The sequence below is a fragment of the Pyruvatibacter sp. HU-CL02332 genome (assembly GCF_040362765.1).
Classification (GTDB): Bacteria; Pseudomonadota; Alphaproteobacteria; order CGMCC-115125; family CGMCC-115125; genus Pyruvatibacter.
Window position 1 is genome coordinate 2,096,313 of the sequence record NZ_BAABWK010000001.1, and the last position, 115,343, is coordinate 2,211,655.

Genomic DNA, 115,343 nt, shown 5'->3' on the forward strand with positions numbered 1-115,343 from the left:
GTGCACCGGCAGGATGCGCGCCACCAGATAATCGAGATGCGGGCCTTGTTCGCCGCCCTCCTTGAGCATCAGTTTTGCAACCTCCGGCATGTCCGCCGTCTGCCGCATGAACTGCGTGATGAACGCCTTGAGCAGGTCCACCGGATCGTCCTCATCGATCTTGTCGAACAGGGGCAACTGGCGTTCTGCCACCTGCGCAATGAAGTCATCGACGACGGCCTTCCACAGGTCATCCTTGGTGCCGAAGTGATGACGGATCAGCCCATGGGTCGTGCCGGCGCTGTCTGCAATGTCACGCAGGCTGGTTGCGCCAAAGCCGTCCGCCGCGAAATGCCGACCGGCGGCGGCCAGAATGCCTCGGCGGGTCTCGTCAGCAGCTTCGGCTGACCGCTTTCCGCGCTTTCGGTCCGGACTGTTTCTTTTATTATCCATATGGATAATAAAAACAAATGCCTGCGGAAAGTCAATCCACAAATGAATGGCGGCTGTGCTATGTCACATCCGCTTACTGCCAACGCATACGACACGGGGACAGCCATGGCGCAGCCGAACACATCCGTTATCCGCACACCGGACGCCCGGTTTGACAATCTGCCGGACTGGCCCTTTGCACCGCACTATCAGGAAGTCGCGCCTGGCATCGAGATGCACTATGTGGATGAAGGCCCGCGTGATGGCGAAATCGTGCTGCTGCTCCACGGCCAGCCCAGCTGGAGCTACCTCTACCGCAAGATGATCCCGCCGCTGGTGGCCGCAGGCTATCGCGTCATCGCACCGGATCTGATCGGCTTTGGTCGCTCTGACAAACCCACCTCCAAGGACATGCACAGCTACTCCGGCCACGTCGCATGGATGCGCAGCTTTGTTGAGCGCCTCGATCTCACTGGCATCAATGTATTTGTGCAGGACTGGGGCGGCCTCATCGGCCTGCGCGTCGTTGCTGAAATCCCGCAGCGCTTTGCGTCCATCACCGCAGGCAATACCGGCCTGCCCGCGGCCCCGTTCCCCATGTCGCTCATCGGCAAGTGGGTGATGCGCCGCAAGGCCAAGGCCAAGGGCGACACCATCACCAGCATGGACATGATCAACGGCTTCCCGGACTGGATCGCCCATGCCCGCTTTGCCCGCGAGTTCAATCCCGGTGCCACCCTTCAGTCCGGCACGGTCAACGAGCTGAGCACAGACGAAGTGGCCGCCTATCAGGCACCTTTCCCGGACGAGCCCTACATGATGGGCCCGCGCGCCATGCCGTGGCTGGTGCCCAGCGAACTCGCCAAGGGACAGGCCGCGTGGAAGAAACTCGAAGCGCTTGATACGCCCGTGCTGCTGGTCTTCTCAGACAGCGACCCGGTCACAGCCGGTCAGGACAAGGTTTTTGCCAAGCGCTTCAAGGGTGCCAAAGGCCAGCCCCACAAAGTCATCAAAGGCGGTGGCCATTTCCTGCAGGACGACAAGGGCGAAGAAATCGCCGCTCACATGATTGAGTGGATGAAGGGCCTCTAGGCACGCCCCATCACGCGGCGTCGCGCTTGGGCGTCATCAAAAACGCTACGATGAACGCAATTGCCAGAACCTGATCCGCAATGCCACCAAAGAAGAACTGCTCGTCGCCACGCCCGACCAGATACAGATAGATGAAGGGCAGGGTGCTGAGCTTCTCAAGCACACAAACCGGCATGATCGGACGGTAGCGCCCAGGGTCTGTCGAGATCACGAGAAACAATACCTGGAACGCAAACGCGATGCCCGCAAAGCCGAGATAATAAACCGGCTCCGCCATCTGTGAAGTATCCGCAAAGAACAGCGGTGTGATCACCAGCAGGCCGTAAATGCCTGCAATCCGAAAAATCCACTTTGCCGCCAACACACCATCACCTCTTGTTTGTTTCGCGCAGGCTAATGCGGCCACGCGTATTGGCCAACCGATAGCAGGGCATGGCTGGTGCAAAGCAAGAGCAGAGTTCCGCAACGCCCTCCCACGTAGCGAATGCGAGTGGACCCCGGATCAAGTCCGGGGATACGGCGAGGAGGTGCACCAGGCTGCACCAGGCTGCACCGCAGCCAAGCGTGCGACGGCACGCCGGCGCTTATTGCGCCGCCCCCGCGGAGGCGCCGCGCGCCGCGAGCGCAAAAGAGTCACTATGGCAGAATCTGAGGGGTCCGCAGGACTAGCGACGTGGATTGCTTCGTGCCAGAGTCCGCCCCGGGATGCGAAACCAGCGTCAAAAAGAGCGGAAATCCGCCGTTTCGCGATGGTTTTGCTGGGGAATTGGGGCAAGCGGATGTCCGCCTGCCCGCCCGCACACGAAATTGTCTATAGGCGCGCGCCTGACAGTCAGGCCTCGCGCACAACACGGGAGAAAGACGTGAAGGAAGCCCTCCAGTTCTACATCAATGGTGAGTGGGTCGACCCCGCCACCCCCAAGACCCTTGAGGTCATCAACCCGGCCACGGAAGAGCCTTGCGGCACCATTTCCATGGGCTCGGAAGCAGACGTCGACAACGCTGTCGCTGCTGCCAAGGCTGCGTTCCCCGCATGGTCGAACACGACCCGCGAAGAGCGCATCGCGATGTTTGAAAAGATCCTCGAGGTCTATCAGACCCGCTATGACGAGATCGCTGAAACCATCTCCACTGAGATGGGCGCGCCGATCTGGCTGGCCAAGGCTGCTCAGGCTGCCATGGGCGTTGCGCATTTCAGCAGCACGCTTGAAATCCTGAAGAACTACCAGTTCGAAGAAGTCCGCGGTTCCACGCAGATCAAGAAGGAAGCTGTGGGCGTCTGCGGTTTCATCACGCCATGGAACTGGCCGGTCAATCAGATCGTCTGCAAGGTTGCACCGGCACTTGCTGCTGGCTGCACCATGGTGCTCAAGCCATCTGAAGTAGCACCGCTCAACGCCATCATCCTGGCGGAAATCTTCCACGAAGCAGGCCTGCCAAAAGGCGTCTTCAACCTGGTGAATGGCGACGGTCCGTCAGTTGGCGCACCGCTCTCCAGCCACAAGGACGTGGACATGGTGTCGTTCACGGGCTCAACCCGCGCCGGCATCATGGTTGCCAAGGCAGCTGCCGACACGGTCAAGCGCGTCGCACAGGAACTGGGCGGCAAGTCACCGAACATCGTTCTGGAAGATGCAGACATCTCAGCTGCTGTCGCCGGTGGCGTTCAGGGCGTGATGATGAACTCGGGCCAGTCGTGCAACGCACCAACCCGCATGTTCGTACCAGCCTCCAAGAACGACGAAGTCAAAGCCGTTGCCAAGGCAGCTGCTGAAGGCGTCAAGGCCGGTGATCCGCATGCGGAAGGAACGACCATCGGTCCTGTTGTGTCTGAAGTTCAGTTCAACAAGATCCAGGACCTGATCCAGAAGGGCATCGACGAAGGCGCAACACTCGTCGCCGGTGGCACGGGTCGTCCTGAAGGTCTCAACAAGGGCTTCTATGTCCGCCCGACCGTCTTTGCAGACGTGACGCCGGACATGACGATTTCCCGTGAGGAAATCTTCGGCCCGGTTCTTTCCATCCTCACCTATGAGACGGAAGAACAGGCCATCGAGATGGCGAATGACACGGAGTACGGCCTCTCGTCCTACGTCCAGTCAGGCGACATCAACCACGCCCGCGAAGTCGCCGGCAAGATCCGCGCCGGCAACGTGCACCTCAACGGCGCCGGCCCGGACGTCAACGCACCGTTCGGCGGCTACAAGCAGTCCGGCAACGGCCGCGAATGGGGCGAGTTCGGCTTCGAAGAATTCCTCGAAGTCAAAGCCGTCCTCGGCTACGAAGCCGCGTAACCCGCAGGCTTCACTCGCAACAAACAAAGCCCCGGCGGAGCAATCCGCCGGGGCTTTTTTGTTTCACCGTGGAGGGCCTATCCAACGATCTCGGTCATCGAAGTACTGGGACTTTGAGTAGCCTGCGGTGTTCCAAAGCGCGTCACAAACCGGGCGCAACGCCGTTTTATAAGTTTCTCTATCCGCGTATTGCTCAATGATTATCGGTTCAAATTCCAAAGAGGTTTGAGTTACAGGTTGGTAGCCGATACTCCATCGCTGGTCTTGGGATATGGCTAGCGCCGCGCCGTGTACTCCCTGCAACGTAACCATCAGGCAGATGGGCGTGGGCACACCAATCTTCTTTAGCACATCAAGGTATTTTCCGGTCGGTTCCATTAGCCATTCGTCAAACGCTGCTGCGGACAGTAGGCGGTTCCCTTCGTGTTCATGCCACACATTGACCTTCGTAGCTTCGATGGAACCGTTGCGAAATACTTGTGTGTAGCCATGACACTCGGGTCCCCCACGGACACTCGCATATCCTTGGAAATTGATTTTGGGAGTTAGGCCGTCAGCGGCGATAGGCCACAACTCCGGGCTCGTGGAATAAACCTGATCTAAGTCAACTTGCTGAACCTGTCCCGCCAGGCCACCCAACGGTGCGAGGTGAAGAACAAAGCGACCTTTGCCCTTCGCTAGGGGAATGTGGCCATCGTTAGCGTCGAGCAACGCGAGCCTCTCGGCTCTGAAGGCCACCACTCGGTCAAGAGAACTGGCAGTATATGTAAAGAGTGTGCGCAATTGTTCGACGCTGGGTTCGTAAACACCGGCGGAGTTCCTCGCATAGAAGCGGCTGGTCTTTGCTATCTTCACTCTGTGCGGCGGTGTCCAACTTCGTGGCACCCGTATAAGAAAAATGCCGCCTTCTTTGGCTTCATTGGCACGCACGTACTGCTGCCGGATTCCCGAGATCCTCGGTTCAACTCCATCGGAGATAAGAGACTCCATCCGTAAGAGTTCGGAATCGACGTCTTGAATTGTCAAAGGAGTGACTTCCGACGCTACACCGTCTTCTTCTCTAACGCCTATAATCAGATGCCCGCCGAAGGTATTTGCCAGAGAGACCACATCCTTCAAGAACTCCTTCCGACCGTCTTGATCCCAAGTGTATTGATCTCGCTTGAATTCTAGGGTCGGCCCCTCCGGCACACCGTTTTCAACCAAGCGGTCGATAACTCCGATGTCTATCTCATCAAAATTCAAGTCGGTAAGCATCAATATTCCTCGCCCAAGATTCAATCGCAGATTGCCTGACAGTTGAACCGGCTTTTGTGTCGTTCGCAAATGGCATTTTGCCTGGTTCGACGGACTCCTGCCCCCCACCCGTTGAAGATGTCGTGTGTGCCTCTCACGTTCAGTCAGGAGAACAGCCATGACGTCTTATCTTCAAGTATCTCGACGCGCTCTTTCTGCGGCGGTTGTGGCCGCGTCCGCGCTTGTGGCGGCGGCGACATTTGCGCCGTCGCAGGCCTCTGCCGCGCCACGCCATGCGGCCGCCAAGATCACCCTTGCCCAGGCCAATGTGGTTGTGCGTGTCGCACCGCCGACACGCCGGGTTGTGACCACACGTCCCGCACGCCCCAATGCCCGCGCCGTCTGGACAGATGGCTACTGGCGCTGGAACGGCCGCAAGCATGTGTGGGTCGGTGGTCGCTGGGTCTCAAACCCCAAGGGCACCTGGGTCGCCGGTCGATGGGACAAACGCCCCGGCGGCTATGTCTGGATTGCCGGACGCTGGCGTCGCTAGGCGTCACGTTCAACCGCACCCCTCCGGCAGGCCCCCAAGCACCCGACCGGGTGCCGGCCCTTATTGGGCCGCCCTGCCGGAGCGCTAGGCGCGTGTGACAATGTTAGGGATGAACCCAAGCACCCGACCGGGCGCCGGCGCTTATGGGCCGCCCCACCGGAGCGCTGCGCGCGTGAGGTAAAACAAGTCGGAGAGGAAGACCTCGGCGACGGGTATTCTGCCCGTCGCAAGCACCCGACCGGGTGCCGGCGCTTATTGCGCCGCCCCACCGGAGCGCTGCGCGCGTGAGGTAAAAAATGGTGCCGCGAGGGAGAATTGAACTCCCGGCCTCACCCTTACCAAGGGTGCGCTCTACCACTGAGCTACCGCGGCTTAACCATTGGAGCGGGCACACTGCATTGAAACCGGAAGAATTCGGTTAACGCCCCCCAAAGGAGGCCGGAAACTGCCATAAGGTGTTTCGCGCTGCAATAGGGCTTTTCCACAATCAGCGGGCACCTCGTCTGGCGGGTGCCAAAGCCATGCGCACAGGTCTGGCTGATCCCCCCTTGACCGGACCCGGCCACATTTGCAGGATCGCGCGCAATCCAGCCCCGACCCTGCTCCCATGAGCAGGAAACCTGCGGGGTAGAACCGTCAGGACACACCCAAATGGTGATGAAATCAAAGACCCGTGCCAGCGGCCGCGAGCCCGGTGCGCCCAATACGCGCCACGGCAATGACTTTGCAGACCGTCAGGCCCGTCAGGCGGCGGCCTTGAAGGCCAATCTGCAGCGCCGCAAGCAGCAGGCCAAGGCCCGTGCCGCCGAAGCAGGCTCTGAAGCAGACAAGCCCACCACAAAACAGGACTGATGGGCCAGGCGCTAACCGGACAACAAGACCTCTTGGTTAAGCTTTGCGCCTCACCCGTGCCGTATTCCCACGGCACATCGCCCACTTCTCACTTTCCGCAAGGACGCGTCATGGACAGGATCAGGCTTACCGGCGGCTATGAGCTGAATGGGATCATCCCCATTTCCGGCGCAAAGAATGCTGCCCTGCCGCTGATGATCGCCAGCCTGCTCACTGATGAGCCGCTTGTGCTCACCAACCTGCCGCGCCTGACTGACATCGCCACCCTGGCGCGCCTGTTGGCGGAGCTGGGCGTCGAAATTGACGTGATGAATTCAAGCGGCGAGTGGGAAACACTGACAACGCGCACCGAAGGCCGCCTGTCTTTGGGTGCTGATCAGGCCAAGCGCCTGGCGGGCTTTGGTCCCGACACTAAATACCGCCCCGGCGGCCGCACGCTTCGATTGACCGCAAAGACAATTGAAAGCACCCACGCCGACTACGAACTGGTGTCGCGCATGCGCGCCAGCTTCTGGGTCCTGGGTCCGTTGCTGGGCCGTTGCGGCGAGGCTGATGTCTCGCTCCCCGGCGGCTGTGCCATCGGCACCCGCCCCGTGGACCTGCACCTTCAGGGTCTGGAAAAACTCGGCGCCGACATCGAGCTCGACAAGGGCTATGTGATCGCCAGCACCAAGGGCGGGCTCAAGGGCGCAGAAATCCGTTTCTCCATGCCGTCCGTTGGCGCGACCCACAATGTGCTCATGGCTGCCGTCCTCGCCAAGGGCGAAACGGTGATCGAAAACGCCGCCCGCGAACCGGAAATCACCAACCTCGCCGAGTGCCTCGTCGCCATGGGTGCCAAGATTGACGGCATCGGCACCTCCACCCTGCGCATCACCGGCGTGGACAAGCTGCACGGCGCCGAAGTGGCTGTGATCTGTGACCGCATCGAAGCGGGCACCTACGCCATGGCCGCAGGCATGACCGGCGGCGACGTCACGCTCACCGGCGCCGACCCCAGCCTGTTTGAAGCAGCCCTTCAGGCCCTGTCAGCCGCTGGCGTCACCGTGGACCACACGGACAAGGGCATCCGCATCACCCGCTCAGGCACACCGCTGACGCCTGTGGACATCGTCACCCAGCCATACCCGGCCTTCCCGACGGACCTGCAGGCCCAGTTCATGGCGCTGATGACCATGGCCGACGGCAATGCCCAGATGACCGAAACGATTTTTGAAAACCGCTTCATGCATGTTCAGGAGCTCGCCCGCCTTGGTGCGCTCGTGTCCCTGCATGGCGACCGGGCGATTGTCTCCGGCGTCAAATCCCTGCGCGGTGCGCCCGTCATGGCAACGGACCTGCGGGCGTCGGTCTCGCTGGTCATTGCGGGCTTGGCAGCGGAGGGGGAAACAATTATCTCTCGCGTCTACCATCTGGACCGTGGCTTTGAGCGTCTCGAAGACAAGCTCTCCGCCTGTGGTGCTGATATCTCACGCCTTCCTGGATAGTTGCCCGGATAGATCATGAAACCGCTTCTGCTGCGCATCGAAGACGAGCAAGACCTCGCCGTGCTGTCCGCCCATCTCCAGGATGCCGTGACGGCGGTGGGTGATTTTGCCTATGAAAAGAAGCGTCGGCGGTTTGCAGCGGTCTTCAACCGGTTCCGCTGGGAAGCAGAAGGCACCGCAAAGCTTGGTCCCAAACGCCATTCGCGCATCCGCACCGGCGTGCATTTTGACGACGTTCTGGCCGTCCGCTCCCAGAATATCCGGCTGGAAGCCAAGGACGCGGTGGTTGAGCTTCTCGCCATCCGCTTTGAGGCCACCGGTGGCGATGAGGACCCTTCGGGCACGATCACATTTGATTTTGCCGGCGGCGGGACGATTGCACTGGACGTGGAGTGCCTTGAGGGCCATTTGACCGATATCGGGCAGCCGTGGGAAACCACATCCAAGCCCGAACACGATCTAGACGCCTGACCCGCGCTTACCAGCGCCCCCAACCCAAGTGACTGACATGACCGGACGATCTCAGCCCCGACGCCTTGATGCGCGTAGCGCCGATTTTGAAGCGCAGTTTGCAGAGCTTCTCACCGCCAAGCGGGAGACGGCTGTGGACGTCAACACTGACGTCGCCGCCATCATTGCAGACGTGCGCGCGCGCGGTGACCAGGCCGTCATTGATCTGACCAACAAGTTTGACCGGCTCAGCCTTGCCGGTGCCGATGATTTGCGCATCCCGCAGGATCGTCTGGACGCTGCCGCCGCCAATGTGCCCGCTGAAACGCTGGACGCGCTCAAGCTGGCAGCAGACCGCATCGAGGCGTTTCACGCCAAGCAACTCCCAAAATCCATGCGCTTCACCGATGAAGCAGGCGTCGAGCTGGGTCACCGCTGGTCTGCGGTGGATGCTGCAGGTCTCTATGTGCCCGGCGGCACCGCGGCCTATCCCTCATCCGTCCTGATGAATGCCATTCCTGCCCGTGTGGCTGGGGTGGATCGCGTCGTCATGGTCGTGCCGACGCCCGATGGTGTGGAAAGCCCGCTTGTGCTTGCCGCAGCAAAGCTTGCCGGCGTCACCGAAGTCTATCGCATTGGCGGTGCGCAGGCGGTGGCAGCGCTGGCCTATGGCACGGATACGATTGCGCCGGTCGACAAGATCGTTGGCCCCGGCAACGCCTATGTGGCCGCCGCCAAGCGTCAGGTCTTCGGCACCGTCGGCATCGACATGATCGCCGGCCCGTCAGAAATCCTCGTTGTCGCCGACGGGGAGAACGATCCCGCATGGCTGGCCGCAGATCTGCTCAGCCAGGCGGAACACGATCCGTCGTCTCAATCCATTCTGATTACCGATAATGCTCAGTGTGCAGATGATGTGGCAGCAGCCGTGGCCAGTCAGCTCAAGCAGCTCTCGCGTGAGAACACAGCCTCCGCCAGCTGGCATGATTATGGCGCAATCATCACCGTGCCCTCTCTGGACGAGGCTGTTCCGCTGGTGAACCGTTTGGCCCCGGAGCATCTGGAGCTGGCGGTGGCTGATCCTGACCCGCTGGCCGACAAGGTCCGCCACGCGGGCGCGATCTTCCTTGGCCGGTACACGCCCGAAGCTGTGGGCGACTATGTGGCTGGCACCAACCACGTGCTGCCGACGGCCCGTTCTGCTCGATTCTCATCTGGCCTGTCCGTGCTCGACTTCATGAAACGCACCTCGCTGGTGAAATGTGACGCAGACAGTCTGGGCCGTATTGGCCCGGCAGCCGTCGCATTGGCCGATGCAGAAGGTCTTGAGGCGCACGGTCGTTCGGTGTCGATCCGTCTCAATCGGTAGGCAGCATTGGCGCGAGGCCGACATGCCTCCTTTACCTAGCGGCGCACTAGGTTATGTGCGCCGGAACGCATAGACTGCGAGCGCACTTCATTTCTTCTGGTCCTTCCATGACTGACGAACCCACATCCGAGCAGACGCCCGATCCGACCAAGCGGATCGCATCTATTGTGCTCGACGAGGCCAGCGTCGTGCGGCGGACGCCGGAGATCGAGCATGAGCGCAAGGTCGCAATCTTTGATCTGCTGGAAGAAAACACCTTTGCGCCTGTCGGCAGCGAAGGCGGGCCGTACAGCCTGCATCTTGCCATTGAGGAAAACCGGCTGGTGTTCGATATCCGCAACGAGGCGGAAGATCCTCACGGCAAGGTGATTCTCTCCCTTTCGCCGTTCCGGAAGATCATCAAGGACTACTTCCTGATCTGCGAAAGCTACTACGAGGCCATCCGGTCTGCGTCACCGTCCAAGATCGAATCCATCGATATGGGGCGCCGGGGCCTGCACAATGAAGGGGCGGAGCTTCTGACGGCCCGGCTCGACGGCAAGATCACCATCGACCACGACACCTCACGCCGGCTCTTCACGCTCATCTGTGTTCTGCACATGAAGGGTTAGGGCGCCATGCGTGGGCCCAATGGCGAAGACCTGCCAGACGCAATCCTGTTTGCCTGCAGCCAGAATGCCGTCCGCTCACCCATGGCGGAAGGCATCATGCAGCTGCTCTATGGCCGCCATGTCTATGTGGATTCCGTCGGCGTGCGGGCAGGGCAGGTGGACCCGTTCGTCATCGCTGTGATGGATGAACTGGGTATCGACCTCACCAAGCACAAACCGCGCAGTTTTGACGAGCTCGAAGACACAAGCTTCGACCTCATCGTGTCCCTGACACCCCAAGCGCAGCACAGTGCCGTTGATCTGACACGCACCATGGCCGCTGACGTTGAATACTGGCCGACCCACGACCCCACATTGGCAGAAGGCTCCCGTGAGCAACGCCTCAATGCCTACCGCGAAGTCCGTGACGCCCTGATGGCCCGCATCAAAGAGCGGTTCGGTTGGCGCCCGACACCGAGCGGTTAATCCGCCTAGGACTGAACCGGATGCCCTTCAAACTGCTTGGCGTCATCACAGATGTCGTACCAGGCAGGCTTCTCCGCCACGAACTCATGAAAGTGATTCCGCACACCGGGATCTTCATCGAGCACATGGGCGTTAATTGGGAAGCTGTCCTCGTCGGACAGGATTTCGCCCAGTGACGTGCCGCAGACCTTGCAGAAGCACCGCGCATATTTGTAGGGCGGTGATGGCGCATAGGTCTGAATGTCATCACGTCCGGATATCCACTTGATGTCGTCTTTCTTGACGAACACCAGCGCCCCCGCGCCTACCTTGCGGCACCGCGAGCAATGACAGGTCCCCATCATGGATGGCGGTGAGGTCAGCTCGAATTTCACAGCGCCGCAGCAGCAACTTCCCTGCATGTCATATTTCCCTCATTTTGATGAGAACATTGAGGGAACATTTGAGTCGCGTCAACGGTTCTGCCGCCTGATTGTGCTGCCATCTTGATTTTGCCGGCCCGAATGCCCATTCTCCGGCCCAATTCACGGACATACGCGTTGAGGGCCGCATTTGCTGGCCTTCCGCCTGTCCAATCTGTTGAGACGCTGGAAAGGCCATAATGGCAAAAGAAGAACTGCTCGAGTTTCCAGGAACAGTCGTTGAACTGCTCCCCAATGCCACCTTCCGGGTGGAGCTTGAGAACGAACATCAGATCATCGCCCACACCGCAGGCAAAATGCGCAAGAACCGCATTCGCGTGCTGGCCGGCGACAAGGTGCTGGTTGAGATGACGCCGTACGATCTCACCAAGGGCCGCATCACCTATCGCTACAAGTAAGAGTGAGGGCGCGATCATGCGTGCCTCCCCCCTGCGCGCGCCCCCAAAGGCAGCGAAGCTGGTTCTGGCAAGTGCATCGCCACGCCGCCTGGACTTGCTCGCGCAAGCCGGCATCGTCCCGGACAGTGTAGACCCCGCAGATATCGACGAGACCCCGGCCAAGACTGAATTGCCGCGGCCCCATGCCTTGCGGCTGGCCCGCGACAAGGCAAACGCCGTTGCAGCCCGTCACCCTGACGCTTTCGTCCTCGCAGCCGACACCGTGGTTGGCGTTGGACGTCGCATCCTTCCCAAGACCGAAGACGAAGCATCGGCCCGCCAGTGCCTCGCGCTTTTGTCTGGCCGTGCCCACCGGGTGTTCACCGGCGTGTGTCTTCTGGCCCCCGGCGGCAAGGTGTCCGCGCAGGTGGTCGAGGCACGGGTCCATATGAAGCGTCTGAGTGACGCTGAAGTGACGGCCTATCTGGCGTCCGGGGAATGGCAGGGCAAGGCGGGGGGCTACGCCATCCAGGGCCGTGCATCGGCGTTCATCCCGTCAATCACGGGCTCTTACACAGCCATTGTTGGTCTGCCTCTGGCGGAAACCGTCAATATGCTGACCGGGGCCGGTTACGTCGCGTCTTCCGGCGACTAATCCGCCGCCAGATTTGGCCTGACTGGTATTTTGCCTTAATTGCAGCCTAGACTTGGGCTGAAACAAATTCGTGAGTCTTAGACCTTCCATGAGCGATGAAATTCTCATCAATGTCGGCATCGGCGAAACGCGCGTCGCGCTCGTTGACGACGGCATGCTGCGCGATCTGGTGATCGAACGTAGCGTCGATGACAGCGCCCATGGTCCGTGCTCCGGCGGCACGACGGGTGCCAGCCTGGTCGGCAACCTCATGATCGGCCGGGTCGAGCGCGTGCTCCCGGGCATGCAGGCTGCCTTTGTTGATATTGGTCTGCCGCGCTCCGGCTTCCTCGGCGTGCGGGAAGCACAATGCCTGTGCGAACTCATGGGACTGCGCGATGCAGGCAAGATGCCCCGCATCAATGACTGCGTCCGCGAAGGCGAAAAGGTTCTGGTGCAGGTTCTGAAGGACCCGATCGGCGACAAGGGACCGCGCCTGTCCGCCAATGTCACCATCCCCGGACGCCTCTTGGTCCTTGTGCCCCATCAGCCCGGCGTTGCCCTGTCACGCCGCATTGAAGATGAAGGTGACCGCGCCCGCCTGACCGAGCTGGTCGAGCGTGTCGGCGCCGATGTTGCTGCCAGCGAAACCGGCGAGGATCTCGCCAAGGCCGGTTGGATCGTCCGCACCGCAGCGCTGCAGGCAGACGAAGCCGCCGTCGAGCGCGATGCCCGCCATGTGCTGGAAACCTGGCGCGAAGTCAAAGAGCGCGCCAAGGGCATGAATGGCCCCGCCACCGTGTTCAAGGAACTCGGTCCCGTGCAGCGCGTCCTGCGTGACCATCTGAATGAAGACACAAAGTCGGTGTTGATCGATGACGCCGATGCCTACGTCAAAGCGCGCGCCTATTGCGACGCGGTGATGCCCGGCTATGCAGATCGTCTCAAGCACCACACCAGCCGCAAGCCGCTGTTTGCCGAGCACGGCGTGGACGCCGAAATCGAGACCGCCCTTTCGTCTCGTGTGGATCTGCCGTCCGGCGGCTGGATCACGGTGGAACGCACCGAAGCGCTGACGGCGGTGGACGTGAACTCTGGCAGCTTCACAGCATCAACCAATCTTGAGCAGACCAGTCACCGCATCAACATGGAAGCCGCGGACGCCATTGCCAGTCAGGTGCGCCTGCGCGGTGTCGGCGGGCTGGTCATCATCGACTTCATCCATCTGGCCGAAGACGCCCACAAGGAAGAGGTTGTGGCGCGCCTTGAAGCAGGCTTCGAGGGTGACCGCACGCCAACCCAGATTCTTCCGATGACGGAGTTTTCCACCGTCGAGATGACCCGCAAGCGCGTCCGCGAACCGCTGGACCGTCTGCTGTTGGACCCTATCCGGCGCGACGCCAACAAGACCCGGGCCACAGTCGCCTATGAAGCGCTACGGGCCGCGGAAGCCGCCGCCGTTGAAAACCCCGGCCAGCCCCTGTCACTTCATACAGCACCGGACATTGTCACCTGGCTTGAAGATTCAGGCCTGATGCCGCAACTGCGCGCCCGTCTGGGTGTGGATGTTACGCTTACGGCTGTGGAAGGCGCCCGCCGCCACCACATCGACGTGGCGGTCATGGCGTAGGCAGGCTTTCAATGTCCAACCCTGTGTCCAAGGCCAAATGCACAAATTGCGGCAAGCCGATAGTGACGGAATACCGCCCCTTCTGCTCCAAGCGCTGCGCTGACGTGGACCTCAACCGCTGGCTGGGGGGCCACTACGCCATTCCCGCCGTGGAACCGCCCGATGAGTGGGATATGGCCGCCGCCCAGAGCGAAACCGAGACCAAGCACTAGCCCGCTCAAATCCATATCGAGGCCTCCAGACCCACCCGCCAAAGACGATCTCAAAATCGCACCACGATGACTGGACTTAACCTCAGGATTTGCCTATAAACCGCCGCCTTGGCTCCGGTTTCCAACCGGCTCCGCCTCACGCGGAAAACACGTCCGATCAGCATTCGCGATCAGGACACTTTGCCAGGTTCGCCCGGGTAGCTCAGTTGGTAGAGCATGCGACTGAAAATCGCAGTGTCGGTGGTTCGATCCCGCCCCCGGGCACCATTCCCATAGCTTGGCCCTTAAATACTTGCAGTTGCTGTGAGCGAGAACTTCGTGTCCGACGCCAGCTTTGCTTGCTTCGTGCTCGCAGTTGACCGCTGGTCCTTAATGGATGCACGGTCTTTCTCTGATGGTCGCGGTTGATCTTTAAGTCGTGATTCTTCGCCAATAGGAACACACAAGGGTGATTGCCGATGCGACATGTTATCTCCACGCTATGCGGTGCGTTGTTCGCAACAGCCTTCGCCACACTAGGCTTCGCCCAAGGGCTTGAAGAGAAATGCCTGCAGAACTTTTCGGACATATGCGGTGATACACAGGCCAATGAGTGTCTGGTTGGCGAAGCGCAATGGCAAAAGGTGCTGCCTGAATGCCAGGGGGACATCCAGACGCTGTTTGAAATGGCCAATGAAGCCGACGCACAGATGGATGCAGATGATAGGTTTGCAGGCGAAGACCCCATAGCTCCCATGCACGGCAACAGCGATGAAGACAACGAAATGCTTGATGCGGAAGCTGGCATCGCGATCGGGGCCTGCCTAGATGCGGCAGAAAGCGAAGGGCGTGACGCAACGACATGCATCAATACGTATACAGATGAGTGCATGGCCCGCCCGGAGAATGGTACAACGGCTGCCATGCGTCAGTGCATCGACCGTGAGTTTGCAGCTTGGGACGTCCTCCTCAACGAGGACTATCGCGCAGTCATGGAATCGCTGGACACGGACCAGCAGAAAACGCAATTACGCGACGCGCAGCGCCTGTGGAACAAATTTGTCCAGAGCTACTGTCCCTTGAGCCATGTTTTCAAAGGCGGAACAGTATCCCTCATTTCCGGGGATTTCTGCATGATGGAAAGAACAGCCCGTCAGGCCTTGAGCCTGCGCCAGTTGGGCGCAAGCGGCGAAGGCAACTAGACAGCGCAAGCCCCCAGGGCGGAGACAAGCGGAGCCACTCCGGTCAAACGTTTACGCTTTGGGGAATCAATGACGGTTGCAGATAGTCGTAGCGATACCCATTGACCGCCCCACGTTCTGATATCGACTCTTCAATGCCTTCCAAAGTGCGGCGGAAGTGCTTCAATGAATCGCGTACGAACTTGTTGTCGAAATAGTCATTGACGGACCTCAGCTTCTTTCCTGACGACGTGTTGTCATGGTACTTGCCGAGCGTCGTGTACTGTGAGGCTGATAGCACGCTCCACAACTCCATAACTTCCGTAAAATGCTGTGTACTAGGAAGGTAGTCCGACAGCGCTCCGGGCTCATCTCCAAAGTAGTCATGATACAGGCCAGCAGGCATGACAGGGCCAAAGTCGGCTTGCGGAAAGTTGACGGCCGAGTGTTGTGCAGACGCTGTGAAAATCATCTCAGAGACAGCTTGAACAAGATAGGAGCGGGTCGAAATTTTGCCTTCGGCCGTGCGCCCATTTTGGTATTCGCCAAAGCCTGGAATTTTCCCGTCCCTGACAATTGTCTGAGCCCAAAGCTGAATTTCACAGTCATTTTCGACATCAAGATCAGTCGCGTAATAGGCCGACACATAACGGCAAACCCAATCCGTGATCGCATTCCACAGCACGGTACTATCTTCCAGGTACGGATAGAAAAAATCGAGTCCATCGGTCCCTTCGGGGCCTGAATAGGCATGTAGAACATCAATATCGATCAGCGGTGAGGAAGATTCACCGTCACGACTAATTTTTTCCGTCCTGAAATGCCCAACGCCACGGTTCGTAATTTCACGCGGGAAAATATTCTCGTTGAAGAGGTTGCTAACCTTTTTGGCCAGCTGCGGATCTGAATTTAGTTTGCCTTGATCATAAAGACCGAAGACCTCTTCAGCGATGTGCTGAATGTTGGACGCCATCGTGCCCGTAAAGTTGTGATCGAATATTCCGCCATTGTTCCTTTGTGGGCTTATGTTGATGAGGTCGGTCGTCGCAAAATCCGTAATGTTGATGGTGCCTTCAAGGTGCGGCCTCAACAATTTGCTGATCGGGTGAACCTCTTTCGGAAGGCAAATACCGGTCGAAACGGCAAGTGCTTCCATCCAAAGATGCGTGCGTCCCAAATGTCCCACCAACTGATGCTGGTTGAAGTCAGCATTTTGGACGATGAATTTCGCGATTTGCCAGTTGGGATCTCCTGGCTCAACAAGTTCCGCCTTGTTTCCACGGCGGACCAAAATCGCCAGAGGTTTCAATTTTCCGTCTGCGGAGACAAAAAGGGCTTTGGGCTGGTAGCCATATCGACGCTTCTGTTTTTCGCCATGGTCTTCGCTGCTACTGACACTGTCATTATCCTTCAGTGTACTGAGCGCATGGTAGTCCACCATGTAGTAGTCTTGCCCTGGCTTGATGAACGCGCTGAAGTCACGATCACTGGAAACCTTTTTCAGCATGCAGGGGTACACGCCCCCGACCCGCTGGTATGCAAAAAATTGATCCGAAATCTCAGTCGCCGCTGTGACATCTTCATCGCGTTCCAGGGCGATGGCGGCTTTTGCGCCAAATTGAAGCGCCCACAACGACGTTGGGTGCCAGTCAACATACTCGCCCATATTTAGAAAACGGTCAGCGAGCGCCGACGTATCTGTAAAGCCTGAATTCGTTTGCTTTTCAGACCTGGTCCTCTGCAAACCCAGACCTTTCAGGGTCAATCCGTTGGAAGAGGCTTTGCCGGAGGGATAGTCCCACTCAACAGGCTTACCGTCCAAATCGAATTCATAGACATTTGCTTTCACGCGAGACTGTCCCGAAAGACATGCGTCTTGCGGCAATGACACTTCGGTTCTTGCCCATGCGGATGTTGCAAGCGGCAATGACAATGCGCCACCAAGGGCAAGACGGCGATTGATCGTCAGACGAGATTTGGTGGTCATTGGATAGCTTTCAAATAGGAGCGGTGATCTTGAGCGTAGCCTTGATCAGGTCTCTTGGCGAGGCCCATGCAGCGCGATCGCCTCTTGTGCAACTGATTGGACTTCTCAAAAAGGAGCCAGGTTGGCCAGCGAGATGGCTGCAGGTGCTGGTGGCTTGCCGCCAGGATACCTATGGGGACGCATAGGGTTGTAGTGGCACCGCCCGCGCGATGAGGATGCGGCATCCCAAAGATCGTTGAACGGGTCCCCATTCATCCGTCCGCCACGTAGATTCGTGCTGAAGCTTTCGTTGTATTCATCTTTCCAGGGCAAGTCTGGTTCGATGAACAAGGCATTCACCTCGCTCTCCTGCTCTCGCAGGGTCTCGACGGTCTGCTCCTCAGTGGACCTTGATCGTTTCATCGTCCGTCTACGTCTTAAGATTGACTCTCCTGATTCTTGGAGGAAGTCTGGGGGCATACGTCGCGTCCGTTTTGGTCGATACTTCCGATGGTCACAAAAGAAGCGCGTTGCCTGGCCAGATACGGCACGCAACATAAGGAAACACCATGGTCTTATTCCCTCTGCACAATTTGCGTCCGCTTGCGATCCCGCTCATTGGTGCGCTTGCGTTTGGACCTGTCACGTCTGTAGCCGCCTATACGCCGGAAAATCACGAAAAATCGATTACCGACGGCGCCCGAATTTGTGTCGCCAAATACGGCGTTGAACTTTCCGATGATGTCCTGGAAGAGATGGCCAAAGGCGTAGTTGAACCCGACTACCTTACTTTCTCTTCATTTCAGATGCTCAAGCAGCGGGTGGAACCGGGTTCCTACGGCAAGCAGCGCAATATCTCTACGACTCGCATCGCTGCTCAATCGATCCATGGCAGTCCGAATCCAACGGCACCGATATACACTGACGCAAAATCTGATCAGGAAGCCCTCGCAAAAGCGACGCGGCTACCTGAAAGTGACTTAATGCCAAATCGGCTTGATGTAGATATTTATGCCTACGACACCAATCAGGGCGTTCGTAACAAGATCCTTCTCAATGCCTCGCAGTTTCTGTGCGTCTCTCTTGCTCACAAGGACAAAGACCAGAGCGCCCGGAAATTCGGAAACTTCATGCACATGGTCGGGGACACTTACTCAGCGTCTCATGTCCAGCGGTCAGAGCCAGTCGGCTCTGAATGCGGTACAGAGAAGATCGAATGGCACTACAGCATGGATCTGATTTCGTGGAAGCTGCATCGCCCCGCTGATCTGAATTCGGAAGACTGGCGGTTCCGGTGCCTGACGCAGCACAGCGCTGACCTGATCAATCAATGGTCACAAAGCCGAGTAGCCGTCGTGAGGGTTCAGGACGCCGACGACAAATTGGTCGCAGCCACCGCCGAAGTGAAAAAATCGTTGAAGCTGCTGTGCAGCCGGATACTTCAGGCGGACCCGGAGGTCCTTCGGCGGCCGGCCGGCGGAGCCAACGCTGGGTATTCCAGTGCCTCAGGCACTGATAACTGGGAAATCACATCGGACAAAAAGACTGATCTGGCAATCCAGCCAGTTGGCCTGACGGGCGCCGACGAGGCAAAGGCGTTCTATCAACGGGTGGCAGATGCGCTCAAGGAAGATGGCAGTGATGCTGAATTTTCCTACCCGTCTCGCGACTACCCGGACTTTTGCACCAACATACTGGCGGACGAGCCGCTTAACGAGCCGCTGCAGTGCACCGCCCAGGAAATTGAATGGGCAATGGACGACAGCGACCGCGTTAAGAGCATGTGGATTCCCGCACGCGCACTTCGATAGCCAAAGTAAGCAGGAACGGGCAAAGCTAGGTGATGAAAATCACCTAGCGCCGCACTTCAAAGATCACGATGTAAGACGCAAAGTCGCCAACCATGCGTTCCGTAAACCGACCATATGCGTTGTCCGGAGTGATCTTGAATGTGCCGATGACATCGTCGGCACCCAGCATATCGCGTTCCATCAAAGAAACGCTCAGCTCTTCAGCAGCGCTCGTGAAGTAATGTGGTTCCCACGTTTCGCCGGACAGGATCGCCTTGGTGCCTGCCGGATGGCGTTCGCCATTACTGAACGAGAAATAGACCTCATCCGCGTCGCTGCCCAACGTGGTACTTTCAGCCGTCACAGATATGATGAGCAAATACGGCTCGGGAGAATTGGTCTGAGCAGTCGCAGGCAGTGCGGCCAGGCCAAAGAAACTCAATGCCAGAATGACCACTTTCCATGCCCTATTCATGTGGGCCAGTACACTGTTACTTATTCTGTATGCGAAGCGTATCATCGTCATTCCCCCTAAGAGATCAAGCCAGTGAGCAATGCGCCCACGTCAATTGTTGATCGCAATAACCGTATCCGGCACTCGTTTTAATAGCAACGAACGGCAAGTAGGGGTCTCATGGCACAGCGGGCAACGCCAGACTTTGACCAAGGCGAACGGCCACGGAGGCATTCATGCCTCGATGGAATCCAGTCTCCGAGCGCCACCACCTAATGGAATCCGCCTAGCCGGTTGCTTCCCGCAGCGCCGGTTGGTTTGACGCGCTTTCGAGCGCGGCCTCGAAGTCGCGCTTGGCGGATGCGGTGAGGCAGGGGAGCAGGACCGCGAAGTGTTGCTGGATGCCGCGTTCCTGGTCCGACCAGGTAATCTGCTGCAGCCCTTCTGAATCGCGCAGATAATCCATCCAGTAACGGCTGATGATCCACAGCGACCGGGTCAGCACATCCAGATCAATCGACAGGTCGCGTCGGAACAAGTCATCTTTCTTGATCCGTCTAAGCAGGCTTTCGAGTTCCTGATAATCCGCCACTTCTTCAGCGTTAGGCTGGTTGGCTGTCGCAAGGTCCGCCAGAAGCGCACGGTCTCGCAGCAAAAACCGATTGTCCCAGGTGATCTCCATCCCAAACAGGAGATGCTCCACATAGTCATCCTGAATGGTGCCCGGTTTGAGACTGGCCCGGCGCGACTTCGTCCGCAGCCGTGCCTGATCCTGCAGCTTTGTCGCCAGGTCGATCTTGGTAGGGAAGTGATAGGTGAGGTTTCCCTGCGAGATGCCTACCGCCAGTGCGATCTGCGTCAACGTCGTTGAGGCATAGCCCTTCTCGTTGAACATCCGGCGTCCGGCTTCAAGAATCCGGTCCGCAGTCTTCGCGCGCGATTTCATAAAACAGCGAGTCTCCCAAATACCCTGAGAAGGGTGTGTTGACGAATTAGGTTATACAACCTAAATATAGGTTACGGTACCTAATTACGCTTCAGACGGTCAGCTATTTTGCGGAGACGCCCGATGGGTCAGAAAAACAGACATATCGTCATTGTCGGCGGCGGCACGTCGGGCACTGTGCTTGCGGCGCGCCTCAGCGAGGCCGCGGACCTGTCCGTCACGCTTCTTGAAACCGGCCCGGACGATGATACCTACGGCACTGACGTTCTTGAGCCAGCCCTTGCAGCAGACGCATGGTCAGGTGCGACCCCCATCGCCATCAATGTCATGGCGACCCAGTCCGGCGTCATCCCCATGCTGCAGGGGCGCCTCATCGGTGGCACCTCCGCCGTCAATGGTCTGGCCACCCTGCGCGGATTGCCAGGCGACTATGACGGCTGGGCCGCAGCAGGCCTTGACGGATGGGGCTGGCAGGATGTGGCTGATACATTCATTGCCGCCGAGCGCGATATGGATTTCGGCGCGTCGCCCCTTCATGGCGATGCCGGGCCTCTGTCGGTCCGCCGGTGGCGCCGTGACGAACTCAGCCATGCTCAGCGCACCTATTATGATGCGTTGGTCGATCATGGTGAGGCAGCGGTCCATGACGTCAATGACCCGTCGCAGCTCCCCGGCATTGGTGTGTTCCCCGTCACGATTGACGAAAACGACAAACGGCTGACCACAAGCCTAGCCTATCTCACGGCGCAGGTGCGTGCCCGGGAAAACCTGACGATCCGTACCAATGCGGAGGTCGGAACCATTGCAGTGGAAAACGGTCGTGCGTCAGGCGTCATCCTGACCTCGGGCGAACATGTTGAGGCAGATGAAGTCATCCTGGCGGCAGGTGCCATCTCCTCGCCTGTTGTATTGCTGCGGTCAGGTATTGGACCCGCGGATCAGCTGTCGCAGCACCACATCAAGCTCCAAGCAGACCTTCCTGTCGGCGCCACCATGAGTGATCATTTGGGCCCCGGCATTCCCTATCGCCATGACGGACCGCGCGGCGGGGTTGGCGGCCCGGCTCAGGTAGTGCTCGTGGGTGCCTCCAACGGAACAGACGTGGACTATCACGCCTTCCCCATTGCCCCTGCACCGACGGATGATCAGACAGATTTCATGATGGCCGTCTTCCTCATGCGCTCCAGCGGACGCGGCAGCGTGCGCCTGGGCGATACATTGGATGCCGATCCAGTCATCACGGCACCGCCTCTGCCTGACGATGCGCCCGAGCGCCTTCGCCACGGCTTCGACCGGATCGATGCGTGGGAACGGTCAAGCCATGCCCAGGAGCTGGGATGCCAGCCTGCAGAGCCCCATGATCTCACAGCCCCTGATGCAGTCAGCAAGGCCTTGGAGCGTCTCACCCTGAGTTACTACCACATGACCAGTACCTGCCCCATGGGACCGGTGCTTGATGCGGATTGCCGGGTTCACGGAATCCAGGGCCTGCGGGTGGCCGATGCCTCCGTCATGCCCACCATCCCGACGGGCAACACCTATCTGGGCTGCGTGATGGTTGCCGAGCGCGTGGCCAGCAAGATGTTGGCCGAACAGGCCGCACGGCGCCCGTAGATCAAACCAAACACCAAAGGAAGGAACGCAGATATGCCAGCGAACATTGACGTCTTCTGGTCGTTCAGAAGCCCTTACTCCTATCTGATTACGCCGGACCTGCTGCGCCTGCGTGCGGACTTTGACGTAACCGTGGCCCTGCGCCCGGTGATGCCAATCGCCATACGTGACAAGGCATCTGTGTTTGATGCGAATGACAAGAAGCGCCCGCGCTACATCGTCATGGATTCACTGCGTCGGGCCGAGCTTCTGGGCCTCCCGATGACCTGGCCTAAGCCGGACCCGATTGTTCAGGACAGGGAGACCTTCGAGGTGTCGGAGGATCAGCCCCGCATCTGGCGGCTCACTGGCCTGGGCGTTGAGGCAGAGCGCCGTGGCAAGGGCATTGATTTTGCCCGCGCGGCATCAGCCGTGATCTGGGGCGGCACCCTCGATTGGGATAAGGGCGATCATCTTGCGAAAGCAGCTGCAGAGGTCGGCCTTGATCTTGCGGACATGGAAGCCGCCATCCAGCCCGAAGAGATAAAGGCCCAGGTCGAAGACCACCACGCCCAGTTGGAGGCCGCCGGACATTGGGGCGTTCCCACCATGGTGTTCGAAGGCGAGCCGTTCTTCGGCCAGGACCGGGTGGACACCCTGCGCTGGCGGCTGGAGCAGAAGGGCGTGCCCGCACGAACCAAGTAGCGCGTAACTCACAATATTCTTTGTACAGACGGACGAAAGAAGAGGATCAGGAAATGGACCTGCAAATCAAAGGTAAGAAGGCAATCATGGCTGGCGGCAGTGCCGGTATGGGACGGGCGACAGCGGAGCGGCTGGCCGAGGCTGGTGTCGACCTGGTCATCACCGCGCGCCGCGAAGAGCGACTGGTGACAGCGGCAAAGGAAATCTCTGAAAAATACGGCACCAGCGTCACGCCGGTGGTGGCTGACTCATCGAAAGAAGAAGGCCGTCAGGCGCTCTTCGCAGCCTGCCCGGACCCAGACATCCTGGCCATTACGATCAAGCCGCCGGCACCCAACGGCGACTTTCTGAAGGTGACGCCGGAGATGTGGCGGGAGTCCGTCGAGACGGCGTTGATCGGACCCATCGAGATCATGCGCAACTATATTCCGGCGATGAAGGACAAGGGCTGGGGCCGCATCGTGAACATCGCCACGTTCTCGGCCAAGAATCCGATGATCTGGCGTCTGATGTCAGGCCCGGCCCGCTCGGCGCTGATCAACTACACAGCCAGCGTGTCCCGCGAAATCGCCAAACATGGCATCACGCTCAACAACCTCTTGCCCGGCATGTTCCAGACGGAAGGAGCGAGCGAAATCATGAAGGACTATGCGGACGCGTTCGGTTTGGAGCGGGACCCAGAGGTCGTGCGCCCACACTTCATGGCGAACAACCACATTCCTGCAGGTTTCATTGGCGAGGCTGATGACCTGGCGCCGTTGGCGGCGTTCCTCTGCAGTCCGCTCGCGCGCTTCATCGTGGGCCAGAACATCGTGATCGATGGCGGCCAGCACTACTCGCTCTTCTAGACGCCAGGAAAAACCGGTTGGCCAGCGCAATGCTGGGCAACCGGTCTCTGGTTCGGTGTCTGCGTGCCACCTAGGCCAGAAGATAGATACCTGCGACCACAAACAAAAAGATCCAGCCGGTTTCAACGGCAACCAGCCCGATGGGCTTCCAGCCCACGGCAAAGACCTGCCGCAGCGATGTTTTCATGCCCAGCGCTGCAATGGCAGTCACAAGAAACCAGCGCGACGCATCCGCTGTGACAGTGCGGATGTCCTCTGGGATCGTGCCGGTGCTGTTGACCAGGACCAGAACCGCGAAGCCGATCAGGAAGTAAGGTATCTGGACGCGCTTCTCGCCCACCGGTCCGCTGGTGCTGCTGACAACAGCCGCAATGATGAAGACAACGGGAAGCAGCATGGCGACCCGCAGCAGTTTGACATAAGTCGCTATTTCACCCGTCTCGTCAGATATCGTGTAGCCCGCGCCCACCACCTGAGCCACGTCATGGATCGTGCCGCCCAGAAAGATGCCCGCGGTGGCATGGCTCATGCCGAACGACTCCGCAAAAATCGGATAGACGACCATGGCCACTGTGGAAAAAGCCGTCACCAGAACCACGGTCAGGATGGTATCTGCTTCCAGTCGGGATGATTTGGGCAGGACCGATGCAATCGCCAGCGCCGCAGACGCGCCGCATATGGCAACCGCGCCACCTGAGAGGACACCAAATGTAGGGTGCAGTCTCAAGGCTCTGGCAAACGCCCATCCAAGAAAAATCGTGGTCGCAACGCCACCCAGCACAATGACAACCGGCGCAGTGCCAAGCCCGGCCAATTGATCGAGGGTTATGCGCACGCCAAGAAGTGCCACACCAATCCGCAGGACCGTGCGCGAGGCAAACTCGATGCCCGCAAGACACCGGCCGTCTTCATGCAGAAAGTGGAATGCCATCCCTAGAAGCAGGGCAAAGAGCATGACGGGCGCATCATAGCGCGTCGCCAGCCAGGTTGACGCCAGTCCAATGGTGGCCGCAACAAGCAAGCCCGGATAGACAGCATAGATCAGGTCGCCCTTGGGCAGTCTGGCAAACCCGCGAGGTGTTGCCGTTTCTTCTACAAGGACAAGGCCTTCCATGCTGTCGAGGGACTGCAACTGATCCACGGACAGTGATCGCCCGCCGGTCCTCGTTGACTTTGTGTTTCGTCCCATGGGCAACCGATGCACACTGTTATGCCGCCACCCGCTTTGCGGCGAAGCGGGGGCATTGGAGAGTTGATATGCAAACGGTATGCGGCATCCCGGCCAAATAGCAACCGGATCATTTGTCTGGCGCAGGTGTGTGTGGTCTCATCTGCCTAATCGGGATTTGCCGCAGAACGGACGCAGGACCAGCAGGAACCTAAATTGACAAAAACCAATGTTGCGGGCTTGCCGCTGATCATCGAAGCCTCATTGAACGGCTCAACCAGCAAGAAAAAGAATCCGTCTGTTCCCTATAGCGACGACGAAATTCTGCACGATGCTGTGGCCTGTATGGAAGCCGGCGCTGCCTTGATACACAATCATACGCAGGAGCCCATCATTGGCGGCACGGGTGTTCTGGACCCGGAGCAATATGCGCGGCCCTGGCGTGAACTTCTCAAAGTTCGCGGCGATGCCATCCTGACACCCACAATGCCGGTCGGGCAGGAAGGTGTCTCTGTAGAAACCCGCTACGCTCATGTGGAACAGATGGCCAAGGAAGGCCTGCTGGCTCAGGGGCTGTGTGACCCTGGCACTTTCAACGCGTCAGTCATGGGAGAAGACGGCCTGTTTGCACCCAGCACCTATCTCTACCGCAATGATATGCGCGACTCGCGCTACTACGTGGAAACCTGCCGGCGTCTCAATATCGGTCTCAGCATCTCGATTTTTGAACCGGGTTTTCTGAAATTCATCCTGGCCTATGACCGGGCGGGCAAGATGCCTCCGGGCGGCATGCTGAAATTCTACTTTGGCGCCATGGATCTGCCGTTCGGGCTGCCGCCCTCTGCGGCCAGCCTTGAGGCCTATCTGGGCATGATGGGCGAGTGCACCCTGCCGTGGCTGGTCTCCAGCTTCGGCGATGATTGCGTCGGCTGCGGCCTTGCGGAAGAAGCCATCAAGCGCGGCGGTCACGTGCAGGTTGGTCTGGAGCCCTATGACGGTGACCGCTGCCCAACCAATGTAGAGCTGGTTGAAGAAGTTGTTGCGGTAGCCAAAAGCTACAACCGTCCAATTGCGACCCCCGAGCAGGCAGCAAAAATCCTGAACCTGCCAACTCACCCAGTTGCCTATGCACAGGTGAGCTAGCCAGCCAGTCGAGCCTGCTTATGCGTTTTCACATCGGCTTGGACGCGGAGAAGGTGAACAGAGGATTGTCGGTGAGGAAGGCATCAGCACTGCCATAGTCCCACTCTTCCTGAGAGGCACATCCGTTACTTGTGCAGTGAGCCAGGGTCAGGGTGAGTTTGAACGCCCCCTTGGGATCATACAGGCGCGCATAGGTCAGATGTTGATCACTGGAATGCGCCCCAGGCAAAAGGCGGGCATATCTGCGTCGCATGGCATCATCGGCAAATGCATCCCACCCGGCACCGGGCATCCAGCGCGGGCTGGTCGGACCCGCCCCATCCATATCCCGCGACAAGACAGTTCCGCTTGAAAGAAGTGTTGTGAGGCGTGCGCTGACGCCGGTCTTCTGATCATTGCTGAGCAAATCTGACACTGTGCCCGCACCTTGAAGGCCCAACAGGCTGATGCCAGCATGATTGAGGTCTTCATATCGCGGTGACTTTGACACTTTCTGCGCTGGCCGGTGAACCGAGATGCCAAGGTCTTTGGTCCAGCCCGCGTAATACTGGTCAGGCCAGTATCGCCATAGCGCACCATCTCCAGTGCGCGTCCAGGTGGCTGTGAAAGAATTGACCAGTTGCATGGCGCGCGCGCCACTTCCCGGCACCGCATCATCTGATCCCGCCAGAACGGCAGCCCAGCTCATCTGCCAGTTCCACGGCGCCCACAGGCCGTCATACCTGAACGGTACGCCGCGCTGTATCCGGTAGAGCTGTGCGCTCTGGTCAAAATCCTGCTCATAGGCGCCGATTAGGCATTCGGCGTTGTCTTTCACCTGTTTGCGCAGATCTACCGAACACGCACCTCCCAACGCGTCGCAACTGGACAGGAGGGCGCCCGCAATCATCGCCTGGTTGATGAGAAGAGAGACCGGCGTTGTCTTGTCCTTGGAATAGATGCGAGACGCCCATGCGCATTGCGGGTTGGCGCCGCCTGTGATGCCAAGGTCAGCATTGCGCTGGCGCAAGGTGCGCGCCATCGCCGTACGGGTAAGAGCCGAGAAGGCGGGGTGACCTGTGCGAGCATAAAGTGTCGCAAGCGACCGTGTCCTGTAGCTCTGGCTCCAGCTCTGTTTGCCGGCAGAATCACTGGCAAGCGCCATGGGTTCCCCGAACCCTTTGAGAAGACTGCCGGTCGTTGCATGAAACAGGCTGCGCGCATTATCGTTCCCGTCCACCAGCAACACGGGCACCGCGTCCGCATTGTCCGCAGGCCATCGCTTGAGAACACTCTTGGGCAGTAGCCCGCTGGCGAGGAGCGCATCCGCATCCCCGGTGTAAAGAGGTGTCAATTGCCCGTCAGCGATGTTTAGTCTGTACAGGTCACTGCCATTATCAGCATCGCAGTGCAGCTGCAGGAGCAAACCCTCATCGGTGACCTTTGGCTTGAGGACGGCGCATCCGTCCACCTGTCCAATACGAGAAATGTTCTCGACTGTCGGCCGATCCGGTGTCGTGGTCAGAGTCCAGAATTCCGTCCTTTGGGTATCTCGATCAAAAATCGACACGGTGATCCGTGGCCCTTTGAACGTCAGCAAGTGCACGACGCTCAGCCGCGGCCAGTCGTGAATCTTTACGTCATTGAGGTAGAGTTGAACGCGAGCCTTTGGACCTTTGGGCGTCTTCAGATAAACAAAATCTCCCGCCCGGTTTGTCTTGAAGCCCGTGCGTCGGACCACGTCCGTGAGCGACCGTCCATCCACAACCCGTTGACCGTTGAAGGCAATGGTCTTGTCGAACCCGCCCGCCTCCCAGCGCGCGATGGTTTCCATACCGCTGCTGCGTTTCACTGACACCAGGCCGGGGCCGGTCAGGTTCTTGATGGTCAGCAGCTCGGTACCGGTGTCAAAGCTGTTGCCGGACGCAGACTGGGTGATTGTCCAGTCGGTTTTCCTCGGCTCTACAGGCGGTTGAGCCAATGCCTGAGAAGACAGGCCCAACGCCGCCACGAGAAGACAGAGTGTAAAGACAGGTATGTCGCGCATCGTCTTCTCCTAGAAGTTGAAATAGATGAACTCAGTCAGATCATCGAGCCGATACATCTGAATGATCGAGGTGAGCGTGATGGCGAAAATCGCCATGGACCACGCCGGCGATGGGCGCCACATGAACCGCTGACCATGCGCGACGACCTTGCCCAGCGCATCGCGCACATCGATGACCGGACGGTACTTGCGCACAAGCTCAATGGCGTTGGGGGCAAACAGGCAGATGGCAGCAAGGCCCACTGCCTGCATCCAGAACACGCTGGTATCCGTCAGGACGGATTCCCATGGCTTCAGCACATAGACCTCGTTCAGGCCGAACATGCCTTCGAGGATCAGCACCGCGCCGGTGAATGTTTCCGCACGAAAGAACACCCAGGCCACAATCACCGCCAGAAGCGTCAGACCCTGGGCAACGATGCGGGCAAGGGGAGCAGGCAGATAGCCTGCAAACCCGCTCTTACCGGCAACGGCAGTCCAGGCGTGGTTGATCGTGAGGTAAAACCCATGCAGCGCACCCCAAAGAACAAAGTTCCAGCTGGCACCGTGCCACAGCCCACCAAGCACCATGGTGGCAAACAGGTTTACATAGCGCCGCGACGGGCCATTCCGGTTGCCGCCAAGAGGGATATAAAGATAGTCCCGCAGAAAGCGTGACAGGGTGATGTGCCAGCGCCGCCAGAACTCCACGATGGATTCTGATTTATAGGGCGAGTGAAAGTTGATCGGCAGACGAATGCCGAACAGGCGTGCAAGTCCAAGCGCCATGTCGCAATAGCCTGAGAAATCGAAGTAGATCTGGAAGGTATATGCCAGCGCGCCTATCCAGGCGGCTTCCATCGGTACGGCATTGCCCGCATCAGCCAGCCCGAATACCGCATTGGCCATGGGTGCCACACCATCCGCAAGGACGATCTTCTTGAACAGGCCGATGCCAAACAATGTGCCGCCAATAGCAATGTTCAGGAAGGCGCGACTCTGGAAAATCGCCAGCCGGAATTGCGGAATTGTGTCTTTCTGCAACACGATCGGACCCGCGATCAGCTGCGGGAAGAAAACAACAAACAGCATGTAGCGCGAGAAATCGCAGTCCGCGATGCGGTCCTTATAGGTGTCGTACAGAAACGAAATTTGCTGAAAGGTGAAAAACGAAATCGCCAGAGGCAGCACGATGCCAAGCATCGACAGGTCAGTACCTGCAACGGCATTCATGTTTCCGATGAGAAAATCGGCGTACTTGAAGTAGGCCAGCGTTGCCAGATTGCCGACAATGCCAAGCCAAAGCACAAAGCTGCTCTTCTCGCGGACCAGCATCTTGTGCAGCAGATAGTTGATGCCCACAGAGCCCAGCAGCAGGGCAAGGTGCGCAACGCTCCACCACGCATAGAATGCCAGGGAGGCGGCTATCAGCCACCAGATGATGCCGCGTTCCCATCCAAGCCAGCGCAACACAAAGAAACCGGCAAGGGTCGGAGGCAGAAACAGGTAGATAAACTCGAGGGAGCTAAAGACCATGGGAAGTGCCTCCTAAGGCTGCATCTGTGTTGGGGGGAAAGTGAAGGCGGAGCCAAGCTTGCTCATGTCCGGCCGCACGAAACGCTCGTTTGACGAGACTGTGTCCCGGCGCAGTCGGAGGTCAGAGAGCAGGGTCTGCGACCCACGATGACCAAGCTCAACACCCTGCTTCGCCAGGTCGATGGCTTTCTGGATGTCGCGGGGCACGAGATCCCCGGTGGCATAGAGCCGCGCGAGTTCAGCCATGGCGCCCGCATGTTTTGCGTCAACACCACGCTCAAACCAGATCACGGCGTTGTCGCGGCTAAGGCCGTATCGACCAGCCAGATGATATCGGCCCATGGCTGTCATCGCGCCGCCATGGCCAAGGGATACGGCGCGCCGCATCCAGGCCAGCGCCCGGCGCACCTGGGTGGTATCGGTTTCTGTCGCAAGTATCAGGCGGGCCAGATCGTGCATCCCGCCGGGGTCGCCCAGCTCGCTGGACCTTTGCAGCCAACGACGAGCCGTCTTGATGTCCATGGCGACAAAGTCACCATCGCGATACAGGCGCCCAAGAACCTTGGAAGCACTGCCCGAGCCGCCTCGCGCTTTGTCTTGCAAAGATGCGAGCGCCACCATGGCCAGTGCGTCAGCGCGTTTGGGGTCTGCGGGAAGGCCCGCCTCGCCACGTTTCAGAATGCGTGCGAACTTGATTGCTGCAGCTTCTGACCCAAACGCAGCAGCAGCTTCATAGTGTTGAAGGGCCTTGTCCAGATTACGATCGGTGCCCAGGCCACGCTCAAAATGCGTGGCAAGCTGAAGGTGAGCCTTTGCGTACCCCCAGTCCTGGGCACGGTCGAACCACGAAACCGCAAGCGCATTGCAGTCTTCACCAACGGAGCGTTGATATAGCCTGCCCAGCTCATAGGCCGCTTCGCCCCGTGCTGGAAAGTCGTATTCCACGGCCAGGAGCAGGGCATCGCGGGCTGCATCCAGATCAATGGATGTGCCCCAGCCGCGCATATGCGCCCGACCAAGCTGCAACAAGGCTGAGGGATAGCCGCTATTGGCGTGCACTTTAAGAATGTCAAAAGCGTCTTTGGCCTGACCTGCAGATCGCAGGGAACGGGCGCGCTTCAGATCAGCTTCGATTGTCGTGTTGTACGCCGCAGCAAGCGGAGCTGAGCCATCATCCTTAAGGGCTACCCAGCTTGCGACCAGCGCGGCAAGTGCAATGGCGCCAACGAGAATGGCGGGTGGTTTGGTGTTGATGGTTGGGAGCGTGCTCATTCTGCGGCCCTCCAGATGCGGCAGGCAGTGCCCTCGCGCATGGTGACAAGGTCGTCTGAAATTTCACGGGTCTGATCGGACGCATGGACCGGGCAGGCGATATCCGCCCGTGCCAGGTGGGCAGAGCGTGCGGCCATGCTGTCAGCATCTGCCACCTGCAGGGTCTCACCCACAAGCAGGCGGGCTACCTTCGAGTTGAAATGGTAGGCATCCGTGAAACGCGACAGATCGCGCGTCAGGTGATTGTCGTAATCAAAGTCGACGACCGGTGCGAGATGCGCTAGACGCAGCCGGAAATTGAGGTTGGCTTCCGCCAGACCGTAACTCTCGATTTGCTGCTGCATCTCCGTGATGGTCGGCGGGATAACGAAGATCAGGTGTACGTCATTCTCGGATGCCCAGTCGGCAATCGCTGCAACTTTCTCCCAAAGCTGCTCTTCGAAATTGAAGGAGCGCCAGTCGGAGCGGGCATTCTTCGTGACCTGCCGCGCATAAACCTCGGGTAGGTCGCGGTCGACGACATTAATGTCAAAAATGCCAGACCAATGATCCAGCCCATCCCAGTGACGTGTGCGTCCCAGATATCCCCGGCCGTAGGTGCCGGTACGAGTTTCCAGAAAAACACACCCGCAGCTTTCGCTGATGCGTGCCAGGTCAGACGGCGCTGGTGCTGCTGCACGGGCCGGCTGCACGAGACGTGGCCGAAGGTCAGCTATTGCGGTCGTGACATCAGGATACCGCGCAGCGAGATTGCGCCATCCGATCTTCGACACAAACCAGCTTGAGTAATATTCGAAGGGATTGTTTGCGAGTCTGATCGCTTCGGGAACACGGTTCTGCCCGGCCTTGTGGTCAATATCAAAGCTGCGCAGCTGAATGCCGACCACAAGCGTCTTGATCTCAGGATCAGTCTTGATGTGCTCGAAAGTTGCGTGGATTTCGTCAATGTTGGCGCCGCCATAGGCGAAGTTGAAGGCGCCGCCGGCACCAAGTTCATGCCAGTACTTGTCGCGCAGGGCGCGGGCCCGGCTGTCGCCAAGCACAACAAGGTCGGCCTCACGCTCGCGATACCGAAGCATCTTCCAAAGCGGATAATGCGCCTTCTCGCTGACCTTCTCCTTGTAGAGGTCAAGGTCCACCACAGGGGCCCGGTCATAGGGATCCACGGCAAGATTGAAAGCGACAGGCCCAAGACCTGCGAACAGCGCAAGGACAATGGCTGTCGTTGCGATCTTGCCGGTGCTTGTGAAAACTGAGGCCATGTCTTGCTCCAAAAACGATTGCGTTCAGGGAGAAGGGAGCAACGCTTATGCCATGCCACCAGGCAGAAAAAATCGTCGATTTACCGCCAATAACATGGACAACAGAGTGTTAATGCAGCACGCGGTGCCGCGATCTGCACCAGGTGAAATTCGCAAATTGCGATGGTGCCTAGAAGGCCAGCAGCGACTGAAGCAGCGCCCGGCTGGGAATGTCCGAAAGCCCCGCATAATGCATGGTGATCACCACGAGAAGGGCCACGGAAGTGGCGGTGCACCAGGACGCCATGGTGTCACGGGCGACTTCCACAAACGAAGCGCCGCCCATGCCTGAGGACTGGTTCCCGCGATTGGTCCATCGCTGCTTTGATAGGCGGAAAATGCAATAGACCTTCACGGCCGCGTTGATCAGCTGATTGAAGTACAGGATCCACGGATAGGACAGGTGAACCCGTCTGGAATAGCTGAACAGGAAGAGAGACAGCAGCATGCGGCTGAGCGAAATGAAGATGATGTAACCCGCCAGATACCCAAAGCCCTGGATGAATGTCGCCAGGAGCGCCAGTACCGGACTAACCAGCATCGTCCACATGGACAGCCGCTGATCCACCAGACACCACCAGATGAAGAACGGCATCCTGTTTGGACCAAGCTTGATGGCCCGCGCCCCGTTGCGCAGCATATTGCCCGACCATCGGCGGAAGTTCTGCACCATCCGGTCAAGTCCCGACCCTTCGATGACTTCAACCGTGTATCCCAAAGCGTCGGGCACATAGGTCATGCGCGCGCCATGGGAGAGCATGTAGTACCAGGTGCTCTTGTCGTCGCCAGACAGAAACCGGAACTTGCCCCACAACCAGTGCTCCAGATGATCGGCCTCAAGCAGGCGAATGAACTCAAGTTGCAACAGGTGCTCCGCGCGAAAGATCGACATACGACCGGTGAGGGTGAGCACGCGCTTGGAAACAGCATGAGACTGCATGGCGATGCGCCGCTGGGAAAACCGCATCTTGAGCCATGTCTCAATCCAGCGGGGCCCGATGCAGATGACTTCTTCGTCAGTTGTGCAGGCCTGCAGTTCGGGATCAATCTTGAACAAGGGCATGCATTTACCAATGGCGCCCTTGCCCAGAATGAAGTCCCCATCCATGAAGACAATGAGGTCATTCTTGTCCACCGGCAGGCGGTTCATTGCCCGCAGGACCAGACCGATGGCCGCGCGCTTGCCGCTGACATTCTGGCGGATGATGCGCAGCGTCAGGTCAATATCCCCGGCTTCGCGTTCAAGGAAGTCAATGATGATGTCTTCGTCAAACCGGTCAGAAGAGCCCAGCCAGATCGTGGCGGGCGTATCTGCGTCGCGCACCTCGCGAATGATCGAACGCACCACTTTTTCAGTGATGTCGCGGTGCTCCTTGTAGGTGGTCATCATGAAATGCAGATGGCCCGGCCGCCAGCCGTCGCGCCAGACCTTTTCACCTTCCGCGCGCATGCGTGGGTAGATGAACCGTCCATAGATGAAAGCGCGGATGGCGTGCGTAAACCACCAGCCATATCGCCATATGCCAAGGCCACCAATGACCAGCGTGATTGTCTTCGTTTCCGCATCCCAAACCGGGTTGGGCAGCAGCAGAACACCGAGCAGACAGCACCCGAAATAGAAGCCCACATGATAAATCGCAGCAGGGGTCCATTTGGCCCAGCCGGTCGCCCAGTTGGTCGGCTCATCCAGATTGGAAACGGTGTCCCACTTGATCATGATGCGCGCCTAGTCCGCATTGGCGATGCGGGTGTACATCGTACCGGTGGACCGTTTCTGGAATACGACAATGGCCGGAAGCCCAGGCAAAAGCTGGGCTGCATCATCATCCTGTTTTTCAAGCAGTCTGAGAGATACGGATGCCGATCGCTCCTCGGGGCCATTCCATTCATAGGTTGCTGTCGCCATATCAACCCCCATGGAACTGCGATCTATGCGAACGACCTGTGCGGGTACATAGCGGTTAAGCGCCGGCAGAAAGACACTTGCCGTGTCGTTCATGCCAACACGCAGCACCTCTTCCTGCTTCAAATAGGCAGTGACGGTTGCAGGCGCATCCTTGCGCATCAGGGCTATGGGCTTGTTACGTGCCAGAGCCTGGCCGCCAATGCTGAACACCTTGGCGATATAGCCATTGAACGGCGCGCGCACGACCAGTGCCTTCTCGGCGTCTCGCAGGAGGTCAAGCCGGCTTTCCGCAACTTCAAAAGCACCACGCAGGTCATCAATATCCAGCATCAAAACGTCCAGATCGCTGATGAATTCCTTGTGGTTGTAGTGGCGGCGTTCCGACGCTGAATTCATTGTCGTGGCCAGTTCAAGACCAGCTTCGGCTTCCCGCAGACTGGCAGCCGCTTTCATCTGCCGTTCTTTGGCTGCATCCCACTGCGCGCGGGTGGCAAAGCCTTTCCTCCATAGCGGCTGGATGCGTTGCAGATGACCGTCGGCGGCCTTGAGCGCTTCGCGGCGCGCCTCAAGACGTGCTGTGGCGGTGTCATGGTCAACCTGGCTGACAATCTGATAGAGCTTCAGGCGTTCCGCCTCGATATCATACTGTTTTTGCGCACGACGAAGATCATCGCGGGCTTCACGGCTACGGATTTCAGCTTCGCGAATACGTGCTGTCAGTTTTGTGTCTTCAATGCGCGCTAGTTCCTGGCCTGCGCGCACCGGCATCCCTTCTTCCAGAACGATAGGCTGTACGATGCCATCCACTGGCATGCTTAGGACCTGAAGCGGGGCAGACACGACAGCCGTCTTCACTTCAAGCTGCGTCGTGTTGGAATAGATGAGTGCAGCCGAATATCCAAAGATGCCCAGACCCAAAGAGATATAGAGGCCAGTCATGGCAATCGTCTTCAAAGGCCAACGTGTCACTCCCATGGTGTCCGTTGGATTGGGATCGGGCTGTGTGGAGATGGGCGTCACAGGCACATCGATCCGGCAGATGGTGTCGTCCACCGTTGCCATTTTCCCGCGGATGAGGTCATCCAGGAAGTGGCGAAGCAGATCGTGGCCGCGCTCGCTCAGTGCAGGGTAAGAGCATGCGAAAGACGCTGTATCTTCATCGACACGCAGAATTTCAATTTCTTCAGAGAAAGAAATGTTGAACCCCTGGAACGGCAGTTCGAGACCAACCTGAACCAGGTCGCCCACCTGCGGCAGGTCACCGACGAAGCTATCCATCCGGAAGCCGCCAATACCCCAGTCAGCGGCTTGCTGAGCGTTCTGCCCTTCAAGGGAAACGACAAGCGGGGCTGTGACGCGGTGGTGGCGCCTCTGGCAGGGTCTTTCTCGAATGATTTGCATGTGGTCATTCCTTTTCCACACAGGAATGAGCAATGGCCATGCCAGCAACGTGGGCCTTCCATGAGGGAAAAAGCGGCTGAAAACAGGGGTTTTTGGGTGTGGGTCGCAGGCTTCATGGCTCGGCCGCCGTTGCAATTTGCAAATCGCCACATCGCTTGTTGCAGGTCGCGATGGTTTTGCCGACCTCCGACATGCCGCCGCACTGCGACGACTTGTCGGGTTAAGATTTTGTTGAGCACACAAACCGCAGAAGCCTGCGGGTTCTTAACGGCCCGCTCGTCGCAAGGGATCATTCGTATGCGGATGGCACATCGCTTGTAATTCACCTCCCCGGACAAGTCTGTCAAATACAAGGGAGTACTCCAATGGCGAGTCTACCAGCAACGCATCCCCTCATAGGGACGCGCGAAGACGACAACCTGCAAGGGACCCGACACTCGGACGTGATGTCCGGTAAGCGCGGTGACGACGTCATGACCGGGTATACCGGCCATGATGAAATCTGGGGCGGGCAGGGCAACGACTTGATCTATGGCGAAAGTGGCAATGACTTTCTCTACGGATCTGGCGGCCCGAACCTGGTGCAGGTTTCAACAATATCGATCGTGGATGACTACCCCGTCTCCGTGACCTTTGAAGGCGAGACGGCCGGCTATCGAAACAGTTTTGGCTACTACAAGATCAATGGTGACACTGGAGAAATCTACGATGTCAGCATGATCTGGGAAAACGCATCCCTGCAGGGAAGCGGTGGTAACCTGATAGCTGGCGAAAGCCGCGAATATCTTGACGTGAGCGAAGGAGAAAGCCTCGGCTTCTTCATCGTGTCGAATGGCTACAGCTACAACAACTTTGCAGCCTTGGAAGGCGGGGCGCTGGCATTCGTTGATGCGGATGGAAGTAACGCCACACTGAACAGCATCAATCCCCGCCTTGTTCATACTGCCGACGATGGCACGCAGACAGAAGTGCGCCATCACCAGTATCACACGGCGGCATTCGACGACACGGTGGGTCTCAACCCGGATGGGTTGCTGCACACCACTGGTGTTCTTAAAACCGATGCTGGCACATTGACCCTCGGCTTTGAAGATCTGTTCAATGGCGGCGACCGCGACTTTGATGACTCGGTCTTCACCGTAGATATCGGCACCACCAACGCCCAGGTGCTCAATGCCCACTATCGCAGCCAGCAGGGCCTGCCTGACAATACCTATGATGGTGACGGCAATACGCCGGGCATTGTTGATGTTCAGGACAATGACATCCTGTGGGGTGGCACCGGCAATGACGAAATCTGGGGCCACAAGGGCAATGACCAACTGCACGGTGAAAACGGCACCGATGAATTGCACGGCGGCAGCGGCGACGATTTGCTGACCGGCGGCAGTGGTGCCGATGTGCTGTACGGGAACCTCGGTGCCGACACCCTTCGCGGGGACAATGGCAATGACAGGCTGTATGGCAATTCCGGTGACGACAACCTCGATGGCGGTGGCAACAATGACCGTCTGGAAGGTGGCTCCGGTAACGACACCCTTGAGGGCGGCATCGGCAATGATGAATTGCTTGGCGGGTCCGGCAATGACGTGTTGTCCGGCGGCAATGGTGACGACAGTCTCGTTGGCAACAGCGGAGACGATCAGCTTTCCGGCGGTGCCGGCAGCGATGATCTTCAGGGCAGCAGTGGCAATGACACGCTTGACGGTGGGTCAGGTCATGACACCCTGACGGCGGGGTCCGGCGATGACATATTGCGCGGTGGGTCGGGCAACGACCAGCTCAACGGCAATAGCGGCAATGATGTGCTCAATGGCGGCTCCGGCAACGACATCATCAATGGCGGTTCCGGAATCGACACTGTCGATTACAGTGGCTGGGACACCCGCGTGACCGTCAAGTTGAAGGAAGGCGCCACCAAAGGCGACGGCACCGACACATTGATCAACATCGAAAACGTGATCGGTACCGACCACAACGACAAGATCATCGGTGATTCCAAATCCAACGAAATCAATGCCGGCGACGGCAATGATTACGCCGCAGGACACGCTGGCGATGACATCGTATATGGCAATGCCGGCAACGACTATCTGCTGGGTGCAGGCGGCGCCGACATGGTGTTCGGCGGAACCGGTGATGACCTTCTGAGAGGTGGCCGGGGGTCTGACCAGCTGACAGGTGGTGCAGGCAATGACGAACTGTGGGGCGGTGGGCTCAATCAAGCCGACGGCAAGCAGGATACCTTCTTCTTCGACATTGGCAGTGGGTCAGACACCATCGCCGACTTTGAAGTCGGCATCGACATCATTGCCTTCGCCGATGAGCTGATTGGCGACACTCTGGAGTTCCTCACCTCTCTGTCCGACAGCGAGCTGGGAGCCGTTATGGACCTGACGGTCTTTAACGGTCAGGAAGGTGATCAAGTTGTTTTCACCGACCTTACGACCAGCGACTTCCAGAACATGACACTGGCAAATGTAACGGGGGATGATTGGGCCTTTCTGGCCTAACCCAACCCTGCACAAACACAAAGCCAGGGCGGTGATAAACCGCCCTGGCTTTTTGCTGTCCAGCTGTGTTCGTCCTTAGTCGTCAGATAAACCCATGCAGTGAAGCAAGGCCGATGATCGCCGCATGATTGAGCAGGCCCACTTCTCCCTGTCGGAAGCGGTTCACAAGATCAGCGCTGGGAATCAGATCAATCTGCATGGTCTCGAGGTCACCGGAGTTGGCGGTTTGCTCGCATGTGACGCCCCGCACCAGGAAGAAGTGCCCTGTGCAGATCCGCAGGTTCCCATTGACCACGAACGAACCTGCATCCGTCCAAACACCGCCGCCATACCCCGTTTCTTCCAGCAGCTCGCGGCGCGCCGCTGACAAAGCCGTCTCTTCGGCATCGATCATGCCACCGGGCAAGGTGAGCGAAGATCGCCGCAGGCCATGTTTGTATTGGCGAACGCACACGACGTCACCAGAGGTGGTCAGGGCCAGAGCAACGACAAAGTCAGGGATGTGGAGCTGGTAGTAGTCATCCACCTGTTTCCCGTCAGGCAACTCAATTGCCTGACGGGACAGGCGGAGCCAGGGTGACGCATCAACGACAGGGGACTCGCCGAGGACACGCCACGCCTCACTCGCTTTTGAAAGCCGGGTCATTACTCGGCTGCAGCGAAACCGGCGTTGTTGCCATTGGCGGGTGCACGTCCATAGACGTCCTCCAGACGCACAATGTCGTCCTCGCCAAGATAGTCGCCAATCTGCACTTCGATGAGATGGACCACTTCACTGCGGTGGTTCTCCAGCCTGTGCACTTCACCGACTTCTATGAAAACATGCTCTCCGGCGCCGATGTCGCGGGTTGTTTCACCTACGGTCACGGTTGCCGTCCCGCCAACCACAACCCAGTGTTCTGCACGCCTGTGGTGAAGCTGAAGGGAGAGCTGACCGCCGGGCGCCACTTCAATATGTTTGACCTGATGTACCGGGCCATCATGCAGAGACCGGTACGCCCCCCATGGACGCACCACCCGCGACTTGGGGTTAGCGCCAAGCTTCGCGGCCGCCAGAACTTCCTTGGCAACATCGCCCACTTGCTGCGCATGGTCCTGATTGGCCACCAGCAAGGCATCCGGCGTATCGATGATCACCACATTTTCAAGTCCAATGGCGGCAACTGGGCGATCCCCGTCGCTGCTGACGTGAACATTGGTGCAATCCGTAAGATGTCCGTCAGTTTGGGATGCAAAGTCCGGGTGGGTGGCGATGGCTGCCCAGTTACCCACATCGCTCCATTCATAGGACACCCGGATCATGCCGGCACGATGTGTGCGCTCCATGACTTCTCGGTCAAATGGTTCAGCAGGTGCGTCACCAAAGACGTCACCGAGCTGCAATCCAAAAGGCGTGAGCGACACCATGGACAGTGCCTCACGGGCGCAAGCTAAGGTGACAGGCGCATGTTCTTCCAATTCCGCAATGAGTGTGTCAGCGGTTGCAACAAAGACACCGCAGTTCCAGTGCATTTTGCTTGACTGAACAAACATCTTGGCGCGCGGAAGCGATGGCTTTTCGTGAAACTGGCTGATGGTGAAGGCTGTACCGGTGTCGTCAAGGGCATCGCCTGCCGCGATATAGCCATACCCGGTCTCCGCGCAGGTCGGGACGACGCCCAGGGTCATAATCAAATTGTTCTGTGCGTGCGTTGCTGCATCCTCGAGAGCAGCATGGACTTCCTCTTCAGGGTTACACACATGGTCAGCCGGCAGGATCGCCATGACAGCGTGACCACCATGACGGGCTTTCACCTCAAGGGCAGCCGCCGCAATGGCAGGAGCCGTGTTGCGGCCTTCCGGTTCGATTATCATGTCGACCCTGCGGCCAAGGGCTGTCGCTTGCTCCCGAGCGAGAGGAGCCGTGTCTGCACCAACAAAGAGCATGGGCGTCTGCGCACCGGCATATCCCGCAGCGCGTTCAATGGTGCGCTGAAGCAGTGAGTGTTCGCCGCCAAATGTATGGAACTGCTTGGGGCAGGCCTCCTGAGATACTGGCCACAGGCGGCGACCAACACCGCCGCAAAGAATGACTGGAACGAACGGCGTTTTGCTGGCGTCAAATTTGGGCATCGGAAACTCCATCATTGAGTGCGAAAGAACGGACGTGCCGGTACATCGCAATCACCGTTCCAAAAGCCCTTGATTGATGAATGCCAGTGTTTGTGGGCTTTTTCGGCAGATGTCTTCCATCCACCCACGTCGGAACAGCGGCACGTTTCGCGATTTGCGGCAGTAAGCGACGCAACCTGCATCGTCCTCACAAAGGGGGTAATCCGACCGTCCAATACTGCTGGCGTTGGCCCCCGTGACACCCATTGCAATTTGCTGAATAGCGTCTTGCAAACCGCGGTGCTTATGAGAGTCCGGTGGAGCTTGCATCCGAAAAAACCTCAGAAGAGAGCGGTTTTTGGCGATCTGCCGACTTGGCATTGGCACTGCAGATCAGTTGGCAGATACGTCAACCGATGAGGACAGTCATGAGCATTATCGATCTAGCGAGCGAGCGTGTGCGCCGCGAGACTTTCAACCAGCCAAAAGGTAAGCCGGCTGCGGCGCCTGCTTACAAGTCAAGCATCAGCGTCTTTGGTCTTGGATATGTGGGTGCTGTGTCAGCTGCCTGTCTGGCCGACACCAACCACCGGGTGGTCGGCGTTGACCCAGATGTGCGCAAAACAGCGATGCTTGCCAATGGCAAAGCCATGATGGTGGAGCCGGGTCTCGATGACCTTCTAAGCAAGGGTGTGGGGGCTGAGTTGATTGGTGTTTCAGCAGACGCTGAATACGCTGTCTTCAACAGCACCGTGAGCTTTGTGTGTGTCGGTACACCAAGCCGGGAAGATGGCAGCTGCGACATTGGATATGTCGAAGACGTGGCCCGCTCCATCGGCAAGGCGATCCGTGCCAAGAAAGAGTTCCACGTCATTGCCTTCCGCTCGACCATTCCTCCAGGGACGTGCCGTCAGATCCTCGGCCCGATCATTGAAAAGGAATCCGGCGGCGTCATGGGCGAGGACTTCGGTATCGCCTTTCACCCCGAGTTTCTTAGGGAATGCACGGCAATCGAGGATTTCTACAATCCGCCTAAAACCGTTGTTGGCGCTTCCGATGAGCGCACACAAGGCATCATCGCGGACATCTATGCCGGTGTGGACGACAACGTCCTGTTCACCAGCATCGAAGCAGCCGAGATGGTCAAATATGTCGACAACACCTGGCACGCCACCAAGGTCTGCTTTGCCAACGAAGTAGGCCGACTGGCCAAGGCCTGCGGCGTAGACAGCCATGAGGTGATGGATGTGTTTGTGCAGGACACCAAGCTTAATATCTCGCCTTACTACATGAAACCCGGGTTTGCCTTTGGCGGCTCATGCCTGCCAAAAGACGTGCGTGGCATGTCAAAGCTGGCGCGCACCATGAAGGTTGATGCACCGCTGATTGATTCACTGCATTCAAGCAATGACGGTCAGATCATGCACGCCATGTCGCTAGTTCAGCGTACCAAACCCAGGACCGTGGCTCTCTTGGGCGTCACATTTAAGAAGGGTACGGACGATCTGCGCGAAAGCCCAATGCTGACCCTGCTTGAAATGATGATTGCCGAGGGTCTGGACGTCCGTGTGTTCGACGAGAACCTCGACCTGGACACAGCGCTGTCCCATCACCTCGCCCATTCCAAGGCCGGCAGCGGAAATGCCGGTGGCCTCGCGGCCGAAATGCCCAAGCTGGTGGCCCAAAGTGCCGTCGAGGCGGTGAACGCCGCCGACACGGTCATCATGGCCCATGCAGATCCTGCTTTTGCCCGGGCCGTTGAGGCGCGCAAAGGGGAAGTGCGTGTTGTGGATCTGGCCCGGGTCTGGCCAGAAGCGCCAGCATGGCCTGGATATGACGGTATTTGCTGGTAAGGCCCAGTTTTCCAAGAAGCGGTTTGCAACGGTGGTGCCTCCCAAAATGCATCGCCGTTGCAAAATGCAATAAAATGTGTTGCAGTTTGCAACGCTCTACAGCGTCATTTGCTCTGGCCGCACGGCGGAAAAGTCGGCTAATGCATTGATTTTGTTTTGTTTTTGTTAGGGCTCAGACCTCATTGTGGGGCTTGGTCCGGCAAGTGCTCTCCTTGGACCAATCAGGAGACGCAAAATGCAAAACTTCAAAGATCGGCACGAAACAGCCACGCTAGCTGGGATTGCCGGATTGGTCCGCACCACCAGGGCAGTATCGGGCATCTTGGATGTCGCGGTTTATGAGGCCCGCGCCAATCGCTGGATTGGTCCAGACGGTCTTATCCAGCCGAATGTGATCGGTGAGACCAGAGAAAAGCTGCAGGCAGACTGGCGCCAAAGCGATGTCTCAGATGTGACCGAAATAGTGTCAGCAGATGGTCAGTCGCTGGGGTTCCTGTCAGGTGCAGGGCTCAACGACTTTGCCGGAGCAGCCGGCATTGCTGCTGCATGCGGCAACCTGATGACGGCAGCAGACAGCGTGCGTCTGTTGGCGGATACACTCGATGTGTTGCCTGACGCTGTAGAAGTTTTTGATTCCAACGAAAAACAGCTGCTCACCAACGAGGCGTTCCGTCTTCGCAGCAACGCCGGCGGTCGCGCCGACAGCTATCGTCGGACCCGTCCGGTGCGTGACGGCTACACCGTTACCCTCGATACAATGATCCCGGCCTTCGAAGAACGCGATGCGGCGCTGAGCAGAGCGCATGCAGTAATTGCGCGTGTCGAGCGGCTGGCAAAGATCGGCTACTTCGTCTTCGACACCGAAAACCTCCAGATGACGGATCTGTCGCCAGGCATCTTCAGCATTGCAACAAGCCTCGACCCGACCCAGGGCGGGTTGAGCTACGGTGAACTCCTCGACCGGGTCCATCCTGACGACCGTGACCGGGTCGCGGAAAGTACCCTGCGCAGCATTGAGAACGGTGAACATTTTGAGATCGAGTTCCGGGCCATAACCGCCGATGGAGGCATTCAATATCTGTGGCTGACCGATGCCACAGTTCCAACCACGGTTGGTCAGAAGCCCCTTCGCGTCGGCATCGTTCAGGACGTAACTGATCGCGTCGAACGTGAAGCCGCATTGCGCGAAAATATCGCCTTCCGTCAGGCCGCGACCGAAACAGCCCTGGACTGTGTTGTCACCATTGATGCCGAGGGTGTGATCCGCGAATTCAATCCAGCTGCCGAAGCAACATTTGGCTTCAAGGCGGCGGATGTCATCGGCACACAACTTGGCCAGACAATCATTCCGCCCACCATGCGGGATGCGCACCACACCGGGCTCGCACATTATCTCAAGACCGGTGAGCACCAGGTGCTTGGTAAGCGTATTGATGTGCCGGCGGTCTGCGCCGATGGGTCGGAGCTCACCGTCGAGTTGGCCATTACACCCTTTGAAGTGAATGGCGACCGTTTCTTTACTGCCTATCTGCGTGACATCACGCAGCGTCTTGCAGAGCAGGAAGCGCTGACGGCCTCAGAAACAAAGTACCAGGGTCTGTTCCATAACTCTGCCGACGCCGTGTTCATTCACGACAAGGACGGGAAAATTCAAGATGTGAATGAAAGCGCCGTCGCGATGCTGGACCGCTCGCGCGATGAGCTGCTGTCCATGTCACTTCCCGAGTTGCACCCAAAGGAAGATCATCCAATTGCCCGCAAGGCATTGCGCGAGGTTGCGAGGAACGGCAAATGCCGGATGAATATCGGCTTCTTGAAAGCTGACGGAATGGTGGTTCCCGCAGAAGTTCGTGCACGCATGTTTGATGGTCCCGATGGGCCCATGATCCATGGCATCGCCCGCGATGTATCAGAGGCACATATCCGTGCAGAAGAATTGCGCGTTGCAAAAGAGCAGGCGGAGGCCGCCAGCGAAGCCAAATCCCGCTTCCTTGCAACCATCAGCCATGAAATTCGCACGCCGCTCAACGGCGTGATCGGCGGCTTGGGGCTTCTGGCAGATACAAATCTCGCTGGTGACCAGGCGGCCCACACAGCGCACGCGCGCAACGCAGCCGAAGGCCTTTTGTCATTGATCAATGACCTGTTGGATTTCGCAAAAATCGAGGCAGGCCACGCCACGCTGGAAGTCGCAGGCTTTGACCTTTGGGACTGCGTTCATCGCGTGGTCGATATCATCAAGCCTATATCCCAGCAGAAGAAGCTGCCGGTCATGGTCGACATCGATCCCGGTGTCCCGCGTTTTGTGTCCGCTGACTCGAGCCGCCTGCGCCAGATATTGCTCAATCTGCTGTCCAACGCCGTGAAGTTTACAGAGCAGGGTTCAGTGCGTGTTCTGGTTAGTGCTGAGGAGGGGGCGACAGACACGATTTTGCGCTTTGCAATCGTGGACACCGGCATTGGCATTCCCGATGACATGCGCGATCGGCTCTTTGGTGACTTTGTTCAGCTTGAATCTGACTATCGTCGCCGCTTTGGCGGAACCGGTCTGGGTCTCGCCATCTCCAAGCGGCTCACATCCTTGATGGGCGGGGCCATTGGATTTGAAAGCGATGCAGGGCGGGGCAGCACGTTCTGGTTCACCTTGCCGGTCAGCGTTTCAGAACAGCAACTGGTGGGCAGCGACAAATCTGCGTCCCACGAACCCGGCAACCTTGAGGGCCGTATTCTTCTGGCAGAAGACAGTCAGACAAATGCCTATGTTGCTCTCGCCTTGCTGCGCCAAAAGGGTGCCCGCGTCGATCACGTGTCCAATGGGGCTGAAGCCATCGAAGCCATGAAGGCACGCGCCTATGATCTGGTGTTGATGGATGTATCGATGCCTGAAGTAGACGGCATAGAGGCAACGCAAACCATCAAGGCTCTTCCCAGCTGCGCGAATGTCCCCATCGTCGCCATGACAGCCCATGTGGGCGAAGAAGATCGTCGTCGCTGCTTTGAAGCAGGTATGGACGACTATGTGATCAAGCCGCTTGATAAGGCGACATTCCTGACCACGGTTTTCAACTGGTTGCCATCGACGTCTTTGGGCGAGGTTGGCGACCCTGCCCAGGCTTCGCACGCGAAGCAGGATCTGCAGTTCATCGATTCGGATCATTTGGCGGTCTGCTGGGATGGCCTTGATCAGGCGACCAAGCAGGAGATCGTTCAGCTTTTTGGCGACGAGATGAAAGAGCGTATTGCGGCCCTTCAACAAAACGCAGGAACTCCAATTGAGTTGAAGCGTCAGGCACACTCACTTAAGGGCGCGGCGGCCAATGTTGGCGCTAACTCCCTGGCCGATCTGGCTGCTGAAATTGAAGAGGCCATCGCGAAGGAGCGTCCCTTCGTTCAAATGGCCGACAAGCTGAGTGATATCAGCACAAGGACACTGCAAGAACTTGAAACCCACATCAGCATGGCATCCGTGCACTAGGAGGCTTTCCCATGGACACACCTGCAAAGATACTTCTTGTCGAAGACAGCCCCAGTCTGGTGCGCACCTATGTGGCGCAGCTGGAAAAGGGTGGTCATGTGGTGGAAACCGCAGTGACGATTTCCGAAGCTCAGCAAAAGCGCGCCCGCAGTACGCCGGACTGTGTGCTGATGGACCTGCAATTGCCCGACGGCAATGGCCTTGATCTCCTGCAAAGTTGGAGTGAGCTGGAGATCGACCTTCCAGTGGTCGTCATTACAGCCAACGGCTCCATGTCGTCGGCCATTGATGCCATGCGTGCGGGCGCGTGCGACTTTCTCGTCAAGCCGTTTGGCGCTGAACGCCTTCTCACCACGGTAGCCAATGCGGTTGATAAGGCACGACTGGCCCGGACGGTTGAGCGTCTTGTGACAACCGCACCCAAAGCCGGTGTTGGCGAGATGATCGGCTCCTCAAAAGCAATGCAGGCGGTTTATCAAACTTTAGAAATGTCAGCTGCCAGTGATGCGTCCGTATTCATTCAGGGCGAGAGTGGCACCGGCAAGGAGCTTGCCGCACGTGCCCTGCACAAGTTGAGCAACCGGGCCAAGGGTCCATTTGTGGCGCTTAATTGCGGGGCCATGGCGCGGGACCTTCTTGAAAGTGAACTGTTCGGCCACATCAAGGGCGCGTTCACCGGCGCCACATCAGATCGCGCAGGGGCCGCAGCCACAGCAGATGGCGGCACCCTGTTTCTGGATGAAATCTGCGAAATGGACATTGAGCTTCAAACGAAGCTACTGCGCTTCATTCAACTTGGGGAATATCGCCGCGTTGGTGAAGACAAGGCGCGTGTGGCGAATATCAGGTTCGTCTGCGCCACCAATCAGCATCCTGAGCAGGCGGTCCGCGATGGCCGGTTCCGTGAGGATCTGTTCTACCGCCTTCATGTTCTGCCCGTGTATATGCCGCCGTTGCGTGAACGCAATGGCGACCTGATCGAGCTTGCAGACGCGCTGCTCGCCAAGGCAATTGAAAAAGAAGGCTCATCCGTCGAAGGCTTCGCACCGGATGCAAGTGCGGCCATTGCCAGCCACGCCTGGCCGGGCAATGTGCGCGAGTTGGAAAACACAATTCGGCGGCTGGTTGTGTTGTGCCCCGGCAAAGAGATTACGGCGGACATGGTTCATGCCGCCATCGGACAGTCTACAGTTGTTGCACCTGCAGGCGCGCCGATAGAAACCCCGCCCGCTTTTGCCGGTGGCTCTCCAGTCAACACGCCGGTCTTTCCCGATATGGAAGACACCCGGCCCCTGTGGGAAATCGAACGCGATGCCATCGAGGGCACGATTTCGCGATGCGACGGCAACATACAGCTCGCCGCGCGCAAACTGGAGATCAGTCCCTCCACAATCTATCGCAAACGCGAAGGCTGGGACCGTAAGGCCAGTGCATGAGATCGGTGGCGGACCTGCGCAGATCAATCAGTGTTGGGGGCTAAGCTCAGGCTAGTCGGCAACGCGGACTCGTATTTTTCAATCACCCGTATGACTTTTGCCCGGGTCATGCCGAGCATCCGCAGGATGTTGAGGCACAGGCGGCGTGTCAGGTCAGCATCGCGGCCGTTCTTCAATTGGCTTTCAATGCCTGTGCGTATCAAGGCCACAACCTGTTCGAGTGTGAACTGATCGATCTCTTCATCGATCGCGCCTTGCTCCACGCATCGCTCAAGATCCGCTGCGAGGAACTGAAATGCCTCTTTGGGTCGCTCAGCGACGAGCGCTTTACTGTCCAGAAGGACGGCTGCCCAATCCGGCGAGTCCAGCATCAGATTAACAAAACGCGTGGTGGCCGTGACCATTCGCATCGGCCCGTCTTCGATCTCCGCCATCTCCATGTCCAGACGGCGGCTGACCTCGAACGCGATCTTGATAGCGACCTTCTTCAGAATGTCGTCTTTTGTCTGGAAGTGATTGTAGAACGTGCCGTTGGCAAGTCCGGCAGCGTCCGTCATGTCACTGATCTTCGCTGCTTCCATTCCCTTGCGCGCGATGACCGCAATGGCTGCGTCAAGCAGGGCCGCCTGAGTTCTGTCCCGTTTGCCGCCGGCCACGGCCGCTTGCGCAAAAAATCCTGCCTGCACTGAAACCTCCATACAAATACTGCCCCCACTATGCACGATTTCAGCTTGACTCACCAGTTATTTGAGAGTTATCTCAAAAATGAGAGTTATCTCAATAATGGATTTGTGAAGGCTGGGGATCCATGACGTCAGACATACCTGTTCTCATCATTGGTGCTGGTCCAGCGGGCCAGCTGTCGGCTTTGTCGCTCGCGCGGCAGGGGATTGCATCGGAGATCATTGATCGTCGCAGTGCCATCAGCACGGCCCCCAAGGCGCACGCCGTCAACGCACGGACGCTGGAAATCTGCCAAAGCCTTGGCATTGATGCCCAAGCCATACGGGACGCCGGGGCATCCGCCAATGACGCGGGCTGGGTCCGCTTCATGGGCAAACTGACGGGTCCCGAGTTCGGCTCGCTGCCCTATGAGCGTCAGGATGACGACGCCCTGGACAGCACGCCGTTCCCCCTGACCAATATTCCGCAGCCAAAGTTTGAAGCGATCCTTGAGCAAGCAACGACCGCAGACCCCCTCATCAGCTTCAGCCGTAACGCAACCTGCACCAGCCTGTCCCAGACGTCCGATGGCGTCAGTGTCACCATTGAGGACGCGAAAACCGGCAACACGGTTCAAAAGTCCTACGCCTATGTCATTGCCGCGGATGGGGCAGGCTCGCCCACCCGTCAGGCCCTGGGCATTGCCATGGACGGTCCAGAGGTCATCGAAAACTTCATCACCATCCACTTCGAGGCTGATCTGCGCTCCCTGACCGATGCGCGTCCCGGCGTTCTGTACTTCCTATTTGATCCCGATACGCAGGGCGTCCTCATTGCCTATGACCGCGGAAAAACCTGGGTGCTGATGCACAGCTATGATCCCTCAACTGAAACAGCGGCAGATTACGACGAGGCCCGCTGCCGGGACCTGGTGACAAAAGCCATCGGCAGCGCGGATGTTCAGGTAGATATTTGCACCATCGGATCCTGGGCCATGTCCGCGCAGGTGGCCGAAAGCTATAGCAAGGGACGGGTATTCCTTGTCGGAGATGCAGCCCATCGCTTTCCGCCGACCGGTGGACTTGGTCTCAACACAGGGGCAGGTGATGCCCAAAACCTGACCTGGAAGCTCGCTTCTGTCCTCAAGGGTCAGGCTTCACCGGAGCTGCTTGATACCTATGAAGCCGAGCGTCAGCCCATCGCACGGATCAACTCCGAACAAAGCCTGACCAATGCGTCAAAGATCTTTGATCTCATTATTCTGTTGCTTGGGTTGGACCCGGAAAAGACTGCGGAGCACTACGAGGCCGTAAGTGCTGACCCGTCAAAGGTCGAAGGCCTGCCGGACGCCGTGGAGGCACAGCGCCCACACTTCGACAGCTTTAATCTGCAAATCGGATATCGCTACGCCTCGTCAGCACTCAAGGGCGCTGACCCCTTGCCGCCGGCCGCAGAAATAGAAACGAGCCAGTTTCATCCAAGCTGGAACATTGGCGAGCACGTTCCCCATCACTGGGTTTTGCGCAACGGCAAGCGGGTCTCCACCCATGACATGCTGGCCGTTGACACATTCACCTTGTTGTCCGGCCCCAGGGCCAATGGCGCTTTTCAGGATACCGGCCTCGACATGTCATCGTGTCAGCAAGGCGCAGATTTTGGTGATGACGGCTTTGACTGGCAGGCCATGACCGGCCTTCCCGAAACCGGGGCAGTGCTGGTTCGCCCCGACGGGCACATCGCCGCGCGCTTCACCGGCGCTGAAGACAATACGCAGCAGCTTTTGAAAAACGCACTGGCGTCAGCCTTATCACTCAACGCGGGAGAAAACGCATGAACCTTGGATTGGAAAACCGCAAGGCCATCGTCTGCGCGTCGTCTCGCGGTCTTGGCAGAGCCTGCGCCACATCCCTGCTGCGTGAAGGCGTAAACGTCACCATCAATAGCCGCCACGCCGACACGCTGGAAGAAGCCCGGCAGGAAATGGCTGCCGAGCTGGGGATTTCTGTTGATCGCATTCAAGCGGTCGCGGCCGATCTCAATACGCCACAAGGGCGCGACACCCTTTTGGCAGCTTGTCCGGATGCGGACATTCTGGTGACCAACAATGAAGGTCCGCCCCCCGGCGAGTTCACCAAGTGGGAACTTGAAGACTGGCAGGCGGCACTTGACGCCAACATGCTGGCACCCGCCTTCATGATCAAAGGATTGATTGGCGGCATGAAGGAGCGCGGGTTCGGACGCATCATCAACATCACGTCCGCCATGGTGAAGTCACCCAATTACTATATGGGTCTCTCAACCGCTGCCCGCTCTGGCCTGACGGCCCTGTGCAAGGGCCTCTCAGTGGATGCAGCTCCCTTCAATGTGACCATCAACAACATGCTGCCGGAGCGGTTTGATACTGACCGGCAGGAACGCATGGCGCAGTTTGCCATGGCCGCCAAAGGCATTACGCGCGACGAAGCGCGCGCGGAAATCTGTGAAACCATCGCCGCAAAACGCATGGGCGAGCCCGAGGAATTCGGCGACGCATGCGCCTTCCTGTGCAGTGCCCAGGCCGGATTCATTTCCGGTCAGAACCTTCAACTCGACGGCGGCTCTTACGCCGGTCTCATCTAGGAGAAAGACCATGGACGCTCTCTACGACCAGACTCTTGTGCCGCGTATCATTTTTTCATTCATTGGTTTTGCCATTGCCGTCGGCCCGATGTTTGCCGACTTCAACAAGACCCACGCCACCAATCCTGCATGGACGCCCCACGCGAGGTTCCATGTGGTGTGGCAGGTGTTGAGCCAGGCCGGCGTGTCCATGGTCATCCTGTTTCTCCTTTGGACGCCATCACCGGATTACATCACCCATATCTGGCTTGCAGCCATCCTCAACTATATCTGGATGACCAGCTTCTTCATCACCCTGTCCACCATGTCGATCTTCGACGGTGCCCTGAAGGACGTGAACGGCATCAAGCCTTTCCGGTTCAACATCTTCGGCAAGATCTATCTGGTGGATACAAACCTGTTCGGCGCGACGATCTTCGTCCTGCTCAACTCAACTGGCGTCTGGCTCCTGGCCAATGCCTAAGGTTCTGTCCATGCGCAAGACACTGATCTTCATCTGGAGCATTCTTATGGTTCTGTCTCATCCAGCCGCAGCCGAGGTCGCCATTGCGCCCCGTGAGGTGGCCCTGACCTTCGCCCGTGTCGGATCGCCTGAGGCCCATCAGCTGATGCTGGTCTCGTCCTACGCGAATGGCCGCGTCGGAGGGGTCAATCTGTCTGACAGTTTTGGCGCGGACGCTGATGACCCGATCACCCTCTACGCGGCACAGGGATATGATGCCCTCGTGGCGGCTCAGGGGGCAGCGCTCGACGTCGCCGTTGAAGACCTGACATTGCCCGTGGACCTGACCGCATCTCATATTGCGGTCGGTACCAATTTTCCGGCGCATGCCGAAGAGGCCACAGTTGAAGATGGGCCCTTCCTGTTTGCAAAGGAGGTTGTGCCCACAGCGTTCAATGCGCCGGTGTCGCAGGGCGTTGCGCTTCTGGATTACGAAGTCGAGCTATGCTTCGTCGCACTAGAGGATTTTGACATTGCGTCGTCCCCCCAAAATGCGGGGCTCGTTCTGTGCAACGACGTGACGGATCGTGCGAAACTGATGCGGCACCTCAATCCCTCCGACGTGACGTCTGGCGATGGTTTCACAACTGGCAAGAGTGCGCCGGGCTACCTGCCCATCGGCAATCTTTTCGTCATTCCCCGCAATCTGCGTAGCTTCGCCCCGGAGGTTGATCTCAAGCTCTATCGCGGAGGTGATCTCGTACAGTCCGCCAAACAGTCTCTCGCCATCTGGGACTTTGACGAAATCCTTCGTCAGTCTGCGGATCGTGCCGATATCACCTGGGATTATGAGGGCCGCCAGGTCGGTTTGCCCATCACCAACGGAGTTGTTGCTGCGCGCACGGGCGTGCTGGCCGGAACACCGGACGGCACCGTGTTCAAAGGGGTTGACCGCATGGCCATGGTCATGGGCGTGGTCGACTGGCTGATGGGCGGATGGAACAAACCCCTGACCCACTGGGTGATCGAACGCCACATCGCCCGCGCCATGGCCCAGGGGGACTACCTGCAGTCCGGGGAAACCATGACTATCACCGCTGATTATCTGGGAGAACTGGCGAACCCAATCGTCGAGTAGAGTGCGATTGCCGCATAGCGGCCATCCAGGGAGTCATTGTCTCTTGATTTTATTGCGCCGCAAAAGTCACAATGCTGCATTGCACAAACAACTGACAGCTTATGCGCGACGCGACCCTCCGTATTCTGATCTACGACGAGAACACCATCCGGGCATCCATTCTTGAGGAAGGGTTGCGGGAGGCGGGGCTAGAGCAGATTGCTGTCGTCACCGAACTCAACGGCATTGTGGCGCGCATTGCCGAGTTCGACCCTCAGGTGATTTTTCTGGATCTGGCCAACCCCAATCGGGACCGGCTTGAAAGCATGCTGCAGGTCTCGCGCTCCATCAGCCGACCTATTGCGGTTTTCGTGGATGAGGCAGACAGCGCCACCATTGATGCTGCCGTCGATGCGGGCGTTTCGGCGTATATCGTCGATGGGCTGAAGAAAGAGCGTGTGACGTCAATCCTGGACATCACTATCAGCCGCTTCAACGCCTTCAACCGCCTGAAATCCGAGCTTGAAGAAGTCCGCACCGAACTGGCGGACCGCAAAGTCGTGGATCAGGCCAAGCTGCTGCTGATCAAGCGGCGTGGCATCACAGAAGATGAGGCCTATGCCTTGCTGCGGCGGACGGCCATGTCGCGCAACTGCCGCATTGCCGAGGTTGCGCAAAGTCTGGTGGTCGCCGCAGACCTGTTTCCGGAGGACAAGCTATGAGCACCGAAACTCTGCACATTACCGCAGGGTTCATTCCCTTGCTGGATGCGGCCATGCTCATTGTCGCCCGGGAAAAGGGGTTTGCCGCCGATCAGGCCATTGATCTTGAACTCGTGCGCGAAACATCCTGGGCCAGTATCCGCGACCGGGTCGTGATCGGGCATTTCGATGCGGCCCACATGCTGGCTCCCATGGCGATTGCCGGGTCACTCGCCTTGCCGCCGCTTCCCATGCCGTTTGTGGCTCCCATTGCCTTGGGCACGGGCCGAAACGCGATCACGGTGTCCAATGATCTGTGGCAGCTGCTCGCCGATACGGGCCTTGAAGACGGAGCCGATGCCGCCAGTGCTGTTAAAGCCCTGGCAAAGGCCAAGCAGGCAGCCATGGCCGACCGTCCCCTGGTATTTGCTGCAGTCCACACCTATTCCGCTCACGCCTATCTGCTGCGCTATTGGTTGGCGGAAGGGGGCCTGTTCGAAGGCCGGGACGTCCGGTTCGAGTTCGTGCCACCACCCTTCATGGGCGACGCACTGGCCAGCGGTGCCATAGATGGCTGCTGCGTCGGCGAACCCTGGAACACAGCTGCCGTTGCCAATGGCCATGGCCGGGTTCTAACCACCGGAGACCAGATCTGGGCCGGCGGGCCGGACAAGGTGCTGGGCATGCGTGAGGACTGGGCGTCCAAAAACCCCCGATCCGTCCATAGTCTTGTGCGCGCTTTGCAGGCGGCGGCACTTTGGGCAGACGATCCGCAAAATACGCAGGAACTGGCGGAAATCCTGTCAGGGCCGGCCTATCTGGATACATCGGTCAATTGGTTGCTCCCCGGCTTGTCAGGTGAAATGAGCTGCTCAAAAAGTGGCTTTGCGCGAGGCGGCGCCAGCCTGCCGGACCGCTCCCATGCCATATGGTTTGCCGCCCAGATGGCGCGGTGGGGCGAAGTCGAGCTGTCCGCCAGCATGGTTGACGCGGCTGCCGCTACCTACCAACCAGACGTTTTTGCCGAAGCACTGGGCGACGAGCACCGGGCAGGTGCTGCGGATGAAAAGGGCGCGACCTGCCAGTTGTTCGATGCCCGGGAGTTCAATCCCGAGCAGCTGGATGACTATCTCGCGGCATTCCAGAAGCCCTGACGGAGCGCCTCGGCACAGAGGCAATGGCCCGCTTTTTAGTCACCGGGCGTCAAATTTTGTGCAACTGCGAACACTGCAGCATCCTCCGTATACGGACAGCCCTTCAAAACTCCCAAAAAAGGGATTGGCACGGTTTCTGCTTATTGGTGGTCAGATCGCAAAGTTGCGATTCCAACAAACCGGGTCCAAGGACGGACCCGATTGGCAACGCTGCCGATGCTGGCTAACCGGACTGAAACCCGGCGAGCCTGGCCATCGAGCAGCGTTTTTTTGTGTCTGGAGGTCGCATCAAGCAGGCCACCGACACCACTAAGGAGCTGGGAATGAAAGCCGCCAACCGAAAACAATTTAGACGCAGTCTTCTGGCTGCGTGCTCTGTCCTCGCCATGAGTGGTGGTGCTGGCGTGACGTCAGCCACTGCTGAAGAGGCAGCATCGTCATCAATCGTGAAACCAATTGTCGACGCCCGCCTGCGCTATGAACACGTGGATCAGGATGGGTTTGCCAATGATGCCGACGCGGTCACGGCGCGTGTGCGCGCTGGCCTGGAGACCAGACCCTACAAGGGTTTTTCGGTTCTGCTGGAAGCCGAAATCGTTGAAGGGTTCACCGAAGACTACAACTCAACAACCAATGGCCGCGGCGCATTCCCGGTGGTGGCTGATCCAGACAATGTGGAGCTCAACCGCGCACAGATCACCTATACGGGCATAGATGGCGTCAAGTTTGTCGGTGGTCGCCAACGGATCATCCTCGACGATGCCCGCTTCGTGGGGAATGTAGGCTGGCGTCAGAACGAGCAGACATATGACGCAGCATTGCTTGAAGTAACCGCCATTCCGGACCTCAAGGCCACCTATGCCTATCTCAGCGCCGTACAGCGTATTTTCGGCAATGAAAGCCCGAACGGTAAGTTCGACGCGGCCAACAGCCACATCATCAATCTGGGTTACACCGGCATTCCCGGCATCAGCGTGGGGGCCTATGGCTACCTGTTTGACCTGGATGAGGCGCCGGCACTTTCCACACAGACCTATGGTGTGCGTGCATCAGCCAAATACGACATCACCGAAGGCATCCCGATCATGGCCAAGGCTGCCTACGCCATCCAGTCAGAGTATGGCGACAATCCGGGCAACTACGATCTCGACTACTACATGGCGTCGCTGGGCACCAAGGCATATGGCTTTGATGCGTCTGTGACCTACGAAGTGCTTGAGGGTGACAGCACCCGTGGCTTCAGCACACCGCTTGCCACACTCCACAAGTTCCAGGGTTGGGCTGACGTGTTCCTGGCAACACCAGCCAATGGCATTGAGGACCTGTACGGCCGGGTTGGCTACACCAGTGGCAAGGTCGGACCCTTCGCAAAAATCATTGGCGCTGCCATCTATCATGACTTTGAAAGCGAGAACGGCGGCGGCAGCCTCGGCAGCGAAGTTGATCTGCTTCTCAAAGGTGTGCTGAACAAGAAGCTCTCTCTCACCGCCAAATACGCCAACTATGACGGCCCTGCGGGCGGTCCGGCGGATCGCGAGAAGCTCTCCATTCAGGTCGACTGGAAGCTCTAGGGACCTGTGAAACACCACCCTATCGCTGCACTGCACAATGTTTGAGCGGTCTGGGCGGCGGGTGCTGAACAAAAGGGCGGAAGGCTGGCGCAAAGGTCGCTGGCCTTCCGCAAAATGGCGCAAACCTTGGGTTTTCCACCTTGGCATGCCCATTGCTACTTAGAGGTCAGGTGCACCTACGCGCCACATTATCAATAAACGACCAGCCCAATGACGGGTGGTCATGGCAGCGCTGCCGACGGGATGAGACGCCATTTATGGCGTGGTCTCACGCCCGACGGACAGCGCTTTTTTTGTGCCTGACTGTCACCCGGGAGGGGCAGGCAAGGCTCTCACCGTCCGGCCAGATGGCCGGACCGACTGGAGGTTCACACCGATGAAACTGACCCCCGCATCAGGGTTTTCATCCGTATCAGGAACAATCCGACGTGCCACCCAGGTGGTGGCCGTCGCCGCCGCAGCAACCATCGCTGCGACAGGCCTGTCTCAGGCTGAATCAGTCTTTCCCGAGAAGGACGAGCTGAAGTTCGGCTTTATCAAACTCACGGATATGGCACCTCTCGCCGTGGCCTATGAAAAAGGCTACTTCGAAGACGAAGGCCTGTTCGTGACGCTCGAACCGCAGGCCAACTGGAAAGTGCTTCTCGACCGGGTCATCACCGGTGAGCTGGACGGCGCCCACATGTTGGCGGGCCAGCCTCTTGCTGCCACCATTGGCTACGGCACCAAGGCGCACATCATTACGCCCTTCTCAATGGACCTGAACGGCAACGGCATCACGGTTTCCAACGAAGTGTGGGACATGATGAAGCCGAACATTCCAAAAATGGCTGACGGTCGTCCGCAGCACCCCATCAAGGCGGATTATCTCAAGCCAGTCGTTGACCAGTTCAAGGCAGATGGCAAAGCCTTCAAGATGGGCATGGTGTTCCCGGTCTCGACCCATAACTACGAGCTGCGCTACTGGCTTGCTGCCGGTGGCATTCACCCGGGCTACTACTCTGAAAGCGACATCTCCGGACAGATCTCAGCAGATGCGCTTTTGTCCGTAACGCCGCCGCCGCAGATGCCTGCAACCCTCGAAGCCGGCACCATTCACGGCTATTGCGTAGGTGAACCATGGAACCAGCAGGCTGTGTTCAAGGGCATCGGCGTACCGGTCATCACCGACTACGAAATCTGGAAGAACAATCCGGAAAAAGTCTTCGGTATCACGGCAGAGTTCGCCGAGAAGAACCCAAACACGGTAACGGCGCTCACCAAAGCACTGATACGTGCGGCGATGTGGCTTGACGAGAACGACAATGCCAACCGCATGGAAGCCGTCGAGATTCTCGCACGCTCTGAATATGTCGGTGCTGATGAAGAAGTCATCGCCAACTCCATGACGGGTACCTTCGAATATGAGAAGGGCGACAAGCGGGACATTCCAGACTTCAACGTCTTCTTCCGCTACTTCGCAACCTATCCCTACTACTCAGACGCCGTCTGGTATCTCAGCCAGATGCGCCGGTGGGGCCAGATCACCGACACTAAGCCTGACGAATGGTACGAGGAAATTGCCGCCAGTGTGTATCGCCCGGACCTCTACCTCACAGCAGCGCGTGCGCTGGTTGATGAAGGCAAGGCCAATGAAGCCGACTTCCCCTGGGACACAGACGGCTATCGCGAAGCCACTGACGAGTTCATCGACGGTGTCAGCTTTGATGGACGTACCCCCAACGCCTATCTCGCCGATTTTCCGATCGGTCTGAAGCAGGGTGACGTTGTTTCCGAAGATGGTGTGACGGGCGGCTAAGGCCCGACACACATACACGGCGCGCTGCCGGGCCCCAGCCCCTTCTTTGCCCGGCAGCGCACTTTTTTCCGAACAAGATTTTGAGGCGTATCCAGTCATGGCGATGACGACAGTTGACGAAACAGCGATTGATGAAGCGAAGGAAGAGCGCCGCGCGCGCCGTCTGACGCAGATCAACAAGGTCGCAACCTATTTTGATGTGGTAGGCCTCGGTTTCCTTGTGCCGCTCATGCGCATGGCCGCAGGCGATAACCCGAAGCAACAGATGCAGGCCCTCTGGCGCGCTCTTGTCGTGCCACTCATGGGGATTGCTGCATTCGTTTTCCTGTGGGCAACCCTTGCGCCGCAGGTCCAGACATCCCTCGGCGCCATTCCGGGTCCCGCAGCCGTTATGGAGCAGGTGGGCGTTCTCTACGATGATCATGTGTCCGAGCGTTCCAAGGCGGATGCCTTTTTGGAACGTCAGGAAGCGCGTAACGCAGCGCTTGTCGCTGAAGGCCAGGAAGACCGTGTCAAATGGCGCAGCTACACCGGCAAACCAACCTATCTGGACCAGATTTTCACCAGCCTGATCACCGTGGCCCTGGGCTTTTTTGTGGCGACGATCCTCGCCATCCCGCTGGGCATCATGTGCGGACTGTCGCCGCTGGTGAACGGCGCTCTCAATCCACTCATTCAGATATTCAAACCTGTGTCGCCGCTGGCCTGGCTACCGATCGTGACCATGGTGGTGTCAGCGCTCTACGTGAATTCAAGTGATCTGCTGCCCAAATCACTGGTCATCTCGGCCTTGACCGTCACCCTGTGTTCCCTGTGGCCGACGCTCATCAACACAGCCCTTGGTGTGTCGTCCATTGATCGCGATCTCATCAATGTCGGCAAGGTGTTGCAGCTGCCGCGGGTAACAACCATCCGGAAGGTGGTTCTGCCGTCCGCAATGCCACTCATCTTTACGGGTCTGCGTCTGTCGTTGGGTGTCGGCTGGATGGTGCTGATCGCGGCTGAAATGCTGGCGCAGAATCCCGGCCTTGGAAAGTTCGTCTGGGACGAGTTCCAGAACGGATCTTCTGACTCCCTTGCACGCATCATTGTCGCCGTGCTGACCATCGGTCTCATCGGCTTCCTGCTTGATCGGCTGATGTACGCCCTGCAGGCCGCCTTCACCTATTCAGCACAGCGCTAGGAGCAGGCTCGATGGCATTTCTTGAACTCAAAGACGTTTCAAAAAGCTACGGCGAAGGTGATCAGTTCACCGAAGTCCTGTCCGGTATCGATCTTGAGGTGGAGGAGGGTGAGTTTGTCGCCATTGTCGGTTTCTCAGGCAGCGGCAAGACCACGCTCATTTCTTCAATCGCCGGGCTGGTCATGCCCGACAAGGGCACCGTGTCTCTCAAGGGCAAGGAGATTAAGGGTCCCGGTCCCGACCGGGGTCTGGTTTTCCAGTCCTATTCCCTCATGCCCTGGCTGACCGTCAGCGAAAACATCGGCCTTGCGGTCGATACGGTTTTCAAAAAAGACAGCAAGACCGCCCGCGCGGAACGCACCCAGAAATATGTGGACATGGTGGGTCTCAGCCACGCGGCTGACCGCATGCCGTCCGAATTGTCCGGTGGTATGCGTCAACGCGTGGCGGTGGCCCGCGCTCTGGCCATGGACCCGGACATTCTGCTGCTGGATGAACCCCTGTCCGCGCTGGATGCCCTGACCCGCGCCAAGCTGCAGGACGAAATTGAAGACATCTGGGCAGAAGACAAGAAGACCGTCATCCTCATCACCAATGATGTGGACGAAGCGATTTTGCTTGCAGATCGCATCATTCCCCTGGACCCCGGTCCCCGGGCCAAGCTGGGTCCATCCTTCAAGGTCGAGCTGCCGCGCCCCCGCGACCGCACGGCGATCAACGAAAACCCGGACTTCATTGCCCTGCGCGCCAGGGTCACCAACTACCTGATTGAAGTCGGCGCGACGGCCAAGGCCAAAGGCGGTGATACGGAACGCGACGCGCCCAACGTCACACCCATCACGCAGAACACACCAAAGCTGCCGGACGCCTATCTCAAGGCAGCGGATTCGCCGGTCGAACGCAAATATGTCGAGATCTTTGAAGCCAAGAAGATCTATCCAACGCCAAAAGGGCCACTCACTGTTCTTGAAGACTTCACGCTCAACATGGATCGCGGTGAATTCGTTACGCTGATCGGTCACTCGGGCTGCGGCAAGTCAACTGTCCTTTCCATGGTCGCCGGACTCAATGAGATTTCCGGCGGCGGCATCATTCTCGACAACAAGGAGATCGCGGGTGCCGGTCCTGACCGTGCAGTGGTGTTCCAGGCGCCGTCGCTCATGCCATGGCTCACAGCGCGCGAAAACGTGGCGCTGGGTGTGGACCGGGTTTATCCACACGCCTCGCCAGCCGAACGGCGCGACGTGGTCGAGTATTACCTTGAGCGTGTTGGCCTGGCCGACGCCATGCACAAGCAGGCAGCGGATTTGTCCAACGGCATGAAGCAGCGTGTCGGCATTGCGCGCGCCTTTGCCTTGTCCCCCAAGCTTCTTCTTCTTGATGAGCCCTTCGGCATGCTCGACAGCCTGACGCGCTGGGAGTTGCAGGAAGTGCTGATGGATGTATGGAAGCGCACCCAGGTGACGTCCATCTGCGTCACCCACGATGTGGACGAAGCCATTTTGCTGGCGGACCGCATCATCATGATGACCAACGGACCGCGCGCCACCATCGGCAAAATTCTCAAAGTCGATCTGCCGCGGCCCCGCACCCGTGCCCAGCTCCTCGAACACCCAGACTACTACCGCTATCGCGGTGAGGTGCTCGCGTTCCTTGAAGAATATGAGCACGGCGCAAAACCAAAGCCGAAACCCGTCATTGCCGATCCTCAAGATGAGGACGAGGACATGTCGCCCCCTGAACCCCAAGCCGCAATTGCATAAGGAGAACGCCGAATGGCACCCGATATTGTAGATATGCCCCAGCGGCAAAAGCTGGTGATTGTCGGCAACGGCATGGCACCGGGCCGAATGCTTGAGGAACTGCTCAAGCGCTCACCGCGCGCGTATGACATCACCATCTTCAACGCAGAGCCGCGCGTGAACTACGACCGCATCATGCTGTCGCCGGTCCTGTCGGCTGAAAAGACGTTTGAAGACATCATCATCCACGATGATGACTGGTACGCCGCCAACGACATTACCTTGCACAAGGGCAAGCGCGTGGCGCGCATTGACCGTGATGCGAAAGTTGTCGAGGCGGAAGATGGCACGGCGGCCTCCTATGATCGCCTCGTACTGGCAACCGGATCATCACCCTTCATCATTCCGGTACCCGGCCATGATCTGCCCGGCGTGCTGGCCTATCGCGATCTGGATGACGTGGACGCCATGGTTGAGGCCGCTGAACATGGCGGCAAGGCAGTCGTCATCGGCGGTGGGCTGCTTGGCCTCGAAGCTGCGGCAGGGCTGCAGATGCGCGGCATGGACGTCACGGTCATCCACCTCATGCCAACCCTGATGGAGCGTCAGCTCGATACGGCAGCTGGGCACCTGCTGCGCCAGGCGGTGGAAGCCCGCGGCATCAAGGTCCTGACGGAAGCCAACACCCAGTCAATCACTGAAAAAGACGGCAAGGTTGCTGGCGTTCAAATTGAAGATGGTCGGCTTCTGCCAGCGGACATCGTGGTGATGGCCGTTGGTATCAAACCCAGCAGCGGCATTGCGAAAGACGCGGGCCTGACCGTCGGTCGTGGTATCAGCGTAGATGACACTCTCTGCACCTCAGACCCAGCCGTATCGGCTGTTGGCGAATGTGTTGAGCATCGCGGCATGTGCTACGGGCTGGTGGCACCTCTTTATGAGATGGCCAAAACCCTCGCAGCCAATCTCGCCGGCGAAGAAGCGTCCTACACGGGCTCTGTAACCTCAACGAAACTCAAGGTCACCGGCATCAACCTCTTCTCCGCCGGGGATTTTGCCGATGCGGAAGGACGCGAAGAGATCGTGTTACGGGATGCCTCGAACGGCGTCTATCGACGGCTTGTTCTGGAGGACAACCGCATCGTTGGTGCTGTGCTGTACGGCGATGTGGCGGATGGCGCCTGGTTCTTTGACCTGATCAAGCGCAGCACTGACATCTCAGAAATGCGCGACACAGTGATCTTCGGTCAGGGCTTTGCAGGGGGTACCCCCCTGGACCCTACGGCGGCCGTTGCAGCCTTGCCGGATGATGGCGAGATCTGTGGCTGTAACGGCATTTGCAAAGGTACGATTGTCGAGGCAATTGGCGAACTGGGCCTGAAAGACGTCGAAGGCGTGCGCATGCACACCAAGGCATCCGCCTCTTGCGGCTCATGCACCGGACTGGTGGAGCAGCTGCTGACCCTGTCACTGGGAGATGACTATGACCCCGCCGGTGTGCCGCCCATGTGTGGCTGCACGGATCTTGGACATGGTGATGTGCGCCGCCTGATTGTTGCGAAGAACCTCAAGACCATTCCTGATGTGATGCAGGAACTGGAATGGACGTCATCATGCGGCTGCGCCAAATGCCGTCCGGCACTCAATTACTATCTGCTGGCCACATGGCCGGGTGAATATACGGACGACAACCAGTCCCGCTTCATCAACGAACGGGTGCACGCCAACATCCAAAAGGATGGCACTTACTCCGTGGTCCCCCGCATGTGGGGCGGCATCACAAGTGCTGATGAGCTGCGCGCCATTGCGGACGTGACAGACAAGTTCAATGTGCCCACGGTGAAAGTCACCGGCGGCCAGCGTATCGACCTTCTGGGCATCCAGAAGGAAGACCTGCCGGCAGTCTGGGCAGACTTGAATGCTGCCGGTCTTGTGTCCGGTCATGCCTATGGCAAGGCCTTGCGCACCGTCAAAACATGCGTCGGCACGGACTGGTGCCGCTTTGGAACGCAGGACTCAACAGGCTTTGGCATCCGCATAGAAAAATTCATGTGGGGCTCATGGACGCCAGCGAAAGTGAAGATGGCCGTATCCGGCTGTCCACGTAACTGCTCTGAAGCGACCTGCAAGGACGTTGGCGTCATCTGTGTGGACTCGGGATACGAAATTCACTTCGCAGGCGCTGCCGGGCTGGAGATCAAGGGTACCGTTGTTCTGGGACACGCCTCCACCGAAGACGAAGCTCTGGAAATCATTGTCGCGGTGACGCAGCTCTACCGTGAGCAGGCTTACTATCTTGAGCGCATCCATAAATGGGCGGCCCGTGTTGGTGTCGACACGGTGCGTGAGCAGATCATGGATGATGTCGAACGGCGCAAGGCCCTGTTCGAGCGGTTCTGCTACTCACAGAAATTTTCGCAGATCGACCCATGGGCAGAACGCGTCCAGGGCGATCAGGCGCATGAGTTCATGCCTCTGGCTGATCTCACGCGCATGCAGGCAGCGGAGTAACCCCGATGACAATCGACACAGATTTCATAGACATCGGCACGGTCGAAGATGTGCCGGTGCGCGGCTCGCGGCTGGTAAAGACGCCCGACGCTACCATCGCGATCTTCAAGACCATGGAGGGGCAGATATTTGCCATCGAAGACAAGTGCCCGCACCTGTCAGGACCATTGTCTCAGGGGATCGTCCACGGCAACCGGGTTACCTGTCCCTTGCATAACCTTGTGATCGACCTTGCCAATGGTCAGGCGGATGGACCGGGCGGCGGGCCAAACGGCAAATGCGTAAAGACCTTCCCCATTGAAATCATGGATGGCCGCATCCTCCTCAAGCCGTTTGACGTGCCAAGCGAGAAGGTGGCCTGATCTTTGACGAATGCCGCTCCCATCAAGACGACATGCCCCTATTGCGGCGTAGGGTGCGGCGTGGTGGCAACACCCAATGAGGACGCAAGCGTCTCGATTGCCGGAGACAAGGAGCACCCGGCGAGCTTTGGCCGTCTGTGCTCCAAAGGGTCTGCTCTTGGCGAAACGCTGTCGCTCGATGACCGGCTTTTGCACCCTCACATCCATGGTGAGCAGGTGGGCTGGGATGCCGCGCTGTCCCATGTGGCAGATGCATTCCGCACATCCATCGACGCCCACGGCCCGGACTCGGTGGCGATATACGGCTCAGGTCAGTTGCTCACCGAGGACTATTATGTTGCCAACAAGCTGATGAAGGGGTTCATCGGCTCCGGCAACATGGACACCAATTCGCGGCTGTGCATGGCGTCTTCGGTGGCTGGTCACAAGCGGGCCTTCGGCAGCGACACGGTGCCGGGGTCCTATGAGGACCTCGATGAAGCGGATCTTGTGGTTCTGGTCGGGTCCAACTTTGCGTGGTGCCATCCAGTGCTGTTCCAGCGCCTGCAGACTGCGCAGGCCAAGCGCGGCACCAAGGTGGTGGTGATTGACCCCAGCAAGACGGCAACCGCCCAGGCCGCCGACATGCACCTTGCAATCAGGCCCGGCGCGGATGTGGCGCTTTTCAATGGCCTGCTGGCACACTTGTCCAAAGCAGGTTTGACCGACACGGCCTTTGTCGCCGACCACACATCAGGCCACGCAGATGCGCTTGGTGTTGCCGGTGAACCCGACCTGTACCAATTGGCTGACATCACCGGCATCGAGACCATCACTCTGCAGCGCTTCTATGAGCTGTTTGCTGCCACGAGCAAGACCGTCACGATTTACTCGCAGGGCGTCAACCAATCCTCTGCAGGGACCGACAAGGTCAACGCCATCATCAACTGTCACCTGTTGACCGGGCGGATCGGCAAACCCGGCTCCGGACCGTTCTCCATCACCGGCCAGCCCAACGCCATGGGCGGGCGCGAAGTCGGTGGTCTGGCAAATCAGCTCGCCGCCCACATGTCCGTGGAGGACGCGGATGATCGGGACCGGGTGGGGCGCTTCTGGGGCACGTCGTCGGTAACCTCGACCGCAGGTCTGAAGGCGGTGGACCTGTTCAAAGCCATCGAGCGAGGCGACATCAAGATCCTTTGGGTCATGGCCACAAATCCCGCAGCCAGCATGCCTGAAGCAGATCTGGTGGCGGCAGCTCTCAAAAAATGTCCAACGGTCATCGTCTCTGACGTCACGGCCACAACACGAACCGCAAAGCTGGCTGACGTCTTATTGCCCGCCGCAGGCTGGGGTGAGAAAGACGGCACCGTCACCAATTCCGAACGCCGTATCTCCCGCCAGAGAAAGTTCCTGCCGCTTCCCGGAGAAGCCCGTCCGGACTGGTGGATCATGTCTCAGGTCGCGCAGCGCCTGGGGTTTGATGGTTTTGGCTACACTGCCCCCTCGGGGATTTTTGCGGAGCATGCCGCCCTGTCAGCATTTGAGAATGAGGGCAGTCGAGACTTTGACATTGGTGCCTATGCGAACCTCTCGCCCCATGCCTATGACGCCCTGACCCCATTTCAATGGCCCGCGCCCAATTCAAGGCCGGCGGGCACCAAGCGGCTTTTTGCCAGTGGAGGCTTCTTCACGCCAAACCGCCGGGCGAACTTTGTCCCAACGCCGCACCGACCGCCCGCCTCTACAACCTGCGACCGTTTTCCCCTGGTCCTCAATACCGGGCGCGTGCGCGACCAATGGCATACCATGACGCGGACGGGAAAGACCGGCCGTCTCTTCGCACATACATCAGAACCCTATGTGGAAATTCATCCTGATGATGCCTGCGCTGCCGACATAGAGGCAGCTGACCTGGTGGCCGTTGAAAGCACACGCGGACGCATCATGGCCCGGGCACTGGTCGCGGACCGGCAGGTGCGGGGAAACATATTTGTGCCCATGCACTGGACGGACCCCTACGCCAGCTGCGCGCACCCGGATGTTCTTGTCGGTCCCCATGTGGACCCCGTGTCGGGTCAGCCGGAACTCAAACACACGCCCGTGCGGATTTCCCGTGTGCCGGCCACGTGGCATGGCTTTGTCATGTCCATGGACAAGCCGGACGTTGAAAGCTTTGATTATTGGGCGCTGGGACGAACCGATGCGGGATGGCGTGGAGAAATCGCGGGACTGTCGTCCGAAAAGCCGCTGGAAGCGCTGGCCACGGACATCCTGGGAGGTGGAGCTGCGGCCGGCGCCGACGTGCTGTCCTCATTCGACTTGAAAATTGGGATCTATCGGACCGCCGTCTTCAATGACGGGCGACTGCACAGCCTGCTGCTCCTGTCGCCTCAACCCGTAGAGGCAGCGCGCGCCTGGTTGTGTGATCAGCTTGGTCAGACATTTGAGGGTCAGGCGCGGCATTACGTTCTGGCCGGTCGGGCCGGTGTCGATCAGCCCGACAAGGGCGCCATCATCTGCTCATGCTTTCAGGTCGGTCTCAACGAAATCGCCGCTGCGGCAACGGACGGAGCAGGCAGTGTGGATGCGGTGGGCAGCTGCACCAAAGCTGGCACCAATTGCGGCTCCTGCCGGATGGAGATCAAACGCATTGTGGAGACGATCAATGTCAAACAAGCCGTTTAAGACAGGCAGCGTCATGCTGGTGGGTGCTGGTCCCGGTGACCCGGAGCTTCTCACGGTCAAGGCGGTGCGCGCCCTCGAAGGCGCGGATGTGGTTCTGTATGACAGCCTTGTCACAGCGGACATTTTGCATCTCGCGCGGCGGGGTGCTGCACGCATTTGCGTCGGCAAACGGGCCGCGCGTGCCAGCTGCAGACAGGAAGACATCAATGCGCTGATGGTTCAGCTGGCGCGAGACGGAAAACGCGTCGTCAGGCTCAAGTCCGGTGACCCATCGATTTTTGGGCGCAGCGGCGAAGAGATTGCAACACTTGAGGCTGGTGGCATCGACGTAACCATTGTACCCGGCATCACCACGGCCTCGGCATTGGCCGCAGACCTCAAAACATCCCTCACGCACCGCGACCATGCCCAGTCCGTTCGCTTTGTGACAGCCCATGGCGCCAGTGGCGGCTTGCCCGAAGACGCTGACTGGCGTGGACTGGCAAACCCCTCCACCACGCTCATCGTCTATATGGGCGCCCGCACAAGCCGGGCTCTCGCCACCCGCCTGATGGGGGAGGGGCGCGTCGGGTCAACGCCGGTTGTCGTCAGTGAAAACGTCTCCAGACCCAGTGCCCGTCACACGGTCTCAACTCTGTCGGCGCTGGCCGTCGGCGACATAGATATGGATGTGTCCAATCCGGTGTTGATCTCCGTTGGTGAAGTGTTTCGCAGCGCGAAGATCAACCACAGCATCGAACCTGACGTGCCCTTGGCGACACCTCAGGCAGCAGTGGCTCTCTAGGAGTCGTTGCCCGCCTCATATTGTTCGGCAATCTGCGTGCCGATCTGGCCGCCCAGTTCAAACAGCTTGTCCGGGTCCGAGTGGCGCATTTTGGCAAGATCAAGCTCAACGCCGCTGGCAAAGAGCAGTTCGGGTACATTGTTCTTGACCGCATCCAGAATGGCCTTGGCGCAATCCATCGGGTCGTCGCCGCCTTCAATCGCGTCATCCGACTTGCCCCGCGTTGAACCATCCGCTGTGAACGCATTGCGCGACACATTGGTGGCAACCGAACCCGGCAGCACATTGGTGACGTTGATGTTGTGGCGACCGGCAACCTCGGTGCGCAGCGCATCCATGTAACCGATGAGCCCGTGCTTGGCTGCCGAATAGGCCGTGCGCAGAGGCGCGCCAATGCGACCGGCCACGGAGCTGATGGCAATGATATGCGCGCCGCCCGCCTCAGCCATGCGCGCGAGTTGCAGCTGCGTCAGCCAGATTGGTGCAATCAGATCGATGTTGATCAGATCCGTATAGACCTGCGGCGCTGTGTTGATGGCCAGGCTGCGCTGGCTGACGCCGGCATTGTTGACCAGAATATCAACGCGGCCTTTCCATGCCCATGCGTCGGCAACCTTGGCTTCGAGCGCCGCGTAGTCAGTGGTTTCAAAAGGAAGGATCAGAGTATCCGTCGGCAGCTGGTCCGCGACCGCCTGCAGCGCATCGACACGCCGACCCGACAGGATGATATGTGCGCCATCAGCCGCGAATGATTTGGCGAGGGCTTCGCCGATGCCGGAGGAGGCACCTGTGATCCAGACGATCTTGTCGTTGAAATTTGTCATTGGGAGTTAGTCCTGTCTTGGTATGGCCGCCTAAGCAGATTTTGCAACGACGCGCTGAAGTGTTGTGCCGCGAAGGGCCTGTGCCGCGTGAAGCAGGCTGGTGATGGCACCAATGGGGCCACCCGAAGGCACTTCATTGCGAAAGTTCGGATCACTATGCAGACGATCGAACCATTGGCCAACCGCAGGATGCAGTTTGTGGAGCGGATAGCTCGAATTGATCAGGCGCTGCGCATAGATGTACCAGGCGATATCGGCCAGCGTGATTTCAGAACCGGTCAGATAGAGCTGATTGGCGAGCGTCTTGTCAAAGCTGTTGAACTGGGCACGGAAATTGTTGAAAGCGCGCGCTGCCTGCTCGTCCGTCACCTTGCCGTGCTTGACAATGTCACGCCAGAATTTGAGCTCGGCCTGCTTGTGACTGTCGACTTGTCCTTCAACCGTCCCTGACCCGAGTTCCTCATATTTTTTCAGCTCTGACTCCGGGCGCTTTGTGAGAAACGACGGGAACATGAACCGCATGGTCAGCGCTCGGATGTCCATGTGCAGGTCATCTTCTGCTTTTAGCAGGGCACGAATTTCGTCCGACTTGTCATCCGGCATGAGGCGACGCTCGGGAAACTGTGCCTCCAGATATTCCAGAATGTCGTTGCTCTCGATGATGACCTTGCCGTCATGGATCAGCGTCGGCACGAGCCCGCGTGGGTTGATGCCCATGTACCAGGCCGTGTGATGCTCTTTGCGGGCTAGGTTGAGATGATGCCCGGTCCACTCAATCCCCTTGAGCCGCAGGAAGATGCGGGTTTTCTGCGAGCATGTGGAACCCGAAAAGTGGAAGAGATGCAGTCCCTTCCAATCCAGCACTTCTTTGGTCTGAATATCTTCTTCAAGCAGTACAACCATGGGTGATGTCCCTGTCTTCGATGCGGTGATGATGAAGCCGAGCCAGAGGCATCAGGCCGCTTTTTCACTCTTCCAGAATTTGAGCATGCGGCCGGTCACGCCGTCGCGCACAATGATGACGTGATAGAGCGCCGCCACAATATGCAGCGCGATAAGGGCAATGATCGCCTTGGTGGCAAAGTCGTGGAACCACCGGAAGAAGCCAAAGCTCTCCAGATTGCCGATACCGTCCCCAAACGAGAACAGGCCGAAGGGGGCAACAATGGAATTGGCGTTCATGGCGGAGAGAATGCCGGACACGATCAGCCAGCCGATCAGAATGTAGAGCGCCCAGTGCGCCACATGCGCCAGCAGCTTCTGCCAGTCGGCCATTTCCGCCGGAAGTGCGGGCGCGCCGTTCTTCCAGCGCAGATACAGCCGAATGACAAACAGCACCGCGACGATGGTGCCCATGGTGGCGTGGTCACTGCGCGACTCGAAGCGATCCGCGTCGGCCATCACATCCCCGAACTTCTGGGCAATCACCAGGTCCGCCATGATCATGATGGCCATGAGCCAGTGAATGACTTTCTGAGCGACCGAAAAATCTGCCCGCGTAACGTCCTGTGCCAATTGCCGTCTCCCGCCCGTTTTGGTGAATTTATTAATTCCGGCAGTTGACATAATTATGATTTATAAATACGTCAAGTGGCATGAATAAAGTAGCGACCAGACAAGCTTCCAGTCGGGCCCCCAAACTGGCCCCCAAACCCGCATCGCGTCAGCGTGGCCCGCAGCAGCGAGCTGAAGAAACCCGTGAGGCCTTGCTGACCACGGGGCTGCACATGTTCACGACGCAGTCCTATGACGGCGTATCCGTGCGGGCGCTTGAATTGGAGGCGGATGTTCAGCGTGGCGCTGTGGCCTACCACTTCCAGAGCAAGGAAGGTCTGTGGAAGGCGGTTGTCGGTTACATCCTCGACCGCTTCACAAATCACCTCGGCCCGCTGGAGCCGGTGCTCAAGGATCTGGACGAAGAGGCGCGCCTGCGGGCGGTCATTACGGCCTTTGTGAGGTTCAGCGCTGAAACCCCCGAGCTTAACCGGCTGATCATTCAGGAAGGGCGCGAGGAGAGTTGGCGACTGGACTATCTGATCGCAACTTTCATCAAGGACCGCTTTGAGTGGATGGAGGAGATGCTCGGACTTCTGGCTGACCCGCACACCTACTACATGTCCATTGGGGCTGCGACACTGGTTTTTGATATCGAGCATGAATGCCGCGCGTTGTTCGGTGTTGATCCGACAACGGATGAATTCATCAAGGAGCATGCGGCGCGGGTGGCGGACATGCTCGTGTATCTCCGTCGCAAGGAAGTGGGTGAAAGTCATGACAGGTAAGACCAGACACGTAGCAACGACTGTGCTCATCTGTGGTGCCTCGGGCGGCCTTGGTCAGGTGCTGGCGCGAACGCTTCAGGGCAAAGGCATGGTTGTTTGCGGCACCATGCGTGACCCGTCCAAAGCAGCCACGACCGACTTTCCGATGCTCGCCATGGATGTGACGGATGAGCAGTCAGTGGCTGAATGCCTTTCTGCGGCGCGGGAGAAGATGGGCAGCGTTGACGTAGTTGTGAACTGCGTGAACGAAATGGTGCTCGGCTCCGTCGAAGAAACCTCCATGGCGGAGCTGGACCGCGTATATGCCATCAATGTCCTGGGACTGGCGGCGATTGCGAAAGCTGCCGTGCCGGTCATGCGGGACCAGGGGCACGGGCTGATCGTCACCATGAGTTCATTGGGTGGTGTGTTGGCAGTGCCGTATCTCAGCGCCTACACGTCATCCAAATTTGCTCTCGAGGCGTTCAGTGAAGCGCTGTACCACGAGGTAAAGCCAGACAACATTGATGTCGCGATCATGCAGCCCGTCGCCATGCACATGGATCGGCCGGATGTAGGCGATCACCTGAAGATCGCCGAAGGGGCCGGCAGCAATTCCATGACCCAGTCAGTGGCCCGCCTCATGGCCAAGGATACCCGTGCAAGCAAGTTGACCCCGGAAAAAGTGTCGCTCGCAATCCACGATGTGATCGTGAGCAAGAAGCGGAAGCTACGCTATCCGATGGATCGCGCCAGGGTCGTTGGAAAAATCAAACGGGTCGCACCGCAGGCCATGATCAACAAACTGATCGGCGGCATGCTGAATGATGCGCGGCGCGCCTAGAGCACAGCCGACAAATGATTGTCCCAGTGGGTGCCGGCGGATGGTGCCTGCATCTCCTGATGGCTGACGCCATTGGTGCCTGTTTCCACTTTGGCGACTGCCCCAGTGCCGGATGTGAGAACAAAAGCGCCGCGTTCAATCATCGGCGCAACGCCACAGCAATCCGCCAGCGACACCTGTCCCAGATAGTTCCCCGACACAACATTCCAGAAAACAGCAAGGCCGCCACGCGGAGAGGTTGCTGCAAGCACTGTCTCACTGCTGTCAAAGGCAACGCTGCCACAATACCCGCGCATGCGGTTTAGGGCATCATGAGGCATGTCCAGCAATCGGATGTGCGACAGGGGACCCGCTGACACACCCACAAGCGGATGTGTGGTGTCGGGCGTGGACTGAGACTGCAGCCCCATGGCGACCTGCCCGTTCGCCCCACGTGCCAGATGTCTAATGCTCAAGTGATGCAGGTCTGGCGGCAGGCGCTGCTCCGCCAGCAACGCCCCGTTACGCCGCTGAATGAACGCAAGGGACGGGCGCATCGTATCGAGGTTCAGTTTCACCCGCGGCGCATCCGGGTGGGTAGCAATACCCCCGTTGGCGACAACAAGAATGTCGCCAGTGGTGTCGAGCAGCATGTCATGTGGGCCAATGCCGTAGCTGGGCATCTCGCCGATACGGGCATATCCATCATGGGCGTCATACACACCGATAACACCGCGCTCCCCGTCAAAGTCGTTTTCGGTGGCATACAGCAAGCGACCATCAACGCTGAAGGCACCATGGCCGTAAAAGTGCCTGCCTTTTGGGGCATCAATTGTGATCGTGTGCCGTGCGTGCCGGGTATCAAGAACGCTTGCAAACGTGCCTGGCCGGCGGGCAAACATGACGGCAGTCTTTTTGTCGAGGGAAACAGCTACTCCATGCCCGCGGGCAGGTAACACAAACCGGCTGATGCTATCTGCCGATGTACTGAGCATCGCCAGATAATATGTGCTGTCCTGGGCCCTGCCGGCACTCAGATACGCCGGTCCCGCAGGTTGCGAAGCCGCAACACCGCCATCGCCGCCCAGCCCTGTGAGAGCCAGACCACCCAAGCCTGCCAGAAGAGTGCGGCGGCTAGTCTCCATCAAGCGAATTGAACCCAATGCTCAGCCCAAGGGCAGGGGCGAGACGTTCAGCCACAATCTGACGCAAGGCCCGCACTTGCTTGGACAGTTTTTCAAGCGTCGCACGCTCATCTGTGTCTTTCACGGCCAACGGCAACGAAAGAGAAATACTGTCGGCGGTTTCGCGCGTCTTGCGAAACGCCTTGCGCATAAGCGCATCGAGCTCGGTGTCCTGCGTGTTCGCCTGCGTCAGTGCCGTCAGTCCGTCCTCGTTTGCACCCAGATACAGGCTCTCAAGTGCTGCGATGTTCCGTCTGATATTGTGCACACCGTGGTTGCTGAGCGCAGCTTCACCAAGCCCGGGACGGGCGGTTTCAATATCCTTGCCCAGAACAGGGATCAGCTTCAGGGATGACACGCGCTGCAGGCCGTCATGCAGGCTGCGGAAAAGAACCAGAGTCACGTCTGATGGTGTTTGATAGTGCGTGTTCTTGGGACCCGGCTGCGTCATCACCTGTTGGAAGGCGGTATCACCCTCGGTCCATTCCGTCAGCACATCTGCAGCGAGTACCCGCATATTGCCACTGATCGCCTGTGCCATGTCGCAATGCGGGGCGTTTGCTGTCAGGCCAAGTCCGTCATCAGCGGCAGCAAAGACCAAATACTCCAAAGCCGGCAGGCCCTGAACGGCAAAGGACCGCTGGCTTACAGGTTTCGTCTTTAGGTCTTCATCCGACGACAGCGCATCCGCGATGGCATCAGACACCTTGCCGCGCGCCTGTGGCCAGAAATTCAGCCGCAAATTGCGCATGAACAATTCAGCCGGGCCAAACCGCACATGCTCCACGCCCATCCACGCGTCACTGGTCTCGCGGAAGGTCTGCTGCAGTGCCTCCATGGAGGTGTCCGGATCACCGCTGCAATAGGATGTGGTTGTCTCATCAAGAGCACGTGTCGTAGCCGCCAATGTCTCATAGGCCGGCACCACGTGTCCGGACACAAGCGCAGCATTCACTTCTGCATATGCCGCATCATCGAGCGTGGACGGTGTCGCCGCCACTGCAGGGATCACGCTGCAAAGGACAGTGCAGGCAAAGACGAAGGCAAAGGCCAGACCAGCCAGGCCGCCAAATCTGTTTCCAGTGCTAGAGCGAATTGAGGAACGCAAGCAGGGCCTCTCTTTCATCTGTGTTCATCTCCACCACAGCGTCGCGGGACGCCTGTGCTTCGCCACCATGCCAAAGGATCGCCTCAAGCAGATTGCGGGCGCGGCCATCATGCAGAAACTGCGTATGACCATTGACCGCCTGCGTGAGCCCTATGCCCCAGAGCGGCGGCGTGCGCCATTCACTGCCATTGGCAACACCTTCAGGACGGTTATCGGACAGTCCATCGCCCATGTCATGGAGCAGAAGGTCGCTATACGGCCAGATAAGCTGAAACGATTGTTCCTCGCTGAGGGAATCCCGCCGCGTGACGAATTTGGGTGTGTGGCAGGAAGCGCAGCCCGCGCCGTAAAACTGCTCCTTCCCGGCCAGCACCTGCGGATCGTCAATGTCGCGCCGCGCCGGAACGGCAAGGTTGCGGCTGTAGAACACCACCCGATCAAACATGTCCGGCGTGGCTTCGCTCACCCGGCCATCCGCCGTGCCCCCATGGGGCGCATTGCGGCAGGTATCCTGTGCTCCTTCGCGACAATCCCCGAAATGGGTTTTGAAAATGGGCGTGGAAATGCCGATATCGCCATGAAACGCGCCAGCCGATTGCTGGGCCACTGTCGGCTCACCGGCCTTCCAGCCAAAGCGCCCAAGAGCCACGTCGTTATGTTCCACACTGAATACCTGATTGGCGCGTCCCGAAATGCCGTCGCCATCGGCATCATCCGGGTCAGCAAGGGCCAGAATGTCTTCGTCCTTGATGGCTTCAAGCAGCCCCAGTCCGATCATCGGCGGAGCAACGCGCGGTGATATCATGACGTCCGGGTGCAGGGGGCCGTAGTTCAGGTTGGCAACGTCGTAAGTGGGCGCGCGCAACACGACCTTCGTACCGTCCGCCAGAACCACAGGCTTTGGCGCGTAAGAAATCACCATCTGGCCTTCGGACTGGTGGCCCTGAATGGAGAAGTTCTGGAGCTGCGTGCCATAGCTGGGTTCCGGCACGACGCTTGCCAGATAGGTCGTCAGCATCTCGCGGTCTTCCTCCGTTTGCGGAGGAATGGACAGCCTCAGAAACATGGAGACTGCGGTCTCGCCTTTTTCCGGAGGGTGGCCGCGTCCATCCTTCAGGTGGCAGCGCTGGCAGGAGCGCGCGTTGAAGAGGGGACCAAGTCCGTCCGATGATTGCGTGGAACTGGGAGAGGAAACCCAGACCTTTTTGAAAATGCCATTGCCGATGCGAAAATCCAGCTGCTTCTCAAACGCCATATTGGCGGAGGGCTGGGAGAATGCATCACGATTGGGAAACTTGAATGTCGTGGCTTCGCCTGCAGGCCGCCGCTCAAATGGTTCCGGCTTGGCGAAGTCAGTTGTTGGCTTGGTGACCTGCTCCACCTTGGCGCGGTCCTCGTCGCCATAGGCATGGGCAGGTGCCACAAACGCAAAACCGGCCCCGCTCAACAGAGCGAGACCGGCTGTTGCTGTGGCAAGGGAGAGAAGGCGAAGTCTATGTGTCATGTCATGAAGCTTCGCTTCACACCCTGGCTTGTGAAGCTACTGTCCTGTTTGGTCCCGAGGACCTACTCAAATACGGCTTCCGGGCTGTCCAGGCTGTCAGACCCTTCAAAGGCAATCGGCTCGAGACCAAGCACGGTCACGGCAGCTTCAATGCCCTTTGTCTGGGCTGTCAGGCCATCAATGGCTGCCTGCACAACGGCGTTGCCCTCAGTGTTACCTTCACCGATCATCTGATCATAGGCTTCACCCCCTAGAGCGCGCTCTTTCATCACACCCATCGCACCCATCGTGGTGTCCAGGCTGGCAAGAAGAGCGGCGTCAGCGGCTTTGTCCTTTGCTGCCACGAGAGCAGACACGGACGCGCCTTCAACCTTGGTGCCGTCAATGCGCGTGTAGCTGCCTGTGTAGGCATTCAGGACACCCTGCGCATCGTAGTAGTGGCTGTTGTGCGTGTTGTCCGCAAAGCAGTCATGCTCTTCTTCAGGATCATGAAGAAGCAGACCAAGCTGCATCCGCTCACCGGCAAGTTCACCATAGGAGAGGCTGCCCATGCCGGTGAGAATGCGGGCAATGCCGCCGTCCACACCGTCAGACACGAGATCGGCGCGCGCGTCACCCTCAGGTCCCCACTGGCCCGCCATCCATTCAAGATCAGCAATCAGCAGGTTGGTCGATGTCGTGAGGTATTCAGCACGACGGTCGCAACTGCCGTTGGTGCAGTCATCACCGGACGCATAATCCGTCCACGGACGCTCACCGGCACCTGCGTCAGTGCCGTTCAGGTCCTGACCCCACAGCAGAAACTCCACTGCATGGTAACCCGTGGCCACATTGGCTTCGACGCCGCCGACTTCATGCAGGGTGTCTGCAAGGAGGTCTGCGTTGATGTTTGACGCATCAACCGTGTCGCTGCCGATGGTCAGGGCAGGGTTGGCAATGACATTGGCCACATAGGCCGCATTGTCTTCAGAGTCGCTGCCGTAGGACGCATCCACATAGTCGATTAGACCTTCGTCCAGCGGCCAGGCATTCACCTTGCCTTCCCAGTCATCAACGATCGGGTTGCCGAAGCGATAGACCTCGGTCTGCATGTACGGCACACGTGATGCCACCCATGCGTCGCGGGCTGCCGTCATTGTTTCTTCGGACGGGTTGGCCACAAGGGCATCAACCGCTGTCTTCAGTTCCTTGGCAAGGGTGACTGAATCCTCGTAGCCCGCCTGTGCAATGTCAGCATAGGTCGCAAGGATCGCGTCTTTTGCCGGTGCTGCTGCGGATGCTGTTGCATGGGCCGCAAGGCTACCTGCAGTCAGGGCCGCAACAGCTGCGACCACGCTCAGAAAAGTCGTTTTCATTTGGAGTGTTCCTGAATGATCTACGGTTTATGGAGCTGAGAACGGAATGGTGTAGGTCAAAAGCGCACCAAGCGTGTTGGCTTCGCTACCGCCTGCTTCGAGGTGCTTGTAGCCAACATCAAACGTCAGGCCGTTTTCAAACGCGTAGCCACCGGACACCTGTATCTGATTGTCATCAGAGTCGCCGCCACCGGCAGGGTCGATGTTGCGGATCGTATCGCTGACCGCGAAGTTCCATGGGCCGTGTGTGACGCCGACACCCAACGTGATGTAGTCACGGTCTTCCGCGATGGCGCCCGCATCAGACTGGTGCACATATTCAACAACGGGACCCACTGTCGTGTTTTCGCCAATGGCGAACTCACCGAACAGGGCAACAGCAACGCCAAACTCGTCTTCGGGATTGCCAACGCCACCTTCCTGGCTGACGGCACCAATGTGGTAGCCGATGCCTTCGCCGATGAAGGCCAGGTCACCATCAAGGGTGACGGAGAAGGACGACAGGTCTTCCGTGTTGCTTGGGCCGCCGGAAGATTTGCGGTTGCGGGGCCGCTCCGTGATGACTGACTCGGACAAAAAGCTTGTGTCAGCAAAGAATGTGTTTGCTGTGAGCGTGTGTGACCCGGTCTGCTCGTTGCCAAGCGTCACGCTGCCGCCAAGGCCGACGCGTTCCGTCAGCTCATAGTCCTCGGCAAGGTCGGTGCCGTAGAGGCCAGGAGCAATGTCCCATGCCACACCGAAAGTCGGGTTGAACTTACCCGCAAAGATAGAAAAATCATCGGTCGCAAACTGCAGGAACAAAGTCTCGACGTAGAGGCCTTCATCTTCGAAGAAACGGTCGTCGTTGGGGTCCGGGTCCAGCACCGGCTCAAGCACAAGACCCGCTTCAAGCGAGAACAGCTCCGTAAACCGGATGCTGATCGCAGGTTCGATGGTTGCGTAGGTGTCGTTCAGTTCCTCAGCTTTGTTGTCCGCGTCGAACGTGTAGTCGTTCTGGATTTCGATGGGGATTTCACCCTCGATACGCGGAAACAGGTTTTCTTCTGCATGTGCAGGAGCAGAGACGATACTGGCTGCAGAAAGAAGTGCACCCAGAGCAGTCAGTCGATTTACGGTAATCCGATTCACGGCAATCATTGTCTGATTGTCCCCCAAGTCAGCCAGCCCAGGGTGACACCCCGGACACTTACAATCCGGCGGCCCAGCGCCTCCGGTACTGCGCCGGGTCTCTCACAATTGCGAGTCAATTGCAATAAATATGCGAGTAGTTATCAATTGCGACTAAGTGAAGCAGATAGGGCTGAGGCGGCTAAGCGCTTATGAACAAAGACCTATTGCGACATCACCTTTTGGCGCCTAAAGTGCGTAGTTGATATCCGCACTTTAGGCGGGTGGTCAGTTAAACGATCGGCAGTCCAAACTGTCGGCATGTCCGCAGAAACGGGCACATGGGGGATATGACTATGACCAGCTATCAGCGCCTATTGGTGCAACACGGATTGATCATCCTGTTCTTGGGCCTTGTCGGCGGCTTCATGCTTCTGTTTGCCGTACTTGGTCAGATATCCCTGTCGCCGATACCGCTGGCATTTGGCTATGTCATTCCAGGTGAGCCTGCCCAGTGGCGAGCTGTCCATGTGGGCAACATCATGAATGGGCTCATGGCCATTATCTTTGCCCTGTTGATTCCCTTGCTCACCCTGAGTGAGAGGGCGACGCGCAACATCGCCATTGGTCTGGTGTGCACCATCTGGGGCAACGCCCTGTTCTACATCTTTGGCATTCTGACCCCGAACAAGGGCTTGTCTTTGGGCGACAATCCCGTGGGCGAGGCCAACTGGGCGGCACCCATCGCTTTCATGCCCGCCTTCATTGTAGCCTTTGTGCTGATGGTGATTGTCGTTGTCATGCTGCGGAACCTGCCTGCTGCTGACGACACCAAGTAGTAACGGCGTACGGTTCAACCCTGTCCGGAGAGACGCAATGTCTGCGCACCAAACTGAAACCCTGAGCGATGCAGAACACCCGATGGATAACATCATCGTCAGGCCGCTTGATTTCGAAGTCGAAAAGCTTGAACCGTCACGGGTCGTGTGGAGCGATACGTCACCGGAATTCGCCATCTACCTCAACGCTTTCGGTGTCCATGTGCCGTATTTCGAGCGCTATCTCATCCGCTCTATGTCCACGGCCAAAAAGCACGTGACCAACGAGCAGCTCCGAGCAGACATGAGCGCAATCACAGGTCAGGAAGCGCACCACGCAAAGAACTTCCTTGTCTTCAACAAGGTGCTGGCGGATCGCTATCCCCGTGTGTCCGAGCTTGATAAACGCGCGCGGAAATACTTCACCGAACACGCCAAGACCGACCCCCTGAAAAAGCTTGTCGGCTTCACAGCCGGCTACGAGACGTTCACGTTTCTCGCCGGGATGATCATCCTCGCCAACTACGAAAAGTGGATGAAGGACTCAGATCCCGCCATCAAGGCCCTGTGGGTCTGGCACCAGGTGGAAGAAGTAGAACACGGCGCGGTGGCCTTCGAGGTCTACAAGGAACTGTTTGGAGATGATGAGTGGTACCGCAAATACATGATCCTCATCGCGCTCATCCATATCGGTAAAGAAGCGCTGGCAGCCTATTTCCATATGGCCAAAGTCGAAGGGTATTTCAAAAATCCCGTCAGCGCCGTGAAGGCCACATGGTTTGTCTTCGCCACCTTCGGGCAGATGGTCTGGCATTCCCTGCCAACCTTCTCGCGCAGCTACCATCCGCGGGTGCACCCGCTGGCCACAACCAAGCAAAACAAAATTGCGGTTGCATGGCGGCGCTATCTCAAGAAGGGTGGGGATGTCCTGACAATCGACCGGGCCAAGATGAAAGAGATCATCGGCTTTGGTTGAGGCGTGCTTTCAAGCGCCCGGGCAAAAACAAAAGCAATAAGAGCGCCTGGGTCAGCTGATTGAATGTCCCCGCGCCAACCGGGGGACGACGCCATGGAAAACATTCTTTATTCAATGGAATGGGTGCTGCCACTGCGCAGCGACTGGGCAACGCCCATCGCGCAGGGTTTCACCTGGATGGGCTATGCGCCCTTCTTCTTGATGTTTCTGCCGGTTGGCTACTGGCTGTGGGACCGTAACCTGTTCACACGACTGACGACGCTTGTGGCCATCACGGCTGTGGTCAATGGCTGGTTCAAGGACCTGTGGCAGGACCCGCGCCCCGGCGCAGAAATTCAGCTTGATGGTCGCGTCACCGGGTCGCCCGGGCGACCGTCAGGCCACACGCAGATTGCCGTGGCGATGTGGCTCTGGCTGGCCTACGAAATCCAGCGTCCTTGGGTATGGGTTGTCTGCATTATTCTCGCTTTCGGTGTGAGCTTTTCCAGGCTCTATCTGGGCGTCCATGATGTAGATGATGTGCTGACCGGCGCAGCCCTTGGACTTGCGACCCTGGCAGTCTTCTTCTGGCTGACCCGCCCCGGCAACGCGTTGACGGAAGCCTTGCGGGATTCTGTTGTTATCCAACTCGTTCTGATTGCAATGCTCGTCCCGATTATTGCCGCTGTGTGGCCTGCAGCATCGCAAGCAGCAGGCGCCGCCATCCATACAGGATCAGCCGTGACCCTGACCGTCGTTTTCCTTCTCGCCGGGTGGTTGGCAGGGGCTGCACTGGACAAACGCCTCGCACCCGATCGTGGGCCACGGCCCGCCTGGTGGCAGATGATCGTCATGGCCGTCAGTGGCATCGTGGTGCTGTTTGCGCTGCGGGCCGGCATTGAATCCGCTGCAGGATTTCTTGGCATCAGCGAAGCAACTGCAGGACTTGTCGGCGCTTTGATACTTGGATTTTACATGACGGCGGTTGCGCCCATGGCATTCAGGGCCGTGGGTCTTATGCGGTAACTGCACTCAAACTGATTGCAGCGTTAGTCGTCCCTCGCCCTCAAACCATTGGTATGGTTGGAGAATCCGCAAAAGATTGGTAAACTGAACATATGTTTGCTGACTACTTAGAAAAGCTGGGCAACGCTGCCAATGAGAGCCAGGAGGTTCTTGTTTGGTCTGACGCTATGTCTGACCTTGGCTTTGACAAACATATGTACGGCATCCGGGCTCAGGAGGCTGGGCGGGTCAACGAGCATCTCGTTGAAAGCACAACTTTCACGGAAGACTGGTTGTCAGCATATTATGGCGGACTGCACAAGGACGATCCTGTCGTTGCGCACTCCACGGTCCATCCACTTCCCTTTATCTGGACTGATTGTCCAATTGATACGCCGGAGCAGCGGGACTTCATGTCGAACGCGGCAGATGCCGGACTGAAATACGGCATCAGTGCACCGCTGATTGTCGGAAGTGGATATGAAGGTGCTGTTTCTGTCAGTGGCGACAGCAATGCAGATCTGCGCGAACACCTGATGGCCATCTACTCAATGACCTGTGCAATGCACGTGTTGCGGGTCAAAAACTGGTCACGGGATACGCTCAAGGCATTCAAGCTGACGGCCCGCGAACAGGAAGTGATGCGCTGGATTGCAGCTGGCAAGGATGACTGGACGATTGGCTCCATCCTCGGCATCAGCGAAAACGGCGTCCACTACCACAAGAAGAATATCTTCCGGAAACTTCAGCTCAGCAGCAGGGTTGCCGTTGCGGCGGTAGCGCAGAAAACCGGGATTGCGGATGCCAACTACCGGTTCTGGTAGGTCCCAAATCTGATGTGATTCGACATGCTCATGCTCCAAGTCGGGAGTGTGTACATGATTTACGAATTTGCCTTAGCCCAGCGCTGCGCCGCGCCTTTCCCTCACGAAGAAATCCACGCATCCATGCATCGGTTGCGCCACGCGCTCTATCGCCAGGGTGCTGACTGGTCTGTGCCCGAGCACCTGGGCATGGAGTATGACGAATTCGACACCATGACTGCGCGTTATCTGGTGGGCATTGACGAGACCGGGACGGTTCGTGCGCAAAGCCGCATGATTACCTGCGACCGGCCTTACATGCTGGCCCAGCTCTGGCCGGAGCTGGCGCAGTCCGTGCCGCTACCTCGCAGTGCCGCTGATGCCGAAGGCTCGCGCACCGGCGTTGATGTAACCCTGCCAGTTGAGGAATACCGTCGGTGGTTCTTCAAGCTCCTGATCGCAAATGTTGAATGGGCCGTAAGCAATGGCGTTGATCGTCTGAGCTTTGTCACCTATCAGCGCGTCGCTGAAAAATCGATGGAGGGCGCGGGCCTGTCGGTCACCTATTACGGCCCCACCATGTCCTTCCCCGATGGCCGGTTTATTGCGGGCTCCTTCCCCGTGAGCACACGCCTTGCCCATGACCTTCGCCGCAGGCACGGCATCGAAGGTCAGGTGTTTGTGCCATTGCCGAATGCTACTCCGCTACCCGCTGTCGCTCAGGAGGCTCATCATGAGGTCGCATAGTCCACAGTCTTTTGATTTTGATGAAGACCCGGAAAACGTCTGGCCTAAATCGGCGGAAGAAGCGGCGGATCAGATGCGGGATGTGCTTGCGCTGTTCATCCGCATCTCGGAGGAATTTGACATGACGACGACAGCAGCGATGCTGCGGCATACGGTCGAAACAGCACGTCAGGATGCATTGGGTAAGTCGGGCTTGCCACCGCATATCCATGGCTGATACGCGATGGGAGTCAGGCTTTTTGTGCCTGCGCTCTGGCGCGCGGAAATGAAATAATTTCAGCTTGGGGCAGGCCCGGTTCCCAGCGCTCGAAGCTGGGAATGAGCTGACGCCTGAGGGCTTCGGCAACAGCAAACAGGTTTGTCTTTGCTTCAAGCTTCAGCCGTGCGGATCGCATTTGCGCAGCAATAGTGCGGTCACTTATGCCTCGTATCCCTGCCAGGTCCTTGTATGACTCCAGGTTGCAGGTGCTGAGCAATGCAATGTTCCAGACTTCAGCTGGGGTCAGGAGTGTCGGCGGATGTGCGTCGGTCCACATCTCTGCGTGTGCCAGAACTGATTTTGCCTCCAGTGTTCTGAAGTGAGTCATTGCCGCGTGAACTCTCTACTAGGTGACACATGGTGCCGCCATGGCTGGCGACCGACGCGCATGCTTGTTGAACACACCGCGTCTTTGAGGCTCAGATAGTCTCAAAATTCGCAGAACCTGAAAACTATCAAGGTTAATAGGGGGAGGTGGCGTCTCATACATTGCATTCCCACATATTGGCATTCCAAGTGACATAAAATGTCTGCCGTGGCAAAGTGCGCGGGATTGACCGCCCTAAGGGAGACGTCGTGTGCTTGAGCCTGAAAAAAATCCAAATCCATCAATCATGGTCGATCCGCCCGGCTGGTTCCGGTGGGGCATGCGATGGCAGCTGGACGCCGTCACCAATGTGAAGCGGGTATTGAAACGGCGGGACAAGTTCGAGGCGCAGCGCCGCAAGTCAGGCGCCCCCCACGTGGTGGAGTATTTTCACCAGCTTGATGATCCGTACTCGCACCTCACAGCACAGGTGCTCGCGCGCTTCGCTGAAAAGTATGACGTCACCGTGGTGCCCCATCTCATCCGCGCCAGCGGTGGCCGCAACCAGCCGGAGTTTGAAAAACTAGCCGTCTGGGCCCGGCGGGATGCGCAGTTGATAGCACCGCATCTGGGACTGGATTTTCCAGCTGAGGCGGCTACCCGACCCGACGCATCCGCACAGCAAAAGGCAGGTGAGATGCTTGCCGGTCTCTCGGCATCGGATTTCATTCAGCACCTCAAGGGTGCAAGTGACGCCCTTTGGCGCAACGATGAAGCAAGCCTGAAGGAAGCTCACTCCGGCAATCTCAACAAGGCGCTCGATAGCGGGTCAAAGCGACTGGCCAAGCTGGGCCACTACTCAGGGGCAATGTTCTACTATGGCGGCGAGTGGTACTGGGGTGTGGACCGCCTGCTCCATCTGGAAGACCGGCTTGCGTCTTTGGGCTTGGCCAGGCAGGGCGCCACACAGCATCTTGTCCCCCGTCCGGCGATTGACGTGTCCGGTGTGGACGCCAGCAAACTGACGCTGGATTTCTATCCCTCCCTCAATTCTCCGTACACGTCTATTATCTATGATCTGACGATTGACCTGAAAAACACATGCGGCATCCGCTTCAACCACAAGCCGGTATTGCCCATGATCATGCGCGGCGTGCCCGCGACCCGGGCAAAAGGCACCTACATCGTTTTCGATACCAAGCGCGAGGCAGACTTTTTGGGGGTTCCCTTTGGCCCCATGGTCACCCCCATCGGCACGCCAACACGCAGGCTCTATTCGCTGCTGCCCTGGGCCATCCAGGAGGGTAAGGACGAAGCCCTGTTGAGCGCCGGCCTCAAACAGGCTTTCTCTGAAGGGATCGGCCTGCACAATGACAGGAAGATGCGCCGGGCGGTGGAGAAGGCCGGGCTTGATTGGGCGCACGCCAAAACAATCATCGGCAATGATGACTGGAAGCCCCTGGTAGAGCGCAATCAGGATGAGATGGTGGAAGGTCTTGGGCTGTGGGGCGTGCCCAGCTACCGCCTGTCTGGTCCTGATGGCGAACCGGACGTGGCGGTCTGGGGGCAGGACCGTTTGTGGCTGATCGCCGCTGAAATCAGACGGCGGGCTGCCCTTTAGAGAAGAAGGCTAGGGTGCAAGCCGCCAGTTTATGGTTTCACCTGCGTGAAACGGCACGATGGCGATCTCGGCATCTTCGATGATGTCGGGCACCGCATGTCCGGTACGTTCCAGCGTGATGGTCTCATCGTTCAATGGCAGGCCATAGAAGCGGGGTCCAAACTCGGACGCAAAGGCTTCCAGCTTGTCGAGAGCGCCTTCTTCTTCAAAGGTCTGCGCGTAGCTTTCAATGGCGACTGGCGCGCTGAAAATGCCTGCACACCCGCAGTCGCTTTCCTTGTCATGCTTTTGGTGCGGCGCTGAATCCGTGCCCAGAAAGAATTTTGCGTTGCCGGAAACAGCTGCCTTGCGCAGCGCCTCGCGGTGCTTGCGGCGCTTGGCAACCGGCAGGCAATAGGCGTGCGGGCGCATGCCGCCATCAAACATGTCATTGCGGTCAATGCGCAGGTGATGGGCCGTAATGGTTGCCGCCACCTTGTCACTTGCAGCACTCACAAACTCAACCGAGTCCTCCGTAGTGATATGTTCGAGCACCACTTTGAGTTCGGGAAAATCCCTCACCAGGGGCGCCAGCGTTGTGTCGATAAACACATGTTCGCGATCAAAGATGTCGATATCAGGCGACACCACTTCGCCGTGGATCAGCAAGGGCATGCCAATGGCCTGCATCCGCTCGAATACGCGGTCGAGCTTGCGGACGTCCGTGACACCTGCCGCTGAGTTGGTGGTCGCATTGGCCGGGTAGAGTTTGCAGGCCGCAAACACGCCTTCTTCAAACCCAGTGGCAATCTCGTCCGCGTCAATGTCATCGGTCAGATAGGCTGTCATCAGTGGTGTGAAGCTGTGATGGGCGCCCACTGCGCTGCGAATGCGGTCACGGTAATGCCGGGCGGCATCCACCGTCGTGACCGGCGGCACGAGATTGGGCATCACAATGGCGCGGGCAAACTGCTGGGCTGTATAGCGCGCAGCAAACTCAAGCATCGCGCCGTCGCGCAGATGCACATGCCAATCGTCGGGTCGTCGGATCGTGAGAGTTTCCATGGGCCCACGGGTATCAGGCGTCATTGTCCCGTTCAAGCCGTCAATACGCCGCAAAATATCTGATGTCTGTCTTGACCTGCCTCAATTGACAGAATGTCAATATCGGCCAGACTGCACTTCAGACAAGAAACTCAACACAGGCCGACCAAAGGCCGTTCAGAGGGACGAAGCACATGCCGGATACAGCAACACTCGACAAACCTGCGGCCAAATCAGGTGCCAAGGCTCAACATTTTGACGTGCTGGTCGTCGGCGCAGGGATTTCCGGCGTCGGTGCGGCGTACCACCTGCAGGACCAGTGCCCGGGCATGAGCTATGTGGTGCTGGAAGCGCTGGAGGATTTCGGCGGCACATGGCTGATGCACAAATATCCCGGCATCCGCTCAGACAGTGACCTGTATACCTTCGGCTATCGCTTCAAACCGTGGACCGGCAACCCCATCGCCACGGCGGAAGAAATCCGCACTTACATGGATGAAGTGATCCAGGAAAACGATCTCAAGCGCCATATCCGCTACCAGCACAAGATCCTGTCGGCTGACTGGTCCGACGCAGACAATCTGTGGACCATTCACGCCACACGCACCGACACCAACGAGGATCTCGTCTTCACCTGCGGCTTCCTGTGGATGTGTCAGGGCTACTACCGCCACTCGGAAGGCTACACGCCGGACTGGCAGGACATGGACAAGTTCAAGGGTGACATTGTTCACCCGCAGACCTGGCCGGAAAATTACGACTACAAAGGCAAGAAGGTTATTGTGATTGGCTCCGGCGCCACCACGGCCACCATCGTGCCGGCCATGGCCCCGGACTGCGAGCACATCACTGTGCTGCAACGCTCCCCCACCTATTTCGTACCTGGCCGGAACGAGAATGAAGTCGCGGACATGCTGCGGCTGCTGGAGATCGACGAAGAGTGGATCCACGAAATCACCCGCAAGGCAGTGCTCTACAATCAGGCCGAGCTGACGCGGCGCTCCTTTGAAGAGCCGGAGGTCGTGAAACAGGAACTGATCGACGGCGTGAAAGAACTGCTGCCCGACGGCTATGACGTCGACAAGCACTTCACGCCCAAATACCGCCCCTGGCGCCAGCGCGTGGCCTTTGTACCCGACGGCGATCTCTTCGCAGGCATCAAGGCCGGCAAGGCCAGCATGGTGACCGACGAGATTGAGCGCTTTACCGAAAAAGGCATCCTGCTCAAATCCGGCGAAGAGCTTGAAGCCGACCTTATTGTCACGGCCACAGGCTTCAACCTGTGTGCGCTGGGCGACATCGCGTTTTCCCGCAACGGCGAAGACATCAACTTCAATGAGACCGTTACCTATCGCGGCATGATGTTCACCGGCATGCCCAACATGGTGTGGGTGTTTGGCTACTTCCGCGCCAGCTGGACACTGCGTGTGGACATGGTCGCCGATTTTGTCTGCCGCCTGCTGAAGAAGATGCGGCAAAAGGGGGCCAAGAAGGTCGAGGTGGCACTCAGGCCGGAAGACAAGGACATGCCGATCCTCGACTGGATCGACACCGAAAACTTCAACCCAGGCTACATCATGCGCAACATGCATCTGTTGCCCAAACGCGGCGACAAGCCCGAATGGCAGCACAACCAGGACTACTGGACGGAACGCAAGGAATTCCCCGACATTGACCTGGATGATGCGGCCTTCGTCTATACTCAGGCAGATCAGATATCAGACGTCGCCTGACGCCCTATCGGGATCAATCCGGAACGTGGTAATCACTCGGCCAGCTTGCATGTGCAGGCTGATAGTCCAACCGAGTGATTGCTGCTGCTTATGTCTGATGTTCCGACCCACCATTTCTTCGACGCGACCGATGCCCGCATTTCCTATTGGGAATGGGGCGACCCCGCGGGTCAGCCGATCCTGCTGATCCATGCGACCGGATTTCATGCCCGTGTGTGGGATGAAACAATTGCGCGCCTGCCCAAGAGCTACCGCATTATCTCCGTTGATATGCGCGGCCACGGCCAAAGCGAAAAGAAGGGCCTGCTGCTCGACTGGTCACTGGTCGCAAAGGATGTGGGTGAACTGGTTGATCACCTCGCCCTGACAAACGTCATCGGCGCGGGTCACTCCATGGGCGGACACTGCTTAACGCAAGTCGCCCGGGCCCGCCCACAGATGTTTGAGCGGCTGCTGCTGATTGATCCGGTCATGCTGGCGCCGGCGAACTATGAGAGCAGTCCCTACAATGACATGACGGACCCATCGGAGCACATGGTTGCCCGCCGCCGCGACGCGTGGACCGGCTGGGAGGAAATGTACGATCGCTTCAAGGACCGGCATCCTTATTCCTTGTGGAAGCCACAGGCGCTGGAAGACTATTGCCGCCATGGCATTCGCCCCAATGAGGAGGGCGAGGGCTATCGCCTGGCATGTCCGCCGGTCATGGAAGCATCCGTCTACATGGGCAGCGTCAACGCCAATTTGACCGGCACGCTCAAGGAAATGACGCTGCCTGTCACCATTCTGCGTGCAAAGGGCCGCGAACCCGGCGACGAGCCAGTGATGGATTTTGCCCTCTCGCCCACATGGGACCAGTTGTACAAGGAGTTTGGCAATGCGCGCGATGTATCGCTGCCGCATCTCAGCCACTTTATCCCCATGCAGGATCCCGCATTGACGGCGCATTTCATTTTGAATGCCCAGGCATCAGCTGATGAGGCGGTCGCTGCCGCAAAATGAGCGACGTCACGCACATATCAGCACCCTTCGATCCCAAAAAGGCCCAGCAGGTTTTATGGGCCGGGATGATCGGCATGTTGGCGACCGGGTTTCCCTTCACCATCGTGACGGTGGCGCTGAATCTCATTGCCGATGATTTCGGCGTCAGTGAGGCCCTCGCCGCGTGGACCGTGTCCGCCCCCATGCTGGTCTCGGCAGCCGCACTGCCAGTCATCGGCAAGCTCGGGGACATGTTCGGTCACCGTCGCATCTTCATCGGCGGTATTCTCGGCTCAACCATCTTTGCCTTCATGTGCATGATCGCGTGGGACATCTGGTCCCTTATCGCGTTTCGCATCTTGTCCATGGTTCTGGCGGGCGCAACGGGGCCTGCTGCCATGGCGATCCTGTTTCATGTCTATCCGCCAGCGCACCGCAATCAGGCCATCGGCTGGTGGTCCATGGGCGGGCCGGGTGCTGCCGCGCTCGGGCTTATTCTCGGCGGCCCGTTCGTTGAATTGGTGGGGTGGCGCTCGGTCTTCCTGCTTCAAGCAGGTACCGGCATCGCTGCGGTGGTGATTGCGTGGAAAGTGCTGCCAGAAACCGTCAGGCAGATGGTCAAGTTCGATCATATCGGCAACCTGATCCTGCTGCTTGCCTTGTCCAGCCTGCTATTCGTCATCGGTGCCTTTGCTGAGCCAGGCGTTTCCACAATGATGCTGGTCAGCGCGGGTGTCGTCGGTGTGGTCGGCCTCATTGTCTTCCTTTTCTATGAGGCATCGATCTCCAATCCCATCGTGCCGCCATCCTTGCTGAAGCAACGCAATTTTGATGCACCGGCCATCGCTAACTTCTTCCTGCAGATGTCCTATCTGGGCGCGCTTATCGCAACGCCTCTGGTGCTGACAGGTCGGTTCGGGTTTTCGATCTCTGTTGCCGCCATCCTGATGCTCACCCGCACCTTCAGCCTTACTCTGGCGTCACCGCTGGGCGGCGTCATCGCCACGCAGTTTGGCGAGCGGCTGGGCACACTTACAGGTGTGCTGTGTCAAACAGCGGGACTCTTTACCGTGGCGGCCGGCATCTATGTCACCAACCTGCCGATCGTCCTGTTGGGGCTGGTGCTTCAGGGCATTGGCCACGGTGTTGCCATGCCGCCTCTCGCGTCCATCATCACAACTGCCGTCCCGCCCAGCCAGTTTGGCATGGCCACGGGGATGAGCAGGCTCATGGGCCAGATCGGATCCGCCTTCGGGCTCAGCCTGTTTGGCGTATTGCTGACTCTGCCGCGCGAGGACCTGGCACTGCACATGATCTTTGTCATTGGCGGCGCCATTGCCTTGGCAGCTGCGTTGCCTGCTCTGTTCATTTCGATGAAGCATCGAAGCATACCCATGCCGCCTGCTGCACCGCCGCCGCCCAATCCCCCAATTCAGCCGGGGCAGGTGTAAGATGCGGGCGGTCACGCGACATGTTTTTGCAGCTGTCGCTGCCTTGCTGATCTGGGGGTCACCCGCCATGGCTGACGATGAACGTGGCCAGCTCATAGTGCTGGCAGCCCCCATTCTTGATGATCCGTATTACGCCAGCGAGGCGGATGCCATCATCGAGTTCCACATTGCCTTCGCCAATCGCATCGCCGCGCCGGACCGCGTGATGGTCCTGGCAGGAGCGGACACAGCAGACATTTATGTAGAAGCATTGGGGCCTGACCGCGTGGTCACGGCGGCGATGGAAGACATATGGACCCGCGACTTCGGCATCATGGACCCGTCCAGCAGCGTCATGACGCGATACACCGCCGCCGGGCAGGGTGGTGGCCGGAAGGGCCAACGCGACGCAGATGCCGTGCAGGAGACCCATGCTGCTTTCCTTGAAAGCAAAGGCATCCTGCCCGTGGCCAGCGATCTGCTTAACGATGGCGGAAACTGGGTTTTTGACGGCGCGGGCAATGCTGTGGTCAGCACGAAGTTTTTGGCCGACAACAATTTGACCGAGGACGAAGCCCGCGCTGCCCTAAGGGACGTGACCGACGCAACGCACATCGCGTTCATTGAAGCAGACGAACAGGGCGGCCTGGAACATGCCGACGGTGTTGTTTCTTTCATCGACAACGGCGTGCTTCTAGTCAATTCGTATACGGAGGATCCTGCATATGAGACGCAGCTGCTTGCCGATCTGCGCCGCGGCCTGCCGGGCGCGGACATTCATACCATCGTCAATGCCTATGACGGCAGCGATATCTACGACAGTCGCTTTGGCTCCGCCTGTGGTCTTTATACCAACGCGCTGGTCACCCATCATGCGGTCTACCTGCCGCAATTTGGAGTCCCGCAGGACGCGCAGGCGCTTGAAACAGTCAGGCGGCTTACCCAAAAGCAGGTGATCCCGGTCGACTCTCAGCAGGTCTGTCACATGGGGGGTGGCGTCAGGTGCATGTCATCGCAGATTGATCTGCAACCAGCAGCACATTAGATGCCCCGCTCGACGTCGTGTGGGCGTTTGACGCACATCATTTACATTGGGTGCAGCATGGAATGTCATTGACCTGACACTATTCTCTGGTCGGCTTGAATGTGTTGCGGTGTATGCGCAACAACGCGTCCGGCGTCGCCCCGGCTGCGGTCTTCAGAAGATCAGTTCGGAGATTGCCATCATGCCATCCAGAAAACCGTCTTCAAGTTCCAAGCCACCAAAGTCCATTTCACTGAAAGGTACTGCCGCTGAGGATTGCATTCTCTGGCTTGAGGATGCGCGTGTCACAGATGTGCCCCGCGTCGGTGGCAAGAATGCCTCTCTTGGAGAGATGATCGCCAATCTGTCTGGCGTGGGTGTGCGGGTGCCTGGCGGCTTTGCGACAACGTCCCAAGCCTATCGTTATTTTGTAGCCCACAACGGACTGGACGAAATCATACGCGTGCAGACAACCGCTTTGGCAAAGGGCAAGGCACCGCTGTCTACAGTTGGAAAGACCATCCGCGCAGCGTTTCTCAAAGCTACAATGCCAAAGGACCTTGGCAAGGTGATTGCCGGCGCATATCGAGAGCTGGGCACGCGGGAAGGAATGCGCAAGCCGGACGTGGCCGTCCGGTCTTCCGCAACCGCAGAAGACCTGCCTGACGCAAGCTTTGCGGGCCAACAGGAAAGCTATCTCAATATTTGCGGCAAGGACGCACTGCTGGAGCATGTGCGCAAATGCTACGCGTCCCTGTTCACCGACAGGGCCATTACCTACCGCAACAACAATGGATTTGATCATCTGGATGTCGCGCTGTCCGTCGGCGTGCAGCGCATGGTGCGGTCTGATACCGGTGCCGCTGGCGTCATGTTCTCCATCGATACTGAAACCGGTTTCCCCGATGTGGTGCTGCTAACCGGGGCCTGGGGCCTTGGCGAGGCGGTGGTGCAGGGCATTGCCGATCCCGACGAGTTCATGGTCTTCAAACCGTTGCTGGAGAACAAGGCGCTGTCCCCCATCGTCGAGCGCAGCCTTGGCACAAAGGAAAAGAAGCTGGTCTACGCCGAGGGTGGCAAGAAGCCGACAAAATGGTTGAAGACCAAAGCCAAAGAGCGTGCTCGTTTCACTGTGAGCAATGAAGAAGTCCTGCAACTTGCGCGCTGGGCAGTCACGATTGAACAGCATTATGGCTGCCCCATGGACATTGAATGGGCGAAGGATGGCAATACCGGCGAACTTGCCATTGTTCAGGCGCGCCCTGAAACCGTCCAGTCCCGTGCTGAAGCCAGTGGCCTCAAGACTTTCCACGTGACCAATCAGGGCAAGAAACTGACATCCGGTCTGGCGGTCGGTTCGGGCGCTGCCGTGGGCAAGGTCATCAACCTCGCGTCTCCCCAGGAGATCGACAGATTCGAGGATGGTGCGATCCTCGTGACCTCCATCACCGACCCGGACTGGGTGCCCATCATGAAGCGCGCCAGCGCCATCGTGACCGACCATGGCGGGCGCACCAGTCACGCGGCCATTGTCAGCCGTGAACTGGGTCTCACCGCCATTGTTGGCTGCCATGACGCAACAACAACCCTCACGACCGGCACAAAGATCACCGCGTCCTGCGCGGAAGGCGACGAGGGGCACGTTTATGAGGGTTACGCCGACATCGACGTGCGGGATCTAAGCCTCGACAACATGCCTGAGACGCGCACGAAACTGATGCTCAATATGGCAACGCCGTCAGCAGCGTTGCGTTGGTGGCGCCTGCCGGCGGACGGCATTGGCCTGGCGCGGCTGGAATTTGTCATCAACAACATCATCAAGGTGCATCCCCTCGCCCTGACGCGCTTTGACGAGGTCAAGGACAAGCAGGCACGCAAGGAAATCGAAAAGATCACCCGCGGCTATGCCAAAAAAACGGACTACTTCGTTGATACGCTCGCTGCCGGCGTGGCACGGCTGGCAGCCTCGCAATATCCCAGCCCGGTGATCGTGCGGATGAGCGATTTCAAGTCCAATGAATATGCTGAACTTGTTGGCGGTCGGCAGTTCGAACCAAAAGAGGAGAACCCGATGATCGGGTGGCGCGGAGCCAGCCGCTATTACTCGGATGACTACTCAGACGGCTTTGCCCTTGAGTGTGCGGCCCTGGCGAAGGTGCGCAAGGAAATGGGCTTTACCAATGTGGTGGTGATGATCCCCTTCTGCCGCACCCTCGAAGAGGCGGACGCTGTGCTGGATACCATGGCGTCCCGTGGTCTGGTGCGGGGTGAGGATGGCCTTGAGGTTTATGTGATGTGTGAAGTGCCATCGAACGTCATCCTCGCGGACGAGTTTTCCAAGCGGTTTGACGGGTTTTCCATCGGGTCCAACGATCTGACGCAGCTCACGCTTGGTGTTGATCGCGATTCAGCACGGCTCGCCCATCTGTTCGATGAAGAAAATCCCGCTGTAAAACGCATGATCGAGAATGTCATCTCAACAGCACATCGGTTTGACCGAAAGGTCGGCCTGTGTGGTCAGGGGCCCAGCGACAAACCGGGCTTTGCGGCCTTCCTTGTGGAAAACAGCATTGATTCAATGTCCGTAACGCCGGACAGTTTTCTGCGCACCAAGCAGGCCATCGCCAGGGCGGAGGCCGGTCAGGACAAAGCGGCAATGTCTGTGACAGGGCGATAAGGACAACGCTCATGAAAATCGTCGTCTTTGAAACTGAGGAGTGGGAGTTGGAGCCGCTCCGGTCACTGGCCGATGGTCACGAGGTTGAATTTGTGCCCGGCCGCATAAAGCCGGACAACGCAGCGGACTATGCCGATGCAGACATCATCTCCCCCTTCGTCTATTCCACCGTCAGTGCAGACACCATCGCTGCCTTGCCGAACCTCCAGATGATTGCCACCCGCTCAACGGGCTATGACCACATTGATGTGGACGCATGCAAAGCCCGCGGCATCGCGCTCGCAACCGTGCCGACCTACGGGGACACGACGGTTGCAGAGCATGTCTTTGCGCTTCTTCTGGCCGTCTCCCACAAAATGGTGGAGGCAACGGACCGCACGCGCCGTGGCGATTTTCACCAGGCGGGCCTTCAGGGGTTTGACCTGAGGGGCAAGACGATGGGCATTGTCGGGACTGGCCATATCGGCAAATGCACAATTCGCATTGCTAAAGGCTTTGACATGACCGTCATCGCCCATGACATCGCCCCGGACCAGGAGGCGGCCCGACAGCTCGGTTTTGACTATGTTCCGTTCCCGGAACTTCTATCCAGGTCTGACGTCGTCAGTCTTCATGTCCCCGGTGGCAGCGATACCGACCAGTTTATGGATGATGCTGCCTTCGACGCCATGAAAGACGGTGCCGTGATCATCAACACGGGGCGGGGCAACCTTATAGACGTCAACGCCCTCCTCAAGGCACTGGCCACCGGCAAGATTGCCGGCGCCGGTCTGGACGTTCTGCCGGAAGAACCGACGATCCGCGAAGAAGCCGAACTCCTGCGATCTGTCTATTTGCGGCGCCATAACCTTGAAACCCTGCTGGCAGATCATGTTCTGCTGCATATGCGCAATGTAGTGATTACACCTCATTCTGCGTTCAACACCCGCGAGGCGGTGCAGCGCATTCTGGAGACCACGCGCCAGAACATTGATGCGTTCCTGGCTGGAGATCGCCTCAATCAGGTGATTTAGCGCACAGATCTGCCGGATTTCGCCGTGAAGAAGCCGGTTTTGCTGGTAGGCGATGGCCCGGTTCCCCATATGAAGTATGCTGATCAGCAAGCTCCTTTTGCGAATCTCCCAAGGTTCGCGACACCCCACTTTTGCCAGTCGCCCCCTCTATGTCGGCTGGACTGGAGGATTTCATGCTCAGCGCTTCCCTTCTTTTTGGACTCGTCCTGCTCGGCCTTGCCGCAGTGCTCGTCTATACCTCGATCAAGATCGTGCCTCAGGGTTTTGAGTACACGGTGGAACGGTTTGGCCGCTATACGCGCACCCTCACGCCCGGTCTGTGGCTACTGGTGCCGGTGATGGACCGCATCGGCCTCAAGATGAACATGATGGAGCAGGTGATCGATATTCCGTCTCAGGAAATCATCACCCGCGACAACGCCATGGTGACAGCGGACGCTGTGGCCTTCATTCAGGTCATGGACGCCGCAAGCGCTGCCTACGAAGTCGCCAATCTTGATCGCGCCATCTCCAATCTGTCCGTCACCAATGTGCGTACGGTGCTCGGCTCCATGGACCTGGATGAAATCCTGTCCAATCGCGACGCCATCAACGAGCGCTTGCTGCGCGTACTCGATCTCGCCACCAACCCATGGGGCGTCAAGATCACCCGCGTGGAAATCAAGGACCTGAGCCCGCCTGCGGACATCACGGAATCGATGGCCAAGCAGATGAAGGCGGAACGTGAAAAGCGGGCTGAAATTCTGACAGCCGAAGGCGAGAAGTCAGCCGCCATCCTGCGCGCCGAAGGCGAAAAGCAGTCCGCCATTCTCGAAGCCGAAGGCCGCAAGGAAGCAGCCTTCCGCGATGCGGAAGCCCGTGAGCGTGAGGCCGAAGCCGAGGCCAAGGCAACCGCCATGGTGAGCGAAGCCATCGCCAAGGGCGACGTGCAGGCGGTCAACTACTTCGTGGCGCAGTCCTATGTCACCGCCTTCGGCAAGCTGGCGGAATCGCCCAACCAGAAGACGGTCATCATCCCGGCTGAAACCGCCGGTCTTGTGGGCATGCTGTCGGGCATCGCCGAGTTGAAGGACATCAACAAGATCACCGGCGGCACCCAACCGTCCGGACCCGGCTCATCCACAAGCGTCCCATCAAGCAACTCATAAGGGAAACCAACCATGGAACCTTTTGTCACGCTGATTGACGCTGTGCCTTTCTGGGGCTGGTGGGTGCTCGCCATCGCGCTGGTGGCGTTTGAAGTTGTGTTGCCCACAACCCATCTGCTCTGGCCCGCCATCGCAGCCTTTGTCACCGGTGTCCTGGTACTGGTGCTCGGTGACCCGTTCCCCGCCTGGCAGGTGGCCGCCTTCGCGGTTCTCACCGTTGCTGCAGCCCTCATCGGCCCGCGATATTTGCAACGCACCTACGAGGAAACCGACCACCCCGAACTCAACAAACGCGGTGCCCGCGTGACCGGCGAGATCGCCACCGTGGTTGAGGCCTTCGCCAGCGGCAAGGGCAAGGTCAGACTGGGCGACACCCAGTGGCTCGCCACCATGCAGGACGGCAGCAACCCGCAGGCCGGCGCACAGGTGAAGGTCGTGGAGGCCAATGGCACCACATTGGTGGTTGCCGCTGCCTGATTGCCTCATCTCCTGGATGATGATTTAATGCACATCATCAAAATTGCCGGGCATAAGTCCGGGTGGCGCGCCCATGCGCGCGAACGCAGGGATTGAGAGACAATGAGCACGGTAGATGTGCGCCCCCTTGAGGGCGTCGGCGCGGAAATTCACGGTGTGGACATCGCGGCAGGCCTGTCGAACACCCAGTTCGATACCATCCACAAGGCGTTCTCGGATCATGGTCTGATCTTCTTCCGCGACCAGAATATCTCGGAAAATGACCACATCGAGCTGGCGCGCAAGTTCGGCAATATCGACATCAACCGCTTCTTTGCCGCCCACCCGGATTTTCCCGAAATTGCAATGGTCTCAAAGGACGTGGACCAGAAGGACAATATCGGCGGCGGCTGGCATACGGACCATTCCTACGATCAGGACCCGGCCATGGGCTCGATCCTGGTGGCGCGCGAACTGCCGGACAGTGGTGGCGACACGATGTTTTCGTCCATGTATGCCGCCTATGACAATCTGAGCGACGGCTTCAAGAAGATGCTGGAAGGCCTCAACGCCGTGCATTCCGCCACGCATATTTTCGGGTCCGGCCCCGTGGGCTACGCGGCGCAGACGGATGCAGGTGGATCAGACGGTGCGGATGCCAAGGGCGATGGCCGCATCGGCAATTCGTCTGTTGCGGACACCATGCCGGACGTCATTCATCCCGTCATCATTACGCACCCGCTGTCGGGCAAGAAGGCGCTCTACGTGAACCCGGCCTTCACCGTGCGCTTTGAAGGCTGGACCGAGGACGAAAGCCGCCCGCTGATGCAGCAGCTTTTTGCCGAGTGCGCCCGGCCTGAATACACCCACCGTTTCGCGTGGAAGCCCGGCTCCATCGCCTTCTGGGACAACCGCGCCACCTGGCACTGGGCCCTGAACGACTATCAGGGCAAACGCCGCGTCATGCACCGCATCACCGTTGAAGGCTGCCCGCTCACGTAGACGTTGCACCCAAACTCATCTGTCACTCCGCGACTTGATCGCGGAGTCCAGAGCCATACGGAAAAGCGCTCACAGGTCTCCCCTGGATTCCGCGATCAAGTCGCGGAATGACGAGTGGTGGGAGGGGGCGAAATCTCGACACTGGCTCCACCTCCGCCAGCCCGTCCGCTTGCGCGAAGTGCCAGGCAGCGTCACGCTCCCCGTCTCACAAGTGTCAGGGAGCGCGTCGCGATGGATATCGGAAATTTCTCAGTCAGCCTTGCCGTCAAGGACATCAAGGCGTCCCGCGCCTTTTATGAGACGCTCGGCTTTGCCGTCATCGGCGGCGACGAAGCCCAGAACTTCCTCATCCTCAAAAGCCCCACAGCCATCATCGGTCTTTTCCAGGGCATGTTTGACAAGAACACCCTGACCTTCAATCCCGGCTGGGATGCGCAGGGCAACACGCTGGATGAGTTCACCGACGTCCGCGACATCCAGAAGGCCTTGAAGGCCGACGGTATCACCCTCATCGAAGAAGCCGACGAAACCACCACCGGCCCCGCTCACATCACACTCTTAGATCCAGACGGCAACCCGGTGTTGATTGATCAGCATGTGTAGTCAGGCGCTATGGACCACTTCCAAAAACACCGCCCCAAACTTCTCGAGCTTCCGCGCACCTACACCGCTGATCTCGGCCATTTCGTCCAGTGAGCTTGGCCGCACCACGGCCATTTCCACCAGCGTCTTGTCCGGGAAGATCACATAGGCCGGGACGTTCTGCGCTTTGGCCAGTTCGGTGCGTTTGGCCTTGAGCGCCATCAGCAGCTCGCCATCGCGTTCTGACAGATCGACCGGGGGCTTGGCCTTGCGCGGTGTCTTGCTCTTGGGGCTGCTGCGGCGCCTGTCCTGTTTCGCAGGTGGATGACGCAGGGCAACTGTCTCGCCCTGTTTCAGCACCGACCAGCCGGGTTCTGTGACCAGCCACGAGCCATATTGCGGATCAACGGAGGTCAGACCCAGCGCATACATCTGGCGGCAGATGTCGCGCCATTGGTGTTTGTCGTAATGGGCACCCAGCCCGAAGGTCGGCAACTGGTCATGGCGCAGGGTGCGCACGCGCTCGGTGTCTTCACCGCGCAGCACGGCAATCACATGCTCGAGGCCGAACCGCTCGCCGGTGCGGATCATGGCGGACAATGCCTTTTGCGCGTCCTGCGTCCCGTCATAGGTTTGCACCGGCGACTTGCACAGGTCGCAATGGCCGCACGGCCCGTGGTCGCGCTCTCCAAAGAACGACAACAACACTTGGCGGCGGCAGTTGGGCGCTTCCGCCAGCGCCAGCAGGGCATTGAGCCGCTGATGGTCGGCGCGCTTGCGGTCGTCCGGTGCGTCACTGTCGTCAATCTGCAAACGGCGCAGTTTGATATCGTCAATGCCGTAAAGCGTCAGCGTGTCGGCAGGCAACCCGTCGCGGCCCGCGCGGCCCACTTCCTGATAGTAGCTCTCCATGCTCTTGGGCATGTCGGCGTGAACGACAAAGCGCACATCCGGCTTATCGATGCCCATGCCAAACGCAACCGTGGCGCAGATGACAATGCCGTCCTCACGGGTAAACCGGTCCTGACGGATCTGCCGCGTTTCGCCGTCGAGGCCTGCGTGATAGGCCAGCGCTTCCACGCCCTTGGTTTGCAGGTGCTCTGCAAAACTCTCCGTCTTGGCGCGGGACGAGCAATAGACAATGCCCGCTTCGCCTGTGTGTTGGGCAACAAAGTCCGCCACCTGCGTCTTTGGCTGCGCCTTGGGCTCAAACGCCAAAAAGAGATTGGGCCGGTCAAAGCCGCCGAGAAAAACCTGCGGCTCCTGCGTGAAGAGTTTTGACGCAATCTCGCCGCGCGTTTCTTCGTCAGCCGTCGCCGTAAAGGCCGTGATCTGCACATGACCCAACTGCGCACTCAGCTGGTCACGCAGGGCACCAATCTTCAGATAGTCCGGCCGGAAGTCGTGGCCCCACTGGCTCACGCAGTGCGCTTCGTCGATGGCCAGCATGGACACGCCCGCCCGCTGCAGCAATCCGCTGGCAATGGAGAGCCGCTCCGGTGCCATGAACAGGAGCTTGAGCGCGCCATCATCTATCGCCTGATGAATGCGCTCGGCTTCATAGGGATCCGTGTTGGAGGTCAGCGCGCCTGCTTCCACCCCATTGGCCTGAAGGGCAGCCACCTGGTCCCGCATGAGGGCAATGAGCGGTGACACGACGACGGTCAGCCCGTCACGCATCAGGGCAGGGAGTTGGTAGCAAAGCGATTTGCCGGCGCCCGTCGGCATGATGGCCAGCACATCCTGACCCGCCAGAATGGAGGCCACGATCTCTTCCTGACCCGGACGAAAATCGTCAAAGCCGAAAACGGTCTTGAGGAGTGCACGGGCGTCAGTCATCAGATCTGCGCCCTCATCTGCCAGCGCGGCGGCGGAACTTGCGGTGCTAGGCATCCGTAAACGTCATGATCAGGTCTTTCGCGTCAATGGTGATGCCCGGTTCCACCATGAGCTCTGCAATCACGCCATCGCGCTCGGCGGTGACACTGGTCTGCATCTTCATGGCCTCAAGGGCAACAAGCGTATCCCCTGCTTTAACTGAGTCGCCCGGTTTTACCGAAATCTGCACAACCAGCCCCGGCATGGGCGCGCCCACATGGTTGGGGTTGCCCGCATCCGCCTTGGGCCGTTCAGCAGCCGGCGCGGCAAGATGCGTATCCAGCACTTTCACCTGTCTGGGCTGCCCGTTGAGCTCAAAAAAGACCCGGCGATAGCCCTCCTGGTCGGCTTCCGAGACCCCAAGGCAGCGAATGACCAGTGTCTTGCCCTTGTCGATATCAACGGAAATTTCCTCTCCCACATCCATGCCCGTAAAGAAGACCGGCGTCGGCAGCACCTCCACGTCGCCATTGTCCATCTGGTGGGTTGCAAAATCCGTGAACACTTTTGGATACATGAGATAGGCCGCAAGGTCCTCGTCACTCATGTCGCGGCCCACGGCTTCCGCCGCCTTGGCCCGCTCCGCCTCAAGGTCCGCCGGCGGCAGATGCGCCCCGGGACGTCCCGTGAGCGGCGTCTTGCCTTTAAGTACCCGATTGGTGATGTCATCCGGGAAGCCGCCGGGCGGTGTGCCCAACTCACCATTCAGGAGCTGAATGACGCTTTCAGGAAAGGCAATATCCTTGTCCGGGTCCAGCACGTCTTCCACCGTCAGGCCGGACGACATCATGTAGAGCGCGAGGTCCCCCACCACCTTGGAGGAGGGCGTCACTTTCACGATGTTGCCCAGAAGCTTGTTGACCGCGGCATAAGCGCCCGCCACTTCCGGCCAGCGGTGGTCCAGCCCCATGGCCTTGGCCTGCTGGCGAAGGTTCGTGTACTGACCGCCGGGAATTTCATGGCGATAGACATCAGACGTACCTGCGCGAATGTCGCTCTCATAAGGCCGGTAATGTTTCCGGACCTGCTCCCAGTACGTCGTGACGGCAATGAGCGCGTCTGCATCCAGCCCCGTGTCGCGCTCCTGATGGCGCAGGGCGGCGGCGATGGAGCCAAGATTGGGCTGCGACGTTACACCGGACATGGAGTCGATGGCCGCATCAACAGCATCAACGCCTGCGTCAGACGCCGCCAGCACGCTGGCCGCCGCTGCACCGGACGTATCGTGCGTATGGAAGTGGATCGGCAGGTCCGTTTCCTGCCGCAGGGCCGTCACCAGCTCGCGGATGGCTGCGGGCTTGCACAGCCCCGCCATATCCTTGACGCCGATGATGTGCGCGCCGGCCGCCTCAAACTGTTTGGCCAGGCCCAGATAATAATCGAGCGTGAACTTGGTCTCGGCGGGGTTGGTGAGATCGCCGGAATAACAGATGGCCGCTTCACATAGCTTGCCGGTCTTCGCGACCTCTTCGATGGCGGGCACCATGTTCTCTGCCACGTTCAGACAGTCGAACACGCGGAACAGGTCAATCCCTGCATCTGCGGCCCGATCAATGAAGTAGCTCACCACATTGTCGGGATAATTGGTGTAGCCAACCGCATTGGCCGAGCGCAGCAGCATCTGCGTCAGCACATTCGGCATCGCTTCGCGTAACTGATGTAGCCGCGACCACGGGTCTTCATGCAAAAAGCGCATGGCCACGTCGAACGTGGCACCGCCCCAGCACTCGACCGAGAACAGTTCCGGCATGGCCTGTGCCATGTAAGGCGCAATCGCCACAATGTCATTGGTGCGCATGCGCGTGGCGAGCAGGGACTGGTGCGCGTCCCGCATGGTGGTGTCGGTTACCAGCAGACGTTTTTCATCCCGCATCCACTGGGCAAATTTCTCTGGCCCCATGGCATCGAGCAGCTGCTTGGTGCCGTCCGGTGGTGTCTGTGTCTCGAGGCGCGGCGCATGAACAATGGCCCGCGATACGGTATCGGCGGCGTCTTTCGTTTCCGGGTTGCCGTTGACGGTCACCTCACCGATGAATTTCAAGAGCCGCGTCGCCCGGTCCTTGCGCGGCTTGAAGTCAAACAGCTCCGGCGTTTCATCAATGAACCGGGTGGAGTAGTTGAGTGCCAGAAATTCCTTGTGGTCGATCAGGTTTTCAAGAAACGCGATGTTGGTCTGCACACCGCGAATACGAAACTCGCCCAGCGCCCGGCGCATCCGTTTGATGCACTCGTCCTGGGTTGGTGCCCACGCGGTGACTTTCTCGAGCATGGAGTCGTAGTAACGATTGATCAGCGCGCCGGAATAGGCCGTGCCACCGTCCAGCCGGATGCCAAAGCCGTTGGCCCCGCGATAAATCTGAATGCGGCCATGGTCGGGGATAAAGTTCTGTTCCGGGTCTTCGGTGGTAATGCGGCACTGCATGGCATGGCCGTTGAGATGCACATCGTCCTGGGCGGGAATGGCCCCGCCGCCGATGCGCGCCCCTTCGGCAACTGCCAGCTGTGCCTTCACAACATCCACGCCCGTCACTTCTTCAGTGACCGTGTGTTCCACCTGAATACGCGGATTGACCTCGATGAAGTAAAACGCGCCGGTCTCCATATCCATGAGGAACTCGGCGGTGCCGGCATTTTGATAACTGGCAGCCTCCGCCAGTTTCAGGGCCGCGTTGCATACCTCCTGTCGCTGTGCCTCGTTGAGATAGGGCGCTGGTGCCCGCTCAACCACTTTCTGGTTGCGGCGCTGGACGGAGCAGTCGCGTTCATAGAGGTGAATGACATTGCCGTGGGAGTCGCCCAGCAGCTGCACTTCCACGTGCCGCGCACGCTCCACCAGTTTTTCGAGATAGACCTCGTCATTGCCAAACGCCGCCTTCGCTTCGCTGCGCCCGGCCTGCACTTGGCCCTTCAGTTCATCCGCCGTGTAGATCCGGCGCATGCCACGCCCGCCGCCGCCCCAGCTTGCCTTGAGCATCAACGGGTAGCCGATCTTCTCGGCAATCACCGCAACTTCATCCAGGTCAGTGGGAAGGGCGTCTGACGCGGGCACCACCGGCACGCCCGCCTCAATGGCGAGATTGCGGGCCGACACCTTGTTGCCTAGGCGTTTCATCACTTCTGCAGGCGGACCCACAAAAGTGAGCCCTGCCTCTGCGCAGGCTTCCACAAAATCCGGACGCTCGGACAAGAAGCCATAGCCCGGATGGACCGCATCCGCGCCGGCCTCTTTTGCCACGCGGATCATTTCATCAATGGAGAGATAGGCTTCAACCGGTCCACGGCCTTCGCCGATCAGATAGCTCTCGTCAGCCTTGAAGCGGTGCAGCGCAAGCCGGTCCTGTTCTGAGTAGACAGCTACCGTCTCGATGTCGCGTTCCGCTGCCGCCCGCATGACGCGAATGGCAATCTCGCTTCGGTTGGCGACGAGCAGCTTCTTGATCTGGCGGTCCGGCATCGATTTAGGCCCCGATTACACTACGAATTGGAATAGGATGGCCGGGCAATCGGGGGTGGGCAAGGCCTGTGGCACCGGTTGGAGACATGTCGCAGGAATGGAACACAAATGGGCTCAATCCTTATCAATCTGATCCTTTTGGTCGGTGCTGCGGTACTTTATGGACTGGGCGAGTTCTGGGTGCCGATCATCGTGGCGGCTGTTGCCGGCCCCATGCTCGGCATGTCGATCGTCAAACACTTTGGTGGTGAGTAGTCAGTCCGCGCCAATCACCCAAACATGAAAAAGGCGGAAGCGCTTTGCAGCACTCCCGCCCATTCACTTGCCCTGGGGCAATAATATCAGCTTGGCTTAGAAGCCTTTGCCTTCAGTCACGGCCCAGGTGCTGACGCCAGCTTCGCCTGGAATCTCGCCTGAGGCACCAACAGTCGGTGCTTCTTCAGTCACGGTCACGCAGGCTTCGTCTTCGCCCGGGAACGCTGTGCAGATGTCCTGACCATTGACGGACCATGTGCCTGAGGCTGTCGAGCCATCAGGAGCCTGGCGCTCAACGGTGGATGCATCTGGGTAGTACAGAATGACGCTTGCGCCATCTGGGCCGGTCACAGTGACCGAGTTACCCACAAGACCGGAACCAACATTGGCAAGAGCAGCAACAGCGCCCGCACCGGTCAGCAAGGCAGCAAGTGCCACACTCTTTAGAATTCGCATAGAAAATCTCCCTGGATTTCCGTGGATTAGGTGTCCCACGCGGGCAAAACGTTAACCACGATGGCGCGGCGATGCCACACATTTCTTGCGGGAAACAGAAAGGAAGATACTCGGCCTAATTGCGCGGCGGCCGCATCATGAAAATGATCAGCCACAGGGGGATAATCACAACAATTCCGAGCATCAGGTTGGGCAGTGCTAACGCCCAGCCGCGGGCAATCAGCGCCCCGATATCAGCCGGAGTCGCGTTGATTTGCGACAGGACTTCCGTCGCGTCAGTACCGAGAAAATGCAGGATTACTGCGATGGCAGCTGACACAACCGCCAGCCGCCACAAAATCGATACGAGATCAAAAAGCATTCTGCCTCTCCCGCAGGCTCATTCCCCCAGCGCCACCGGACCGCTGATTCTAAGCGCGCGGCGCTGCTGGCGATAACCTACTACCCTTTGCACCGGATTGACGAGATGGCGTGTCCGACTAGGCGCTCATTAGGGGAGCGCAGGCGACGTGCCCTGTTCGTGGGCGTCCAGCCAGGCCGCGAACTGGGTTTCAATGTCGTTGCCGTGGTCTGCCCAAAAGTCCGCATTGTCGGCCAGTCCGGTAACCGCGATGTCGTGCGACGGCGCTGTGGGCAGCAAGGGTGCAAGAGACGCAGGCATCATGTCCCACGCCTGCGGATTGACCGGCCCTGCCAGCAAGGCCGCTGCCAGCGACGCCTGCCCATCGGCTGAAAGCACTGTGGTGAGCAGGTGACGCACCGTCTCCTGGTCGGAAGTGGCGGCGGGCAAAACGACAAGCCTCTGCACCCGATAGATCTGCCCTGCAAAAGAAATCTGGAATGCTGAGGACGTGTCCAACTCCTGCTGATCTTGTTGAACGATATGCGCTGCGTGCACTGACGGGAGTGCCGCTGCTGCTACTGCGTCTGCCCGCAATAGTGCCACGGCATCATCCGGTGTATCCCAGAACACGATCTGTGCCTGCGTGAAAAGCGCGTCCAGCTTGTCGAGTGCGCGGGTGATGCCTTCGGGGGTTTCCAGCAGGGCGTACACATCAGCCAGCGCCACCCCATCGGCCATCAAGGCGATCTCCAGTGTGCCTCGCGCCCCGCGTGGCAGGGCCCGTGCACCCGGAAAGCGCTCTGCATCGAAAAATGCAACCCAACTGTCAGGGCCGTCTGATCGCGTCGCCAGCACGAGCGACGTCACCAGATATCCAACGCCGCATTGATGCATCACATCCGGTGTCAGTGAACGAGGAAATGCCTGGGCTAACGAGGGATCAACCGGTTGCGCCGGGCCATCGTCACACATGAGGTTGGCGGCATCCGTTTCCGCGTCCACAAGTGAGGCCGTGCTGGCAGCGGCATCAAGTGACCCGTCATACCGTTCGACGATCACCGGCAGGTCAGGCGACGTCGAGATCTCCGCTGCAAGGGCGTCGCCCCAGTCGCCGTCATAGGTCAACACTTTGACCTGCGCGTTCGCGGTGCTGGCAACACCTGCAATCAGGACCGCAACAGCACCTATGAGGCTAAGACGCATCCAGACCCCGCATGCGTTCGGACCGGCGCCGCAACAATTCAACTGCCGTCAGCAACGCGATGGAAACCAGGACGAGGGATGTCGCGACCGCCAGAATGGTCGGCGATATCTGCTCGCGAATGCCGGCCCACATCTGGCGCGGAATGGTCCGCTCTTCAAAGCCGGCCATGAAAAGGACAACCACCACTTCGTCAAAGGACGTGACAAAGGCAAACAGCCCGCCGGAGACGACGCCTGGCAGAATAATCGGCATGGTGACCTTGAAGAACGCCACATGGGGTGGTGCGCCCAGCGACAAGGCCGCCCGGGTCAGGTTTTGATCATAGCCTGACAGCGTGGCGGTCACGGTGATGATGACAAAGGGAATGCCAAGGGCTGTATGAGCCAGGATGATGCCCAGATGCGTCTGCGAGAGCCCGATCGACGAATAGAAGAAGTACATGCCGGTGGCGGTGATGACGATCGGGACGATCATCGGCGAGATCAGCACGGCCATGATGGTGCGGCGATAGGGCATGGCGGGGCTCGCCAGCCCAAGCGCTGCCAGCGTGCCCAGACCCGTTGCCATGAAGGTGGCGGCGATGCCGATCACGAAGCTGTTGCGGATTGAATGCAGCCACTGATCATTCTCGATGATGTCGCGATACCACCGGCCCGAAAAAGCCTCCGGCTGAAGCGCCAGCATTTCCGGTGTAAACGTGAAGTAGGGCTGCGCGTTGAACGACAGCGGGATGATCACCAGCAGAGGCGCGATGAGAAACACGAAGATCGCGCCGCACAGAACCCGGAAGCTGTAGTACCAGACGCGCTCACCAGCGCTTGCATAGACGGGAGGAGGCATCGTTATCCAAGCCTCATCTTGTCTATGCCAACGAGCCTGTCATAGAGCCAGTACAGCGCCAGCACGCCAGCCAGGAGGAGGGCGCCAAGGGCCGCCGCGAGACCCCAGTTGAGACTTTCCTGCATGTGGAAGGCGATGAGGTTTGAAATCAATTGGCCCGTACGCCCGCCCACCAGCGCCGGGGTGATGTAGTAGCCAACGGCGAGAATGAACACGAGCACAGCGCCCGCGCCGATGCCCGGTGCCGTCAGCGGCAGATAGACCCGCATGAAGGCCGTTGCCGGCGTTGCCCCCAGCGACAGGGCCGCCCGGGTCAGTGATGGCGGAATGCCGCGCATGACCGCGTAGAGCGGCAGCACCGTAAAGGGCAGCAGAATATGCGTCATCGCCACGACAGTGCCGATCTGATTGTAGATCAGCTGAATGCGGCCATCGTCCGACACCAGCCCCGCCCAGACCATCAGATCATTCAGCACGCCTTGCGTTTGCAGCAGCGCGATCCACGACGTTGTCCGTACAAGGAGCGATGTCCAGAAGGGCAGGAGCACAAGGATCATCAGCAGATTGGCCCGTGCGGACGACATATGCGCCATCAAATAGGCAATGGGAAAGCCAAGAGCGAGGCACAGCACCATGACCAGTGCAGAGACCCACAGCGTGCGCCAGAATAGCTGCACATAAAGGCGCTGTTCTTCGGCATTCAGCACAATCGACCCATCGGCGGTTTGGGCACGGTCGAGAGCGGAGAGATAGAAAGTCGGTGTCACCGGTTCTGAAACCCGCTTGATGGCGGCCCATATCTCGCGCTCTCCCCATCGTGGATCAAGTGCCGGCAGGCTTTCACTGTAGGGGGCGTCGAGCCTCGCAACCCGTCGGGCGGATCGCATGACAAGTGATCTTGTGCCCGGCACTTCATAGTTCAGCCGGGTGGCAGCCTGCCCGATGGTGCGCTGCGACCGTGCGGCCATCATGTCGGTCACGAGGATTGCAAAGACTGCTTCATCGGGAATGCCGTCGCCGTCCCAGTTCTGCACCGCCTCACTGAGATGCGGCAGAACCTCGCCAAATGCCGGCGAATACACACTGCGGGTCAGCATGGAGAGGATCGGCACAATGAAGGTGACGATCAGGAATACCAGGAGTGGCGCGACAAGCCCCAGCGCTTTCCACCGCGCAAGCCGATTGGCCCGTTGCAGCTGGCGCTTCAGTTCGGGGGGCGGTGTGTCATAGGGGGCTGCGTCTGCAGCAGTCATGGGTGATCCGGGTATGGCGACAGCAAAAAGGCTGATGCTGCACATGTGCAAATCACCAGCCCTTTTCTCTTATCAGGTTGCGCGCCACTCCGGAACGCGCCACACCGGAACGTGCCCTAGTCTCGACTTTCGTGGGTTTACTGCGCCAGCCACGCATTGAAGCGCTGTTCCAGCTCGTCATTGTAATCTGCCCAGAACTCGTAATCGTTCTGCAATCCGTTGGCGAGGCGCTCCGGCGTCGTCGGCATGTGGGATTTCATGTCCACATCGGGATATTCCGCGTGCGCACCAACCAGTTCGAGGGTTGATTTGCGTGACGGGCCATAGGCAATCCAGCTGGCCTGGCCTGCAAGCCCCTCTGTTGAGGTGGCAAAGGACACAAAATCCATGGCCGCATCGAGGTTCTTGCCGCCCTTGGGCATGACCCACAGATCAAGGTCCCATATCTGCCGGTCCCAGATGATCTCAAAAGGCTGTTTCTCGGCAATTTGCGCGTTGAAGATACGGCCGTTGAATGCACTGGTCATGACCACTTCTCCGTCCGCCAGAAGCTGCGGTGGCTGCGCACCAGCTTCCCACCAGATGACCTCGTCCTTGATCGTATCAAGCTTGGCAAAGGCCCGATCGACGCCTTGAGGCGTAGACAGCACCTCATAGACTTTGTCAGTGGCAACGCCGTCAGCCATCAAGGCAAACTCGAGATTGAACTTCGGAATTTTGCGAAGACCACGCTTGCCCGGATAGGTCTCAAGATCAAAAAAGTCGTCCAGCGTCGAAGGCGCAGTCTCAGGATACTTTGATGCATCAAAGGCAAACACGTTCGACCACACCGAAATGGGAACCGCGCACTCAAACAATGTGCCGGGCAGGAAGTCTTTGAGCGCCGGTGTGCCATCGGGAGCCGGAGGCAGGGATGAGTGATCGACCGGAACCGTCAGACCTTCATCACACAGACGCACGGCTTCAGCGGTCTCAACGTCAACCGCGTCCCAGACCACGTTCCCGCTTTCCACTTGTGCCTTGATGGGGGCGATGTTGCCGTCATAGTCGTCCGATTGAATGATGATGCCAGTGCGCTCACTGAAGGGTTTATGAAATCCTTCAATCTGCGCCTTCGTGTAGGCCCCGCCCCAAGACACGATTGTGAGCGTGGTCTCAGTGCTCTGCGTCGCTTCCTCAATGGGAGTGTCCGGCGTCGCGTCGGCAACAGCCGCATCTGGTGTTGCGGGTGCTTCGGCTGCGTCATTGTTGCCGCTGTCACAGGCGGCAAGTCCAAGGGCCATGATTGCGGTTGCTGTCAGCAATCTGGGCGCAAGCGATGGTGCGAAAGTCATTGCATGTATCTCCCCATTGATACGTAAGCTCTAGGCCGCAGCCCGTGGGCCGTCGGTCTCAAATTCCATATAGTCCAGCGCGTGTGCATCATCTGCTGACCAGCCGACACGTACTTTGTCGCCCCGCGCCAAAGACGCAGAGCCTGCCATGTTGGGCACCTTGACCACAAAATCGTCATTGCCGCCAAGTGTCAGGCGGGCGCGCACATGGTCGCCGAGATAAATCAGTTCGCGAACCGTGCCCTCAAACACATTGTCAAAAGACGCCGTGTCATCAGCGCTTAGAACGTGCACCCGTTCAGGCCGGATGGACAGCAAGGTCCGCGCGCCGGTCTCGTGGACTGCCACAGGGGCCGCGAGCACCAGCCCATTTGAGCCGTCTAGCGCAACAGTGACCTTGCCGCTCACTGTGCCACGTATCTCGCCGGCCAGCCTGTTGCTCTCGCCAATGAAGGACGCCACAAAACTGTTCTGTGGTTCTTCATAGAGGCGGGCAGGCGGGTCGACCTGCTGAATGACCCCGTCATTGAAGACGGCGATGCGGTCAGACATTGTCAGCGCTTCGCCCTGATCATGGGTCACGTAAACGATGGTGATGCCGAGGTTCTCATGCAGCCGCTTGATCTCCAGCTGCATCTGCTCGCGCAACATGCGGTCAAGCGCGCCCAGAGGTTCATCCATCAGCACAAGCTTGGGTTCAAACACCAGCGCGCGCGCGACGGCAACACGCTGTTGTTGACCACCTGACAGCTGCGCGGGCATGCGACTGCCAAAGTCTTCCAGCTCCACCATGTCCAGGGCATCAGCAATCTTTGTTGCAATCACACCGGGCGCCATGCCGCGCACCTTAAGGGGGAAAGCAAGATTTTCTGCGACCGACATATGGGGAAACAGCGCGTAGTTCTGAAACACCATGCCGATGTCGCGCTTGTGCGGCGGCAGCGTGGTGATGGGGTCGCCATCCAGAAGAATGTCGCCGCCCGTGGGCATTTCAAAGCCAGCTAGCATCATCAGGCAGGTTGTCTTGCCTGAGCCCGATGGCCCCAGCAGGGTGAGAAACTCGCCACGGGCAATATCAAGGTCCAGACCTTTGACCACCAGTGTTTCGCCGTCATATGTTTTTTGAACGCCGCGAAATCGCACCAATGGATCAGCAGTGCTGCCATCAGCGCGTGCGTCTGGGGTCGCGGTTTCAGGCAGCGTCTGGGTGTCCATGGAGCCTCTGATAGTCAGGCAAATCAGCCGGTTTCGGCGAGCCTAGACGATCAACCCATCGATGCAAACCGCAAGCCCATGGGCGATCAGCTCTGCTGACTACCGGCCAAACAATCCCTTGAGGAGGTCTTCGGGATTGGGCTGCTTGTTTTCTTCCTTGGGAGCTTCTCCGGAGGAGTTGTCGGAGGAGCCGCCCTGGCCCAGCAGTCCCCGAATAATGTCCTTGGGCTGAATTTTCTCGAGGCTCTCAACACCTTTGAGAAGATCGGTCGGGTTGGAAAGGACCGCCGCCAGATCCGGTGCAAATTTCGGATTGGACCATGTGCCCGTGACGATCACGGGAATATCCAAGCCGGACTTGTCCGCTGTGCCGCCCTGACCTTCAAGTGAGGCAACCAGCTTGGGCTTCAGGCGGTAATTGATCGACTGCTGCACGATGCTGGTTGACCCGGCACCGGTGAGCCGCAGGAGAGGCCCGAGCATCTTGAGGTCGTTGTTCGACAGCACCCCGTTGGTGATGTTGAAGGAGCCATTCAGCTCGCTGAAATCCGTGTCTGAAGACGCTGCATTGCTCCAGCCCGTGATCGGATCAGTCAACGCTGTGCGAATGATCTGCGCCAGGTTGATGCCCTTGATGGCGCCGTTCCTGAAATCAATGTTGCCGTTCCCGTTCAGCGTGTTGACCATCTGTGCCTGAGACGCGCCGCTGGCCGTCACGGCGATGTTGAAAAGGCCGGTCCCATCCAGACGCTTGAAGCCTGCCGCGGCATTGAGGAATGGCTCGAGGGCTAGCCCGGACAGATTGAAATTGGCTGCCAGTGATGGCGTGGCACGACGGCCATTGAGGGTCAGCTTGCCGGTTCCCGAGCCCTGATAGAGTGCCATCTTGGTGAGGTTCGCGACCATTGTGCCATTGGTGATGTCGAGGCCAAGCGCACTTTCACCAATGACGACGTTGCCAAAGATGATTTCACTCGCGGAGAGATTGAGGTCTGTATCGACAGCTTTGAGGCCTGAAAAATCGATCGCGTCCGTGCTCCAGCCCGCATCGCCCTGGCCGCTATAGACATTGGTATCAATCTGATCGACTGCCAAAGTGCCTGACAGCTTGGGCCGTGCGCCTGCGGTTTCCACAACGAGGTTGCCGTTGGCGTTCATGCCGTCCAGTGACATGGTGGCATTGGAAAATGTGTAGCGCGTGCCGGCGCTCGCCAGCTGTCCGTTCAGCGCAAGCGGACCAAAGCCGCCGCCTTCTGCCATCGGACTACCCGTCCATGCGGAAAGCTTGCGCACTGAGGGAACATCAAGGTCAACAGTGCCGCTTGTTGCCAGTGCAGTGCCAAACGTCACGTCACCCGCATAGTTGAAAGTCACCGGATTGGACGAGACGGCAAGCGTTGTTGCCGTGGTCGCTGCTTCAAGCACTGCACGGGGGCGCTCAACGGTGGCGTCAATATTGACCCGTTCGGCGTTCCAGGTGAGCGCGCCTGCCACGTTCAGCTGCTCATCGAGGCTTGGCAGGTTCAGCGTCACATCCACGTCGCTGAAATTGTAAGCCGCACCGGACTGGGCATCGCTGTAGCTGATCTGACCGTTTTCAATGGTCATGTTGGCCAGGGAGACTTCCGCTGGTGCCAGACCGCCACCACTGCTGCCGTCAGTTGGTGTCGTGTCGCCGCCGCCTGATGATGTGTCCTGCGGTGCGGGGGTGGGATCAGCCGGCGCAGCCGCTGGTTCAAACTGCCAGTTCGGCGTGCCGTTGCGCGCAATCTCCAGATTGATGACAGGCTCGCGCAGCACGAATTCATCGACCTGCACCTTGCCGCTCAGCAGCGGCATGATCGCCAGCTCCGCGCGCAACTCCCTCATGGTTGCCATGTTGTCTGACTTGCCGCCCGGCGCATTGGCAAACGTCACGTCGCCGATATTTGCTGCCAGCGCCGGCCAGGCGCTGATGGAGACGTCCCCTGCAATGGTGAGTTTGCGCCCCGTCGCGCTTTCAACGGCCGCTTCAACTTCCTGCTTCACCAGATCGGCAGAAATGAACATGGGCGCAAGAAAAACCGCACCTGCCACAAGAGCAACGACGGCGATAACGAAATAGAGCAAGGCGCGCATTGGGTTTCTCCGGTGCGGTCCCTTGGGTTTTAGTGGCCAAAGGGCCATGAGGGACGCGGGCAGGTGGTGGCGTGTTGTGGCAATCGTACCGCGCTTTTCGCAGTCCTGCCATGCATCACGATTTACTTACTTCCACATTCGCGAAATCCTGTGGCATTGTCATGACCGTCTCATCCATTCGGGGTGAGGTTTTGCGATTCACGCGCTGGTGTACCCCTTAAGGGATGCCAGCACCCAGGAAGAGTTGTCGATGAAAAACGATACTCCCCGCGTGATCGCGTTTTCCAAGCCTTGTCGGCATAGGCATCGCGTCTAGAGACAAGGCTTAGACAAACGCGGTTGGCGTCAGCGGTCTTTCCCGGCGATAGCGGGGCAGGCACGCGACCCTCCTCAAGCTCCCGATTGTATTCGGGCGCTAACCGCATCGTTTGGCCGGGCGCCTGCCCCCAAGTTTGTCCAATTCCGAAAACAAATTTCTTCCTGGGACAGCTCCGCGCAAAGACGTGGGCTGTGAATATCATGACCAATCTAACTACCTTTGAAACAGCCCGCTTTGTGTGGGTCTACTGGATGCGGTACCCACGCCTTTTCTGGGCGTGCGTGGCACTCGTCGTCGGCATGGCAGCGCTTGATGTGGCCCTGCCGCTTGTCGCCGGGCGCTTTGTCGATGCCATTTCAAGCACACTGCCGGAAGATCAGGTGTGGCGGCTGCTGTTCATCGTCATCGGCGTGACAATCCTCTATTTCACCGTGCGCTACATCATGTATCGCGTGTGGATCGTCTTTGCGGCCAACGTCATGCGACATCTGGTGGGCGATGCGTTTGAGCGCGTGCAGCGCTTTTCGTCCGAGTGGCATGCCAATGAGTTTGCCGGCGCAACAGTCCGCAAGATCAGCCGCGGCATGTGGGCCTATGACACCTACGCCGACACGGTGATCCATGCCTTGCTGACGGCCGTGCTGACGCTGATCGGTCTCACCATCATGCTGACCATCCTCTGGCCGGTCATGGGACTGACGGTTGGTGTGCTCATCGCCCTGCATCTGGGCGTTGGCTATTGGCTGTCTGCCAACTGGGTGGCTCCCGCCAACAACATCCACATGGCGGCAGACAGCCGCATTGGCGCCACCATGTCAGACGCCATTACCTGTAACGCCGTGGTCAAGAGCTTCGGTGCGGAGGAACGCGAAGACGTGTCCTTCGAGCGGGTGGTGCGCGACTGGGCGGGCAAGGCGCAGTTCACCTGGATTCGCGGCGAGAACGCCGTGATGTTCCAGGTCGCCATGCAGATCCTGATGATGGCGGCTCTGCTGGGCTTTTCCACCTATTACTGGACCCAGGGACTGGCAACTCCCGGTGATGTGGTGCTGGCGCTCACGACCTTCTTCGTGATCGACAGCCATCTGCGGCACGCGTCCTATCACATCAGAAACGCCCAGCAGGCAATCAACGAACTGGACGATCTGGTGTTGTTCCAGCGTCAGTCCATGGGCGTGGCGGACAGGCCAAATGCCGCGAACTTTGTGCCCGGTTCCGGACGCATTGCCTTTGAGAATGTGCAGTTCGCCTATGCCAATCAGCCGGACCCTATCTATGAGGACTTCAACCTCACGATCCAGCCCGGCGAGCGTGTGGGTCTTGTCGGCCGCTCCGGCTCTGGCAAGAGTACTTTCGTGAAGCTGCTGCAGCGTCTGCATGATGTGGATGGCGGGCAGATTGTCATTGATGGTCAGGACGTGGCGGCGGTCACCCAGTCGTCCCTGCGCCAGTCGATTGCTCTCGTCCCGCAGGACCCGGCCTTGTTCCACCGGTCCTTGGCGGAGAACATCGCCTATGCCCGACCGGACGCCACCCGTGAGGAAGTCATGGAGGCTGCAAGGCGGGCCCATGCGGACGAGTTCATTATGAACCTGCCGCAGGGCTATGACACGGAAGTGGGCGAGCGCGGTGTAAAGCTCTCCGGTGGTGAACGCCAGCGGGTGGCTATTGCTCGGGCATTTCTGGCGGACGCGCCCATTTTGGTGCTGGACGAAGCCACCTCAAGCCTCGACTCCCATACCGAGAGCATCATTCAGGATGCGATCGAGGAGCTGATGCGGGGCCGCACGACGATCCTGATTGCCCACCGGCTGTCTACGCTGCGCGATGTGGATCGTATTCTCGTGTTCCGGCAGGGCCGTATTGTGGAGCAGGGCACCCACGCCCAGCTCATGCAAAGGCCTGATGGTGACTTCAAACAATTGTTGGAAACGCAAGCTGCAGGGCTGGTCTTCTAGATTGGCCCTGCTTCAGGCTTTGATTTCAGGTCGGCGGGGCGGTATCGGTTTGCCATGACAGATCACACCACACAGGCTGCGGTTCTGTGGGAACCCGAAACGCCCGCCGACACGCCCATGGGTCAGTTTGCAAAAACGGCCGGTGTGCGTTGGGAACGATCCCTCGACGATTGGAAGAGCTTGCACGCATGGTCAGTCGATCATCGTGAGGAGTTCTGGCAATCAGTCTGGGATGAGTGCGGCATTGTTGGCGATGCGGGCGATGTGGTTCTTGAGAATGCGCACGCCATGCCCGGCGCGCGGTTTTTTCCCCAGGCACGCCTGAACTTTGCTGAAAACCTGCTGGCCCATGCAGGCAAAGACGACGATGTGGCGCTGGTCTTCCGCTCTGAAACCGGAGATGCCTGGCGGATGACCTGGGGCACGCTGCGCGAAGATGTGGCCAGCGCCCAGCGCGTGTTTGCCCGCTTGGGTGTTGGTCCCGGAGACCGTGTGGCGGCCATGATGCCCAACATGCCTGAGACAGTGGTTGCCATGCTTGCTGCGGCAAGCATCGGGGCGGTCTTCTCCTCCTGCTCGCCGGACTTTGGCGTAAAGGGTGTGCTGGACAGGTTTGGCCAGATCGAGCCGACGCTTCTGATTGGCTGCGGCGGCTACGCCTATGGCGGCAAGACCCACGACACCCGAGACAAGCTGCGCGAGATCGCTGATGGCCTTCCGAGCCTGGCAGGCGTGCTGGTTGTACCCTATATGGCCGACGACCATGTGGGGGCCGTGCCCAAGGCTGAACTCTGGCGCGAGGCGCTGGACGCGGAAGACCCGGACGACCTCAAATTTCTGCCGATGCCATTCGGTCATCCGCTTTACGTGATGTTTTCGTCAGGCACGACCGGCGCCCCCAAATGCATTGTGCATTCTGCGGGCGGCACCTTGCTGCAGCACGCCAAGGAGCATCGTCTGCATTGCGGGCTTACCTCTGACGACACGCTGTTTTACTTCAGCACCTGCGGCTGGATGATGTGGAACTGGCTGGTGTCCGGCCTGCAGGCTGGCGCGACGCTGGTTCTCTATGACGGGTCGCCGTTCCACCCAGGACCGGAAGTTCTGTTTGACGTGGTGCAGCAGCAACGCGTGACGCATTTTGGAACCTCCGCCAAATACATCGACGCGCTCAACAATGAAAAGCTGCGCCCGCGTGACACCCATGACCTGTCTGCCTTGCGCATGTTGCTGTCCACCGGGTCACCGCTGGTGCCTGAAGGCTTTGACTATGTGATGGATGCCATCAAGCCGGACGTGCATTTGGCATCGATTGCTGGAGGCACCGACATCGTATCCTGCTTCGTGCTTGGCAATCCGCTGCTGCCGGTGCATCGCGGAGAAATCCAGGCGGCCGGTCTGGGCATGGCGACGCAAATCTGGAACGACGACGGCAAGCGTGTCTTCAACGAAAAAGGTGAGCTTGTGTGCGTGCGTGCGTTCCCGGCTATGCCCATCGGCTTTTGGAACGATGATGACGACGCGCGCTACCGCGCCGCTTATTTCGAGCGGTTCCCCAATGTCTGGCATCACGGCGATTTTGCGGAAGAAACGGACACCGGCGGTTTCATCATCCACGGACGATCGGACGCGACGCTGAACCCCGGCGGCGTGCGCATCGGCACGGCGGAAATCTACCGGCAGGTGGAGCAGCTGCCGGAGGTCACAGAGTCCCTCGTGATCGGTCAGGACTGGCAGGGTGACACCCGGGTGGTGCTGTTCGTTGTTCTGGCAGATGGCGCGACCCTCGACGCTGACCTTGAAGCGCGCCTGCGCAAGCAGATTCGCGAAGGCGCCAGCCCCCGACATGTCCCTGCACGTGTTGTGGCGGTGGCGGATATCCCGCGCACCAAGTCGGGCAAGATCACCGAATTGGCGGTGCGCGACGTGGTCCATGGCCGAGAGGTCAAAAACCGTGAGGCTCTGGCAAATCCTGAAGCCCTGGACCTCTATCGGGGCCTCGACGCGCTCAAATCCTAGCCTTTACGAAACCCCGGGATTGCTGACTCTTCTGCTTGACATGAGAATGGTTCTCATATTCAGTTGCGGCAATTGCGCGGGCTGATCGCGCGGTTTTTGTAATCTCTCGGAGTGCTGATCCAATGCGTCTTCTGGTTGCTGCTGCGGCGGCTGTCATTGCTTTTCCTCTCGCCGCGCAGGCCGCGGGCGAAGTGAACATCTATTCTTCTCGTCACTATGATACGGACGAGCGGCTCTACTCTGATTTTGAAGAAGCCACCGGCATCACCGTCAACCGGATTGAAGACAAGGCCAACGTGCTCATCGAGCGCATCAAGGCCGAAGGCGAGAATTCTCCTGCTGATATTCTGCTGACAGTGGACGCGGGCCGTCTCTATCAGGCAGATCAGGCCGGTATCTTCCAATCGATCGACTCCGACACACTGGAAGACCGTATTCCGGAAAACCTCCGTCACCCGGACGGCCACTGGTTTGGGTTCTCCACCCGTGGCCGTGCCATCTTCTATGACAAGGCCAAGATCGACCCGGCTGACGTCCAGACCTATGCAAGCCTCGCTGATCCCAAGCTGAAGGGTCTCGTCTGCACGAGGTCCTCATCAAACATCTACATGCTGTCGCTTCTGGCATCTGTTGTTGAGCATCGCGGCGAAGAAGATGCCAAGGCGTGGGTTGAAGGCTTGTGGGCCAACCGCGCCCGCGACCCTGAAGGCGGCGATACGGACCAGCTGCGCGCCATTGCGTCGGGCCAGTGCGCCATTGCTGTTGCCAACACCTACTACTTTGCCCGTGCGCTCTCTCAGGACGTACGCGACCTGGCCAACCCGGACGACACGGACCGCATCGGCATTGTGTTCCCGGATCAGCCGACTGAGGACAATGACGCAAACGGCACCCACGTAAATGTGTCGGCCGGTGGTGTAGTGGCAAATGCCCCCAACCGCGACAATGCCATTGCCTTCCTGGAGTATCTGGCAAC

General features: G+C 58.7%; 98 protein-coding genes and 2 tRNA genes (2 of these 100 cut by a window edge). 61 read left to right on the top strand and 39 right to left on the bottom strand.

Annotated elements, in window-relative coordinates; all coding sequences use genetic code 11:
• Positions 1 to 432, bottom strand: the 5' portion of a protein-coding gene (locus ABXH05_RS09965; protein ID WP_353560868.1) for a TetR/AcrR family transcriptional regulator. The gene continues 219 nt to the left of window position 1, outside the view; only the first 432 of its 651 coding nucleotides appear in the window; its start codon is at positions 430 to 432; its stop codon lies beyond the left edge, outside the window.
• A 60-nt stretch (positions 433 to 492) separates the two neighbouring features.
• Here ABXH05_RS09965 and ABXH05_RS09970 point away from each other — a divergent pair, with 60 nt between their 5' ends.
• Positions 493 to 1,503, top strand: a complete 1,011-nt coding sequence (locus ABXH05_RS09970; protein ID WP_353560869.1) for a haloalkane dehalogenase — start codon at positions 493 to 495, stop codon at positions 1,501 to 1,503.
• A 10-nt stretch (positions 1,504 to 1,513) separates the two neighbouring features.
• Here the strand turns inward: ABXH05_RS09970 and ABXH05_RS09975 are convergent, their stop codons facing one another.
• Positions 1,514 to 1,867, bottom strand: coding sequence for a hypothetical protein (locus ABXH05_RS09975; protein WP_353560870.1), 354 nt, complete (start codon positions 1,865 to 1,867; stop codon positions 1,514 to 1,516).
• A gap of 499 nt (positions 1,868 to 2,366) precedes the next feature.
• Here ABXH05_RS09975 and ABXH05_RS09980 point away from each other — a divergent pair, with 499 nt between their 5' ends.
• Complete coding sequence (locus ABXH05_RS09980) at positions 2,367 to 3,797, top strand: aldehyde dehydrogenase family protein (RefSeq protein ID WP_353560871.1); 1,431 nt, start codon at positions 2,367 to 2,369, stop codon at positions 3,795 to 3,797.
• A gap of 63 nt (positions 3,798 to 3,860) precedes the next feature.
• On the opposite strand, the gene ABXH05_RS09985 is transcribed toward ABXH05_RS09980, so the two are convergent.
• Complete coding sequence (locus ABXH05_RS09985) at positions 3,861 to 5,054, bottom strand: AlbA family DNA-binding domain-containing protein (protein WP_353560872.1); 1,194 nt, start codon at positions 5,052 to 5,054, stop codon at positions 3,861 to 3,863.
• A 157-nt stretch (positions 5,055 to 5,211) separates the two neighbouring features.
• Here ABXH05_RS09985 and ABXH05_RS09990 point away from each other — a divergent pair, with 157 nt between their 5' ends.
• Positions 5,212 to 5,586, top strand: a complete 375-nt coding sequence (locus tag ABXH05_RS09990) for a hypothetical protein (RefSeq protein WP_353560873.1) — start codon at positions 5,212 to 5,214, stop codon at positions 5,584 to 5,586.
• Positions 5,587 to 5,883: 297 nt separating this feature from the next.
• Here the strand turns inward: ABXH05_RS09990 and ABXH05_RS09995 are convergent.
• Positions 5,884 to 5,958, bottom strand: a tRNA-Thr gene (locus ABXH05_RS09995).
• A 279-nt stretch (positions 5,959 to 6,237) separates the two neighbouring features.
• On the opposite strand from ABXH05_RS09995, the gene ABXH05_RS10000 reads away from it, so the two are divergent.
• The 6 genes from ABXH05_RS10000 (at position 6,238) to ABXH05_RS10025 (ending at position 10,820) form a co-directional block, all read left to right on the top strand.
• A complete protein-coding gene (locus tag ABXH05_RS10000; protein ID WP_353560874.1) occupies positions 6,238 to 6,438 on the top strand; it encodes a hypothetical protein in 201 nt (66 codons plus the stop codon).
• Positions 6,439 to 6,548: 110 nt separating this feature from the next.
• Positions 6,549 to 7,925 carry a UDP-N-acetylglucosamine 1-carboxyvinyltransferase gene (murA, locus tag ABXH05_RS10005; RefSeq protein ID WP_353560875.1) on the top strand — a complete coding sequence of 459 codons (1,377 nt, stop codon included), beginning with the start codon at positions 6,549 to 6,551 and terminating at the stop codon, positions 7,923 to 7,925.
• A 15-nt stretch (positions 7,926 to 7,940) separates the two neighbouring features.
• Entirely contained in the window at positions 7,941 to 8,396 is a 456-nt protein-coding gene (locus tag ABXH05_RS10010; RefSeq protein WP_353560876.1) for a DUF2948 family protein, read from the top strand.
• Positions 8,397 to 8,433: 37 nt separating this feature from the next.
• Positions 8,434 to 9,744, top strand: coding sequence for a histidinol dehydrogenase (gene hisD / locus ABXH05_RS10015; RefSeq protein ID WP_353560877.1), 1,311 nt, complete (start codon positions 8,434 to 8,436; stop codon positions 9,742 to 9,744).
• Positions 9,745 to 9,851: 107 nt separating this feature from the next.
• Entirely contained in the window at positions 9,852 to 10,355 is a 504-nt protein-coding gene (locus ABXH05_RS10020; protein ID WP_348137301.1) for a UPF0262 family protein, read from the top strand.
• 6 nt (positions 10,356 to 10,361) lie between these two features.
• A complete protein-coding gene (locus ABXH05_RS10025) occupies positions 10,362 to 10,820 on the top strand; it encodes an arsenate-mycothiol transferase ArsC (protein WP_348137303.1) in 459 nt (152 codons plus the stop codon).
• A 5-nt stretch (positions 10,821 to 10,825) separates the two neighbouring features.
• On the opposite strand, the gene ABXH05_RS10030 is transcribed toward ABXH05_RS10025, so the two are convergent.
• Positions 10,826 to 11,221, bottom strand: coding sequence for a GFA family protein (locus ABXH05_RS10030; protein WP_353560878.1), 396 nt, complete (start codon positions 11,219 to 11,221; stop codon positions 10,826 to 10,828).
• A gap of 200 nt (positions 11,222 to 11,421) precedes the next feature.
• On the opposite strand from ABXH05_RS10030, the gene infA reads away from it, so the two are divergent.
• The 6 genes from infA to ABXH05_RS10060 all read left to right on the top strand — a co-directional run bounded on the left by infA (position 11,422) and on the right by ABXH05_RS10060 (position 15,276).
• On the top strand, positions 11,422 to 11,640 hold the full coding sequence (gene infA, locus ABXH05_RS10035; protein WP_043948365.1) for a translation initiation factor IF-1: 219 nt from the start codon (positions 11,422 to 11,424) through the stop codon (positions 11,638 to 11,640).
• A gap of 16 nt (positions 11,641 to 11,656) precedes the next feature.
• Positions 11,657 to 12,274 carry a Maf family protein gene (locus ABXH05_RS10040; protein WP_353560879.1) on the top strand — a complete coding sequence of 206 codons (618 nt, stop codon included), beginning with the start codon at positions 11,657 to 11,659 and terminating at the stop codon, positions 12,272 to 12,274.
• A gap of 88 nt (positions 12,275 to 12,362) precedes the next feature.
• Entirely contained in the window at positions 12,363 to 13,883 is a 1,521-nt protein-coding gene (locus tag ABXH05_RS10045) for an Rne/Rng family ribonuclease (protein WP_348137310.1), read from the top strand.
• Between the two features lie 11 nt (positions 13,884 to 13,894).
• Positions 13,895 to 14,095 carry a DNA gyrase inhibitor YacG gene (locus tag ABXH05_RS10050; protein ID WP_353560880.1) on the top strand — a complete coding sequence of 67 codons (201 nt, stop codon included), beginning with the start codon at positions 13,895 to 13,897 and terminating at the stop codon, positions 14,093 to 14,095.
• 191 nt (positions 14,096 to 14,286) lie between these two features.
• Positions 14,287 to 14,362 (top strand) — tRNA-Phe (locus tag ABXH05_RS10055).
• 191 nt (positions 14,363 to 14,553) lie between these two features.
• Positions 14,554 to 15,276, top strand: coding sequence for a lysozyme inhibitor LprI family protein (locus ABXH05_RS10060; RefSeq protein WP_353560881.1), 723 nt, complete (start codon positions 14,554 to 14,556; stop codon positions 15,274 to 15,276).
• 43 nt (positions 15,277 to 15,319) lie between these two features.
• Here ABXH05_RS10060 and ABXH05_RS10065 read toward each other — a convergent pair whose 3' ends face one another.
• Positions 15,320 to 17,242: a lipoxygenase family protein gene (locus ABXH05_RS10065; RefSeq protein ID WP_353560882.1), complete on the bottom strand. Its 1,923-nt coding sequence runs from the start codon at positions 17,240 to 17,242 to the stop codon at positions 15,320 to 15,322.
• A 105-nt stretch (positions 17,243 to 17,347) separates the two neighbouring features.
• Positions 17,348 to 17,644 carry an integrase core domain-containing protein gene (locus ABXH05_RS10070; RefSeq protein WP_353560883.1) on the bottom strand — a complete coding sequence of 99 codons (297 nt, stop codon included), beginning with the start codon at positions 17,642 to 17,644 and terminating at the stop codon, positions 17,348 to 17,350.
• Positions 17,645 to 17,790: 146 nt separating this feature from the next.
• Here ABXH05_RS10070 and ABXH05_RS10075 point away from each other — a divergent pair, with 146 nt between their 5' ends.
• Positions 17,791 to 19,032, top strand: a complete 1,242-nt coding sequence (locus ABXH05_RS10075) for a hypothetical protein (protein ID WP_353560884.1) — start codon at positions 17,791 to 17,793, stop codon at positions 19,030 to 19,032.
• A gap of 43 nt (positions 19,033 to 19,075) precedes the next feature.
• Here the strand turns inward: ABXH05_RS10075 and ABXH05_RS10080 are convergent, their stop codons facing one another.
• Positions 19,076 to 19,531 (bottom strand): hypothetical protein, encoded by a 456-nt coding sequence (locus tag ABXH05_RS10080; RefSeq protein ID WP_353560885.1) that lies wholly within the window; start codon positions 19,529 to 19,531, stop codon positions 19,076 to 19,078.
• 220 nt (positions 19,532 to 19,751) lie between these two features.
• A complete protein-coding gene (locus tag ABXH05_RS10085) occupies positions 19,752 to 20,411 on the bottom strand; it encodes a TetR/AcrR family transcriptional regulator (RefSeq protein ID WP_353560886.1) in 660 nt (219 codons plus the stop codon).
• 123 nt (positions 20,412 to 20,534) lie between these two features.
• Here ABXH05_RS10085 and ABXH05_RS10090 point away from each other — a divergent pair, with 123 nt between their 5' ends.
• Genes ABXH05_RS10090 through ABXH05_RS10100 form a run of 3 tightly spaced genes read left to right on the top strand, consistent with a single transcriptional unit; the run spans position 20,535 to position 23,557 of the window.
• Positions 20,535 to 22,025: a GMC family oxidoreductase gene (locus tag ABXH05_RS10090; RefSeq protein WP_353560887.1), complete on the top strand. Its 1,491-nt coding sequence runs from the start codon at positions 20,535 to 20,537 to the stop codon at positions 22,023 to 22,025.
• Between the two features lie 33 nt (positions 22,026 to 22,058).
• Positions 22,059 to 22,709, top strand: a complete 651-nt coding sequence (locus ABXH05_RS10095; protein WP_353560888.1) for a 2-hydroxychromene-2-carboxylate isomerase — start codon at positions 22,059 to 22,061, stop codon at positions 22,707 to 22,709.
• A gap of 53 nt (positions 22,710 to 22,762) precedes the next feature.
• Positions 22,763 to 23,557 carry an SDR family oxidoreductase gene (locus ABXH05_RS10100; protein WP_348137400.1) on the top strand — a complete coding sequence of 265 codons (795 nt, stop codon included), beginning with the start codon at positions 22,763 to 22,765 and terminating at the stop codon, positions 23,555 to 23,557.
• Between the two features lie 70 nt (positions 23,558 to 23,627).
• On the opposite strand, the gene ABXH05_RS10105 is transcribed toward ABXH05_RS10100, so the two are convergent.
• Positions 23,628 to 24,698: a YeiH family protein gene (locus ABXH05_RS10105; protein ID WP_353560889.1), complete on the bottom strand. Its 1,071-nt coding sequence runs from the start codon at positions 24,696 to 24,698 to the stop codon at positions 23,628 to 23,630.
• Between the two features lie 243 nt (positions 24,699 to 24,941).
• Here ABXH05_RS10105 and ABXH05_RS10110 point away from each other — a divergent pair, with 243 nt between their 5' ends.
• A complete protein-coding gene (locus tag ABXH05_RS10110) occupies positions 24,942 to 25,868 on the top strand; it encodes a beta-keto acid cleavage family enzyme (RefSeq protein ID WP_353560890.1) in 927 nt (308 codons plus the stop codon).
• Between the two features lie 28 nt (positions 25,869 to 25,896).
• Here ABXH05_RS10110 and ABXH05_RS10115 read toward each other — a convergent pair whose 3' ends face one another.
• From ABXH05_RS10115 to ABXH05_RS10140, 6 genes are all read right to left on the bottom strand, one after another.
• Positions 25,897 to 27,894: a hypothetical protein gene (locus ABXH05_RS10115; RefSeq protein WP_353560891.1), complete on the bottom strand. Its 1,998-nt coding sequence runs from the start codon at positions 27,892 to 27,894 to the stop codon at positions 25,897 to 25,899.
• Between the two features lie 9 nt (positions 27,895 to 27,903).
• On the bottom strand, positions 27,904 to 29,409 hold the full coding sequence (locus ABXH05_RS10120; RefSeq protein ID WP_353560892.1) for an MBOAT family O-acyltransferase: 1,506 nt from the start codon (positions 29,407 to 29,409) through the stop codon (positions 27,904 to 27,906).
• Between the two features lie 12 nt (positions 29,410 to 29,421).
• A complete protein-coding gene (locus ABXH05_RS10125; protein WP_353560893.1) occupies positions 29,422 to 30,681 on the bottom strand; it encodes a tetratricopeptide repeat protein in 1,260 nt (419 codons plus the stop codon).
• Complete coding sequence (locus ABXH05_RS10130; protein ID WP_353560894.1) at positions 30,678 to 31,943, bottom strand: hypothetical protein; 1,266 nt, start codon at positions 31,941 to 31,943, stop codon at positions 30,678 to 30,680. Before ABXH05_RS10130 ends, ABXH05_RS10125 begins: the two co-directional genes overlap by 4 nt.
• A 169-nt stretch (positions 31,944 to 32,112) precedes the next feature.
• The gene (locus ABXH05_RS10135) at positions 32,113 to 33,699 is read right to left on the bottom strand and encodes a glycosyltransferase (protein WP_353560895.1); all 1,587 of its coding nucleotides are present in this window, start codon (positions 33,697 to 33,699) and stop codon (positions 32,113 to 32,115) included.
• Positions 33,700 to 33,708: 9 nt separating this feature from the next.
• Positions 33,709 to 35,289, bottom strand: coding sequence for a hypothetical protein (locus ABXH05_RS10140; protein WP_353560896.1), 1,581 nt, complete (start codon positions 35,287 to 35,289; stop codon positions 33,709 to 33,711).
• A 365-nt stretch (positions 35,290 to 35,654) separates the two neighbouring features.
• Here ABXH05_RS10140 and ABXH05_RS10145 point away from each other — a divergent pair, with 365 nt between their 5' ends.
• Complete coding sequence (locus ABXH05_RS10145) at positions 35,655 to 37,802, top strand: DUF4114 domain-containing protein (protein WP_353560897.1); 2,148 nt, start codon at positions 35,655 to 35,657, stop codon at positions 37,800 to 37,802.
• An 82-nt stretch (positions 37,803 to 37,884) separates the two neighbouring features.
• On the opposite strand, the gene ABXH05_RS10150 is transcribed toward ABXH05_RS10145, so the two are convergent.
• Both ABXH05_RS10150 and ABXH05_RS10155 read right to left on the bottom strand, forming a co-directional pair.
• Entirely contained in the window at positions 37,885 to 38,448 is a 564-nt protein-coding gene (locus ABXH05_RS10150) for an NUDIX hydrolase (RefSeq protein WP_353560898.1), read from the bottom strand.
• Positions 38,448 to 39,914 (bottom strand): mannose-1-phosphate guanylyltransferase/mannose-6-phosphate isomerase, encoded by a 1,467-nt coding sequence (locus tag ABXH05_RS10155; RefSeq protein WP_353560899.1) that lies wholly within the window; start codon positions 39,912 to 39,914, stop codon positions 38,448 to 38,450. The genes ABXH05_RS10150 and ABXH05_RS10155 overlap by 1 nt, the downstream gene beginning before the upstream one ends.
• A 407-nt stretch (positions 39,915 to 40,321) precedes the next feature.
• Here ABXH05_RS10155 and ABXH05_RS10160 point away from each other — a divergent pair, with 407 nt between their 5' ends.
• From ABXH05_RS10160 to ABXH05_RS10170, 3 genes are all read left to right on the top strand, one after another.
• On the top strand, positions 40,322 to 41,746 hold the full coding sequence (locus ABXH05_RS10160) for a nucleotide sugar dehydrogenase (RefSeq protein WP_353560900.1): 1,425 nt from the start codon (positions 40,322 to 40,324) through the stop codon (positions 41,744 to 41,746).
• Between the two features lie 235 nt (positions 41,747 to 41,981).
• A complete protein-coding gene (locus ABXH05_RS10165; RefSeq protein ID WP_353560901.1) occupies positions 41,982 to 45,221 on the top strand; it encodes a PAS domain S-box protein in 3,240 nt (1,079 codons plus the stop codon).
• Positions 45,222 to 45,232: 11 nt separating this feature from the next.
• Positions 45,233 to 46,657: a sigma-54-dependent transcriptional regulator gene (locus ABXH05_RS10170; protein WP_353560902.1), complete on the top strand. Its 1,425-nt coding sequence runs from the start codon at positions 45,233 to 45,235 to the stop codon at positions 46,655 to 46,657.
• 23 nt (positions 46,658 to 46,680) lie between these two features.
• On the opposite strand, the gene ABXH05_RS10175 is transcribed toward ABXH05_RS10170, so the two are convergent.
• Positions 46,681 to 47,343, bottom strand: a complete 663-nt coding sequence (locus ABXH05_RS10175; protein ID WP_353560903.1) for a TetR/AcrR family transcriptional regulator — start codon at positions 47,341 to 47,343, stop codon at positions 46,681 to 46,683.
• Between the two features lie 122 nt (positions 47,344 to 47,465).
• On the opposite strand from ABXH05_RS10175, the gene ABXH05_RS10180 reads away from it, so the two are divergent.
• The 14 genes from ABXH05_RS10180 to cobA all read left to right on the top strand — a co-directional run bounded on the left by ABXH05_RS10180 (position 47,466) and on the right by cobA (position 65,971).
• A complete protein-coding gene (locus tag ABXH05_RS10180) occupies positions 47,466 to 49,154 on the top strand; it encodes an FAD-dependent monooxygenase (protein WP_353560904.1) in 1,689 nt (562 codons plus the stop codon).
• A complete protein-coding gene (locus ABXH05_RS10185; protein WP_353560905.1) occupies positions 49,151 to 49,939 on the top strand; it encodes an SDR family oxidoreductase in 789 nt (262 codons plus the stop codon). The genes ABXH05_RS10180 and ABXH05_RS10185 overlap by 4 nt, the downstream gene beginning before the upstream one ends.
• A 10-nt stretch (positions 49,940 to 49,949) precedes the next feature.
• On the top strand, positions 49,950 to 50,402 hold the full coding sequence (locus ABXH05_RS10190) for a DUF6640 family protein (protein ID WP_353560906.1): 453 nt from the start codon (positions 49,950 to 49,952) through the stop codon (positions 50,400 to 50,402).
• The gene (locus tag ABXH05_RS10195; RefSeq protein ID WP_353560907.1) at positions 50,395 to 51,519 is read left to right on the top strand and encodes a fumarylacetoacetate hydrolase family protein; all 1,125 of its coding nucleotides are present in this window, start codon (positions 50,395 to 50,397) and stop codon (positions 51,517 to 51,519) included. The genes ABXH05_RS10190 and ABXH05_RS10195 overlap by 8 nt, the downstream gene beginning before the upstream one ends.
• A gap of 101 nt (positions 51,520 to 51,620) precedes the next feature.
• Complete coding sequence (locus ABXH05_RS10200; RefSeq protein WP_348137453.1) at positions 51,621 to 52,220, top strand: ANTAR domain-containing response regulator; 600 nt, start codon at positions 51,621 to 51,623, stop codon at positions 52,218 to 52,220.
• Positions 52,217 to 53,353, top strand: coding sequence for an ABC transporter substrate-binding protein (locus tag ABXH05_RS10205; protein ID WP_353560908.1), 1,137 nt, complete (start codon positions 52,217 to 52,219; stop codon positions 53,351 to 53,353). The genes ABXH05_RS10200 and ABXH05_RS10205 overlap by 4 nt, the downstream gene beginning before the upstream one ends.
• Positions 53,354 to 53,676: 323 nt before the next feature.
• Complete coding sequence (locus tag ABXH05_RS10210; RefSeq protein ID WP_353560909.1) at positions 53,677 to 54,924, top strand: hypothetical protein; 1,248 nt, start codon at positions 53,677 to 53,679, stop codon at positions 54,922 to 54,924.
• 376 nt (positions 54,925 to 55,300) lie between these two features.
• Positions 55,301 to 56,722 carry a CmpA/NrtA family ABC transporter substrate-binding protein gene (locus ABXH05_RS10215; protein WP_353560910.1) on the top strand — a complete coding sequence of 474 codons (1,422 nt, stop codon included), beginning with the start codon at positions 55,301 to 55,303 and terminating at the stop codon, positions 56,720 to 56,722.
• A gap of 97 nt (positions 56,723 to 56,819) precedes the next feature.
• Complete coding sequence (locus ABXH05_RS10220; RefSeq protein WP_502947728.1) at positions 56,820 to 57,905, top strand: ABC transporter permease; 1,086 nt, start codon at positions 56,820 to 56,822, stop codon at positions 57,903 to 57,905.
• 11 nt (positions 57,906 to 57,916) lie between these two features.
• Entirely contained in the window at positions 57,917 to 59,668 is a 1,752-nt protein-coding gene (locus ABXH05_RS10225; protein WP_353560911.1) for an ABC transporter ATP-binding protein, read from the top strand.
• A 12-nt stretch (positions 59,669 to 59,680) separates the two neighbouring features.
• Positions 59,681 to 62,158, top strand: coding sequence for a nitrite reductase large subunit NirB (gene nirB / locus ABXH05_RS10230; protein ID WP_502947729.1), 2,478 nt, complete (start codon positions 59,681 to 59,683; stop codon positions 62,156 to 62,158).
• 11 nt (positions 62,159 to 62,169) lie between these two features.
• On the top strand, positions 62,170 to 62,520 hold the full coding sequence (gene nirD / locus ABXH05_RS10235; protein ID WP_353561004.1) for a nitrite reductase small subunit NirD: 351 nt from the start codon (positions 62,170 to 62,172) through the stop codon (positions 62,518 to 62,520).
• Between the two features lie 3 nt (positions 62,521 to 62,523).
• Positions 62,524 to 65,187, top strand: a complete 2,664-nt coding sequence (locus ABXH05_RS10240; RefSeq protein ID WP_353560912.1) for a nitrate reductase — start codon at positions 62,524 to 62,526, stop codon at positions 65,185 to 65,187.
• On the top strand, positions 65,168 to 65,971 hold the full coding sequence (gene cobA / locus ABXH05_RS10245; RefSeq protein WP_353560913.1) for a uroporphyrinogen-III C-methyltransferase: 804 nt from the start codon (positions 65,168 to 65,170) through the stop codon (positions 65,969 to 65,971). The genes ABXH05_RS10240 and cobA overlap by 20 nt, the downstream gene beginning before the upstream one ends.
• Here cobA and ABXH05_RS10250 read toward each other — a convergent pair.
• Genes ABXH05_RS10250 through ABXH05_RS10260 form a run of 3 tightly spaced genes read right to left on the bottom strand, consistent with a single transcriptional unit; the run spans position 65,968 to position 68,310 of the window.
• Entirely contained in the window at positions 65,968 to 66,795 is an 828-nt protein-coding gene (locus ABXH05_RS10250; RefSeq protein WP_353560914.1) for an SDR family NAD(P)-dependent oxidoreductase, read from the bottom strand. The two genes, cobA and ABXH05_RS10250, sit on opposite strands and share 4 nt — an antisense overlap.
• A gap of 30 nt (positions 66,796 to 66,825) precedes the next feature.
• On the bottom strand, positions 66,826 to 67,698 hold the full coding sequence (locus ABXH05_RS10255) for a glutathione S-transferase family protein (RefSeq protein WP_353560915.1): 873 nt from the start codon (positions 67,696 to 67,698) through the stop codon (positions 66,826 to 66,828).
• 51 nt (positions 67,699 to 67,749) lie between these two features.
• Complete coding sequence (locus tag ABXH05_RS10260) at positions 67,750 to 68,310, bottom strand: cytochrome b (RefSeq protein WP_353560916.1); 561 nt, start codon at positions 68,308 to 68,310, stop codon at positions 67,750 to 67,752.
• Positions 68,311 to 68,390: 80 nt separating this feature from the next.
• Between ABXH05_RS10260 and ABXH05_RS10265 the strand changes: the two genes are divergently transcribed.
• Together ABXH05_RS10265 and ABXH05_RS10270 are read left to right on the top strand one after the other, a co-directional pair.
• Positions 68,391 to 69,077, top strand: coding sequence for a TetR/AcrR family transcriptional regulator (locus ABXH05_RS10265; RefSeq protein WP_353560917.1), 687 nt, complete (start codon positions 68,391 to 68,393; stop codon positions 69,075 to 69,077).
• Complete coding sequence (locus ABXH05_RS10270; RefSeq protein ID WP_353560918.1) at positions 69,067 to 69,900, top strand: SDR family NAD(P)-dependent oxidoreductase; 834 nt, start codon at positions 69,067 to 69,069, stop codon at positions 69,898 to 69,900. Before ABXH05_RS10265 ends, ABXH05_RS10270 begins: the two co-directional genes overlap by 11 nt.
• Here the strand turns inward: ABXH05_RS10270 and ABXH05_RS10275 are convergent.
• The 5 genes from ABXH05_RS10275 to ABXH05_RS10295 all read right to left on the bottom strand — a co-directional run bounded on the left by ABXH05_RS10275 (position 69,897) and on the right by ABXH05_RS10295 (position 76,167).
• Positions 69,897 to 71,024: a DUF1513 domain-containing protein gene (locus ABXH05_RS10275; protein WP_353560919.1), complete on the bottom strand. Its 1,128-nt coding sequence runs from the start codon at positions 71,022 to 71,024 to the stop codon at positions 69,897 to 69,899. The genes ABXH05_RS10270 and ABXH05_RS10275 overlap by 4 nt on opposite strands.
• On the bottom strand, positions 71,014 to 72,171 hold the full coding sequence (locus tag ABXH05_RS10280) for an imelysin family protein (protein ID WP_353560920.1): 1,158 nt from the start codon (positions 72,169 to 72,171) through the stop codon (positions 71,014 to 71,016). The genes ABXH05_RS10275 and ABXH05_RS10280 overlap by 11 nt, the downstream gene beginning before the upstream one ends.
• Positions 72,149 to 73,675: a di-heme oxidoreductase family protein gene (locus ABXH05_RS10285; protein ID WP_353560921.1), complete on the bottom strand. Its 1,527-nt coding sequence runs from the start codon at positions 73,673 to 73,675 to the stop codon at positions 72,149 to 72,151. Before ABXH05_RS10285 ends, ABXH05_RS10280 begins: the two co-directional genes overlap by 23 nt.
• Before the next feature lie 62 nt (positions 73,676 to 73,737).
• Entirely contained in the window at positions 73,738 to 75,030 is a 1,293-nt protein-coding gene (locus ABXH05_RS10290; RefSeq protein WP_353560922.1) for an imelysin family protein, read from the bottom strand.
• 27 nt (positions 75,031 to 75,057) lie between these two features.
• A complete protein-coding gene (locus ABXH05_RS10295; RefSeq protein WP_353560923.1) occupies positions 75,058 to 76,167 on the bottom strand; it encodes a hypothetical protein in 1,110 nt (369 codons plus the stop codon).
• Positions 76,168 to 76,493: 326 nt separating this feature from the next.
• Between ABXH05_RS10295 and ABXH05_RS10300 the strand changes: the two genes are divergently transcribed.
• The 6 genes from ABXH05_RS10300 (at position 76,494) to ABXH05_RS10325 (ending at position 80,682) form a co-directional block, all read left to right on the top strand.
• A complete protein-coding gene (locus ABXH05_RS10300; protein WP_348137486.1) occupies positions 76,494 to 76,976 on the top strand; it encodes a styrene oxide isomerase in 483 nt (160 codons plus the stop codon).
• A gap of 37 nt (positions 76,977 to 77,013) precedes the next feature.
• On the top strand, positions 77,014 to 77,931 hold the full coding sequence (locus tag ABXH05_RS10305; protein WP_353560924.1) for a metal-dependent hydrolase: 918 nt from the start codon (positions 77,014 to 77,016) through the stop codon (positions 77,929 to 77,931).
• Between the two features lie 93 nt (positions 77,932 to 78,024).
• Complete coding sequence (locus ABXH05_RS10310) at positions 78,025 to 78,936, top strand: phosphatase PAP2 family protein (protein WP_353560925.1); 912 nt, start codon at positions 78,025 to 78,027, stop codon at positions 78,934 to 78,936.
• Positions 78,937 to 79,028: 92 nt separating this feature from the next.
• On the top strand, positions 79,029 to 79,739 hold the full coding sequence (locus tag ABXH05_RS10315; protein WP_353560926.1) for an autoinducer binding domain-containing protein: 711 nt from the start codon (positions 79,029 to 79,031) through the stop codon (positions 79,737 to 79,739).
• A 54-nt stretch (positions 79,740 to 79,793) separates the two neighbouring features.
• Positions 79,794 to 80,465, top strand: a complete 672-nt coding sequence (locus ABXH05_RS10320; protein ID WP_353560927.1) for an acyl-homoserine-lactone synthase — start codon at positions 79,794 to 79,796, stop codon at positions 80,463 to 80,465.
• Positions 80,452 to 80,682, top strand: a complete 231-nt coding sequence (locus tag ABXH05_RS10325) for a hypothetical protein (protein WP_353560928.1) — start codon at positions 80,452 to 80,454, stop codon at positions 80,680 to 80,682. The genes ABXH05_RS10320 and ABXH05_RS10325 overlap by 14 nt, the downstream gene beginning before the upstream one ends.
• Before the next feature lie 13 nt (positions 80,683 to 80,695).
• On the opposite strand, the gene ABXH05_RS10330 is transcribed toward ABXH05_RS10325, so the two are convergent.
• Positions 80,696 to 81,052, bottom strand: a complete 357-nt coding sequence (locus ABXH05_RS10330) for a helix-turn-helix domain-containing protein (RefSeq protein ID WP_353560929.1) — start codon at positions 81,050 to 81,052, stop codon at positions 80,696 to 80,698.
• Between the two features lie 250 nt (positions 81,053 to 81,302).
• Between ABXH05_RS10330 and ABXH05_RS10335 the strand changes: the two genes are divergently transcribed.
• Positions 81,303 to 82,652 (top strand): DsbA family protein, encoded by a 1,350-nt coding sequence (locus tag ABXH05_RS10335; RefSeq protein ID WP_353560930.1) that lies wholly within the window; start codon positions 81,303 to 81,305, stop codon positions 82,650 to 82,652.
• 9 nt (positions 82,653 to 82,661) lie between these two features.
• Here the strand turns inward: ABXH05_RS10335 and pyrC are convergent, their stop codons facing one another.
• Complete coding sequence (gene pyrC, locus ABXH05_RS10340; RefSeq protein WP_353560931.1) at positions 82,662 to 83,720, bottom strand: dihydroorotase; 1,059 nt, start codon at positions 83,718 to 83,720, stop codon at positions 82,662 to 82,664.
• Between the two features lie 149 nt (positions 83,721 to 83,869).
• Here pyrC and ABXH05_RS10345 point away from each other — a divergent pair, with 149 nt between their 5' ends.
• The 10 genes from ABXH05_RS10345 to ABXH05_RS10390 all read left to right on the top strand — a co-directional run bounded on the left by ABXH05_RS10345 (position 83,870) and on the right by ABXH05_RS10390 (position 95,742).
• On the top strand, positions 83,870 to 85,408 hold the full coding sequence (locus tag ABXH05_RS10345; protein ID WP_353560932.1) for a flavin-containing monooxygenase: 1,539 nt from the start codon (positions 83,870 to 83,872) through the stop codon (positions 85,406 to 85,408).
• Positions 85,409 to 85,498: 90 nt separating this feature from the next.
• Positions 85,499 to 86,410 (top strand): alpha/beta fold hydrolase, encoded by a 912-nt coding sequence (locus ABXH05_RS10350; RefSeq protein WP_353560933.1) that lies wholly within the window; start codon positions 85,499 to 85,501, stop codon positions 86,408 to 86,410.
• Positions 86,407 to 87,840: an MFS transporter gene (locus ABXH05_RS10355; RefSeq protein ID WP_353560934.1), complete on the top strand. Its 1,434-nt coding sequence runs from the start codon at positions 86,407 to 86,409 to the stop codon at positions 87,838 to 87,840. The genes ABXH05_RS10350 and ABXH05_RS10355 overlap by 4 nt, the downstream gene beginning before the upstream one ends.
• 67 nt (positions 87,841 to 87,907) lie before the next feature.
• Entirely contained in the window at positions 87,908 to 88,864 is a 957-nt protein-coding gene (locus ABXH05_RS10360) for an agmatine deiminase family protein (protein WP_353560935.1), read from the top strand.
• A gap of 181 nt (positions 88,865 to 89,045) precedes the next feature.
• Complete coding sequence (gene ppsA, locus ABXH05_RS10365) at positions 89,046 to 91,520, top strand: phosphoenolpyruvate synthase (protein WP_353560936.1); 2,475 nt, start codon at positions 89,046 to 89,048, stop codon at positions 91,518 to 91,520.
• A gap of 11 nt (positions 91,521 to 91,531) precedes the next feature.
• Positions 91,532 to 92,533: a hydroxyacid dehydrogenase gene (locus ABXH05_RS10370; protein ID WP_353560937.1), complete on the top strand. Its 1,002-nt coding sequence runs from the start codon at positions 91,532 to 91,534 to the stop codon at positions 92,531 to 92,533.
• 173 nt (positions 92,534 to 92,706) lie between these two features.
• Positions 92,707 to 93,681 (top strand): SPFH domain-containing protein, encoded by a 975-nt coding sequence (locus tag ABXH05_RS10375; RefSeq protein WP_353560938.1) that lies wholly within the window; start codon positions 92,707 to 92,709, stop codon positions 93,679 to 93,681.
• Between the two features lie 12 nt (positions 93,682 to 93,693).
• Positions 93,694 to 94,158, top strand: coding sequence for an NfeD family protein (locus ABXH05_RS10380; RefSeq protein ID WP_353560939.1), 465 nt, complete (start codon positions 93,694 to 93,696; stop codon positions 94,156 to 94,158).
• A 102-nt stretch (positions 94,159 to 94,260) separates the two neighbouring features.
• A complete protein-coding gene (locus ABXH05_RS10385) occupies positions 94,261 to 95,139 on the top strand; it encodes a TauD/TfdA dioxygenase family protein (RefSeq protein ID WP_353560940.1) in 879 nt (292 codons plus the stop codon).
• Positions 95,140 to 95,370: 231 nt separating this feature from the next.
• Positions 95,371 to 95,742 (top strand): VOC family protein, encoded by a 372-nt coding sequence (locus ABXH05_RS10390; RefSeq protein ID WP_353560941.1) that lies wholly within the window; start codon positions 95,371 to 95,373, stop codon positions 95,740 to 95,742.
• Here ABXH05_RS10390 and recQ read toward each other — a convergent pair whose 3' ends face one another.
• Together recQ and ABXH05_RS10400 are read right to left on the bottom strand one after the other, a co-directional pair.
• Entirely contained in the window at positions 95,743 to 97,614 is a 1,872-nt protein-coding gene (gene recQ, locus ABXH05_RS10395) for a DNA helicase RecQ (protein WP_353560942.1), read from the bottom strand.
• Positions 97,607 to 101,053, bottom strand: coding sequence for a pyruvate carboxylase (locus tag ABXH05_RS10400; protein WP_353560943.1), 3,447 nt, complete (start codon positions 101,051 to 101,053; stop codon positions 97,607 to 97,609). Before ABXH05_RS10400 ends, recQ begins: the two co-directional genes overlap by 8 nt.
• A 108-nt stretch (positions 101,054 to 101,161) precedes the next feature.
• On the opposite strand from ABXH05_RS10400, the gene ABXH05_RS10405 reads away from it, so the two are divergent.
• A complete protein-coding gene (locus ABXH05_RS10405) occupies positions 101,162 to 101,308 on the top strand; it encodes a hypothetical protein (protein WP_171815890.1) in 147 nt (48 codons plus the stop codon).
• A gap of 96 nt (positions 101,309 to 101,404) precedes the next feature.
• Here the strand turns inward: ABXH05_RS10405 and ABXH05_RS10410 are convergent, their stop codons facing one another.
• The 8 genes from ABXH05_RS10410 to ABXH05_RS10445 all read right to left on the bottom strand — a co-directional run bounded on the left by ABXH05_RS10410 (position 101,405) and on the right by ABXH05_RS10445 (position 110,071).
• Positions 101,405 to 101,764, bottom strand: a complete 360-nt coding sequence (locus tag ABXH05_RS10410; protein ID WP_348137528.1) for a hypothetical protein — start codon at positions 101,762 to 101,764, stop codon at positions 101,405 to 101,407.
• A gap of 115 nt (positions 101,765 to 101,879) precedes the next feature.
• A complete protein-coding gene (locus tag ABXH05_RS10415) occupies positions 101,880 to 102,125 on the bottom strand; it encodes a hypothetical protein (protein WP_043948410.1) in 246 nt (81 codons plus the stop codon).
• A gap of 129 nt (positions 102,126 to 102,254) precedes the next feature.
• The gene (locus ABXH05_RS10420) at positions 102,255 to 103,310 is read right to left on the bottom strand and encodes an extracellular solute-binding protein (protein ID WP_353560944.1); all 1,056 of its coding nucleotides are present in this window, start codon (positions 103,308 to 103,310) and stop codon (positions 102,255 to 102,257) included.
• Positions 103,300 to 104,151 carry an ABC transporter permease gene (locus tag ABXH05_RS10425; protein WP_348137534.1) on the bottom strand — a complete coding sequence of 284 codons (852 nt, stop codon included), beginning with the start codon at positions 104,149 to 104,151 and terminating at the stop codon, positions 103,300 to 103,302. Before ABXH05_RS10425 ends, ABXH05_RS10420 begins: the two co-directional genes overlap by 11 nt.
• A 2-nt stretch (positions 104,152 to 104,153) precedes the next feature.
• On the bottom strand, positions 104,154 to 105,404 hold the full coding sequence (locus tag ABXH05_RS10430) for an ABC transporter permease (protein ID WP_353560945.1): 1,251 nt from the start codon (positions 105,402 to 105,404) through the stop codon (positions 104,154 to 104,156).
• 137 nt (positions 105,405 to 105,541) lie between these two features.
• Positions 105,542 to 106,738 (bottom strand): polyamine ABC transporter substrate-binding protein, encoded by a 1,197-nt coding sequence (locus ABXH05_RS10435; RefSeq protein WP_353560946.1) that lies wholly within the window; start codon positions 106,736 to 106,738, stop codon positions 105,542 to 105,544.
• Between the two features lie 30 nt (positions 106,739 to 106,768).
• Positions 106,769 to 107,953, bottom strand: coding sequence for an ABC transporter ATP-binding protein (locus tag ABXH05_RS10440; RefSeq protein ID WP_353560947.1), 1,185 nt, complete (start codon positions 107,951 to 107,953; stop codon positions 106,769 to 106,771).
• Between the two features lie 99 nt (positions 107,954 to 108,052).
• Positions 108,053 to 110,071: an AsmA family protein gene (locus ABXH05_RS10445; protein WP_353560948.1), complete on the bottom strand. Its 2,019-nt coding sequence runs from the start codon at positions 110,069 to 110,071 to the stop codon at positions 108,053 to 108,055.
• Between the two features lie 519 nt (positions 110,072 to 110,590).
• Here ABXH05_RS10445 and ABXH05_RS10450 point away from each other — a divergent pair.
• The 3 genes from ABXH05_RS10450 to ABXH05_RS10460 all read left to right on the top strand — a co-directional run.
• Complete coding sequence (locus ABXH05_RS10450; RefSeq protein WP_353560949.1) at positions 110,591 to 112,348, top strand: ABC transporter ATP-binding protein; 1,758 nt, start codon at positions 110,591 to 110,593, stop codon at positions 112,346 to 112,348.
• Between the two features lie 54 nt (positions 112,349 to 112,402).
• A complete protein-coding gene (locus ABXH05_RS10455; RefSeq protein WP_353560950.1) occupies positions 112,403 to 114,367 on the top strand; it encodes an acetoacetate--CoA ligase in 1,965 nt (654 codons plus the stop codon).
• A 122-nt stretch (positions 114,368 to 114,489) separates the two neighbouring features.
• Positions 114,490 to 115,343, top strand: partial view of a Fe(3+) ABC transporter substrate-binding protein gene (locus ABXH05_RS10460; RefSeq protein WP_353560951.1) — the 5' portion only. 181 nt of this gene lie beyond the right edge of the window; only the first 854 of its 1,035 coding nucleotides appear in the window; its start codon is at positions 114,490 to 114,492; the stop codon falls past the right edge of the window.

Excerpts from the sequence above, each read along its gene's own strand:
- ABXH05_RS09970 (WP_353560869.1), top strand. The coding sequence starts at position 493 with ATGTCACATCCGCTTACTGCCAACGCATACGACACGGGGACAGCCATG.
- ABXH05_RS09985 (WP_353560872.1), bottom strand. The coding sequence starts at position 5,054 with ATGCTTACCGACTTGAATTTTGATGAGATAGACATCGGAGTTATCGAC.
- ABXH05_RS09990 (WP_353560873.1), top strand. The coding sequence starts at position 5,212 with ATGACGTCTTATCTTCAAGTATCTCGACGCGCTCTTTCTGCGGCGGTT.
- ABXH05_RS10000 (WP_353560874.1), top strand. The coding sequence starts at position 6,238 with ATGGTGATGAAATCAAAGACCCGTGCCAGCGGCCGCGAGCCCGGTGCG.
- murA (WP_353560875.1), top strand. The coding sequence starts at position 6,549 with ATGGACAGGATCAGGCTTACCGGCGGCTATGAGCTGAATGGGATCATC.
- ABXH05_RS10010 (WP_353560876.1), top strand. The coding sequence starts at position 7,941 with ATGAAACCGCTTCTGCTGCGCATCGAAGACGAGCAAGACCTCGCCGTG.
- hisD (WP_353560877.1), top strand. The coding sequence starts at position 8,434 with ATGACCGGACGATCTCAGCCCCGACGCCTTGATGCGCGTAGCGCCGAT.
- ABXH05_RS10020 (WP_348137301.1), top strand. The coding sequence starts at position 9,852 with ATGACTGACGAACCCACATCCGAGCAGACGCCCGATCCGACCAAGCGG.
- ABXH05_RS10025 (WP_348137303.1), top strand. The coding sequence starts at position 10,362 with ATGCGTGGGCCCAATGGCGAAGACCTGCCAGACGCAATCCTGTTTGCC.
- ABXH05_RS10030 (WP_353560878.1), bottom strand. The coding sequence starts at position 11,221 with ATGCAGGGAAGTTGCTGCTGCGGCGCTGTGAAATTCGAGCTGACCTCA.
- infA (WP_043948365.1), top strand. The coding sequence starts at position 11,422 with ATGGCAAAAGAAGAACTGCTCGAGTTTCCAGGAACAGTCGTTGAACTG.
- ABXH05_RS10040 (WP_353560879.1), top strand. The coding sequence starts at position 11,657 with ATGCGTGCCTCCCCCCTGCGCGCGCCCCCAAAGGCAGCGAAGCTGGTT.
- ABXH05_RS10045 (WP_348137310.1), top strand. The coding sequence starts at position 12,363 with ATGAGCGATGAAATTCTCATCAATGTCGGCATCGGCGAAACGCGCGTC.
- ABXH05_RS10050 (WP_353560880.1), top strand. The coding sequence starts at position 13,895 with ATGTCCAACCCTGTGTCCAAGGCCAAATGCACAAATTGCGGCAAGCCG.
- ABXH05_RS10060 (WP_353560881.1), top strand. The coding sequence starts at position 14,554 with ATGCGACATGTTATCTCCACGCTATGCGGTGCGTTGTTCGCAACAGCC.
- ABXH05_RS10065 (WP_353560882.1), bottom strand. The coding sequence starts at position 17,242 with ATGACCACCAAATCTCGTCTGACGATCAATCGCCGTCTTGCCCTTGGT.
- ABXH05_RS10070 (WP_353560883.1), bottom strand. The coding sequence starts at position 17,644 with ATGAAACGATCAAGGTCCACTGAGGAGCAGACCGTCGAGACCCTGCGA.
- ABXH05_RS10075 (WP_353560884.1), top strand. The coding sequence starts at position 17,791 with ATGGTCTTATTCCCTCTGCACAATTTGCGTCCGCTTGCGATCCCGCTC.
- ABXH05_RS10080 (WP_353560885.1), bottom strand. The coding sequence starts at position 19,531 with ATGATACGCTTCGCATACAGAATAAGTAACAGTGTACTGGCCCACATG.
- ABXH05_RS10085 (WP_353560886.1), bottom strand. The coding sequence starts at position 20,411 with ATGAAATCGCGCGCGAAGACTGCGGACCGGATTCTTGAAGCCGGACGC.
- ABXH05_RS10090 (WP_353560887.1), top strand. The coding sequence starts at position 20,535 with ATGGGTCAGAAAAACAGACATATCGTCATTGTCGGCGGCGGCACGTCG.
- ABXH05_RS10095 (WP_353560888.1), top strand. The coding sequence starts at position 22,059 with ATGCCAGCGAACATTGACGTCTTCTGGTCGTTCAGAAGCCCTTACTCC.
- ABXH05_RS10100 (WP_348137400.1), top strand. The coding sequence starts at position 22,763 with ATGGACCTGCAAATCAAAGGTAAGAAGGCAATCATGGCTGGCGGCAGT.
- ABXH05_RS10115 (WP_353560891.1), bottom strand. The coding sequence starts at position 27,894 with ATGCGCGACATACCTGTCTTTACACTCTGTCTTCTCGTGGCGGCGTTG.
- ABXH05_RS10120 (WP_353560892.1), bottom strand. The coding sequence starts at position 29,409 with ATGGTCTTTAGCTCCCTCGAGTTTATCTACCTGTTTCTGCCTCCGACC.
- ABXH05_RS10125 (WP_353560893.1), bottom strand. The coding sequence starts at position 30,681 with ATGAGCACGCTCCCAACCATCAACACCAAACCACCCGCCATTCTCGTT.
- ABXH05_RS10130 (WP_353560894.1), bottom strand. The coding sequence starts at position 31,943 with ATGGCCTCAGTTTTCACAAGCACCGGCAAGATCGCAACGACAGCCATT.
- ABXH05_RS10135 (WP_353560895.1), bottom strand. The coding sequence starts at position 33,699 with ATGATCAAGTGGGACACCGTTTCCAATCTGGATGAGCCGACCAACTGG.
- ABXH05_RS10140 (WP_353560896.1), bottom strand. The coding sequence starts at position 35,289 with ATGCAAATCATTCGAGAAAGACCCTGCCAGAGGCGCCACCACCGCGTC.
- ABXH05_RS10145 (WP_353560897.1), top strand. The coding sequence starts at position 35,655 with ATGGCGAGTCTACCAGCAACGCATCCCCTCATAGGGACGCGCGAAGAC.
- ABXH05_RS10150 (WP_353560898.1), bottom strand. The coding sequence starts at position 38,448 with ATGACCCGGCTTTCAAAAGCGAGTGAGGCGTGGCGTGTCCTCGGCGAG.
- ABXH05_RS10155 (WP_353560899.1), bottom strand. The coding sequence starts at position 39,914 with ATGCCCAAATTTGACGCCAGCAAAACGCCGTTCGTTCCAGTCATTCTT.
- ABXH05_RS10160 (WP_353560900.1), top strand. The coding sequence starts at position 40,322 with ATGAGCATTATCGATCTAGCGAGCGAGCGTGTGCGCCGCGAGACTTTC.
- ABXH05_RS10165 (WP_353560901.1), top strand. The coding sequence starts at position 41,982 with ATGCAAAACTTCAAAGATCGGCACGAAACAGCCACGCTAGCTGGGATT.
- ABXH05_RS10170 (WP_353560902.1), top strand. The coding sequence starts at position 45,233 with ATGGACACACCTGCAAAGATACTTCTTGTCGAAGACAGCCCCAGTCTG.
- ABXH05_RS10180 (WP_353560904.1), top strand. The coding sequence starts at position 47,466 with ATGACGTCAGACATACCTGTTCTCATCATTGGTGCTGGTCCAGCGGGC.
- ABXH05_RS10185 (WP_353560905.1), top strand. The coding sequence starts at position 49,151 with ATGAACCTTGGATTGGAAAACCGCAAGGCCATCGTCTGCGCGTCGTCT.
- ABXH05_RS10190 (WP_353560906.1), top strand. The coding sequence starts at position 49,950 with ATGGACGCTCTCTACGACCAGACTCTTGTGCCGCGTATCATTTTTTCA.
- ABXH05_RS10195 (WP_353560907.1), top strand. The coding sequence starts at position 50,395 with ATGCCTAAGGTTCTGTCCATGCGCAAGACACTGATCTTCATCTGGAGC.
- ABXH05_RS10200 (WP_348137453.1), top strand. The coding sequence starts at position 51,621 with ATGCGCGACGCGACCCTCCGTATTCTGATCTACGACGAGAACACCATC.
- ABXH05_RS10205 (WP_353560908.1), top strand. The coding sequence starts at position 52,217 with ATGAGCACCGAAACTCTGCACATTACCGCAGGGTTCATTCCCTTGCTG.
- ABXH05_RS10210 (WP_353560909.1), top strand. The coding sequence starts at position 53,677 with ATGAAAGCCGCCAACCGAAAACAATTTAGACGCAGTCTTCTGGCTGCG.
- ABXH05_RS10215 (WP_353560910.1), top strand. The coding sequence starts at position 55,301 with ATGAAACTGACCCCCGCATCAGGGTTTTCATCCGTATCAGGAACAATC.
- ABXH05_RS10220 (WP_502947728.1), top strand. The coding sequence starts at position 56,820 with ATGGCGATGACGACAGTTGACGAAACAGCGATTGATGAAGCGAAGGAA.
- ABXH05_RS10225 (WP_353560911.1), top strand. The coding sequence starts at position 57,917 with ATGGCATTTCTTGAACTCAAAGACGTTTCAAAAAGCTACGGCGAAGGT.
- nirB (WP_502947729.1), top strand. The coding sequence starts at position 59,681 with ATGGCACCCGATATTGTAGATATGCCCCAGCGGCAAAAGCTGGTGATT.
- cobA (WP_353560913.1), top strand. The coding sequence starts at position 65,168 with ATGTCAAACAAGCCGTTTAAGACAGGCAGCGTCATGCTGGTGGGTGCT.
- ABXH05_RS10250 (WP_353560914.1), bottom strand. The coding sequence starts at position 66,795 with ATGACAAATTTCAACGACAAGATCGTCTGGATCACAGGTGCCTCCTCC.
- ABXH05_RS10255 (WP_353560915.1), bottom strand. The coding sequence starts at position 67,698 with ATGGTTGTACTGCTTGAAGAAGATATTCAGACCAAAGAAGTGCTGGAT.
- ABXH05_RS10265 (WP_353560917.1), top strand. The coding sequence starts at position 68,391 with ATGAATAAAGTAGCGACCAGACAAGCTTCCAGTCGGGCCCCCAAACTG.
- ABXH05_RS10270 (WP_353560918.1), top strand. The coding sequence starts at position 69,067 with ATGACAGGTAAGACCAGACACGTAGCAACGACTGTGCTCATCTGTGGT.
- ABXH05_RS10275 (WP_353560919.1), bottom strand. The coding sequence starts at position 71,024 with ATGGAGACTAGCCGCCGCACTCTTCTGGCAGGCTTGGGTGGTCTGGCT.
- ABXH05_RS10285 (WP_353560921.1), bottom strand. The coding sequence starts at position 73,675 with ATGACACATAGACTTCGCCTTCTCTCCCTTGCCACAGCAACAGCCGGT.
- ABXH05_RS10290 (WP_353560922.1), bottom strand. The coding sequence starts at position 75,030 with ATGAAAACGACTTTTCTGAGCGTGGTCGCAGCTGTTGCGGCCCTGACT.
- ABXH05_RS10295 (WP_353560923.1), bottom strand. The coding sequence starts at position 76,167 with ATGATTGCCGTGAATCGGATTACCGTAAATCGACTGACTGCTCTGGGT.
- ABXH05_RS10300 (WP_348137486.1), top strand. The coding sequence starts at position 76,494 with ATGACCAGCTATCAGCGCCTATTGGTGCAACACGGATTGATCATCCTG.
- ABXH05_RS10305 (WP_353560924.1), top strand. The coding sequence starts at position 77,014 with ATGTCTGCGCACCAAACTGAAACCCTGAGCGATGCAGAACACCCGATG.
- ABXH05_RS10310 (WP_353560925.1), top strand. The coding sequence starts at position 78,025 with ATGGAAAACATTCTTTATTCAATGGAATGGGTGCTGCCACTGCGCAGC.
- ABXH05_RS10315 (WP_353560926.1), top strand. The coding sequence starts at position 79,029 with ATGTTTGCTGACTACTTAGAAAAGCTGGGCAACGCTGCCAATGAGAGC.
- ABXH05_RS10320 (WP_353560927.1), top strand. The coding sequence starts at position 79,794 with ATGATTTACGAATTTGCCTTAGCCCAGCGCTGCGCCGCGCCTTTCCCT.
- ABXH05_RS10325 (WP_353560928.1), top strand. The coding sequence starts at position 80,452 with ATGAGGTCGCATAGTCCACAGTCTTTTGATTTTGATGAAGACCCGGAA.
- ABXH05_RS10330 (WP_353560929.1), bottom strand. The coding sequence starts at position 81,052 with ATGACTCACTTCAGAACACTGGAGGCAAAATCAGTTCTGGCACACGCA.
- pyrC (WP_353560931.1), bottom strand. The coding sequence starts at position 83,720 with ATGACGCCTGATACCCGTGGGCCCATGGAAACTCTCACGATCCGACGA.
- ABXH05_RS10345 (WP_353560932.1), top strand. The coding sequence starts at position 83,870 with ATGCCGGATACAGCAACACTCGACAAACCTGCGGCCAAATCAGGTGCC.
- ABXH05_RS10350 (WP_353560933.1), top strand. The coding sequence starts at position 85,499 with ATGTCTGATGTTCCGACCCACCATTTCTTCGACGCGACCGATGCCCGC.
- ABXH05_RS10355 (WP_353560934.1), top strand. The coding sequence starts at position 86,407 with ATGAGCGACGTCACGCACATATCAGCACCCTTCGATCCCAAAAAGGCC.
- ABXH05_RS10360 (WP_353560935.1), top strand. The coding sequence starts at position 87,908 with ATGGCTGACGATGAACGTGGCCAGCTCATAGTGCTGGCAGCCCCCATT.
- ppsA (WP_353560936.1), top strand. The coding sequence starts at position 89,046 with ATGCCATCCAGAAAACCGTCTTCAAGTTCCAAGCCACCAAAGTCCATT.
- ABXH05_RS10370 (WP_353560937.1), top strand. The coding sequence starts at position 91,532 with ATGAAAATCGTCGTCTTTGAAACTGAGGAGTGGGAGTTGGAGCCGCTC.
- ABXH05_RS10375 (WP_353560938.1), top strand. The coding sequence starts at position 92,707 with ATGCTCAGCGCTTCCCTTCTTTTTGGACTCGTCCTGCTCGGCCTTGCC.
- ABXH05_RS10380 (WP_353560939.1), top strand. The coding sequence starts at position 93,694 with ATGGAACCTTTTGTCACGCTGATTGACGCTGTGCCTTTCTGGGGCTGG.
- ABXH05_RS10385 (WP_353560940.1), top strand. The coding sequence starts at position 94,261 with ATGAGCACGGTAGATGTGCGCCCCCTTGAGGGCGTCGGCGCGGAAATT.
- ABXH05_RS10390 (WP_353560941.1), top strand. The coding sequence starts at position 95,371 with ATGGATATCGGAAATTTCTCAGTCAGCCTTGCCGTCAAGGACATCAAG.
- recQ (WP_353560942.1), bottom strand. The coding sequence starts at position 97,614 with ATGCCTAGCACCGCAAGTTCCGCCGCCGCGCTGGCAGATGAGGGCGCA.
- ABXH05_RS10400 (WP_353560943.1), bottom strand. The coding sequence starts at position 101,053 with ATGCCGGACCGCCAGATCAAGAAGCTGCTCGTCGCCAACCGAAGCGAG.
- ABXH05_RS10405 (WP_171815890.1), top strand. The coding sequence starts at position 101,162 with ATGGGCTCAATCCTTATCAATCTGATCCTTTTGGTCGGTGCTGCGGTA.
- ABXH05_RS10410 (WP_348137528.1), bottom strand. The coding sequence starts at position 101,764 with ATGCGAATTCTAAAGAGTGTGGCACTTGCTGCCTTGCTGACCGGTGCG.
- ABXH05_RS10415 (WP_043948410.1), bottom strand. The coding sequence starts at position 102,125 with ATGCTTTTTGATCTCGTATCGATTTTGTGGCGGCTGGCGGTTGTGTCA.
- ABXH05_RS10420 (WP_353560944.1), bottom strand. The coding sequence starts at position 103,310 with ATGCGTCTTAGCCTCATAGGTGCTGTTGCGGTCCTGATTGCAGGTGTT.
- ABXH05_RS10425 (WP_348137534.1), bottom strand. The coding sequence starts at position 104,151 with ATGCCTCCTCCCGTCTATGCAAGCGCTGGTGAGCGCGTCTGGTACTAC.
- ABXH05_RS10430 (WP_353560945.1), bottom strand. The coding sequence starts at position 105,404 with ATGACTGCTGCAGACGCAGCCCCCTATGACACACCGCCCCCCGAACTG.
- ABXH05_RS10435 (WP_353560946.1), bottom strand. The coding sequence starts at position 106,738 with ATGACTTTCGCACCATCGCTTGCGCCCAGATTGCTGACAGCAACCGCA.
- ABXH05_RS10440 (WP_353560947.1), bottom strand. The coding sequence starts at position 107,953 with ATGGACACCCAGACGCTGCCTGAAACCGCGACCCCAGACGCACGCGCT.
- ABXH05_RS10445 (WP_353560948.1), bottom strand. The coding sequence starts at position 110,071 with ATGCGCGCCTTGCTCTATTTCGTTATCGCCGTCGTTGCTCTTGTGGCA.
- ABXH05_RS10450 (WP_353560949.1), top strand. The coding sequence starts at position 110,591 with ATGACCAATCTAACTACCTTTGAAACAGCCCGCTTTGTGTGGGTCTAC.
- ABXH05_RS10455 (WP_353560950.1), top strand. The coding sequence starts at position 112,403 with ATGACAGATCACACCACACAGGCTGCGGTTCTGTGGGAACCCGAAACG.